Origin of the sequence: Paraburkholderia oxyphila NBRC 105797, assembly GCF_000685075.1 — a bacterium.
Lineage (GTDB): Bacteria > Pseudomonadota > Gammaproteobacteria > Burkholderiales > Burkholderiaceae > Paraburkholderia > Paraburkholderia oxyphila.
Map to the genome: position 1 here is coordinate 1 of NZ_BAYD01000022.1, position 114,572 is coordinate 114,572.

107 protein-coding genes, 1 tRNA gene and 1 pseudogene (1 of these 109 running past the window's edge) are annotated in these 114,572 nt (G+C 65.6%); 44 read left to right on the forward strand and 65 right to left on the reverse strand.

Translation table 11 applies throughout. The annotated features are described in order from the left end of the window. The first annotated feature begins 210 nt into the window (after window positions 1-210). From BO1_RS16450 to BO1_RS16465, 4 genes are all read left to right on the forward strand, one after another. Entirely contained in the window at window positions 211-1,425 is a 1,215-nt protein-coding gene (locus BO1_RS16450) for a DUF2863 family protein (protein ID WP_028218484.1), read from the forward strand. A gap of 198 nt (window positions 1,426-1,623) precedes the next feature. Further along, the gene (locus BO1_RS51365; RefSeq protein WP_043285099.1) at window positions 1,624-2,562 is read left to right on the forward strand and encodes a LuxR family transcriptional regulator; all 939 of its coding nucleotides are present in this window, start codon (window positions 1,624-1,626) and stop codon (window positions 2,560-2,562) included. Between the two features lie 10 nt (window positions 2,563-2,572). Continuing rightward, entirely contained in the window at window positions 2,573-3,247 is a 675-nt protein-coding gene (locus tag BO1_RS16460; RefSeq protein ID WP_028218485.1) for an energy-coupling factor ABC transporter permease, read from the forward strand. A 247-nt stretch (window positions 3,248-3,494) separates the two neighbouring features. After that, on the forward strand, window positions 3,495-4,250 hold the full coding sequence (locus tag BO1_RS16465) for a BspC domain-containing protein (RefSeq protein WP_028218486.1): 756 nt from the start codon (window positions 3,495-3,497) through the stop codon (window positions 4,248-4,250). A gap of 109 nt (window positions 4,251-4,359) precedes the next feature. Here the strand turns inward: BO1_RS16465 and BO1_RS16470 are convergent, their stop codons facing one another. Both BO1_RS16470 and yaaA read right to left on the reverse strand, forming a co-directional pair. Next, entirely contained in the window at window positions 4,360-5,523 is a 1,164-nt protein-coding gene (locus BO1_RS16470) for a M14 family metallopeptidase (protein ID WP_028218487.1), read from the reverse strand. Window positions 5,524-5,588: 65 nt separating this feature from the next. Beyond that, entirely contained in the window at window positions 5,589-6,371 is a 783-nt protein-coding gene (yaaA, locus tag BO1_RS16475) for a peroxide stress protein YaaA (RefSeq protein WP_028218488.1), read from the reverse strand. A gap of 65 nt (window positions 6,372-6,436) precedes the next feature. On the opposite strand from yaaA, the gene BO1_RS16480 reads away from it, so the two are divergent. Then, window positions 6,437-6,961 carry a putative toxin-antitoxin system toxin component, PIN family gene (locus BO1_RS16480; RefSeq protein WP_043285101.1) on the forward strand — a complete coding sequence of 175 codons (525 nt, stop codon included), beginning with the start codon at window positions 6,437-6,439 and terminating at the stop codon, window positions 6,959-6,961. Between the two features lie 141 nt (window positions 6,962-7,102). After that, a complete protein-coding gene (locus BO1_RS16485) occupies window positions 7,103-8,296 on the forward strand; it encodes a pyridoxal phosphate-dependent aminotransferase (RefSeq protein WP_028218490.1) in 1,194 nt (397 codons plus the stop codon). Window positions 8,297-8,299: 3 nt separating this feature from the next. Here the strand turns inward: BO1_RS16485 and BO1_RS60740 are convergent, their stop codons facing one another. After that, window positions 8,300-9,142, reverse strand: a complete 843-nt coding sequence (locus BO1_RS60740) for a fimbrial protein (RefSeq protein ID WP_218002808.1) — start codon at window positions 9,140-9,142, stop codon at window positions 8,300-8,302. Between the two features lie 425 nt (window positions 9,143-9,567). Beyond that, a complete protein-coding gene (locus BO1_RS16500; RefSeq protein ID WP_028218493.1) occupies window positions 9,568-10,209 on the reverse strand; it encodes a glutathione S-transferase family protein in 642 nt (213 codons plus the stop codon). A 108-nt stretch (window positions 10,210-10,317) separates the two neighbouring features. Here BO1_RS16500 and BO1_RS16505 point away from each other — a divergent pair, with 108 nt between their 5' ends. The 6 genes from BO1_RS16505 (at window position 10,318) to BO1_RS16530 (ending at window position 16,780) form a co-directional block, all read left to right on the forward strand. Further along, a complete protein-coding gene (locus BO1_RS16505) occupies window positions 10,318-11,889 on the forward strand; it encodes a 3-hydroxyacyl-CoA dehydrogenase (protein ID WP_028218494.1) in 1,572 nt (523 codons plus the stop codon). Continuing rightward, window positions 11,886-12,674: an oxepin-CoA hydrolase, alternative type gene (locus tag BO1_RS16510; RefSeq protein WP_028218495.1), complete on the forward strand. Its 789-nt coding sequence runs from the start codon at window positions 11,886-11,888 to the stop codon at window positions 12,672-12,674. Before BO1_RS16505 ends, BO1_RS16510 begins: the two co-directional genes overlap by 4 nt. After that, window positions 12,674-13,393, forward strand: coding sequence for a histidine phosphatase family protein (locus BO1_RS16515; RefSeq protein ID WP_028218496.1), 720 nt, complete (start codon window positions 12,674-12,676; stop codon window positions 13,391-13,393). Before BO1_RS16510 ends, BO1_RS16515 begins: the two co-directional genes overlap by 1 nt. Window positions 13,394-13,427: 34 nt before the next feature. Beyond that, window positions 13,428-14,543, forward strand: a complete 1,116-nt coding sequence (locus BO1_RS16520) for a phosphotransferase (RefSeq protein ID WP_028218497.1) — start codon at window positions 13,428-13,430, stop codon at window positions 14,541-14,543. Between the two features lie 88 nt (window positions 14,544-14,631). Continuing rightward, window positions 14,632-15,891 carry an acyl-CoA dehydrogenase family protein gene (locus BO1_RS16525; protein ID WP_028218498.1) on the forward strand — a complete coding sequence of 420 codons (1,260 nt, stop codon included), beginning with the start codon at window positions 14,632-14,634 and terminating at the stop codon, window positions 15,889-15,891. Between the two features lie 172 nt (window positions 15,892-16,063). After that, complete coding sequence (locus tag BO1_RS16530; protein ID WP_028218499.1) at window positions 16,064-16,780, forward strand: glutathione binding-like protein; 717 nt, start codon at window positions 16,064-16,066, stop codon at window positions 16,778-16,780. 89 nt (window positions 16,781-16,869) lie between these two features. Here BO1_RS16530 and BO1_RS16535 read toward each other — a convergent pair whose 3' ends face one another. The 28 genes from BO1_RS16535 to BO1_RS16670 all read right to left on the reverse strand — a co-directional run bounded on the left by BO1_RS16535 (window position 16,870) and on the right by BO1_RS16670 (window position 44,200). After that, complete coding sequence (locus tag BO1_RS16535) at window positions 16,870-17,340, reverse strand: MaoC family dehydratase (RefSeq protein ID WP_043285103.1); 471 nt, start codon at window positions 17,338-17,340, stop codon at window positions 16,870-16,872. Then, window positions 17,337-17,795 (reverse strand): MaoC family dehydratase, encoded by a 459-nt coding sequence (locus BO1_RS16540; RefSeq protein WP_028218501.1) that lies wholly within the window; start codon window positions 17,793-17,795, stop codon window positions 17,337-17,339. Before BO1_RS16540 ends, BO1_RS16535 begins: the two co-directional genes overlap by 4 nt. A gap of 37 nt (window positions 17,796-17,832) precedes the next feature. Further along, a complete protein-coding gene (locus BO1_RS16545; RefSeq protein ID WP_028218502.1) occupies window positions 17,833-18,954 on the reverse strand; it encodes an acyl-CoA dehydrogenase family protein in 1,122 nt (373 codons plus the stop codon). 11 nt (window positions 18,955-18,965) lie between these two features. Beyond that, on the reverse strand, window positions 18,966-20,162 hold the full coding sequence (locus BO1_RS16550; RefSeq protein ID WP_028218503.1) for an acyl-CoA dehydrogenase family protein: 1,197 nt from the start codon (window positions 20,160-20,162) through the stop codon (window positions 18,966-18,968). A gap of 66 nt (window positions 20,163-20,228) precedes the next feature. Beyond that, the gene (locus BO1_RS16555) at window positions 20,229-20,687 is read right to left on the reverse strand and encodes a DUF1178 family protein (RefSeq protein ID WP_028218504.1); all 459 of its coding nucleotides are present in this window, start codon (window positions 20,685-20,687) and stop codon (window positions 20,229-20,231) included. A 285-nt stretch (window positions 20,688-20,972) separates the two neighbouring features. Further along, complete coding sequence (locus BO1_RS16560; RefSeq protein WP_028218505.1) at window positions 20,973-21,566, reverse strand: NUDIX domain-containing protein; 594 nt, start codon at window positions 21,564-21,566, stop codon at window positions 20,973-20,975. Window positions 21,567-21,659: 93 nt separating this feature from the next. Next, window positions 21,660-21,968, reverse strand: coding sequence for a DUF2818 family protein (locus tag BO1_RS16565; RefSeq protein WP_028218506.1), 309 nt, complete (start codon window positions 21,966-21,968; stop codon window positions 21,660-21,662). Then, on the reverse strand, window positions 21,968-23,440 hold the full coding sequence (gene nuoN / locus BO1_RS16570; RefSeq protein ID WP_043285106.1) for an NADH-quinone oxidoreductase subunit NuoN: 1,473 nt from the start codon (window positions 23,438-23,440) through the stop codon (window positions 21,968-21,970). The genes BO1_RS16565 and nuoN overlap by 1 nt, the downstream gene beginning before the upstream one ends. A gap of 24 nt (window positions 23,441-23,464) precedes the next feature. Beyond that, window positions 23,465-24,964 (reverse strand): NADH-quinone oxidoreductase subunit M, encoded by a 1,500-nt coding sequence (locus tag BO1_RS16575; protein WP_028218508.1) that lies wholly within the window; start codon window positions 24,962-24,964, stop codon window positions 23,465-23,467. A 20-nt stretch (window positions 24,965-24,984) separates the two neighbouring features. After that, window positions 24,985-27,039, reverse strand: a complete 2,055-nt coding sequence (gene nuoL / locus BO1_RS16580) for an NADH-quinone oxidoreductase subunit L (RefSeq protein WP_028218509.1) — start codon at window positions 27,037-27,039, stop codon at window positions 24,985-24,987. Window positions 27,040-27,051: 12 nt separating this feature from the next. Further along, window positions 27,052-27,357: an NADH-quinone oxidoreductase subunit NuoK gene (nuoK, locus tag BO1_RS16585; protein ID WP_006052894.1), complete on the reverse strand. Its 306-nt coding sequence runs from the start codon at window positions 27,355-27,357 to the stop codon at window positions 27,052-27,054. 17 nt (window positions 27,358-27,374) lie between these two features. Beyond that, window positions 27,375-28,058: an NADH-quinone oxidoreductase subunit J gene (locus BO1_RS16590; protein ID WP_028218510.1), complete on the reverse strand. Its 684-nt coding sequence runs from the start codon at window positions 28,056-28,058 to the stop codon at window positions 27,375-27,377. A gap of 174 nt (window positions 28,059-28,232) precedes the next feature. Then, entirely contained in the window at window positions 28,233-28,721 is a 489-nt protein-coding gene (nuoI, locus tag BO1_RS16595) for an NADH-quinone oxidoreductase subunit NuoI (RefSeq protein ID WP_028218511.1), read from the reverse strand. Between the two features lie 14 nt (window positions 28,722-28,735). Continuing rightward, entirely contained in the window at window positions 28,736-29,800 is a 1,065-nt protein-coding gene (gene nuoH, locus BO1_RS16600; protein ID WP_028218512.1) for an NADH-quinone oxidoreductase subunit NuoH, read from the reverse strand. After that, window positions 29,801-32,134, reverse strand: a complete 2,334-nt coding sequence (gene nuoG / locus BO1_RS16605; RefSeq protein WP_028218513.1) for an NADH-quinone oxidoreductase subunit NuoG — start codon at window positions 32,132-32,134, stop codon at window positions 29,801-29,803. A 101-nt stretch (window positions 32,135-32,235) separates the two neighbouring features. Then, complete coding sequence (gene nuoF, locus BO1_RS16610) at window positions 32,236-33,564, reverse strand: NADH-quinone oxidoreductase subunit NuoF (protein WP_028218514.1); 1,329 nt, start codon at window positions 33,562-33,564, stop codon at window positions 32,236-32,238. Then, window positions 33,561-34,046 (reverse strand): NADH-quinone oxidoreductase subunit NuoE, encoded by a 486-nt coding sequence (nuoE, locus tag BO1_RS16615; protein ID WP_028218515.1) that lies wholly within the window; start codon window positions 34,044-34,046, stop codon window positions 33,561-33,563. The genes nuoF and nuoE overlap by 4 nt, the downstream gene beginning before the upstream one ends. A 152-nt stretch (window positions 34,047-34,198) precedes the next feature. Then, the gene (locus BO1_RS16620; protein WP_028218516.1) at window positions 34,199-35,452 is read right to left on the reverse strand and encodes an NADH-quinone oxidoreductase subunit D; all 1,254 of its coding nucleotides are present in this window, start codon (window positions 35,450-35,452) and stop codon (window positions 34,199-34,201) included. A gap of 9 nt (window positions 35,453-35,461) precedes the next feature. Continuing rightward, a complete protein-coding gene (locus tag BO1_RS16625; RefSeq protein WP_028218517.1) occupies window positions 35,462-36,067 on the reverse strand; it encodes an NADH-quinone oxidoreductase subunit C in 606 nt (201 codons plus the stop codon). 22 nt (window positions 36,068-36,089) lie between these two features. Next, on the reverse strand, window positions 36,090-36,569 hold the full coding sequence (locus tag BO1_RS16630; protein WP_027819582.1) for a NuoB/complex I 20 kDa subunit family protein: 480 nt from the start codon (window positions 36,567-36,569) through the stop codon (window positions 36,090-36,092). 72 nt (window positions 36,570-36,641) lie between these two features. Then, window positions 36,642-37,001, reverse strand: a complete 360-nt coding sequence (ndhC, locus tag BO1_RS16635; RefSeq protein ID WP_028218518.1) for an NADH-quinone oxidoreductase subunit A — start codon at window positions 36,999-37,001, stop codon at window positions 36,642-36,644. 160 nt (window positions 37,002-37,161) lie between these two features. Continuing rightward, window positions 37,162-37,246 (reverse strand) — tRNA-Leu (locus BO1_RS16640). Window positions 37,247-37,355: 109 nt separating this feature from the next. Continuing rightward, window positions 37,356-37,748 (reverse strand): preprotein translocase subunit SecG, encoded by a 393-nt coding sequence (gene secG, locus BO1_RS16645; protein WP_028218519.1) that lies wholly within the window; start codon window positions 37,746-37,748, stop codon window positions 37,356-37,358. Window positions 37,749-37,848: 100 nt separating this feature from the next. Then, window positions 37,849-38,631, reverse strand: a complete 783-nt coding sequence (tpiA, locus tag BO1_RS16650; RefSeq protein ID WP_043285110.1) for a triose-phosphate isomerase — start codon at window positions 38,629-38,631, stop codon at window positions 37,849-37,851. 180 nt (window positions 38,632-38,811) lie between these two features. After that, window positions 38,812-39,828, reverse strand: a complete 1,017-nt coding sequence (locus BO1_RS16655; protein ID WP_028218521.1) for an NAD(P)H-quinone oxidoreductase — start codon at window positions 39,826-39,828, stop codon at window positions 38,812-38,814. Between the two features lie 114 nt (window positions 39,829-39,942). After that, on the reverse strand, window positions 39,943-42,090 hold the full coding sequence (gene pnp, locus BO1_RS16660) for a polyribonucleotide nucleotidyltransferase (protein WP_028218522.1): 2,148 nt from the start codon (window positions 42,088-42,090) through the stop codon (window positions 39,943-39,945). A 356-nt stretch (window positions 42,091-42,446) separates the two neighbouring features. Beyond that, window positions 42,447-42,716: a 30S ribosomal protein S15 gene (gene rpsO, locus BO1_RS16665; RefSeq protein ID WP_027795476.1), complete on the reverse strand. Its 270-nt coding sequence runs from the start codon at window positions 42,714-42,716 to the stop codon at window positions 42,447-42,449. Between the two features lie 188 nt (window positions 42,717-42,904). Continuing rightward, window positions 42,905-44,200 carry a branched-chain amino acid ABC transporter substrate-binding protein gene (locus BO1_RS16670; RefSeq protein ID WP_028218523.1) on the reverse strand — a complete coding sequence of 432 codons (1,296 nt, stop codon included), beginning with the start codon at window positions 44,198-44,200 and terminating at the stop codon, window positions 42,905-42,907. A gap of 198 nt (window positions 44,201-44,398) precedes the next feature. Between BO1_RS16670 and BO1_RS16675 the strand changes: the two genes are divergently transcribed. Next, on the forward strand, window positions 44,399-44,941 hold the full coding sequence (locus BO1_RS16675; protein WP_028218524.1) for a hypothetical protein: 543 nt from the start codon (window positions 44,399-44,401) through the stop codon (window positions 44,939-44,941). Between the two features lie 140 nt (window positions 44,942-45,081). Here the strand turns inward: BO1_RS16675 and BO1_RS16680 are convergent, their stop codons facing one another. The 6 genes from BO1_RS16680 to BO1_RS16705 form a co-directional block, all read right to left on the reverse strand. Next, window positions 45,082-46,626 carry a 2-isopropylmalate synthase gene (locus BO1_RS16680; RefSeq protein ID WP_028218525.1) on the reverse strand — a complete coding sequence of 515 codons (1,545 nt, stop codon included), beginning with the start codon at window positions 46,624-46,626 and terminating at the stop codon, window positions 45,082-45,084. A 314-nt stretch (window positions 46,627-46,940) separates the two neighbouring features. After that, a complete protein-coding gene (gene pssA, locus BO1_RS16685) occupies window positions 46,941-47,819 on the reverse strand; it encodes a CDP-diacylglycerol--serine O-phosphatidyltransferase (RefSeq protein WP_028218526.1) in 879 nt (292 codons plus the stop codon). Window positions 47,820-47,830: 11 nt separating this feature from the next. Further along, complete coding sequence (locus tag BO1_RS16690) at window positions 47,831-48,484, reverse strand: phosphatidylserine decarboxylase (RefSeq protein ID WP_028218527.1); 654 nt, start codon at window positions 48,482-48,484, stop codon at window positions 47,831-47,833. A gap of 138 nt (window positions 48,485-48,622) precedes the next feature. Continuing rightward, complete coding sequence (gene ilvC, locus BO1_RS16695; protein WP_028218528.1) at window positions 48,623-49,639, reverse strand: ketol-acid reductoisomerase; 1,017 nt, start codon at window positions 49,637-49,639, stop codon at window positions 48,623-48,625. A 121-nt stretch (window positions 49,640-49,760) separates the two neighbouring features. Next, entirely contained in the window at window positions 49,761-50,252 is a 492-nt protein-coding gene (ilvN, locus tag BO1_RS16700; RefSeq protein ID WP_028218529.1) for an acetolactate synthase small subunit, read from the reverse strand. A 115-nt stretch (window positions 50,253-50,367) separates the two neighbouring features. Continuing rightward, entirely contained in the window at window positions 50,368-52,143 is a 1,776-nt protein-coding gene (locus BO1_RS16705; RefSeq protein ID WP_028218530.1) for an acetolactate synthase 3 catalytic subunit, read from the reverse strand. 434 nt (window positions 52,144-52,577) lie between these two features. Between BO1_RS16705 and BO1_RS16710 the strand changes: the two genes are divergently transcribed. The 10 genes from BO1_RS16710 (at window position 52,578) to BO1_RS16755 (ending at window position 60,724) form a co-directional block, all read left to right on the forward strand. Further along, window positions 52,578-53,141, forward strand: a complete 564-nt coding sequence (locus BO1_RS16710; protein ID WP_028218531.1) for an RNA polymerase sigma factor — start codon at window positions 52,578-52,580, stop codon at window positions 53,139-53,141. Beyond that, a complete protein-coding gene (locus BO1_RS16715; RefSeq protein WP_028218532.1) occupies window positions 53,138-53,575 on the forward strand; it encodes a DUF3619 family protein in 438 nt (145 codons plus the stop codon). Before BO1_RS16710 ends, BO1_RS16715 begins: the two co-directional genes overlap by 4 nt. 17 nt (window positions 53,576-53,592) lie before the next feature. Then, window positions 53,593-54,405 (forward strand): DUF3106 domain-containing protein, encoded by an 813-nt coding sequence (locus BO1_RS16720; protein ID WP_028218533.1) that lies wholly within the window; start codon window positions 53,593-53,595, stop codon window positions 54,403-54,405. Between the two features lie 266 nt (window positions 54,406-54,671). Next, window positions 54,672-55,133 (forward strand): RDD family protein, encoded by a 462-nt coding sequence (locus BO1_RS16725; RefSeq protein WP_028218534.1) that lies wholly within the window; start codon window positions 54,672-54,674, stop codon window positions 55,131-55,133. Between the two features lie 289 nt (window positions 55,134-55,422). Further along, the gene (locus BO1_RS16730) at window positions 55,423-56,376 is read left to right on the forward strand and encodes a UDP-2,3-diacylglucosamine diphosphatase (protein ID WP_028218535.1); all 954 of its coding nucleotides are present in this window, start codon (window positions 55,423-55,425) and stop codon (window positions 56,374-56,376) included. A gap of 68 nt (window positions 56,377-56,444) precedes the next feature. After that, window positions 56,445-57,476 (forward strand): glycosyltransferase family 4 protein, encoded by a 1,032-nt coding sequence (locus tag BO1_RS16735; RefSeq protein ID WP_028218536.1) that lies wholly within the window; start codon window positions 56,445-56,447, stop codon window positions 57,474-57,476. Window positions 57,477-57,639: 163 nt separating this feature from the next. Further along, entirely contained in the window at window positions 57,640-58,302 is a 663-nt protein-coding gene (locus BO1_RS16740; protein ID WP_043285138.1) for a diacylglycerol kinase, read from the forward strand. A 202-nt stretch (window positions 58,303-58,504) separates the two neighbouring features. After that, window positions 58,505-59,236 carry a TetR/AcrR family transcriptional regulator gene (locus tag BO1_RS16745; RefSeq protein ID WP_028218538.1) on the forward strand — a complete coding sequence of 244 codons (732 nt, stop codon included), beginning with the start codon at window positions 58,505-58,507 and terminating at the stop codon, window positions 59,234-59,236. A 5-nt stretch (window positions 59,237-59,241) separates the two neighbouring features. After that, entirely contained in the window at window positions 59,242-59,826 is a 585-nt protein-coding gene (locus BO1_RS16750) for an LOG family protein (protein WP_028218539.1), read from the forward strand. 151 nt (window positions 59,827-59,977) lie between these two features. Then, window positions 59,978-60,724, forward strand: a complete 747-nt coding sequence (locus tag BO1_RS16755) for an SDR family oxidoreductase (protein ID WP_028218540.1) — start codon at window positions 59,978-59,980, stop codon at window positions 60,722-60,724. Window positions 60,725-60,788: 64 nt separating this feature from the next. Here BO1_RS16755 and BO1_RS16760 read toward each other — a convergent pair whose 3' ends face one another. The 5 genes from BO1_RS16760 to BO1_RS16780 form a co-directional block, all read right to left on the reverse strand. After that, entirely contained in the window at window positions 60,789-61,409 is a 621-nt protein-coding gene (locus BO1_RS16760; protein WP_028218541.1) for a DUF924 family protein, read from the reverse strand. Next, window positions 61,406-62,149 carry an alanyl-tRNA editing protein gene (locus BO1_RS16765; RefSeq protein WP_043285114.1) on the reverse strand — a complete coding sequence of 248 codons (744 nt, stop codon included), beginning with the start codon at window positions 62,147-62,149 and terminating at the stop codon, window positions 61,406-61,408. The genes BO1_RS16760 and BO1_RS16765 overlap by 4 nt, the downstream gene beginning before the upstream one ends. A 146-nt stretch (window positions 62,150-62,295) precedes the next feature. Then, window positions 62,296-62,706, reverse strand: a complete 411-nt coding sequence (locus BO1_RS16770) for a group II truncated hemoglobin (RefSeq protein WP_028218543.1) — start codon at window positions 62,704-62,706, stop codon at window positions 62,296-62,298. Between the two features lie 187 nt (window positions 62,707-62,893). Next, on the reverse strand, window positions 62,894-63,205 hold the full coding sequence (locus BO1_RS16775) for a Zn-ribbon domain-containing OB-fold protein (protein ID WP_028218544.1): 312 nt from the start codon (window positions 63,203-63,205) through the stop codon (window positions 62,894-62,896). Beyond that, window positions 63,202-64,362 carry a thiolase family protein gene (locus BO1_RS16780; protein ID WP_043285116.1) on the reverse strand — a complete coding sequence of 387 codons (1,161 nt, stop codon included), beginning with the start codon at window positions 64,360-64,362 and terminating at the stop codon, window positions 63,202-63,204. The genes BO1_RS16775 and BO1_RS16780 overlap by 4 nt, the downstream gene beginning before the upstream one ends. 380 nt (window positions 64,363-64,742) lie before the next feature. Here BO1_RS16780 and BO1_RS16785 point away from each other — a divergent pair, with 380 nt between their 5' ends. From BO1_RS16785 to BO1_RS16805, 5 genes are all read left to right on the forward strand, one after another. Further along, window positions 64,743-65,753, forward strand: a complete 1,011-nt coding sequence (locus BO1_RS16785; RefSeq protein ID WP_028218546.1) for a PDR/VanB family oxidoreductase — start codon at window positions 64,743-64,745, stop codon at window positions 65,751-65,753. 103 nt (window positions 65,754-65,856) lie between these two features. Further along, window positions 65,857-67,176, forward strand: a complete 1,320-nt coding sequence (locus BO1_RS16790) for an aromatic ring-hydroxylating dioxygenase subunit alpha (RefSeq protein ID WP_028218547.1) — start codon at window positions 65,857-65,859, stop codon at window positions 67,174-67,176. 17 nt (window positions 67,177-67,193) lie between these two features. After that, window positions 67,194-67,685, forward strand: a complete 492-nt coding sequence (locus BO1_RS16795) for an aromatic-ring-hydroxylating dioxygenase subunit beta (protein WP_028218548.1) — start codon at window positions 67,194-67,196, stop codon at window positions 67,683-67,685. 38 nt (window positions 67,686-67,723) lie between these two features. Next, entirely contained in the window at window positions 67,724-69,358 is a 1,635-nt protein-coding gene (locus BO1_RS16800; protein ID WP_028218549.1) for an AMP-binding protein, read from the forward strand. A 1-nt stretch (window position 69,359) separates the two neighbouring features. After that, entirely contained in the window at window positions 69,360-70,112 is a 753-nt protein-coding gene (locus BO1_RS16805; protein WP_245643813.1) for an SDR family NAD(P)-dependent oxidoreductase, read from the forward strand. A gap of 41 nt (window positions 70,113-70,153) precedes the next feature. Here the strand turns inward: BO1_RS16805 and BO1_RS16810 are convergent, their stop codons facing one another. From BO1_RS16810 to BO1_RS16875, 14 genes are all read right to left on the reverse strand, one after another. Continuing rightward, on the reverse strand, window positions 70,154-70,699 hold the full coding sequence (locus BO1_RS16810; RefSeq protein ID WP_052409488.1) for a MarR family winged helix-turn-helix transcriptional regulator: 546 nt from the start codon (window positions 70,697-70,699) through the stop codon (window positions 70,154-70,156). 103 nt (window positions 70,700-70,802) lie between these two features. Beyond that, a complete protein-coding gene (locus BO1_RS16815; RefSeq protein WP_028218552.1) occupies window positions 70,803-73,322 on the reverse strand; it encodes an ABC transporter permease in 2,520 nt (839 codons plus the stop codon). A 179-nt stretch (window positions 73,323-73,501) separates the two neighbouring features. Next, window positions 73,502-74,116 carry a DUF4126 domain-containing protein gene (locus BO1_RS16820; RefSeq protein ID WP_028218553.1) on the reverse strand — a complete coding sequence of 205 codons (615 nt, stop codon included), beginning with the start codon at window positions 74,114-74,116 and terminating at the stop codon, window positions 73,502-73,504. A gap of 231 nt (window positions 74,117-74,347) precedes the next feature. Continuing rightward, window positions 74,348-74,668, reverse strand: coding sequence for a quaternary ammonium compound efflux SMR transporter SugE (gene sugE, locus BO1_RS16825; protein WP_028218554.1), 321 nt, complete (start codon window positions 74,666-74,668; stop codon window positions 74,348-74,350). Between the two features lie 115 nt (window positions 74,669-74,783). Continuing rightward, entirely contained in the window at window positions 74,784-75,482 is a 699-nt protein-coding gene (gene kdpE / locus BO1_RS16830) for a two-component system response regulator KdpE (RefSeq protein ID WP_028218555.1), read from the reverse strand. After that, window positions 75,475-78,426, reverse strand: a complete 2,952-nt coding sequence (locus BO1_RS16835; RefSeq protein ID WP_028218556.1) for a sensor histidine kinase — start codon at window positions 78,424-78,426, stop codon at window positions 75,475-75,477. Before BO1_RS16835 ends, kdpE begins: the two co-directional genes overlap by 8 nt. A 191-nt stretch (window positions 78,427-78,617) precedes the next feature. After that, window positions 78,618-79,196 (reverse strand): potassium-transporting ATPase subunit KdpC, encoded by a 579-nt coding sequence (gene kdpC, locus BO1_RS16840; RefSeq protein WP_028218557.1) that lies wholly within the window; start codon window positions 79,194-79,196, stop codon window positions 78,618-78,620. A 34-nt stretch (window positions 79,197-79,230) separates the two neighbouring features. Next, window positions 79,231-81,342 carry a potassium-transporting ATPase subunit KdpB gene (gene kdpB / locus BO1_RS16845; protein WP_028218558.1) on the reverse strand — a complete coding sequence of 704 codons (2,112 nt, stop codon included), beginning with the start codon at window positions 81,340-81,342 and terminating at the stop codon, window positions 79,231-79,233. A gap of 16 nt (window positions 81,343-81,358) precedes the next feature. Then, window positions 81,359-83,164: a potassium-transporting ATPase subunit KdpA gene (gene kdpA / locus BO1_RS16850; RefSeq protein ID WP_028218559.1), complete on the reverse strand. Its 1,806-nt coding sequence runs from the start codon at window positions 83,162-83,164 to the stop codon at window positions 81,359-81,361. Next, complete coding sequence (kdpF, locus tag BO1_RS56925; RefSeq protein WP_028218560.1) at window positions 83,161-83,253, reverse strand: K(+)-transporting ATPase subunit F; 93 nt, start codon at window positions 83,251-83,253, stop codon at window positions 83,161-83,163. Before kdpF ends, kdpA begins: the two co-directional genes overlap by 4 nt. Continuing rightward, a complete protein-coding gene (locus tag BO1_RS16860) occupies window positions 83,250-83,375 on the reverse strand; it encodes a hypothetical protein (RefSeq protein ID WP_028218561.1) in 126 nt (41 codons plus the stop codon). Before BO1_RS16860 ends, kdpF begins: the two co-directional genes overlap by 4 nt. Before the next feature lie 274 nt (window positions 83,376-83,649). Further along, window positions 83,650-84,624, reverse strand: a complete 975-nt coding sequence (locus BO1_RS16865; protein WP_028218562.1) for a quinone oxidoreductase family protein — start codon at window positions 84,622-84,624, stop codon at window positions 83,650-83,652. 48 nt (window positions 84,625-84,672) lie between these two features. Beyond that, window positions 84,673-85,062 carry a methylglyoxal synthase gene (locus tag BO1_RS16870; RefSeq protein ID WP_028218563.1) on the reverse strand — a complete coding sequence of 130 codons (390 nt, stop codon included), beginning with the start codon at window positions 85,060-85,062 and terminating at the stop codon, window positions 84,673-84,675. A gap of 99 nt (window positions 85,063-85,161) precedes the next feature. Next, a complete protein-coding gene (locus BO1_RS16875) occupies window positions 85,162-85,941 on the reverse strand; it encodes an SDR family oxidoreductase (RefSeq protein ID WP_028218564.1) in 780 nt (259 codons plus the stop codon). A 363-nt stretch (window positions 85,942-86,304) separates the two neighbouring features. Here BO1_RS16875 and upp point away from each other — a divergent pair, with 363 nt between their 5' ends. The 9 genes from upp to rng all read left to right on the forward strand — a co-directional run bounded on the left by upp (window position 86,305) and on the right by rng (window position 95,219). Next, a complete protein-coding gene (gene upp, locus BO1_RS16885; RefSeq protein WP_028218566.1) occupies window positions 86,305-86,955 on the forward strand; it encodes a uracil phosphoribosyltransferase in 651 nt (216 codons plus the stop codon). A gap of 721 nt (window positions 86,956-87,676) precedes the next feature. After that, entirely contained in the window at window positions 87,677-88,405 is a 729-nt protein-coding gene (locus BO1_RS16890; RefSeq protein WP_028218567.1) for a YebC/PmpR family DNA-binding transcriptional regulator, read from the forward strand. A gap of 148 nt (window positions 88,406-88,553) precedes the next feature. Further along, complete coding sequence (gene purD, locus BO1_RS16895; RefSeq protein WP_028218568.1) at window positions 88,554-89,828, forward strand: phosphoribosylamine--glycine ligase; 1,275 nt, start codon at window positions 88,554-88,556, stop codon at window positions 89,826-89,828. Window positions 89,829-90,239: 411 nt separating this feature from the next. Then, window positions 90,240-91,202, forward strand: coding sequence for an oxygen-dependent coproporphyrinogen oxidase (hemF, locus tag BO1_RS61170; protein ID WP_043285122.1), 963 nt, complete (start codon window positions 90,240-90,242; stop codon window positions 91,200-91,202). A 4-nt stretch (window positions 91,203-91,206) separates the two neighbouring features. Continuing rightward, window positions 91,207-91,983, forward strand: a complete 777-nt coding sequence (locus BO1_RS16905; protein ID WP_043285124.1) for a nicotinate-nucleotide adenylyltransferase — start codon at window positions 91,207-91,209, stop codon at window positions 91,981-91,983. A 2-nt stretch (window positions 91,984-91,985) separates the two neighbouring features. Further along, a complete protein-coding gene (gene rsfS, locus BO1_RS16910) occupies window positions 91,986-92,450 on the forward strand; it encodes a ribosome silencing factor (RefSeq protein ID WP_028218571.1) in 465 nt (154 codons plus the stop codon). A 101-nt stretch (window positions 92,451-92,551) separates the two neighbouring features. Beyond that, entirely contained in the window at window positions 92,552-93,022 is a 471-nt protein-coding gene (gene rlmH / locus BO1_RS16915) for a 23S rRNA (pseudouridine(1915)-N(3))-methyltransferase RlmH (RefSeq protein ID WP_028218572.1), read from the forward strand. Window positions 93,023-93,117: 95 nt separating this feature from the next. Next, window positions 93,118-93,741 carry a Maf family protein gene (locus BO1_RS16920; protein ID WP_028218573.1) on the forward strand — a complete coding sequence of 208 codons (624 nt, stop codon included), beginning with the start codon at window positions 93,118-93,120 and terminating at the stop codon, window positions 93,739-93,741. Window positions 93,742-93,749: 8 nt separating this feature from the next. Then, a complete protein-coding gene (gene rng, locus BO1_RS16925; RefSeq protein WP_028218574.1) occupies window positions 93,750-95,219 on the forward strand; it encodes a ribonuclease G in 1,470 nt (489 codons plus the stop codon). Window positions 95,220-95,277: 58 nt separating this feature from the next. Here rng and BO1_RS16930 read toward each other — a convergent pair whose 3' ends face one another. Then, a complete protein-coding gene (locus BO1_RS16930) occupies window positions 95,278-95,760 on the reverse strand; it encodes a hypothetical protein (protein WP_156992296.1) in 483 nt (160 codons plus the stop codon). Window positions 95,761-96,205: 445 nt separating this feature from the next. Between BO1_RS16930 and BO1_RS51375 the strand changes: the two are divergent. The 3 genes and pseudogenes from BO1_RS51375 to mnmH all read left to right on the forward strand — a co-directional run bounded on the left by BO1_RS51375 (window position 96,206) and on the right by mnmH (window position 97,978). Next, window positions 96,206-96,503, forward strand: a pseudogene (locus BO1_RS51375) (DNA-binding protein). Then, window positions 96,503-96,811: a helix-turn-helix domain-containing protein gene (locus BO1_RS16945; RefSeq protein WP_028218577.1), complete on the forward strand. Its 309-nt coding sequence runs from the start codon at window positions 96,503-96,505 to the stop codon at window positions 96,809-96,811. Before BO1_RS51375 ends, BO1_RS16945 begins: the two are co-directional and overlap by 1 nt. Window positions 96,812-96,892: 81 nt before the next feature. Continuing rightward, on the forward strand, window positions 96,893-97,978 hold the full coding sequence (gene mnmH / locus BO1_RS51380; protein WP_043285127.1) for a tRNA 2-selenouridine(34) synthase MnmH: 1,086 nt from the start codon (window positions 96,893-96,895) through the stop codon (window positions 97,976-97,978). Between the two features lie 331 nt (window positions 97,979-98,309). Here the strand turns inward: mnmH and BO1_RS16955 are convergent, their stop codons facing one another. Both BO1_RS16955 and BO1_RS16960 read right to left on the reverse strand, forming a co-directional pair. After that, window positions 98,310-98,621, reverse strand: coding sequence for a DUF4148 domain-containing protein (locus tag BO1_RS16955; protein ID WP_028218578.1), 312 nt, complete (start codon window positions 98,619-98,621; stop codon window positions 98,310-98,312). A 232-nt stretch (window positions 98,622-98,853) separates the two neighbouring features. Further along, entirely contained in the window at window positions 98,854-99,939 is a 1,086-nt protein-coding gene (locus tag BO1_RS16960; RefSeq protein ID WP_028218579.1) for a glycosyltransferase family 4 protein, read from the reverse strand. A 334-nt stretch (window positions 99,940-100,273) separates the two neighbouring features. Between BO1_RS16960 and BO1_RS16965 the strand changes: the two genes are divergently transcribed. Next, window positions 100,274-101,545, forward strand: a complete 1,272-nt coding sequence (locus BO1_RS16965) for an O-antigen ligase family protein (RefSeq protein WP_043285130.1) — start codon at window positions 100,274-100,276, stop codon at window positions 101,543-101,545. Window positions 101,546-101,723: 178 nt separating this feature from the next. Here BO1_RS16965 and msbA read toward each other — a convergent pair whose 3' ends face one another. Beyond that, window positions 101,724-103,475, reverse strand: a complete 1,752-nt coding sequence (msbA, locus tag BO1_RS16970; protein ID WP_028218581.1) for a lipid A export permease/ATP-binding protein MsbA — start codon at window positions 103,473-103,475, stop codon at window positions 101,724-101,726. Between the two features lie 319 nt (window positions 103,476-103,794). Between msbA and BO1_RS16975 the strand changes: the two genes are divergently transcribed. Further along, window positions 103,795-104,619 (forward strand): glycosyltransferase family 2 protein, encoded by an 825-nt coding sequence (locus tag BO1_RS16975; protein ID WP_043285132.1) that lies wholly within the window; start codon window positions 103,795-103,797, stop codon window positions 104,617-104,619. Between the two features lie 102 nt (window positions 104,620-104,721). Here BO1_RS16975 and dnaE read toward each other — a convergent pair whose 3' ends face one another. Then, entirely contained in the window at window positions 104,722-108,297 is a 3,576-nt protein-coding gene (gene dnaE / locus BO1_RS16980; RefSeq protein ID WP_028218583.1) for a DNA polymerase III subunit alpha, read from the reverse strand. 354 nt (window positions 108,298-108,651) lie between these two features. Here dnaE and BO1_RS16985 point away from each other — a divergent pair, with 354 nt between their 5' ends. Both BO1_RS16985 and gluQRS read left to right on the forward strand, forming a co-directional pair. Continuing rightward, window positions 108,652-109,539, forward strand: a complete 888-nt coding sequence (locus BO1_RS16985; RefSeq protein WP_028218584.1) for a sulfurtransferase — start codon at window positions 108,652-108,654, stop codon at window positions 109,537-109,539. Between the two features lie 7 nt (window positions 109,540-109,546). Then, window positions 109,547-110,482 (forward strand): tRNA glutamyl-Q(34) synthetase GluQRS, encoded by a 936-nt coding sequence (gene gluQRS / locus BO1_RS16990; RefSeq protein ID WP_028218585.1) that lies wholly within the window; start codon window positions 109,547-109,549, stop codon window positions 110,480-110,482. Window positions 110,483-110,719: 237 nt separating this feature from the next. On the opposite strand, the gene BO1_RS62030 is transcribed toward gluQRS, so the two are convergent. The 3 genes from BO1_RS62030 to BO1_RS17005 all read right to left on the reverse strand — a co-directional run. Further along, entirely contained in the window at window positions 110,720-111,172 is a 453-nt protein-coding gene (locus BO1_RS62030) for a type II toxin-antitoxin system PemK/MazF family toxin (protein WP_043285135.1), read from the reverse strand. Between the two features lie 216 nt (window positions 111,173-111,388). After that, on the reverse strand, window positions 111,389-112,879 hold the full coding sequence (locus BO1_RS17000) for a DEAD/DEAH box helicase (protein ID WP_028218587.1): 1,491 nt from the start codon (window positions 112,877-112,879) through the stop codon (window positions 111,389-111,391). A gap of 511 nt (window positions 112,880-113,390) precedes the next feature. Further along, window positions 113,391-114,572, reverse strand: the 3' portion of a protein-coding gene (locus BO1_RS17005; protein ID WP_028218588.1) for an aldehyde dehydrogenase family protein. The gene runs 255 nt beyond the window's last position; only the last 1,182 of its 1,437 coding nucleotides appear in the window; its start codon lies off the right edge, out of view — the gene reads right to left on this strand; its stop codon occupies window positions 113,391-113,393.

Here is a 114,572-nt window from a genome sequence, read left to right on the forward strand (position 1 = left end):
AACCGCCCGTCCTCAGCCCCCCCTGATACGGTCGTCGCGCAATACTACGCATAGGCGCCGACGCATCGAACAACGGCTTTTCCATCGCCTGAGACGAAGTGTCTGGCCACCGCCCCGTACACTATCTTCTGGTCGCTCTGTAGGGCAAACCGATGGCCCGCGCGGAACAGACTAGAATATGAGGTTCTCTGCATCCCAACTCACGGATTTATGCGCTCGCGAATCGCCAAACGCCTCCCTCCCGATGCCGACAAGCTCGTCGGCCTGTCGCTCGCCCTGTTCGCCTCGGGCAGCCGCACTGAAGACCGCTTCTGGGAGGCCAAGCTCGACACGCTGCTCGCGAAAGTCGTCCGCAACGGCAACCAGACCACGCTCGACGCCGCGCTCGATCACCTGCAGCAAAACCACCCGGACGCCTACGGTGCGCTCGCCGATATGGCTGAGACCCACAGCGAGTCGTTCCTCGTCGAGCACGACGGCGCGCAATACGAAGCGCTACTCGTAGCCGCACCCGTGCTTGCCTGGACGCGCTATGTGATTCCGTCGGGGCCGCTGAAGACGGACGCGTCGGATGCCCTGCGCACGCATCTCCAGGCACACGTGCTGGCGAACGGCACGCGCGTCGCGATGGCACCCTATCTCTATAGCATCGACCAGCTCCCGCGCCACCACGTCGAGACCTGGCGGCTTGCACAGCAGCTTTCGCAGGCCGCACTGAGCGGCACCGCGGCAAAAATCAGCGCGGGCGAGCTGCCCGAGACTTCGCCGATCCTCGCCGATCCTCGCTTTCTGCTGGCCGTGGTCGCCGCGCCGGTCGGCGCGCCGCTCTTCCGCTGGCAGGAAGAGGAGCACGGTGCCCGTATCGAGCGTGGCCAGTGCCTCGAACAATGGGCCGCGCAAGGCGGCGCCAATCTCGCCATCGTCATGCCCGGTTGCGAGTTCGAATGCCTGCTGCCGGACGCCTACTATTCGGCCTGCCGCGACGCCGACGAGCGTGTGCGCCCCCACACCATCCGTACCGCGGTGCGCTACCTGCTCGACACGATCGGCGCAAGCGCCCAGGACCTGCGCGCCGTTGTCGCCGGCTTCGGCGAACGACGCATCGACGAATATCGCGTCGGTTTCACGAAACGCGGCAGCAATGACGTGCTGTATGGCGTAGTCTGGCCGCTCTATGGCCGCGAGAACGGCGACGCCGAGATCGACGAAGAGCCGTCCGAAGAAAATGGCGGCACCGGCCCGCTCGAAGAGATCGTCGCACTGCTGAAGGAGTCGGGCATCACCGATATCCGTCGCCATGCCGGCCGCTTCGAGCCTGAATATTGCGACGATTGTGGCGTACCGCTTTATGCAGACCCACTCGGTGAGATTGTTCACGCCGAAATGCCGGAAGATGCCGAGCCCGTTCAGCCACATTTCCACTAAGCAATACGGCGTATTCCTACCCTGCCCCGCCTCAGTGCGGGGCTTTTTTTTGCCCTACGTCCTACGCCATCTGGACAGGCCGCCACGACGCAAGCTTTTTGTCATCATGGTGCTGTTGGCCCGGTTTAACGCAGCGAGTGCAAGGCATGCACCGCACAACATTTCGAGAGGGGCCGTTCACAACAGGAGGGCTTGGCTATGCGGTTTACGGTATTCAACCCGGACGCCGAACGGCGCGAGGGGCTCAAGGCGCTGTTACGACAAATCGACCGGCGCGCGCGCTTTAACGACGCGGCGGACTGGCGCAGCGCCGAACGCGCGATGCAGCGCTTCACACCGAACCTGCTTGTGATCGACTGGCACGACGGCATCCGTCCGGGCGAGCTGCGCAATTTCGCGAACCGGCATCAGACGCTGCCCGTCGCCGTCCTCGTAGACCGCACCGAGCCGCCCCACGCCGTACGCGCGGTGCTCTCCGAGGGCGCACGCGGCATCATCCGGCGCACCACCGACTCGATCCTCATCGTCAAGCTGCTCGAGCTCATCCTGCTCGGTGGCGATCATCTGCCCGCCGACGTATTCGGCCCTTCGTTCTGCCCACCGGGCTCGTGGCCGGTGCCGCAACGTCGCAACAGCAAGAGCGCCGCGCATATATCCAAGGCCCACCTCAAGGTGAGCCTTTCGCCGCGCCAGGAGCAGATCCTCCGCTGCGTCCACATGGGCAGCACGAACAAGATGATCGCCCGGGCGCTCGGCATCAGCGAAGGCACCGTGAAAGTCCATCTGGCGAGCATCTTCCAGCAACTCGGCGCCCCCAACCGGGCCGCTGCCGTAGCAATCTACAACGGCTTGCTGTCGAGTCAGCTACAAGTGCTGCGCACACGCCGCGACAGCGCGCCGAGGCCAACGTACGGCGAACACGGCCCAGTGCCGCTGCGCTCGCGTGATGATCGGTCGTTCCGCTATCCGTTGCGACAAGACGACACTGCGGAGGCACTACCGATCGCCGCGGAGCCCACCGTGCCCTACGGCGGCGCGGCGCCCGCCCCCGTTGCGCCACGCCCCGAAGCCGACTCGAGCAACGAAGAACCGGAAGTGCCGCCCAGCTGCGCACACCTTTTGCCTTCCAACGAGTAATATGAAGCATATGGGGTTCCTGTATACGCCGCTTCCGCTGTGGGTCATCGTCGGTGCATGGATTGCAGCCGGGGGCCTGCTCGCGCTCGCGCTATGGAATAACCCGTTCAAGCGTCTGCAAGACGCGACGCTCCAGCACGTGTGGCTCGCCATCATCGTGGCCGTCTCCGTGCTGTGGGCGAGCAATGCCTGGCTCGAGGACGGCACCGTGCTGCATCTGCTCGGCGCCACCCTCGTGGTCACACTATTCGACTGGGGACTCGCGCTCATCGCCATGGCGGTAGTCGTTGCGCTGGCCGCCGTGGTCTTCGACGCGCCATGGGACGGCGTCGCACTCACCTTCCTCGTGTTCGGTGCCTTTCCGGTGGCCCTATCGGCATTGCTGCAGCGCGCGTGCGCTGCGTGGCTGCCTCGCAACCTCTTCATGTTCATCGTCGGCCAGGGTTTCGTATCGCCCGCCATCGCGGTCTGCGCGGCGGCCTATCTGGCGCTCGGCACCCACGTCGCGCTCAACGGCGGATCGATGCTCACCGTGCCTGCGGGCTATGCGTTCAGCGTGTTCCTGCTGGCGTCCGGCGAGGCCTGGTTTACTGGCATGGCTACGGCGCTGATCGCTGTCTATCGCCCCGCATGGGTCACGACCTATGACGTGCGGCGCTATCGGCTGGGCGGTCCGCGCACCTGAGCGTGGATTGGCGCGCGACACGTGTGGTTGACGAATAGTCGACTGTTTCCTCGGTCGCCACGCAGTAGCCCTGCGCTAGAATGACCCAGCGCATGCCGCGGCCACAAGCCGCAGCAAGCCCGCCAGCGTTACCACAAAACGATCGCGCCATCTGGCTGCGCGAAATATTTGTCCGGCACTGGAACTCATCCACGTGACGCAGCATCTTACGGTGCCTGACGTCCCACCCCTCACCCAGAATAATCAGATGGACCGCAACAACGCATCTCGCCAGTTGCTGAGTGTATTTGGCCGACTGGCCGCCTGCGCCGTGAGCCTCACATTCATTTGCACGCCGCCCGCACAAGCCGATCAGGTCGACCCGAGCGACCCGGCCGGCCAGATCGATCAGCCAGCAGATCTTGCCAGCAAGCAAGGCGATCTCGCCAACACCTTCGTTACCCAGATGCATGCCGATCCGCTGGTCGCCAGCTGCGCCGCGCATGGCAACTTCATCGCAAGCACCTCCGACGCGCTCGATCACGTCGAGTTTCCGCCCAGCTCCTTCGATAGCGCGCATGCCACCGTGACGCCCTGGAACGACTCGTTCGACGAAGGCAAGCAGCGCGTGAAGGTCGATACGATCGTCACCGTCGATGGCGTCGGCATTCCGAAGGACAGTAGCCATGCGCCATACGATCTGAAGTTCCGCTGCGGCTACGTGGGCCAGCAGATCCTCGCGTTCACGTGGAACGATCCGGTACCGCCATTGCGTGCGCGCAGCGAGCCTCGCGCCACGACGGGCGGCACCACGGCCCATGTGAGCGGCAAGCACGGCACGAAGTCGAAGAAAGCCACGGGCAAGGGCCACAAGAAGGCCACTTCGGGCAAATCGAGCCACAAGTCTTCGGCGACGAGCACGAAGAGCGGCGCCAAGTCGACGGCCAAATCAACGGCCAAGTCGACAACGAAGTCAACCGCAAAGAAGAAGACGACGACGAAAAAGAAGTCGACGACGCAATGACGCCATGGTGCCGCCCGCGCGGAATGCGGCACACATGACAAAGGGGGAAGCGGCTCGCACCGCTTCCCCCTTTTTTCATGCCGTCGCCGCGAAGGCCTGCGGCTTTGCGTCAGGCGAACGTTTCGACGTGACGCAAAATGGCTTGCAGCATGGCGGCGCCCAGCGCCGCGCTGCGCTCGCCGTTCCAGCCCACGCGCTCGTCGGGCAGGTTCGCGTTGTCCTTGAACGGCATTTCGAGCGTGAGCGACAGGCAGCCGTAGCGATGCCCGATGTACTTCGACGCGAGCTTGAGCGCGTCTTCACGATAGCGGCTCGCTTCGTAGCCATGCTTGTCCTGGAAGTCCGGGCTCGCAATCTTGAACGCTTCGATGAACGCCGTCTGCTCGGCACGCTGCTGCTCGGTGAAGCCGGGCAGCATCTCCGAGCCGGCCACGAACACATACGGCAGCGTCTCGTCGCCGTGGATGTCGAAGAACAAATCGCAACCGGTTGCCTCGATCGCGTCGCGCACGACGAGCACCTCGGGACTGCGCTGCGCATCCGGCTCCATCCATTCGCGATTCAGGTTTGCGCCCACCGCGTTGGTGCGCAGGTTGCCGTGCACGCTGCCGTCCGGGTTCATGTTCGGCACGATATGGAAGATGACGCGGTCGAGCAGCTTGCGCGCAACCGGATCGCCCGCCCAGTCGCCCCAGCCCGCCAGACGCTTCACGAGCCCTTCGACGAACCATTCGGCCATCGACTCGCCCGGATGCTGGCGCGCGATAATCCAGACCGTCTTCTTGGGCTGGCCTTCGGGCGTGGTGTCGCCGGGCATGCCGAGCGAGAGCAGCGTCATCGGCCGGCCTTCGACCGTCTGGCCGAGTTCGCTGAGCGTCGCGTGCGGCAGTTGCTGCAGCGCGCCGAGAAATTCGGAATGACGCTCCTCGCTGTACGGCTCGAAATACGCGTAGTAGATGCTGTCGAAGTCGGGCGTATGGTCGATGGTGAGCGCCTTGCCATCGTACGAGGTCGGCACGCGAAACCAGTTGACGCGGTCGTAGCTCGCCGCGGCCTGGTAGTCGCGCCAGCCCTCGGGGAATGCGCATGCCGAGGCGTTCTCGAATGTGATCACGCAACGTTCGCCGCGCCCGCCCGTGAGGCGGAAATAGAACCACTGCGCAAAATCGGATTGATTGTCGGCGCGCACGCGCAGACGGATGTCGTCGGCTTGCTCGCACGAGAGCACTTCAATCGCGCCCGCGTCAAAATGGCTGGAAATGGAAATCGTCATGTCGGTGTCCTTCGCTGGGTCAGCAATCCGCACGGCACGCGGGGCACGTACGGCACAAGTGCCGCTTAATCGGCCAGGCGCCGGCGGAATACATAGGTCGAATCGTTCGATGCTTCTGCATCGAATGCATAGCCTTCGGTATCGAAGGCCTTGAGCGCCTCGGGCTCGGCGATGCGGTTCTCGACCGCATAGCGCGCCATCAATCCGCGCGCACGCTTCGCGTGGAAGCTGATGATCTTGTAGCGGCCGCCCTTCCAGTCTTCGAAGACGGGCGTGATGATGGGCGCCGCGAGCTGCTTCGGCTTCACGGCCTTGAAGTACTCGTTCGATGCGCAGTTCACCAGCACGCGCGCGCCCTTCCGGTTGCGTTCAAGCTGTGCGTTGAGCGCGTGCGTGATGCGCTCGCCCCAGAACGCGTATAGGTCCTTGCCGCGCGCATTCTCGAAGCGGGTGCCCATTTCCAGCCGGTATGGCTGCAGCAGATCGAGCGGACGCAGCACGCCGTACAGGCCCGAAAGCACGCGCACGTGCTGTTGCGCGTAGTCGAGATCGGCGTGAGACAGCGATTTCGCGTCGAAGCCCTCGTACACGTCGCCGTTGAACGCGAGCACGGCCTGCTTCGCGTTGGTCTGGCTAAAGTGCTGCGACCAGTCGGCGTAGCGCTGGAAGTTCAGGCGCGCGAGCGGGTCCGAGATGCTCATGAGCGTGCCGATCTGCTGGGGCGAAAGACGGCGCAGGCCATCGATCAGCTCGGCTGCGTCGTCGACGAAATCGGGGATCGTGTGGGTTTCGATGTGCGCCGGTGTGTCATAGTCGAGCGATTTGGCCGGCGACAGAACGATTATCATAGAGGCTTGCAGGCACCAGCGTGCCGATATTCAAAGGCGAAAGCCCGATTGTAGCGAATTCACGAATGACCGGTTTTACGCCCCCAGATAACGCCCCTGCCGATTCACGCGCGACGCTCGCGCAAGATGCGCTCACCGTGGTGCTCGACTCGAACGTGTGGCTCGACATTCTCGTGTTCGACGATCCGCATACGCGCCCCATTCGTGCCGCGCTCGAACGCGGCGCGCTGGCGGCGCTGATCGACTCGCGCTGCCACGCCGAGCTCGCGCACGTGCTGGACTACCCGCAATTCCAGGGGCGCGGCACCGACAAAGCGGCCGCGCTTGCCGCGCTGACCACGCTCGTACAACAGATCGAGCCACCGGCGCCGCCCGCCGACGCCCGTGCGCTGCCCCAATGCCGAGATCGCGACGACCAGAAGTTTCTGGAGCTCGCGCGCGCGAGCGGCGCCACATGGCTCGTATCGAAGGACCGTGCGGTGCTCAAGCTCGCGAAGCGCATCGCGCGTGATTTCGGCTTTCGCATCGGCACGCCCGACGCTTTCGTCGCGCAATGCGGGCTGGCCGCTGCCGAAACTTCGGCGGCCTAGCTCCACGCCCTGCACAACGGGCGTTTGGCCAGCAGGCCGGCAACCCCGAAGCCCCGCTACGCGCGGCCCGACCGCCCGCGGCCCGCACGATTTGCCTACAATCAAGCTTTTCCGTTCTCCCGACTTCCTTCCGCCAGCGCCATGAACGCACCGCATCCCTCGCAAGATCCGTCGCAAACCCCGCTGCTCTCACCCTCTTTTCCTTCGCGCCTGCCTGACGTCGGCACGACGATCTTCACGGTCATGAGCGCGCTCGCCGCGGAAAAGGGCGCGGTGAACCTGGGCCAGGGCTTCCCCGACTTCAACTGCGACTCGCGCATCGTCGACGCGGTTGCGCAGGCCATGCGCGACGGCCACAACCAATACCCGCCGATGGCCGGCATGCCCGCGCTGCGCGAGGCCATCTCGGAAAAGATCGCGAATGTCTACGGCCGGCGCTACGACGCCAATACCGAGGTCACCGTGACCGCGGGCGCCACCCAGGCGCTGCTCACGGCGATCCTCTGTACGGTGCATCCCGGCGACGAAGTGATCGTGGTGGAGCCGACCTACGACAGCTATCTGCCGTCGATCGAGCTCGCGGGCGGCAAGCCCGTGTTCGTGACGCTCGAAGCGCCCGACTATGCGATTCCGTTCGACCGCCTCGCCGCGGCCATCACGCCGAAGACGCGCCTGATCCTCATCAATACGCCGCACAACCCCACGGGCACGGTCTGGCGCGCCGAGGACATGCGCAAGCTCGAAGAGATCGTGCGCGGCACCAACGTGCTGATCCTCTCCGACGAAGTCTACGAACACATGGTCTACGATGGCCAGCCGCACGAGAGCGTCGCGCGCTATCCGGAACTCGCCGCGCGCAGCTTCATCGTGTCGAGCTTCGGCAAGACATTTCACGTGACGGGCTGGAAGGTCGGCTACGTGGCGGCGCCCGCGCCGCTCACGGCCGAATTCCGCAAGGTGCACCAGTTCAACGTGTTCACCGTGAACACGCCGATGCAGGTAGGTCTCGCGCAATATCTGCGCGATCCCAAGCCGTACCTGGAATTGCCGGCGTTCTATCAGAAAAAACGCGACTTCTTCCGCGCCGGCCTCGCGAATTCGCGCTTCAAGCTGCTGCCGTGCGAGGGCACGTACTTCCAGTGCGTGGATTATTCGGCGATCAGCGACCTGCCCGAAGCCGAATTCTCGAAGTGGCTCACGGCCGAGATCGGCGTGGCGGCCATTCCGGTGTCGGCGTTCTATCACGAGCCGCACGAATCGGGCGTCGTGCGGTTCTGCTTCGCCAAGCAGGAAGGTACGCTCGCGACCGCGCTCGAGCGCCTCGCGAGTCTATAGAGATTACAGATACTGCATCGTCACGGTCATCGAGGTATTCGCCGGACCGGGTGTGATAGCCGCCGCGGTCTGGTAATAGCGCGCCCTGAGCGGAATCGTATAGGACCCGCCCGTGCTCGTGACATAGCCACTGAAGGTCTTGACCGTGCTGAGCGGGAACACCGCCCCGGTCCCGTCGAGCAATTGCACGCCGACGCCCGTCGCAGTCGAACTGCCGTCGAGCGCCACAACGGATTTCGATGCATTAAGAACGGTCGTTGTCGGATCGATCCGATAGGTGACGCTCTTCATGCCGGCCGGGCAGTTCGTCAGTGCGATATTGAAAGACGTGGAAGACGAAAAGGAGTTGACGCCCGTAAACTCCGATTGCAGGTGATCGCCAAGGGGAATCGTCACGTCGGGCGTGGTGCACGCGGCAGCCTTCACAGCGATGTCGTTGGCAAGCACCATGTCGACGACATTCAATCCGCCGATGGAACCGTAAGCAATCACGGTTCCACCCGGTATGACCGTTCCGGCCGCGAGCGATCCCGTCTTGATCAGACGGAAAGCATGCGGCGTGTTGTAGGGCGAGCCCGAACCGCTATAGGGGTAGGTCCCATAGGAAGTCGCGGGCGTGCCGTTATAAATCCACTGAAACGCCAGTCCCGTGTCGCTGCCATTGACGTATATCGCATACTGGTTCGCGCCGTTTGCAGGCTGGGGGCCGATATTGTTCAAGATGCCCGACGGTGACGACGTGGTACACGTGATGTACGCACTTCCCGATGGCGAGACGTTTGGCGATGTGTACAGGGTTCCGTTGGCCGCGTCGCGGCTCACCGTCAATGAGGCAGGCACCGCCATGACGATGGTCTGCTCGCTGCCTCCCGAACTGAAATTGCACGCAGCGTATGCCGTCGGGACAGACAGTCCTCCAAAGGCCAGCACGCCCGCAAGAACCGCCAATCTCCACAAAACCGGCATAGCCTCCTCCTTCGGGATGCACTGAGCACCGTTGATTTACATTGCGCGATGAGCGCGACAGACCGGCAAGGCCTGAGCGCGCTTGCCTGCCGGGACCGAGCCACCGCCGAATCCCTCCCCATCTTCGGGCGGCGAAATCTTCGAAGGCCAACAAGGCTTTGCACAGCAATTGCCGACAGAAACCTTACGTTCCTATCCTACAGTGCACGGTTTCAGCGCCGGGCGATTGCCGCGCCGGCGTACGTGATTCATATCAATCATCGACCGAATAACCTTGAACCACTTTGATACCACTCACACAACGATTAAATCCCTTTAACAATCACGGCCTTACGGTCGGCACTCACGCGCGCCGCGGCGGGCCGCTCTTCAATCGCCTTCACGTAGCCCTTCCAGTCGATGCCGGCCTCGCTCAGGAAGTCGCGCCCGTAGATGGTCCTGGTCGCCAGCGCCACCAGCGGCAGGCTGGCGTAGCCCGCCGTATCAGCCACCGTGAAGTGCTCGCCGCGTAGATAAGGAGCGAATTTTGCGAGCCGCTGAAAGCCGGCGATATGATGGATGAGGAGTTTTTCGGTCCGTTCCCTGGTCTCATCGGTGATAGTGCCGCCGAAGAACGCCTGCTTGTAGAGATTGCGTGCGGTCAGTTCGAGGTGCACGTCGACGAACATGATCAACTCACGCTCCTTCGCCGCCTCCCACGGGTCAGCGGAAAAAATCCCTTTGTCAGGAAAGCGCGCGGCCAGATACTCGACGATCGTCTGCGACTCGCACAGATCGCCGTGCTCCGTTTCCAGATACGGCACCTTGCCGAGTGGCGAGTGAGCGAGAAATTCCGGCGCCTGGCTCGGTTTCTCCTCAACCTCCTCGAACGCAATGCCATACTCGAGCAGCACGAACTTGACCTTGTTGTAGTAGTTCGAGAGCGCGAAACCATGCAGCTTGATCATTCTCCTTGCCTCCTTGCAAGCGGCGGTGTCCGCATTGAACCCGCCGAACCGTTTTCATGAAATTGTACGACCGTGCTATTCTAGGCCAATCATGGAGCCAGGCTTCCAATGACTTCACATCCATTCAATATTGAGACAATCGGCATCGTCGGGACCGGCGCAATGGGCCGCGGCATCGCGCAGATCGCCGCGCAAGCGGGCCTGGCGGTCCGGCTCTACGATACCAATGCGCAAGCGGTCGCGGCCGCGAGCGCGTACCTCGCCGACACCTTCGCGAAACTCGCCGCAAAAGGCAAGATCAGCGACGCCGATGCCCAAACCGCGCTCGAGCACGTCACCGGCGTGAATACGATCGACGGGCTCGCGGGCTGCGATCTCGTGGTCGAAGCGATCGTCGAGAACCTCGACGCCAAGCGCATCCTGTTTCGCGAACTCGAAACCGTGGTGAGCGGCAAATGCCTGCTCGCCTCGAACACTTCGTCGCTGTCGATCACGGCGATTGCCGCTGCTTGCACCGATCCCACGCGCGTCGTGGGCTACCACTTCTTCAATCCCGTGCCGCTGATGAAGGTGGTCGAGGTCATCGACGGCCTGCGCAGCGACCCCGCCGGCGGCGACGCGCTCATGGCGCTCGCGCGCCGCATGGGCCACACGCCCGTGCGCGCGAGGGACATGCCGGGCTTCATCGTCAACCACGCGGGCCGCGGCATGAACACCGAAGGCCTGCGCGTGGCCGGGGAAGGCGTCGCGAGCTTCGCCGACATCGACCGCATCATGCGCGAACAGGCGGGCTTTCGCCTCGGGCCCTTCGAGCTGCTCGACCTGACGGCGCTCGACGTCTCGCATCCGGTGATGGAGTCGATCTATCACCAGTTCTACGAGGAGCCGCGCTTCACACCCTCGCCCATCACCGGCGTGCGACTCGCGGGCGGGCTCGTCGGCCGCAAGAGCGGCGAAGGTTTTTATCGCTATGTCGATGGCAAGCAGCAGGTGCCGGACGAACCCGCCGCGCCCACGACACTGCCTGCGCGCGTCTGGGTGAGCCGGCGTAATGCAGAAGCACGCGTGGCCGTGCTCGCGCTTGCCGCCCGAACGGGCGTCGCGATCGATGAAGGCGACGCGCCCAGCGCCGACTCGCTGATCGTGGTCGCGCCGCTGGGCCTCGACGCCACCACGGCCGCGCTCGAAGAGCAGCTCGATGCGAGCCGCGTTGTCGCCATCGACACGTTGTTCCCACTTGCTGGCGCAAAGCGCCGCACGCTGATGACGACACCCGCCACCACGCGCGCCGCGCGCGACGCGGGCCACGCCCTCTTCGCCGCCGACGGCGTGCCGGTCACGGTAATCCGCGATTCCACGGGCTTTGTCGCGCAGCGCATCGTCGCGACGATTGTGAACATCGGCTGCGATATCGCGCAAAAGCAGATCGCCTCGCCGCGCGACATCGATCTGGCCGTGACGCTCGGCCTCGGCTATCCGCACGGGCCGCTCGCGCTAGGCGACGCACTCGGCGCCCGCACGATCCTCACGATCCTGCGCAACATCCACGCCGTGCTCGGCGACCCGCGCTATCGCCCGTCGCCGTGGCTCGCGCGCCGCGCACAGCTCGGCCTTTCTCTCACGCAACCCGACGCGGCAGACGCCGGTCTTTCCAACGCATCGAACGAGGCACCGCAATGAGCGCCGAACTCCGCAGCACCCGCCCGCAAAACCACGAATCGACGCTCGTGCTGACGCTGTCGAACCCCGGCGCACGCAACGCGCTGCACCCCGACATGTACGCCGCGGCGATCGAAGCCTTCGATGCCGCCGAGCGCGACAACTCGCTGCGCGCGATCATCCTCACGGGCGCCGATAACTTTTTCTGCGCAGGCGGCAACCTGAATCGTCTGCTCGAAAACCGTTCCAAGGATCCCTCGGTGCAGGCCGCCAGCATCGACATGCTCTCGCAATGGGCCACGGCGATGCGCCAGTCGAGCAAGATCGTGATGGCCGCCGTCGAGGGCGCCGCCGCGGGCGCGGGCTTCTCGCTCGCGCTCGCGGCCGACCTGCTGGTCGCGGCCGAGGACGCGAAATTCGTGATGGCCTACTCGCGTGTGGGGCTCACGCCCGATGGCGGCGGCTCGTGGTTCCTCGCCCGCTCGCTGCCGCGCGCACTCGCCTTCGAGGTGATGATCGAGGGCAAGCCGATCGGCGCGCAGCGTCTTGCCGAGCTGGGCGTCGTGAACCGCGTCGCCAAACCGCAAACGGCGCTCGATACGGCACTCGCATGGGCCGACGATCTCGCGAAGATTTCGCCGAACGCGGTCGCGCGCATCAAGGGGCTGACGAACGCGGCCGTCACGCAGTCGCTCGACGACCAGCTCACCGCGGAACGGGAGAGCTTCGTGGCCTCGCTGCATCACCGCGACGGGCTCGAAGGCATCACCGCGTTCCTCGAAAAGCGTCAACCGGTCTACAAATGATGAGCGAATTCAAGCTGCCCTCGCGCCGGCGCCTCTATCTGATGCGCCACGGCGACGTCACCTACTTCGACGACTCGGGGCGCGCCATCGACCCGGACACCGTGCCGCTCAACGAGCACGGCCAGGCCCAGGCCACGGCCGCGGGCGAAGCATTCGCCCAGCAAGGCGTGCGCTTTGACCGCGTGATCGTGAGCGGCCTGCGGCGCACTATCGAGACGGCACAGCGCGTGCTCGACGCCACCGGCCAGCGTATCGAGCTCGAGGTGCAACCCGCATGGGAGGAAATTCACGGCGGGGGCCCTGGCTCGATTCCAGCCGGGCAAATCGAAGACGCGTTCCTGCGCATCTTCGACGGCGTCGTGCCCGAAGACAGGCGATTTCTCGGCGGCGAGAGCGTCGGCGAGCTGCTCGACCGTGTGCTGCCCGCGCTCGCCGCGCTGCGCGCCGACACGTCATGGGAGACGGCGCTGCTGGTCCTGCACGGCGGCGTGAACCGCGCGATTCTCTCGCATGCGATCACGGCCGGCGGCCGCATGTTCTTCGGGCATCTCGCGCAAACCACAGGCTGCATCAACGCGCTCGACGTGGGCGCCGCCCCCCACGACTGGGTCGTGCGCATGCTCAACTACGCGCCACCCTCGCCGCTGCACCGCGACGTGCGCAACACCACGATGGAGATGCTGTACGCGCAATATCTGCGCTATCGCCCGCAGCGCTAGCTCACGCAACGCCTATACGAGGAGGGAGACGAACATGGCGCAAGCCACCCCGGATGGAGACAAGACGAACGCCGATCGCTCGACCGACTTCTCGGCGTTCGAGGGCACGCGCCCTGTTGCCGAGCGCCAGCGCTTTGACACCGAGGCGCTCGCCGCGTGGCTCGCCGCGCAAGTCGACGGTTTCGAAGGCCCGCTCACGGTCGAGCAGTTCGCAGGCGGCCAGTCGAACCCCACCTTCAAGCTCGTCACGCCCAGGCGCAGCTACGTGATGCGCGCAAAGCCCGGCCCGAAGGCAAAGCTGCTGCCTTCCGCGCACGCGATCGAGCGCGAATACCGCGTGATGGCCGCGCTCGGCGCCACCGACGTGCCCGTCGCGAAGATGCTTGCGCTCTGCGAAGACGAGGCCGTGATCGGCCGGGCGTTCTACGTGATGGAGTTCGTCGAGGGCCGCGTGCTGTGGGACCAGGCGCTGCCCGGCATGACGCGCGACGAGCGCAGCGCGATCTACGATGAGATGAACCGCGTGATCGCCGCGCTCCACAACGTGAAGCCCGACACCGTCGGCCTCGCCGACTACGGCAAGCCCGGCAATTACTTCGCACGCCAGATCGATCGCTGGAGCCGGCAATATCAGGCCTCGGAAACCGAGTCGATCGACGCGATGAACCGCCTGATCGAATGGCTGCCGCGGCACCTGCCCGATGATGCGGGCTCGCGCGTGTCGGTCGTGCATGGCGACTATCGACTCGACAACCTGATCTTCCACCCCACCGAGCCGCGCGTGCTCGCGGTGCTCGACTGGGAGCTCTCGACGCTCGGCGACCCGCTTGCGGATTTTTCGTATCACTGCATGGCCTGGCACGTTGAGCCGGGCCAGTTCCGCGGCATCGGCGGGCTCGACTGGAAGGCGCTCGGCATACCCGACGAGCAGCAATACGTGCGGCGCTATTGCGAGCGCACGGGCCTCGAGATCCGCGGCGACTGGAACTTCTATCTCGCCTACAACATGTTCCGCATCGCAGCGATCTTGCAGGGCATCATGAAGCGCGTGGTCGACGGCACGGCCGCGAGCGCCCAGGCGGCCGACGCGGGACGACGCGCGAAACCGATGGCCGAACTCGCGTGGCAGTACGCGCAAAAAGTGCGCTAGCGCCGCATCGCATCGCATCGCATCGCATCGATCAGCATTCCATCAGCACTCGATCCTTACGCAGTGCTCCCTATTTGCGAGGTCCCGGATGAATTTCGACTACTCCCCGAAAGTGCAGGCGCTGCGCGAGAAACTGCTCGCGTTTTTCGACGAACACATCTACCCGAACGAGGCCGTCTATCACGAGGAAGTCGAGCGCAACCGCGTCAACGGCAATCCCTGGGTGCCCACGCAGATCGTCGAGCAGCTCAAGGTAAAGGCGCGCGAAGCGGGCCTCTGGAACCTGTTCCTGCCCGACTCGACGCGCGGCGCGGGGCTCACCAACCTCGAATACGCGCCGCTGTGCGAGATCATGGGCCGCGTGATCTGGGCGCCCGAGGTGTTCAACTGCAGCGCGCCCGACACCGGCAACATGGAAACCATCGAGCGCTACGGCACGGAGGAACACAAGCGCCAGTGGCTGGCACCGCTGCTGGAAGGCCAGATCCGCTCGGCCTTCCTGATGACGGAGCCCGAGGTCGCCTCGTCGGACGCGACCAACATCCAGACGCGCATCGAGCGTGACGGCGACGACTATGTGATCAACGGCACGAAGTGGTGGTCGTCGGGTGCGGGCGATCCGCGTTGCGCGGTCTATATCGTGATGGGCAAGACCGATCCCGATGCGCCGCGTCACGCGCAGCAGTCGATGATCCTCGTGCCGGCCGACACGGCGGGCATCACGGTCAAGCGCCCGCTCACGGTGTTCGGCTACGACGACGCGCCGCACGGGCACATGGAGATCGAGCTCGAGAACGTGCGCGTGCCGGCGTCGAACATCCTGCTGGGCGAAGGCCGCGGCTTCGAGATCGCCCAGGGGCGCCTCGGGCCGGGCCGCATCCACCATTGCATGCGCCTGATCGGCCTCGCCGAGCGTGCGCTCGAATTCATGTCGAAGCGCGCACTCTCGCGTACCGCGTTCGGCAAGACCATCGCGCAGCAGACGGTCACGCAGGAGCGCATAGCGGAAGCGCGCTGCCTGATCGAGCAGGCACGCCTGCTCACGCTCAAGACCGCCTACATGATGGACACCGTCGGCAACAAGGGCGCGCGTGGCGAGATCGCGATGATCAAGGTGGTCGCGCCGAACATGGCCTGCCAGGTGCTCGACTGGGCGATCCAGGTGCACGGCGGCGGCGGCGTGAGCGGCGACTTCCCGCTCGCCTATGCGTACGCGCAGGCGCGCACGCTGCGCTTCGCCGACGGCCCCGACGAGGTGCACCGCAACGCCATCGCCAAGCTCGAGCTCGCGCGCTACCTGGACCCGGCGGCGGCCTCGCGCGTGGAGATGCCGGTCACGCGCTCGTGAGCGAGCGGCGCCACTCCGGGCCCGTCGCAAGCAGCAAGCCCACACGCGCAGCAGGGGCGCTCGTGGGCCCTCTGCGCCGTCCGGCGAACTATGCTAATTTGCGCCAGTTCAGGCGCCGCGGAACTTCTGGAAACACCGGGCGGCGCCTTCGTCCAGGTGCCAAGGAGCCACGATGATCGACGTCTACAGCTGGGCCACGCCCAACGGCCACAAAGTCCATATCATGCTCGAGGAGACGGGCCTCGAGTACCGCGTGCATCCCATCGATATCGGAGCCGGCGACCAGTTCAAGCCCGAGTTCCTCGAGATCAGCCCGAACAACAAGATCCCCGCCATCACGGACTCCGAAGGCCCGGCGCGCGCCGACGGCAAGCCGTTCTCGCTGTTCGAGTCGGGCGCGATCCTGATCTATCTGGCCGCGAAGACCGGCAAGTTCATGCCCGAAGACCTCGCGGCGCGCTACGACGTGCTGCAGTGGGTGATGTTCCAGATGGGCGGCCTCGGCCCCATGCTCGGCCAGGCGCACCACTTCCGCATTTACGCGCCCGAGAAGATCGACTACGCCGTGAACCGCTACACGAACGAGGCCAAGCGCCTCTATAACGTGATGGAGGCGCAACTCGAAAAGACCGAGTACCTGGCCGGCGACGACTACACCATCGCCGATATTGCCGCGTTCCCGTGGACGCGCTCATGGCAGAACCAGGGCATCGATCTCGATGCGCTGCCCAACGTGAAGCGCTGGCACGAAACGATCGCGGCACGTCCGGCGGTCAAGCGCGGCGTCGAGGTGCTGGCGAACGCGCGCAAGCCGCTCATGGACGACAAGGCGAAGGAGATGCTGTTCGGCGCGACGCAATACGAGAAGCACACTTCGAAGGCTGCCTGACGCGCTTCGCGAGATAGAACGAAAAAGGGCGCCCGGCTCATGGCCGGACGCCCCTTTCGTTTTCTGCGCGTGCAAAGGCGCTCAGACGTTCAGAAGTAGTGCCGCGAAATGAATTCGGCCACGCACGCGGGCCGCTCGCTGCCTTCGCATTCGATGCCGATGTTCCAGACGACCTGCGCGCCACCGCCTTCCACGTCGCTCACTTCCTTCACGCCGACGCGCGCACGCACCCTCGCGCCCACGGGCACCGGCGACGTGAAGCGCACGCGGTTGAGCCCGTAGTTCACGCCCATGCGCTGGCGCATCGTGACGGTTGCCGCGAGCAGCGCCGGCACGAGCGAAAGCGTGAGAAAGCCGTGGGCGATCGGGCCGCCGAACGGCGACTCGCGACGCGCACGTTCCGCGTCGACGTGAATCCACTGGTGATCGCCGGTCGCGTCGGCGAACTCCAGCACGCTGGCCTCGCTCACCGTGCGCCAGTCGCTGACGAACGGCTCGGCGCCCACGAGCGCGCGCAAGGCGTCGACGTTTGCAATTTCGACCACACCGGCCTCGCTCATGATGCGGCTCCCGGATGGCGCAACCCGAACATCCCCTTCGAGGTCACCGTCACGACGGTCTCGCCGTGCTGATTGCGGCCTTCCCAGCGCGTCTGGACGATACCGCGATCCGGCTTGCTCGCTGAAACGCGCTTGCTCACGACGAAGTTGGTCATCGTGAGCGTGTCGCCGACGCGCACGGGCTTGATCCAGCGGATCTCGTCGATGCCGGGCGAGCCCATCGATGTGGAGCCCTCGAGAAAATTGCGCACGAGCATGCCCATCATGACCGAGCACGTATGCCAGCCGCTCGCGACGAGGCCGCCGAAATGCGAGGCCTCGCCGGCCGCCTCGCTCAAATGAAACGGCTGCGGATCGTACTGCTGCGCGAACTGCACGATCTCTTCGCGCCCGAACGTGTGCGAGCCGACTTCATACGACTTGCCCACTTCGAGATCTTCGTAACTCACTCCCATCGATGACTCTCCGTTTCGAGTTGCTTCACAACGCGCCTCAGGCGGCTGCCTGCGCAAAACCCGGCAGCGCGGCGAAACGTTCGAGATGGTAATCGACGTCTCCGAGCGTGGTCTCGATGATCGCGAGACGCTTGAACAGGTGCGCCGCCGCGACTTCGTTGGTCACCCCCATGCCGCCGTGCAGCTGCACGGCCTGCTGGCCGACATAACGCGCCGCCTGCCCTACGCGCACCTTCGCCGCCGAAATGGCGCGGCGCCGCTCATCGGGCGAAGCACTACTGTAACGCGCGGCCGCGAGGTATGTGAGCGAGCGCGCCTGCTCGCCATGAATCAGCATCTCGGCCATGCGGTGCTGGAGCGCCTGGAAGCGTGCGATCGGCACGCCGAACTGCTGGCGCGTCTTCGTGTACTCGACCGTCGCGTTGTTGAGCGCGTCGATGGCGCCCACGGCTTCCGCGCACAGCAGGAAAGTAGCGTAATCGGCAATCTGCTCCCACGTGGCCGCGCCGGCATCGCCCAGACGGCGCGCATGCGCACCGTCGAACTTGAGCGTGGCGGCGCGCTGGCCATCGATGGTGCGGTAGTCGCTCACCTCGACACCCTTCGCATCGCGCGCCACCACGAACAGCGCGACTTCGCCCGCGAGGCGCGCCGGCACGATCCAGTAGTCCGCTTGCGCGCCGTGCTGCACGACCGACTTGCTGCCCGTGAGCGCGAAGCCGTCGCCGGTTTCCTTCGCGAGCGTTTCGAGCGCGAACAGGTCGTAGCGCGCCTGAGGTTCGTGAAACGCCACGGCGAGTTTGATCTCGCCCACCGCCACACGCTCCAGCAGTTGTGCGTTTTCGGCGCTATCCGCACCCGCGAGCTTGAGTGCCTCGACACCCACCGCGCTCGCCCAGTACGGCTCGATCACGAGCGCGCGGCCCAGCTCCTGCATGACCACGAGCATGTCGAACGGCGAGCCGTCGAAGCCGCCCTGCTCCGCCGGCACCGGCAGCGCGGTGAGCCCGAGCTCGACGAATGCCTTCCAATGATCGGCCGATACGCCCTCGGGCGTCTTCACGATCGCCTGGCGCGCTTCGAATCCGTAATTTTTGTCGAGATAGCGACGCAGCGCGTCGGCGAGTTGCTGTTGCTCTTCGGTGAAATTGAAGTCCATTGCGCCGCTCCTCAAATCCCCAGAATCATCTGCGCGATGATGTTCTTCTGGATTTCGTTCGACCCGCCGTAAATCGACGTCTTGCGATAGTTGAAGTAGTAAGCCGCGAGCGGTGCTGCATCGTCGTCGCCACCGGCCGCGTGTGCATGCTCACCCTCGAGGAAGGCCGGATCGAACGGCGCGGCCAGCGGGCCGACCGCATCGACCATCAGCTCGGTGAGCGCCTGCTGGATTTCGGTGCCCTTGATCTTGAGCATCGACGCCTCGGGCCCCGGGCCGCGGCCATGGCCGCTGCTCGCGATCACGCGCTCGGCGGTCACTTCGAGCGCCATCAGCTCGATTTCGACGGCAGCTACACGCGCTGAGAAAACCGGATCGTGCAGCAGCGGCTTGCCGTGCTTCTTCTGTTCGAGTGCGACCTGCTTGAGGAACGCGAGCTCGCGCTTGGACGCGCCCACACGCGCGATACCGGTGCGCTCATGGCCGAGCAGATATTTCGCGTAGGTCCAGCCGCGGTTCTCTTCGCCGACGAGATTCTCGACGGGCACCTTCACGTCCTCGAGGAACACCTCGTTGACCTCGTGGTCTTCGTCGAGCGTAATGATCGGGCGCACGGTGATGCCGGGCGTCTTCATGTCGATGAGCAGGAACGAGATGCCCTCCTGCTTCTTCGCAGCGGGGTCGGTGCGCACGAGGCAGAACATCATGTCGGCGTGCTGGCCGAGCGTGGTCCAGGTCTTCTGGCCGTTCACCACATAGTGGTCGCCTTCGCGGACGGCGCGCGTGCGCAGCGAGGCGAGATCCGAGCCCGAGCCCGGCTCGGAATAGCCCTGGCACCACCAGTCTTCGCCGGAGAGGATGCGCGGCAAATAGCGGCGCTTTTGCGCCTCGTTGCCGTACTTCATGATCACCGGCGCGACCATCGACACGCCGAACGGCAGGACCGGCGGCGCGCCGATGCGGCCGCACTCCTCGTCCCAGATGTGGCGTTGCGTTTCGCTCCAGCCGGGGCCGCCAAATTCGGTCGGCCACGCAGGCGCCGACCAGCCGCGCGTGCCGAGCAGCTTGTGCCAGCTGGCGATGTCGTCGCGGCTGAGGCGTTTGTGATTGAGCACTTTCTCGCGCACGGCTTGAGGCAGATTGGCCTCGAGCCAGGCGCGGACTTCGGCGCGAAACGCGTCGTCGGTGGGGGTGTAGTCGAGATCCATGCGGGTTGTCTCCTGGCCGCGGCTGGTTGGGAACCCTCCCAAGCCGCAACGAAGACCCGCATGGCGTTATTGCAGCGGACCCTTCAACGCGGCCGGAACCGGCAGCGGCATCACATCGATGCCTTCTTCGACGAGAGCTTGCGCATCTTCCGCGGATGCCACCCCCCGGATGTTGCGCGCCGGCGCTTCGTTGTAGTGAATGCGCCGCGCCTCCTCGGCGAAACGGTCGCCTACGTTCTCCGTCTTCTCCAGGACCTCGCGCATCACGCGCATGGCATGCGCCTGCCATTGCGCCGCTGCCTGAGCCATCTGGCCGGCCGGTGACGCCTGGCTGGCAGTGGACTGCGCCTCGCTCGCCCCCGACAGATTCAGTCGGGGCGCGGACGGCACGCGGCTCACATTCGTGGCGCCGCACATCGGACATTCGACCAGCTTGCGCGAAAGCTGCGACTCGAAGTCGTCAGCGGAAGCGAACCAGCCTTCAAACCGATGGCCGTCTGGGCACTGTAAATCGAGGACCTTCATGAGAATCGTGGCTTGCGTTGAGTGTATCGCAAAACGGAAATTTGTGAACGACCGTTCGTAAATTTTTTGATGGGCTCTGTACCTGATTTTCGAGCACCACCGTGGCACCGGACAGCCGACTGGCCGGTGGTCGATTGTAGCGCTGCGCGCCGCTGGCCGCTCAACGCAAAAATGCCTGGGCCAAAGTCAATACGGCGGCCTCGCGGGCCGCCGTATTTCAATGCGCTGCATCGTTGATCTGGCACTTTTGTGACACGCCATCACGGCATAGCCACACTGCGGTGCTCAGCCCCGCTCGGGTTGTGCAATCGGCCAGGCGCCCGACAGCGCCTTTTCGAGCCAGAACGTGCCGATGATCGTCTTCACGTCGGTGATCTTGCCGGTACGCACCCATTCGAGCAGTTCGGGCAGTGTCGCCGTGAAGGTCTCGAGGAACTCGCCTTCGTCGAGCTCCGCCTCGCCCGAAGTCAAGCCGCGCGCCAGGTAGATGTCGATGAATTCGGTCGAGTACGAAATCACCGGATGGATCTGCGCGAGATAGATGTACTCGCGCGCCGTATAGCCCGTCTCTTCCTTCAGTTCGCGGATCGCGCAGGCCAGCGCGCCTTCCTGCGGATCGAGCTTGCCCGCCGGAAATTCGGTCATCACGCGCGAGAGCGGATAGCGATATTGGCGCTCCATCAGCACACGGCCGTCATCGAAGAGCGGGATCACCATCACGGCGCCCGGGTGCTGGACGTACTCGCGCGTCGCGTGCTTGCCATCCGGCAAGGCGACGGTGTCGCACTTGAGCGTAAGGAATTTGCCCGCGTGGAGCGTCGTGCTCTCCACACACGTCTCGGCGAGCGCCGGGTCGTGTTTTTGATGTTCAGCAGCCATGTTCAACCTCTGGGAAGCGCCTGTACGGGGAAGTCGCGGAAACCCGCGATGCGATCGAATGGCATACGCCTCGTCGAGGACGAGGCGTATGCATCACGCCGGACGGCGTTTGAAGAGATATTGCCAGGTGAAGCCAGGAAACGCGAACACGACAAAGAGACTGAACGTGATGGCGTAGAACTGCCAGCCCTGGTCAAAGCGATTGCCGGCGCGCGCCTCCAGCATGAAGCCGAACGCGCCGACCACAAAATACAGCACGATCATTTCGGCAATGCGAATCCACGCGCTCTTCTTCGGTGCACGCAGCGGCAACGGCACGATGCCGAACAACCGTTGATTGAGGAACGGCAAGTTGGCGCCCGCGAGCGCCAACAACACGATAAACCACCCTGCTGCCGACATTACAGCGGCAGCGTATGCGAGACGGCCTGCAGGCAGAGCGACATCAGCGGCCCCGGGATGATGCCGAGCACCAGCACGGCCACGCCATTGACCGTCAACAGCGCGCGATTGAATGCATGGCCCTCGATCGGTGCGGTGTCCTGCGGCGCGTCGAAGTACATCAGCTTGACGATGCGCAGGTAGTAGAACGCGCCGAACAGCGACGTAATCACGGCAAGCACGGCAAGCCACGTCAGGCCGGCGTTCATGGTCGCTTCGAGCACGGCGAGCTTCGCGTAGAAGCCGACCGTCGGCGGGATACCGGCGAGCGAGAACATCATGAGCATCATGACGAACGCGAACACCGGGCTGCGCTGGTTCAGGCCCTTGAAGTCGTCGAGCGTTTCCGCCTCGAAGTCGCGGCGGGCAAGCAGCATGACCACGCCGAACGCGCCAAGCGTCGTAATCAGGTAGATGATGCTGTAGAACATCGCCGAGCTGTACGCACTGGCCGCACCGGTCGCCTTGTTGTCGACGATGCCGGCCAGCAGGCCGAGCAGCACGAAGCCCATGTTCGAGATGGCCGAGTACGCGAGCATACGCTTGACGTTGCGCTGGACGATACCCGTGATGTTGCCGACGATCATCGAGAGCGCGGCCAGGATGATCAGCATTTCCTGCCAGTCCACCGCGAGCGGCAGCAGACCCATCACGAGGAAGCGCACGGCCCACGCGAACGCCGCGACCTTCGGGCCGCCGCCGGTGAGCAGCGTCATGGCCGTAGGCGCGCCCTGATAGACGTCGGGCACCCACATGTGGAACGGCACCGCGCCCATCTTGAACGCCACGCCCGCCACGATGAACACCACGCCGAACAGCAGCACGATGTCGTTGATGTGGCCCGAAGCCACAGCCTTGAACACCTCGCCGAGGTCGAGCGAGCCGGTCGCGCCGTACAGCATCGAAATGCCATAGAGCAGGAAGCCCGATGCAAGCGCGCCCAGCACGTAGTACTTCATGGCCGCTTCGTTCGACTGCGTCGCGTCACGGCGCAGCGCGATGACCGCGTAGAGCGAGAGCGACATCAGCTCGAGGCCGAGGTACAGCGTGAGGAAGTTGTTGCCCGAGATCATCACGATCTGGCCGAGCAGCGAGAACATGCCGAGCAGGAAGAACTCACCCCTGAACATGTCCCGGTCTTCGAGGTACTTGCGCGAGTACACGATCGAGACCGCGTAGCCGAGCGTGACTACCGCCTTCATGGCGCTCGCGAACGCGTCCACCACGTACATGCGCGTGAAGTAGTAGTACACGTGCGGATCGAACGCGATCACCGCGAACCAGATGCCGGCTACGAGCGCCGTGAGCAGCGCAATGAAATAGGTCGTGCGCCGGCCCGAAGGGCCGGTGAACGTGTCGTTGAGCCACGCAACGACGGTACCGGCCATGAGTATCGCGTCGGGTAGCAGAGCGTTCAAAGGGGCGTTTGGCATGATCTATTAGTCCTCCGCTCGGTATTACTGTGACAGCGGCAGTTTCGACACTGCGACGTGGGAGAGGAGGTTTTCCACGGAAACGTGCATCACATCGGTAAAGGGCTTCGGGTAGACGCCCATGAAAAGCGTGAGCAGCGCGAGCAACCCAAGGATCAGGTATTCGCGGCTGCTGATGTCCTTCAGCTCGCGAACATGATCGTTCGCGACGGCGCCGAAGTACACGCGCTTGTACATCCACAACGTATAGGCCGCGCCCAGGATCAGCGTGAACGCCGCCCCGAAAGCGATCCAGAAGTTGAACTTCACTGCCGCCAGAATCACCATGAATTCGCCGACGAATCCCGAGGTGCCCGGCAGGCCGCAGTTGGCCATCGCGAACAGCATGGCCAGCGCCGCGAATTTAGGCATCGTGTTGACGACGCCGCCGTAATCGGCGATGTCGCGCGTGTGCATGCGGTCATACAGCACGCCGATACAAAGGAACATGGCGCCCGAGACGAAGCCGTGCGAGATCATCTGGATGATCCCGCCTTCCATCGCAAGCTGGCTCGACGGGCCGAACATAAAGAAGCCGAGCGTGACGAAGCCCATGTGGGCAATCGACGAGTACGCGACCAGCTTCTTCATGTCCGCCTGCACCATCGCCACGAGGCCGATGTAGATCACCGCGATCAACGACAGCGCGATGATGACCGGCGCCAGGTAGTGACTCGCGTCCGGCGTGATCGGCAGCGAGAAACGCAGGAAACCGTATGCGCCGAGCTTCAGCATGATCGCGGCCAGCACGACCGAGCCGCCCGTGGGCGCTTCGACGTGCGCGTCCGGCAACCACGTGTGGACCGGCCACATCGGCACCTTGACGGCGAACGCGAAGAAGAACGCGATGAACAGCAGGATCTGCGGCGTCATCGCAAGCTTGGCGTTCTGCCAGGTGGCGAGGTCGAAGGTCCCGGTCTCGCGGTACAGGTACAGCAACGCGACCAGCATCAGCAGCGAGCCGGCCAGCGTGTAGAGAAAGAACTTGAACGCTGCGTACACGCGGTTCGGGCCGCCCCAGATGCCGATGATGATGTACATCGGAATGAGCGTGGCTTCGAAGAACACGTAGAACAGCAGACCGTCGGCGGCGCAGAACACGCCGATCATCAGGCCCGACAGGATGAGGAACGCCGAGTAGTACTGCGCGACGTTCTTCTGGATGACCTGCCAGCCCGCGATCACGACGATCACGGTGATGAACGCCGTGAGCACCACGAACCACATCGAGATGCCGTCGATGCCAAGGTGATACGAAATATTGAACCGATCGATCCAGACCGACTTCTCCTCGAACTGCAGCGCAGCCGTGGTGGTGTCGAAGCCCGAAACGAGCGGAAGGGTGACGAGGAAACTAAGCACCGAACCGATGAGCGCGATCCAGCGGTCCGCGCTCGAGCTCCGCAGGGAACCCACTACAAGAACGATGATGCCGAAAACAATTGGCATCCAAATCGCAATACTGAGAATCGGAGTTGCGTGCATGCGTTTTTTTCCTCGCCTTCTTATTTGCCGCCGAGCGTTACAAACAGGGTAAGGAGGCCAAGCATGCCGATGATCATGGCAAATGCGTAGTGGTAGATATAGCCGGATTGCAGGAAACGAATCACAGTTGCAAACCAGCCGATAAACTTGGCGCTCCCGTTGACGACGCCGTCGATCACGACGACATCACCCTCCTTCCACAGACCACGACCGATAGCAACCGCTCCGCGCGCGAAGACGACTTCGTTGATCTTGTCGAGGTAATACGCATTTGCCAGCAGCTTGTAGACCGGCGAGAACGTGCGCGACACGACGGCCGGCAGATCCGGGCGCTTCATGTAGAAGAACCACGCCACGATCACACCTGCAAGTGCGAGCCACACCGGCAGACCCGAGAACGCATGCGCGCCCATCGCGGCCCAGCCATGGAACTCTTCGCCAATCTCGGCAAGCGCCGGATGGTTCTGGCCGATGAAGATGACGTCCTGGAACGCCACGCCATGCGAGAAGAAACCGCCGTAAAGCAACGGCTGGATCGCGTAGGCGCCGGAGATCACCGAAGGAATCGCGAGCAGGACGAGCGGCACCCAGATCACCCACGGCGACTCGTGCGGCACGTGCACGTGGTGGTCGTCGTGGCCATGACCGTGACCGCTGTGAGCCGCTTGAGCGGCTTCGATGCCCATCGGCGACTCGGGATGCTTCGGATTACGGAAGCGCTCTTCACCGTGGAACACGAGGAAGTACATGCGGAACGAGTACAGCGCCGTCACGAAGACGCTCGCGACCACAGCGAAATAAGCGAAACCCGAACCGCCCAGGTGCGAGGCCTTCACCGCCTCGATGATCGAGTCCTTCGAGTAGAAGCCCGAGAAGAACGGCGTGCCGATCAGCGCGAGCGAGCCGACGAGCGAGGTGATCCACGTAATGGGCATGTACTTGCGCAGGCCGCCCATGTTGCGCATGTCCTGGTCGTGGTGCATGCCGATGATGACCGAGCCGGCGCCGAGGAACAGCAGCGCCTTGAAGAACGCGTGCGTCATCAGGTGGAAAATCGCGACCGGATAGGCCGAGACGCCGAGCGCCACGGTCATGTAGCCGAGCTGCGAGAGCGTGGAGTACGCGACCACGCGCTTGATGTCGTTCTGCACGACGCCAAGGAAGCCCATGAAGAGCGCGGTGATCGCGCCGATCACGACGATGAACGAGAGCGCGGCGTCCGAAAGCTCGAACAGCGGCGACATGCGCGCGACCATGAAGATACCGGCCGTCACCATGGTGGCGGCGTGGATCAGTGCCGAGATCGGCGTCGGGCCTTCCATCGAATCCGGCAGCCAGACGTGCAGCGGGAACTGCGCCGACTTGCCCATCGCACCGACGAACAAGCAGATGCACGCGGCCGTGAGCAGGTTCCACGAGGTGCCCGGGAACGTCAGCGCCGCGAGTTCATGGCCCTTCGCGAACACGTCGTTGTAGTTGAGCGAGCCGCCGTACGCGAGCAGCAGACCGATGCCCAGCAGGAAGCCGAAGTCGCCCACGCGGTTCACGAGGAACGCCTTCATGTTCGCGTAGATGGCGCTTTCACGCTTGAAGTAGAAGCCGATCAGCAGGTACGAGACGAGACCCACCGCTTCCCAGCCGAAGAACAGCTGCAGGAAGTTGTTGCTCATCACGAGCATCAGCATCGAGAACGTGAACAGCGCGATGTACGAGAAGAAGCGCTGGTAGCCCTCTTCGTCCGCCATGTAGCCAATCGTGTAGATGTGCACCATCAGGGACACGAAGGTCACGACGACCATCATGAGCGCCGTCAACGAGTCGATCAGGAAGCCGACTTCGAACTTCAGGCCGCCAACCGACATCCATTCGTAGACGGTCGCGTTGAAGCTTGCGCCGTTCATCACGTCGAACAGCGTGATGCACGAGAGCACGAACGCAATCGCGACGCCAAGAATGGTGACCGTATGCGCGCCCGCGCGCCCCACCGTCTTGCCAAACAAACCGGCAATCAGAGAACCGGCGAGAGGGGCCAGCGGTACCGCCAGCAATAAGGTTTCGTTGAGTGTCGTTGCCATATACAGCCTGCCTTAGCCTTTGAGCTGATCGAGGTCCTCGACATTGATCGTGTCGAGGCTGCGGAACAGAGTCACAAGAATAGCCAGACCAATCGCGGCTTCCGCTGCCGCAACAGTTAGCACGAAGAACACGAAAATCTGTCCGTGAACGTCACCGAGGTAATGCGAGAACGCGACGAAGTTCGTGTTCACCGCTAACAACATCAGCTCAATCGCCATCAGGATGATGATGACGTTGCGCCGATTGAGAAAAATGCCAACGATCGAGATCGCAAAGAGGATCGCGCCGAGGACGAGGTAATGGGCCAGTGTCAGCATGGTTCGCTCCTTCGCGCTTAGCTCTTCGTTGCCGGCGCGGCGCCCTGGGCGGCGGGAGCCGCTTCGGCCTCCACGGCCTCGGGGGCTTCCGGCACTTCCACGACGGCTTGCATCTTCACGAGGCGCACGCGGTCCTGGCGACGCACGGCGACCTGCTTCGCAACGTTCTGGCGCTTGGCGTCCTTGGGCTCGCGCACGGTCAGCGAAATGGCCGCGACGATCGCCACCAGCAGCACGAGGCCGGCAACTTCGAAGGCGAAGATGTAGTCGGTATAGATGATCTTGCCGATCAGGTGCGTGTTCGACACCGATGCGGCGGCCGCTGCCGAGGTGTCCGGCACCGGCGAGGTGGTCGCGCCGTAGCCGTGCCACAGGATCAGCGCGGTCTCGATCACGATGATCGCGCCCACGATGGTCGCCACCGGAACGAAGCGCTTGAAGTCGCGGCTCAGCACGTCGATGTTGATGTCCAGCATCATCACCACGAACAGGAACAGCACCATCACCGCGCCCACGTAGACGAGCACCAGCAGGATCGCGAGGAACTCGGCCTCGAGCAGCATCCACACCGCGGCCGCGTTGAAGAACGCGAGCACGAGGAAGAGCGCGGACGAGACAGGATTGCGCGAGGTGACCACCTTCAGCCCTGATAGCGTGAGCAGCAGCGCGAAGATGTAGAACAGGACGGTCGTGAATTCCATGATTACTGGTTCATCGTTGAGGCCATCGTAAGGCGGATTGCGCGGCGCAGACTGGCGGCCAGACCAGGGAGCGTCGCGCCGCGGTTCCCGGGCTGCGGCGGCGCGGTGTTTTCAGGCACACGCGTTCCCCACAGCCGGCCCGAACCGCGGGCCGATGCAGCGTCAAACTGAAGATCAACGGTACGGTGCATCTGCTGCCTTATTTGCCGCGATCTGCGCTTCGTAGCGGTCGCCCACGGCCAGCAGCATTTCCTTCGTGAAATACAGATCGCCGCGCTTCTCGCCGTGATACTCGAGAATGTGCGTCTCGACGATCGAGTCGACCGGGCAGCTCTCTTCGCAGAAACCGCAGAAGATGCACTTGGTCAGGTCGATGTCGTAACGCGTCGTGCGGCGCGTGTTGTCTTCGCGCACTTCCGACTCGATCGTGATGGCGAGCGCGGGGCACACCGCCTCGCACAGCTTGCACGCGATGCAGCGCTCTTCGCCGTTCTCATAGCGGCGCAGTGCGTGCAGGCCGCGAAAGCGCGGCGACATCGGGGTTTTTTCTTCCGGGAACTGCACCGTGAACTTGCGCTTGAAGGCGTAACGGCCCGTCAGCGCGAGGCCCTTGAGCAGCTCGGTCAGGAAGAACGTCTTGAAGAAGTTTTGGATAGCGGTCATGTTTCGTTCGCCCCTTATTTCCAGATGCTCAGCGGCGACATATACCAGAAGCCGATCACGATCAGCCACACGACGCACACCGGAATGAACACCTTCCAGCCAAGACGCATGATCTGGTCATAGCGGTAGCGCGGGAACGTCGCGCGCGCCCAGATGAACACCGACAGGAGACAGAAAACCTTCAGCACCAGCCAGAATACGCCCGGGATGAAATCGAGGAAGCCGAACGGTGCGCTCCAGCCGCCGAGGAACAGCACCGAAGCGAGCGCCGAGATCACGATCATGTTGATGTACTCGGCGAGGAAGAAGAGCGCGAAGCCCATACCCGAGTAATCGACCATGTGACCCGCGACGATCTCCGACTCCCCTTCCACCACGTCGAACGGGTGGCGGTTCGTTTCGGCGATGCCCGAGATGAAGTAGACGACGAACATCGGCAACAGCGGCAGCCAGTTCCACGAGAGGAACGTGATCCCGAAGTTCGCGAACATGCCGCGCATCTGGCCTTCGACGATGTCCGAGAGGTTCAGGCTGCCCGAGACCATCAGCACCACGACGAGCGCGAAGCCCATCGCGATTTCATACGAGACCATCTGCGCCGCGGCGCGCATTGCACCGAGGAACGCGTACTTCGAGTTCGAGGCCCAGCCCGCGAGAATCACGCCGTACACGCCGAACGACGAAATCGCCATCACGTAGAGCAGACCCGCGTTGATGTTGCCGAGCACCGCACCCGCCTGGAACGGAATCACCGCCCAGACCGCGAAGGCCGGCACCACCACCATGATCGGCGCGACCATGTAGACCCAGCGGCTCGCCTGGGTCGGCTGAATGACTTCCTTGAGCAGCAGCTTCAGCACGTCGGCGATCGGCTGCAACAGACCCGCGGGACCGACGCGGTTCGGGCCGAGACGCACGTGCATCCAGCCGATCAGCTTGCGCTCCCACAGGATCAGGTACGCCACGCACAGCAGGATCACCACCGCGACGACGAGAATGCGCACCAGCGCCCAGACGGTGGGCCACGCCACGCCGAGCAACTGGCTGCCGCCTGCATTGATCGTATCGAACAAGCTCATTTACGCCTTCTCCACCAGCAGTTCACCGAACAGGCTGCCGAGCTGCGCGGCGGCCGGCGTTGCCGCCGACACGCGCACCACCGTCGGCGCAAGATTCGCATCGCGCGTCGCGGGCGCAGTCACCGAGAGCTCGCCCTGGCGCACGCGCACGGCGTCGCCTTCCTTCAGGCCGAGCTGGTCGAAGAGCGCAGCCGGCAGGCCGATGGCGTTCGCCACGCGGGCCGCCGTCGTGAGCTGCAGCGCTTCGCCGCGGCGCACGAGTTGATCGGCGCGATAGATGGGCACGTCGGAGCTGCGCTCGAAGCGGCCATCGGCTGCCTTCGCGAGGCTGCCGCGTGCCACCGTGGCGCCGGTCTTGTTCGACAGACGCGCTGCGAAGCTGCCGTCGCCGAGCGCCTTGCGGCGCACGTCTTCCGACGTCTCGTACTCGAAGCCCTTCGCGCCGAGCAGCGTGCCGAGCACGCGCAGGACCTTCCAGGCCGGACGCGTTTCGCCGAGCGGACGCACGACGCCGTTGAACGTCTGGACCGTGCCTTCGGCGTTGACGAACGTGCCCGAGGTTTCCGTGAACGGTGCGATGGGCAGCAGCACGTCGGCGTAGTCGAGACCCGTCTTGAACGGCGAGAACACGGCGACCATCTCGGCCTGCGCGAGCGCGGCGCGCGCGGCGGCCGGGTTGGCCGTGTCGAACTCGGGTTCGAAGTTGAACAGCAGATAACCCTTGCGCGGCTGCTCGAACACTTCGCGAGCGTTCAGGCCATCGCGGCCCGGCAGTGCGCCCACGAGGTGCGCGCCGACCGTGTTGGCAGCTTCCGTGAGGAAGCCCAGCGTGGCGCCAGTCGTCTCTGCAATGAACTGCGCTGCGGCGTGCAGGCGCGAGAATTCCGGATGCTGGACGGCACCGTTGCCGAGCAGCACGAAGCGGCGCTCGCCATTCGCGAGCGAGGCGGCAACCTGCTTCGCGGCGTCATTCGCCTGTGCGCCCGCAAAGCCTTCGGGCAGCGCGACACCCTTCGTTTCAGCAACGGCGGCGGCGATCGAAGCCAGCTCGTCGAGCCAGGCCGAAGGCGCGGCGACGATGCGCTGGGCATTCGGAATCAGCGAGCCGTCGGCCGATGCCTGGAGGAACGAGACCTGCGCGCCACCCTTGGCTGCCTGGCGCAGACGCGCGGCGAACAGCGCGTGATCGCGGCGCAGGAACGAGCCGATCACGAACGCCGAGTCGGCATACGAAAGATCGGCGATCTTGCTGCCGAGCCACGGCGCGCCCTCGAGCGGCGCCGAGAAGTCGTTCTGGCGCAGACGGAAGTCGACGTTCGGCGTGCCGATCGCGTCCGCGAACTGCTTCGCGAGATAGAGCTCTTCGCTCGTGCTATGCGGGCTCGCGAGCAACGCGAGCTGGTTCTCGCCGTGCTCGTCACAGATGCCCTTGATGCCCTTGACCACGTAATCGAGCGCGGTCTGCCAGTCGGTCTCGACCCACTGGCCGCCCTGCTTGATCATCGGTCGCGTGAGGCGGTCTTCGGCGTTCAGGCCTTCGTACGAGAAGCGGTCCTTGTCCGAAATCCAGCACTCGTTGATGGCTTCGTTCTCGAACGGCAGCACGCGCATCACGCGGTTGTTCTTCACCTGCACGACGAGGTTCGCACCCGTCGAGTCGTGCGGGCTCACCGACTTGCGGCGCGAGAGTTCCCACGTGCGCGCGGAGAAGCGGAACGGCTTGCTCGTGAGCGCACCGACCGGGCACAGGTCGATCATGTTGCCCGAGAGCTCCGAGTCCACAGTCTTGCCGACGAACGAGGTGATTTCCGAATGCTGGCCGCGGCCGAGCATGCCGAGCTCCATCACGCCGGCGATCTCGTCGCCGAAGCGCACGCAGCGCGTGCAGTGGATGCAGCGCGTCATCTCTTCCATCGAGATGAGCGGACCGACGTTCTTGTGGAACACAACGCGCTTTTCTTCGCTGTAGCGCGAGGCCGACTTGCCGTAGCCAACCGCCAGATCCTGCAACTGGCATTCGCCGCCCTGATCGCAGATCGGGCAATCGAGCGGGTGGTTGATCAGCAGGAATTCCATCACGGCTTGCTGGCCCTGCACGGCCTTGTCCGACATCGTGCGCACGACCATGCCTTGCGACACCGGGGTCGCGCACGCGGGCACGGCCTTCGGCATCTTCTCGACATCGACGAGACACATCCGGCAGTTGGCCGCGATGGACAGCTTCTTGTGATAGCAGAAGTGCGGAATGTACGTGTCGACCCGCTGCGCAGCCTGGATCACCATGCTGCCCTCGGGCACCTGCACCTTCTTGCCGTCTATTTCAAGTTCAACCATGATGGTTAATCGTCCCTAACCTGTTACCGCTCAATTTCACAGCGGCTCACCCCGTTGCTTCGTGCCACGCGGCCCGTACACAACTCGCTCTCTCTACGCTCTCAGGCAGCCACTGTTTCCGAGGCCGCGTGCGAGCCGGCATGTCCGCCGACGAGGCAACGCTTGTTGTGCACGTGATATTCGAATTCGTCCCAGTAATGCTTGAGCATGCCGCGCACCGGCATGGCCGCCGCGTCGCCGAGCGCGCAGATCGTACGGCCCATGATGTTGCCGGCCACCGAGTTCAGCAGATCCAGGTCTTCCTGGCGGCCCTGGCCGTGTTCGATGCGGTTCACGACGCGATACAGCCAGCCCGTGCCTTCGCGGCACGGCGTGCACTGGCCGCACGACTCTTCATAGTAGAAGTACGACAGGCGCAGCAGCGAGCGCACCATGCAGCGCGTTTCGTCCATGACAATGACCGCGCCCGAGCCGAGCATCGAGCCCTGCTTGGCGATGGAGTCATAGTCCATGTCGGTCTGCATCATCAGGTCGCCCGGAATGACCGGCGCCGACGATCCACCCGGAATCACGGCCTTGAGCTTCTTGCCGCCGCGCACGCCACCAGCGAGCTCCATGAGCGTCGCGAACGGCGTGCCGAGCGGAATTTCGTAATTGCCCGGACGCTCGACGTCGCCCGAGATCGAGAAGATCTTGGTGCCGCCGTTGTTCGGCTTGCCGAGCTCCATGTACGTCTGCGGACCGACGCCCAACAGGAACGGCACCGCGGCAAAGGTCTCGGTGTTGTTGATCGTGGTGGGCTTGCCGTACACACCGAAGCTCGCCGGGAACGGCGGCTTGAAGCGCGGCTGGCCCTTCTTGCCCTCGAGCGACTCGAGCAGCGCCGTTTCTTCGCCGCAGATGTACGCGCCATAACCGTGGTGCGCGTGCAGCTGGAACGAGAAGTCCGTGCCGAGAATGTTGTCGCCGAGATAGCCCGCCTGGCGCGCTTCTTCAAGCGCGGCCTCGAAGCGGCGATAAACCTCGAAAATTTCGCCGTGGATGTAGTTGTAGCCCACGGTGATACCCATCGCATACGCGCCGATGGCCATGCCCTCGATCACCGAATGCGGATTCCAGCGCAGGATGTCGCGGTCCTTGAAAGTGCCCGGCTCGCCTTCGTCCGAGTTGCAGACAAGGTACTTCTGGCCCGGGAACTGACGCGGCATGAAGCTCCACTTCAGGCCCGTCGGGAAGCCCGCGCCGCCGCGGCCACGCAGGCCGCCGGCCTTCACGTCGGCAATGACCTGCTCGGGCGTGATCTTCTCTTCGAGGATGCGGCGCAGCTGCTTGTAGCCGCCACGCGCGACGTAATCTTCGAGATGCCAGTTCTCGCCGTTCAGGCCCGCGAGAATCAGGGGTTTGATGTGACGGTCGTGCAACGAAGTCATTTCGAAAGCTCCTCGAGCAACTGGTCGATCTTCTCGCGGCTCATGAAGCTGCACATGCGATGGTTGTTCACGAGCAGCACCGACGCGTCACCGCATGCCCCCATGCACTCGCCTTCTTTCAGCGTGAATTTGCCGTCGGGCGTGGTTTCGCCGAAGTCGATACCGAGCTTCTGCTTCAGATAGTCGGCGGTCGCTTCCGCGCCGCCATCCGGGCCGAGCTGGCACGGCAGATTCGTGCAGAGCGTGATCTTGTACTTGCCGACCGGGCGGGTCTCGAACATCGTATAGAAGGTGGCGACTTCCTGGACCGCGACAGGCGGCATGCCGAGGTAGTCGGCCACGAACTGCATGAGTTCGGGCGACAGCCAGCCATGCTCTTCCTGAGCAACGGCCAAAGCCGCCATCACGGCGGACTGTTTCTGATCGGCGGGGTACTTCGTCAACGCGCGATCGATTTCTTTCAGGCCTTCAGCTGAGATCATTTTCAGACACGACTCTTTCATTTCCTACCGTTGCAATTCCCGCCACACAAACACCCACCGCGCGTTAGCCTACCTGCTCGCTGCGACAGACGTGGCGTTCCCGGTATTTCGCCGTGCGCCCTTCTTGACCGGGCGCACAGGCAGCTTGCTGCTTAGCGGTCGATTTCGCCGAACACGATGTCCTGCGTGCCGATGATCGTGACCGCGTCGGCAATCATGTGACCGCGCGCCATTTCATCGAGCGCGGACAGATGGGCGTAACCTGGCGCACGGATCTTCAGACGATACGGCTTGTTCGCGCCATCCGACACCAGGTAGATGCCGAATTCACCCTTCGGATGCTCCACGGCTGCGTAGGCCTCGCCTTCGGGCACGTGGAAACCTTCGGTGAAGAGCTTGAAGTGGTGAATCAGCTCTTCCATGTTCGACTTCATGTTCACGCGCGACGGCGGTGCAACCTTGTGATTGTCGATCATCACGGGGCCGGGATTCTTGCGCAGCCACTCAATGCACTGTTTCGCGATACGAGTGGATTGGCGCATTTCCTCGACGCGCACGAGATAACGGTCGTAGCAGTCGCCGTTCACGCCCACCGGGATGTCGAAATCCATCTGGTCGTAGACCTCGTAGGGCTGCTTCTTGCGCAGGTCCCACTCGATGCCCGAGCCGCGCAGCATCGCGCCGGTCAGGCCCAGCTGCATCGCGCGCTCGGGGCTCACCACGCCGATGCCCACCAGACGCTGCTTCCAGATGCGGTTGTCGGTGAGCAGCGTTTCGTACTCGTCGACGCAACCGGGGAAGCGCGTGAAGAAGTCGTCGATGAAGTCCAGCAGCGAGCCCTGGCGCGCCTCGTTCATCTTGGCGAGCGCCTTCTCGTTGTGGATCTTCGAGGCCTTGTATTGCGGCATCGCGTCGGGCAGATCGCGGTACACGCCGCCCGGACGATAGTAGGCCGCATGCATGCGCGCGCCCGAGACCGCCTCATAGACGTCCATCAGGTCTTCGCGCTCGCGGAACGCGTAGAGGAACACCGCCATCGCGCCCACGTCGAGCGCGTGCGAGCCGATCCACATCAGGTGATTGAGCACACGCGTGATTTCGTCGAACAGCACGCGGATGTACTTCGCGCGCACGGGCACCTCGATGCCGAGCAGCTTCTCGATCGCGAGCACATAGCCGTGCTCGTTGACCATCATCGACACGTAATCGAGACGGTCCATGTACGGCACCGACTGGATGAACGTCTTGTTCTCGGCGAGCTTTTCCGTCGCGCGATGCAGCAGGCCGATGTGCGGATCGGCGCGCTGGATCACTTCGCCGTCGAGCTCGAGCACGAGGCGCAGCACGCCGTGCGCTGCCGGGTGCTGCGGGCCGAAGTTGAGCGTGTAGTTCTTGATCTCTGACATGCGACCCTCTTAGTGTTTCCTCAGACCACCGTAGCGATCCTCGCGGATCACGCGCGGCGTGATTTCGCGCGGCTCGATCGTGACCGGCTGATAGACCACGCGCTTCTGTTCCGGGTCGTAACGCATTTCGACGTAGCCCGAGATCGGGAAGTCCTTGCGGAACGGATGGCCGATGAAACCGTAGTCGGTCAGGATGCGGCGCAGGTCGGGGTGGCCTTCGAAGACGATGCCGAACAGGTCGAACGCCTCGCGCTCATACCAGTTGGCCGAATTCCAGATCTCGACGAGCGAGGAGACGATGGGCACGTCGTCGTCCGGCGCGAACACGCGCAGACGCAAACGCCAGTTGTTCGTGATCGAGAGCAGATGCGACACCGCCGCGAAGCGCGGGCCTTCCCATGCGCCGTCGCCGTACGTCTGATAGTCGACGCCGCACAAGTCAATCAACTGCTCGAAGCGGAGCGACGGATTGTCGCGGAGCTCCGTGGCGACGCTGAGGTAATCTACTGATTTTATGACCAAGGTCAACTCACCGAGCGATTCGGTGAGGCTGACGACGCGCGCACCAAGGGCCGCTTCGAGGTTCGCTTTCAGGGTCTCGAGTTTGCTTGCCATATTCTGGGGAGGCGCTCGGCCTTTATTGACGGGCGATGGTGCTAGTGCGGCGAATCTTCGCCTGCAACTGGATCACCCCGTACACCAGGGCTTCCGCTGTCGGCGGGCAACCCGGCACATAGACGTCGACCGGCACGATGCGATCACAACCGCGCACGACCGAATACGAATAGTGGTAGTAGCCGCCGCCGTTGGCGCACGACCCCATCGAGATCACCCAGCGCGGCTCGGCCATCTGGTCGTAGACCTTGCGCAGCGCGGGCGCCATCTTGTTGCACAGCGTGCCGGCCACGATCATCACGTCGGACTGGCGCGGGCTCGGGCGGAACACCACGCCAAAGCGGTCGAGGTCGTAGCGGGCCGCGCCCGCGTGCATCATCTCGACCGCGCAACACGCCAGGCCGAACGTCATTGGCCACAGCGAGCCAGTGCGCGTCCAGTTGATCAGCTTGTCAGCCGTGGTGGTGACAAACCCTTCCTTCAAGACCCCTTCGATACTCATGTGCTTTCCACTCCAGACGGACGGCCTGCAGTGTGTCCGCAGTGCCGCCCATGCTATCCGGCGATTAACCCCTTATTCCCAGTCGAGACCGCCCTTCTTCCAGATGTAGGCGAAGCCCAGCAGGAATTCGAGCAGAAACAGCATCATCGACAGGAAACCGGGCCAGCCGATGTCGCGCAGGGCAACGCCCCACGGAAACAGGAATGCCGTTTCGAGGTCGAAGATGATGAAGAGAATGGCCACGAGGTAGTACCGTACATCGAACTTCATGCGCGCGTCTTCGAACGCTTCAAAGCCGCACTCGTACGGTGAATCTTTTTCGCTGTTGGGCCGGTTGGGACCGAGGATCTTGCCAATTGAGACCAGCGCTACGCCCAGACCAAGACCTACCAGAAGGAACAACAGGACGGGGTAATAGGTAGCGAGATTCAAGGCTATCCTCTATCGGTTGGTTCTGAGGTTCCGCAGGAACTTCAAGTCGCTCTGCGGGAATCACTTTACGTACTTCGCGCTGCGATCGAAACGAACACGACGTATAAAGCAAAAATGCCAGCCGAAGCTGAAGCAAGCGGCTGGCATTTTTAGATAACATTGGTGCCGACGGCGAGACTCGAACTCGCACAGCTTTCGCCACTACCCCCTCAAGATAGCGTGTCTACCAATTTCACCACGTCGGCACTACATGCAATCCGGGACAACATTTACTGAAACCCGCGAATCGCTTCAAGACTTAAATTCTAACTTGTTCCTGCTGTTTGTTCAATGCACAAAACAAGTTTTTCAGAATTATTTCGGTACATCATTACCGGGGTTCGATGCCGCCGCAGCCGGCGCTGCCGCCGGAGCGCTAGCCGCGGAAACCGCAGGAACCGATGCAGCAACAGGAGCCGAAGCAACGACCGGAGCCGCGGCGCCAAGCAAGCCTGCCGAAGGCTTCGAATGATACGACCCCAAGTAAGTTAATGCAAGCGTCGAGACGAAAAAGACCGTTGCGAGCGCTGCAGTAGTACGCGACAGGAAGTTCGCGGAGCCGCTCGCGCCGAACAGGCTGCCGGACGCGCCGCTGCCGAACGCGGCGCCCATATCGGCGCCTTTGCCGTGCTGCAGCAGAACGAGGCCGATCACCCCGAGCGCCGACAGAATCTGGACGACGATAATCAACGTTTTCAAATACAGCATCACACTCACCTGAGTCCTTGTTGAACGCAGCCTCCCCGGAGGCATGCGCATATGCAGCCGGCACGGGCCTCACGCGAGGCGCCATGCCCAAGCCTTGTTTTTATCCCGCGACGCTCGCGCCCGCCGCAGCGGCCGCGCAAATCGCGAGGAAATCCCCTGCCTTCAGCGCCGCGCCACCGATCAGGCCACCATCGATATCGGCCTGACGGAAGAGCTCCGCCGCGTTCTCCGGCTTCACGCTGCCGCCGTACAGCAGCGGCACGTTCGCCACCTGCGCGCCCTTCGCGGCAAGCCGCGCACGCAGGAAAGCGTGAACCTGCTGGGCCTGCTCCGAAGTCGCGCTCTTGCCCGTGCCAATCGCCCAGACCGGCTCGTACGCGACGACGATACGCGCCGCCTCCTGAACCGACAACGCCGCCAGCACTGCACCGAGCTGCGCGCCGACCACCTGCTCGGTCGCGCCGCTTTCCCGCTGTTCCAGCGTCTCGCCCACGCAGACGATCGGCGTGAGGCCGGCCGCGAGCGCGCGCTGCGCCTTCAGTGCGACGAGTTCGGAGCTTTCGCCGTGGTAAGCGCGACGCTCCGAGTGACCGACGATCGCGAGACCTGCTTCGAAGTCGGCGACCATGCCCGCAGCGACTTCGCCCGTATAGGCACCCTGCTCGTGCGCCGACACGTCCTGCGCACCCCAGACCACCCGGCTGCCGCCGAGCAGCGCCTGAGCCTGCGCAAGATACGGAAACGGCACGCACACGCCAACACGCACATCCGACGGCAGCGCCTGCGCGCCCTGCGCGACGCCTTCGAGCAATGCAGCATTGGCCGCGAGGCGGCCATGCATCTTCCAGTTACCGACTACGAGCTTCGATCGTTGATTCGTCATTGTTCCGGTTGCTGTTAAAAGCGGACGCAAAACGCAGAATTTTACTGCGTGAAATCGAAGTGGGTCAAACCGGCCCGCTCAGAACACGCAAAAAAGGCGGCAAAAAAAGCCCGAAAAATCAAGCATGAACCCGCTGCGGAACCGTGCAACCGGCGTACAGCGGGCCTGCTGGCAGCGTCATCAGGCCGCCTGGCTCCAATCGAGCATGATCTTGCCGACGTGCTCGCTGCTTTCCATCAACGCATGCGCCTCGGCGGCCTGCGCGGCGGGAAAGACGCGGAACACGACCGGCTTGATCCGGCCCTCTTCGAGCAGCGGCCAGACTTTCGCCTTCAGCTCCTGCGCGATCTGTGCCTTGAACTCGACCGAGCGTGCGCGCAGGGTCGAACCGGTGATCGTCAGGCGCCGGCGCAGGATCTCGCCCATGTTGACCTCGGCCTTCGAGCCGCCTAGCGTCGCGATCAGCACGATGCGGCCGCCGGTGGCGAGCGCGGAGAGCTCGCGCGGCACATAGCCGCCCGCGACCATGTCGAGGATCACGTCCACGCCACGGTCATTCGTGAGCGCCTTCACGACATCCACGAAGTCCTCGGTGCGATAGTTGATCGCACGTTCCGCGCCCAGTTGCTCGCAGGCCCGGCACTTGTCGTCCGACCCCGCGGTCGCGAAAACGCGAAAGCCGAGCGCATGTGCGATCTGGATCGCCGTGACGCCAATTCCGCTCGATCCTCCCTGTACGAGCAGGGTCTCGTTCTCGCCGCCCTCGCCCTTGCCAAGCAGGGCGCGCTGGAACACGTTGCTCCAGACCGTGAAAAAGGTCTCGGGCAACGAAGCCGCTTCGATGTCCGTGAGGCCCTTCGGCACCGGCAGGCACTGTCCAAGCGGCGCAACCGCGTACTCGGCGTAGCCGCCGCCCGCGATCAGCGCGCACACACGATCGCCGACCTTCAGCCCGAACGGATTGTTCTTCTCGTCGATCGTCCCGCCGACGATCTCGCCCGCCACCTCGAGCCCCGGCAGATCGGAAATGCCCGGCGGCGGCGCATACGAGCCCTTGCGCTGGAAAACATCAGGGCGATTCACGCCGGACGCGCTCACCTTGATCAGCACCTCGCCGGCCTTCGGCTCGGGCATCGGTCGCTCGGTCAGCTTGAGTACGTCCGGTGCACCGAATTCGGTAATCTCGACAGCCTTCATCTCACGTCTCCGTAGGGCCTTCAGTTGCCTTCAATTACACCTGTCCCAATCCCACATTTTCATAAAAAAACGGCCGGCGCGCTCATCGCGTGCCGGCCGTTTCTGTGAACCGCCTTACTGCTGCGGCTCGCCCTGCGGTGCGCCGTTAGCGGCTGCTTCGTTGAGCAGCGCCTTGGCGGACAGGCGCACGCGGCCCTTCTCGTCCGTCTGGATGACCTTGACCTTCACGATCTGGCCTTCCTTCAGGTAGTCGTTGATGTCCTTGATGCGCTCGTTGGCGATTTCGGAGATGTGCAGCAGGCCGTCCTTGCCCGGCAGCAGGTTCACGATCGCGCCGAAGTCGAGCAGCTTGAGGACCGCGCCTTCGTACACCTGGCCCACTTCCACTTCGGCCGTGATGTTCTCGATGCGCTTCTTCGCTTCGGCCATGCCTTCGCTCGACGTCGAAGCGATGGTCACGACGCCGTCGTCCGAGATGTCGATGGTCGTGCCGGTTTCTTCGGTCAGCGCGCGGATCACCGAACCGCCCTTGCCGATCACGTCGCGGATCTTTTCCGGATTGATCTTGATGGTGATCATGCGCGGAGCGTAAGCCGACAGCTCCGTGTTCACGCCCGACACCGCCGAGGTCATCTTGCCGAGGATGTGCATACGGCCTTCCTTCGCTTGCGCGAGGGCGACCTGCATGATTTCCTTGGTGATGCCCTGGATCTTGATGTCCATCTGCAGCGCGGTCACGCCAGCTTCCGTGCCCGCCACCTTGAAGTCCATGTCGCCGAGGTGATCTTCGTCGCCGAGGATGTCGGTCAGCACGGCGAACTTGTTGCCTTCGAGGATCAGGCCCATCGCGATGCCAGCGACGTGCGCCTTCATCGGCACGCCGGCGTCCATCAGCGCGAGGCAGCCGCCGCACACCGATGCCATCGACGACGAACCGTTCGACTCGGTGATTTCCGAGACCACGCGGATCGAGTAGCCGAATTCTTCGGCGCTCGGCAGGCAGGCGACGAGCGCGCGCTTGGCGAGACGGCCGTGGCCGATTTCACGGCGCTTGGGCGAGCCCACGCGGCCCGTTTCGCCGGTCGCGAACGGGGGCATGTTGTAGTGGAGCATGAAGCGGTCGCGGTACTCGCCTTCGAGCGCGTCGATGATCTGCTCGTCGCCCTTGGTGCCGAGCGTCGCGACAACCAGCGCCTGCGTTTCGCCACGCGTGAACAGCGCCGAACCGTGGGTGCGCGGCAGCACGCCCGTGCGGATCTCGATCGGACGCACGGTGCGCGTGTCGCGGCCGTCGATACGCGGCTCGCCGTTGAGGATCTGCGAGCGGACGATCTTCGCTTCGAGGTCGAACAGGATGTTGCCGACCGTGGCCTTGTCGGCCGCCGTCGAGCCGGCCGCAGCCGCTTCTTCTTCGAGCTTCGCCGAGGTCGACGCGTAGACTTCCTTCAGCTTCGTCGAGCGCTGTTGCTTGTCGCGCAGCTGGTAAGCCGCGTGCAGGTTGCCGTGGGCGATGTCCGTGACGCGCGCGATGAGCGCTTCGTCCTTCGCAGCCGGCTGCCAGTCCCACTCGGCCTTGCCACCGTCACGCACGAGTTCGTGGATCGCGTCGATGGCCGTTTGCATCTGCTCGTGGCCGAACACGACCGCGCCGAGCATCACGTCTTCGGGCAGCTGGTCGGCTTCCGATTCCACCATCAGCACCGCGCGCTCCGTGCCGGCCACGACGAGGTCGAGGCGCGAATCCTTCATCTGCGCGCGCGTCGGGTTCAGCACGTACTCGTTGTTGATGTAGGCCACGCGTGCCGCGCCCACCGGGCCGTTGAACGGCAGACCCGAGATCGCCAGCGCAGCCGACGCGCCGATCAGCGCGGGGATGTCGGCCGGGACTTCCGGATTGATCGACAGGACGTGGATCACGACCTGGACTTCGTTGTAGAAGCCTTCCGGGAACAGCGGACGCAGCGGGCGGTCGATCAGGCGCGAGATCAGCGTCTCGCCTTCCGACGGACGGCCTTCGCGACGGAAGAAGCCACCCGGGATCTTGCCGGCCGAATAGGTCTTTTCGATGTAATCGACGGTGAGCGGGAAGAAGTCCTGACCCGGCTTCGCGGTCTTCGCGCCAACGACGGTCGCGAGCACGACGGTATCTTCGACGTCGACGATGACGGCGCCGCCCGCCTGACGGGCGATCTCACCGGTTTCGAGGCGCACATTGTGCTGGCCCCATTTGAATTCCTTCGCGACTTTATTGAACATGGTCATGGTCACTCACTCCTTACTCATTTGTTATGTGTTGCCCGCACACGCGGGCGACACGGCAAGACAGAATCCGGCACCGCGCAGGTAGAGGAGTGTTATGCCATTCCAGCGGATCGCGCGGCTGCGACGATGACGCTGCACGTGCGTGACCTGTTGTCGCGCACGATTCGATGGAATGACACAAAGCTCTGCCCCGAGGCCCGGTCCTGCTGCTTTTACTGCACGCTTTTACGGCTATTGACTGCGTTCTTTGCTGCTTGTACTGCCATGCGGCACGCATCGCATGAAGCGTACCGTTCAAAAACAAAATGCCTGCATCAGTGGAACTGACACAGGCATCTTTTTGCAAGACCTTGCGATTACTTGCGCAGACCCAGCTTCTCGATCAGTGCGCGGTAACGATCTGCGTCCTTACCCTTCAGGTAGTCGAGCAGCTTGCGGCGGCGGCTCACCATGCGCAGCAGACCGCGGCGGCTGTGGTGATCCTTTGCGTGCGACTTGAAGTGGCCGGTCAGTTCGTTGATACGCGACGTCAGGAGTGCAACCTGAACTTCGGGCGAACCCGTGTCACCGGTGCCGCGCGCGAATTGCGCGACGATGTCGGACTTCTTGATATCTGCTACGGACATTTGCTTTTCCTTTAAAACAAACAAGCGGTCACGGAAGAAAGGCCGTGCCGTGATTGGTTGTTGCTGACTTGCCGTGGATTACGACAAGGGGCGTATTGTAGCACAGGCCCGATTCGCCGCGAAACCAGCCTGTGCGGACCAGTTTGTGGGCCGACGCAGGAACCGTTCCGGCCCCACCCCAGCCCCGCTCAGGGCCGTTTCATCTTGCAGACGGTCGCCGGCGCCGTGCGCTCCGCCGGCAGCGCCAGCACCGTGCGAAAACCATAGCCCGAGCCCTCGTTGTCGTAGCGCACACCGGGCGTGCCCTGCTTGTCCATCTGCATCACGTAAAGGGGCTGGATCACCTGGTGGTCGTCGGCGCGCATCCACATCGGATGGAAGCCATTGTCGAAACGCATGCCCTCGAGCGCCCTAGCGACCGCCTCCGGTTGTGCCGACCCCGCCTTCGTCATCGCCTGGGCGAGCATCTCGACGAGCATCTCCATGCGCAGCACCGGATAGTCGTCCTGCGCCGCGGGGTAGCGGGCGCGGAACGCCGCGTACCAGGCGTCGGAGGCTGCGCCGCCCGCGTTCGGATGCCAGTCGGCCACGGCGATCACGCGCTTGACGCCCGCCTCGCCGAGCGCCGCCGGCGCGCCGAGGCTGTTGCCGTAGAACGTATAGAACTTGGTGTCGAGGCCCTGTTCGCGCGCGGCCTTCACGAGCAGCGTGAGGTCGTTGCCCCAGTTGCCGGTGATGACGGCGTCCGCGCCCGCCGCACGAATCTTGGCGATATATGGCGCGAAGTCCTTCACGCGGCCGATCGGATGGAACTCGTCGCCCACCACGGCAATGTCGGGACGATCTTTCGCCAGCGCCGCGCGCGCAAGCGTACTCACGTCGTGGCCGAAGCTGTAGTCCTGATTGAGCAGGTAGACCTTCTTGATGGACTGATCGGCAGCGATCACGTCGGCGAGCGCGTCCATGCGCATGCCCGCGTGCGCGTCGAAGCGGAAGTGCCAGAAGCTGCAGTTCGCGTTGGTGAGCGCGGGGTCGTCCGCCGAATAGTTGAGGAACACCTCGCGGTTCTCCGGCTCGCGCGCGTTCTGGCGATCGATGGCCGCCACGAGCGCCGCCGCCACCGCCGAGCTGTTGCCCTGCAAGATGAAGCCGATGTGGCGATCGGCCGCCGCGCGCAGTTGCATCAGCGCCGCCTCGGTGCTGCCCTTGCTGTCGAGCACGACCAGTTCGAGCAGATGGCGCCCATCCGCCAGCGTCACGCCGCCCCGTGCGTTCACGCGCTCCACGCCGAAACGCAGATTGCGCTCGACGGCCGCGCCCGCGTCCGCGAACGGTCCGGACATGCCCTCGATCAGCGCGAGCTGAATCGGCTTGCCCGCGCTCGCCTGCGTGCTCGCGGCGTGCGCGCCGCCGGCCGTCAGTGCCGCGCCCAACCCTAGCGCCGCCAGCACGACCACCGCCGCGCGCGTCCATCGTCCCTTCATGGGCCTGTTCCCCTTCTGTGTGAGCCGCATCGTATGAAGCGCGGATCATAGGACGGGCTTGCGCACGGCCGCAAGCCGCCGCAACCCCGACGTGTCAAAATAACGGTTCCAGAGAGGGTTCGAGGCACTTTGAACCCAGCTTCGAATCCGCACGGCGCCCATCGCACACGTGCACAGACGTGCAATCGGGGGGACTTCATGCTCAACCGTCTTTCATCCGCCATCGCGACGTGCCTGCCGCGCGCCACGCGCCGGGCGCTCGTGGCCGGCATGGGCGCGCTCGCCCTGGCCGGCTGCGTGCAACCGTGGCAGCAATTCCATGCGGGCGACGACGCCCAGGCCGTGATCGCCCGCTTCGGCCAGCCGCGCGAGGTCTACGACCTGCCCAACGGCGGCAAGCGCCTGATGTGGCCCACCCAGCCGATGGGCGAAACCACCGTGGCCGCCGACATCGACGGCAGCGGCAAGGTCGTCAGCGTGCGCCAGGTGCTGCAGCCCAACGAGTTCTATAAAGCCGAGATCGGCACATGGACGCGCACCGACGTGCTCGTGAACTTCGGCCGCCCGGAAGAGACCGCCTACTTCCCGCTGATGAAGCGCGAGGCCTGGACCTATCGCTACCTCGAGGACGGCGTCTGGTACATGCTCTACAGCTTCTATTTCGACGACCAGGGCATCCTGCGCCTCACGCAAAAGACGCCCGACCCGCTGCACGATCCCGACCGGCGCAGCATTTTCTGAGCGCCAAAGGCGTTCGGCACGCATCGCCAGCCAGACGCCAGACAAGACAAAGCCCCCGCGCTCTCGCGAGCACGGGGGCTTTTCATTTGACCGGCGCGAAGCTGGGCAAAGCGGGACGGAACGCCCCGCTGCCCTTGCGCTTACGAGCGCTGCGGGTTGAGCTTGTCGCCCGAGTAGAGCTTGTTGAGCGCCGAGATATACGCCTTCGCCGAAGCCGCGACGATATCCGGATCGGTGCCCACGCCGTTGACGATACGCCCGGCCTTCGACAGACGCACCGTCACTTCGCCCTGCGCCTGGGTGCCCGTCGTGATCGCGTTCACCGAGTACAGCAGCAGCTCCGAGCCGCTGCCCACTTCGGTTTCGATGGCGTTGAGCGTCGCGTCCACCGGGCCGTTGCCCGCCGCTTCGCCCGTCACTTCCTTGCCGTCCGCCGAGAACACGACGCGTGCGTGCGGACGCTCGCCCGTTTCCGAGTGCTGCGCGAGCGAGACGAACTTGAAGTGCTCCTTCTCCTGCGCCTCAGCCGACTCTTCGGTGACGATCGCGATGATGTCTTCGTCGAAAATTTCCGACTTGCGGTCGGCCAGCTCCTTGAAACGCGCGAACGCCTGGTTCAACTCGGCTTCGCTGTCGAGCTGAATGCCGAGTTCCTGCAGGCGCTGCTTGAATGCATTGCGGCCCGAGAGCTTGCCGAGCACGATCTTGTTCGCGGTCCAGCCCACGTCTTCCGCGCGCATGATCTCGTAGGTGTCGCGCGCCTTGAGCACGCCGTCCTGGTGGATGCCCGACGCGTGTGCGAACGCGTTCGCGCCCACCACCGCCTTGTTCGGCTGCACGACGAAACCGGTGATCTGCGAGACGAGCTTCGAGGCCGGCACGATCTGCGTGGTGTCGATGCCAAGATCCAGACCGAAGTAATCCTTGCGCGTCTTCACGGCCATGACGATCTCTTCGAGCGAGGTGTTGCCCGCGCGCTCGCCGAGACCGTTGATCGTGCACTCCACCTGGCGTGCGCCGCCAATCTGCACGCCGGCGAGCGAGTTCGCGACGGCCATGCCGAGGTCGTTATGGCAGTGCACCGAGAACACGGCCTTGTCCGAGTTCGGGATGCGCTCGCGCAGCGTCTTCACGAGGTTGCCGTAGAGCTCCGGAATGCCGTAGCCGACCGTATCGGCGATGTTGATCGTGGTCGCGCCTTCGTTGATCACGGCCTCGAGCACGCGGCACAGGAAGTCCATGTCCGAGCGGCTGCCGTCTTCGGGCGAGAATTCCACGTCGTTGGTGAACTTGCGCGCATAGCGCACGGCCAGCTTCGCCTGCTCGAGCACCTGCTCGGGCGACATGCGCAGCTTCTTCTCCATGTGCAGCGCCGAGGTGGCGATGAACGTGTGGATCCGGAAATGGTCAGCGGGCTTGAGCGCGTCAGCGGCGCGCTGGATGTCCTTGTCGTTCGCGCGGGCCAGCGAGCAGATCGTGCTGTCCTTGATCATGCCGGCGATCGTGTGGATCGCGTCGAAGTCGCCATTCGAGCTGGCCGCGAAGCCCGCTTCGATGACGTCGACCTTCATGCGCTCGAGTTGCTTCGCGATGCGGATCTTCTCTTCTTTCGTCATCGACGCACCGGGCGATTGTTCGCCGTCGCGCAACGTCGTATCGAAAATGATGAGCTTGTCTGCTGCCATTTCGGGTCTCCAGGGGGACTTGTTCAGTGTCTAAAAACGGATTTTGGGTGTTCGCGCCACCGGTGGCGACGCTGACAATGAACGAAGCTAACGGAGGGCGAGCGAGATCAGCGCGGCAGGCGCGCTAGCGCTAGCGTGATTAGGCGCGCGCCGGCTTGAAGAAGAGAGAGGGGGAACTGGATGGTGTCCATGCCGCCGACTATAGCCGGAATCCGGCGATAGCGCAATTGGCGCTGGCCTGCACTCGCGGCGACGAAATTAAAAAGGGCCGCGCTCGCGCGCAGCCCTTCAGCCGTTTGCCTGACTTCGGCGCCCTAGCGCTCGCGCGGCGAGGAGCGCGCCGGGTTCGTGCGCCCGCGCACGCCCTGCCAGGCCCAGAACACGTAGCCCGAGAGGCCATAGAGCACAAAGAGGCCAAACAGCATCAGCGGCGGATCGGACGACACCAGCACGAACGCCACCACCACGAGCAGCGTGGCCGCGAACGGCACGCGGTGGCGCACGTCGAGTGCCTTGCCGCTATAGAACGGCGCGTTCGAGACCATCGTCACACCGGCGTAGATCGTCAGCACGAAGGCCACCCATGGCAGCCAGGCGAGCTTCACGGGCACGCGGTTGTCGGTGGCGAGCCAGACGAAGCCGGCGATCAGCGCCGCCGCGGCCGGACTCGGCAGGCCCTGGAAGAAGCGCTTGTCCACCACGCCGATGTTGGTGTTAAAGCGCGCAAGGCGCAGCGCGGCGCCCGAGCAGTAGACGAAGGCCGCAAGCCAGCCCCAGCGCCCGAGGTCCTTGAGCACCCACTCGTACATCACGAGCGCCGGCGCGACGCCGAACGAGACCATGTCCGACAGGCTGTCGAACTGCTCGCCGAACGCGCTCTGCGAGTGCGTCATGCGCGCGACGCGCCCGTCCATGCCGTCGAGCACCATCGCCACGAAAATGGCGATGGCCGCCACTTCGAAGCGCACGTTCATGGCCTGCACCACCGCGAAAAAACCGCAGAACAGCGCCGCGGTGGTGAACGCATTGGGCAGCAGGTAGATGCCGCGCTTTTTCAGGAAGTCCTGGCGTGCGGCGCGGCGGCTCGCCGCCGCGCCTACCACGGGCTCCTGCACCGCCTTGTTGCGGCGAAACGGACGCGGTAGCGGCGCGCCGGCGGGATTACGGGGTCGACGCGGTTTGAATCCGGCCATCGCTACCCTCCTTATGCCGATTGCGTAGGCAGTTCCGCGAGGATCGTCGACGAGGCGGAGACCTTTTCGCCGATCGACACGCGCGGGCGGCTGCCGACGGGCAGATAGACGTCCACGCGCGAGCCGAAGCGGATGAAACCGTAGCGCTGGCCGCGCGAGAGCGGCTCGCCGGCGCGCACGTAGCAGAGAATGCGGCGCGCGATGAGGCCGGCGATCTGCACCGAGGTGACGGCCGTGCCGTCGGCCATCGTGAGCACGACGGCGTTGCGCTCGTTCTCGGTCGAGGCCTTGTCGATGGCGGCGTTCAGGTAGGCGCCCGGGAAGTATTCGACCTTCGCGACGGCGCCGTCCACGGGCGAGCGCTGCGAGTGCACGTTGAACACGTTCATGAACACGCTGATCTTGAGCGCTTCACGGTTGGCGTACGGGTCGTGTGCGGTTTCGACCGCAACGATGCGGCCGTCGGCCGGGCACAGCACGGCGTTGGCCTGGGTGGGAATCGGGCGCGGCGGATCGCGGAAGAACTGGACGACGAAGACCAGGAGCAGCCAGAACGGCCATGCAAGGCCGAAGCCTGCGACCGCATGGATCAGGAGCGCGACGACGGCCGCAATGGCGATGAACGGCCAGCCTTCGCGCGCGATGATCGGATGAGGGTAATTCATGGTGGCTTCGCTGTTATTTTAAAAACCGTAGGATAGCAAAAGCCGCCCAGGGTTCATCCCACCTGGGCGGCTTTCTTTGATACTGAGTGCCGTGCGGCGGGATAAACCCGCACGCACAGGCAGAACGGCACCGTCAGATTAGTTCTTCGACTGGTCGACGAGCTTGTTCGCGGCGATCCACGGCATCATCGCGCGCAGCTTCGCACCGACCGTTTCGATCTGGTGCTCGGCGCCCAGACGGCGGCGCGATTGCAGCGTCGGTGCGCCAGCCTTGTTTTCAAGGATGAAGCTCTTCGCGTATTCGCCGGTCTGGATGTCCTTCAGGACGTCCTTCATGACCTTCTTCGTCTCGGCCGTGACAACGCGCGGGCCCGTCACGTACTCGCCGTACTCGGCGTTGTTCGAGATCGAGTAGTTCATGTTGGCGATGCCGCCTTCGTAGATCAGGTCGACGATCAGCTTCAGTTCGTGCAGGCACTCGAAGTACGCCATTTCCGGCGCGTAACCTGCTTCGACCAGCGTTTCGAAGCCCGCCTTGATCAGCTCGACCGTACCGCCGCACAGGACGGCTTGTTCGCCGAACAGGTCGGTTTCGGTTTCTTCGCGGAAGTTCGTTTCGATGATGCCGGCACGGCCGCCGCCGTTCGCTGCAGCGTACGACAGAGCGATGTCACGCGCTGCGCCCGACTTGTCCTGGTGGACAGCGATCAGGTGGGGCACGCCGCCGCCTTGCGAGTAGGTGCCGCGCACCGTGTGGCCCGGGGCCTTCGGCGCGATCATGATGACGTCCAGATCCGCACGCGGGATCACCGCGCCGTAGTGCACGTTGAAGCCGTGCGCGAACGCGAGGGCTGCACCGTTCTTGATGTTCGCGTGGACTTCCTTCGCGTAGACGTCGGCGATCTGCTCGTCCGGCAGCAGCATCATGACGACGTCGGCGCTCTTCACCGCTTCGGCCACTTCCTTGACCTGCAGACCGGCGTTCTCAGCCTTGCTCCACGATGCGCCGTTCTTGCGCAGACCGACCGTCACGTTCACGCCGCTGTCCTTCAGGTTCAGCGCGTGGGCGTGGCCTTGCGAGCCGTAACCGATGATCGTGACCTGCTTGCCCTTGATGAGGGAGAGATCGGCGTCCTTGTCGTAGAAAACTTTCATGTTGGTTCCTTGGCGAGAGTCTGGGTGAATTCGTTACTGCTATTAGCTTTGCTGCACCGGATGCTGCGCCCGGGGGCGCTGCATCCGGTCAAGTTCCGGTGCAAGATCGACTGGGGTCGGGTCACACCTTCAGAATGCGCTCTCCGCGCCCGATGCCCGAGCCGCCCGTACGGACGGTTTCGAGAATGGCGGCGGCGTCGATCGCTTCGATGAACGCGTCGAGCTTGTCGCTCGCCCCCGTCAGTTCGATCGTATAAGTCTTTTCGGTGACGTCGATGATGCGGCCGCGGAAAATGTCCGCCATCCGCTTCATCTCCTCACGTTCCTTGCCGACCGCCCTTACCTTGATCAGCATCAGCTCGCGTTCGATGTGGGCGCCCTCGGTCAGGTCGACCACTTTCACCACCTCGATCAGGCGGTTCAGATGCTTCGTGATCTGTTCGATCACGTCGTCCGAGCCAATGGAAACGATGGTCATGCGCGACAGCGAATGGTCTTCGGTCGGCGCCACCGTCAAGGTTTCAATGTTGTAGCCGCGTGCGGAGAAGAGGCCGACCACGCGCGAGAGTGCGCCCGGCTCGTTTTCCAGCAAAACGGAAATAATGTGTCTCATGATGGGTTCCACGATTTATCCAGTTTGACGAGGCTGCCGCCCTTCCCCGCGAACCCGCGCGCCCGTTGTGTGGACGCGCGCCGCGCGAGGTTGGTGCGGCGCCGTGCAAATACCGTTAGAGGTCTTCCGAGCCGAGCAGCATCTCGGTGATGCCCTTGCCGGCCTGTACCATCGGCCAGACATTCTCGGAAGGGTCGGTCTGGAAATCGAGGAACACCGTGCGGTCCTTCAGGCGCAGCGCTTCCTTGAGCGCCGGCTCCACATCAGCCGTCTTTTCGATCCGCATGCCGACGTGGCCATACGCTTCGGCGAGCTTCACGAAGTCGGGCAGCGCATCCATGTACGAATGCGAATAGCGCTTGCTGTATTCGATCTGCTGCCACTGGCGAACCATGCCGAGGTAGCGGTTGTTCAGCGAAATGATCTTCACGGGCGTGTCGTACTGCTTGCAGGTCGACAGCTCCTGAATGCACATCTGGATCGAGCCTTCGCCCGTGATGCACAGCACGTCGTCGTCGGGGTGCGCCATCTTCACGCCCATCGCCGCCGGCAGGCCGAAGCCCATCGTGCCGAGGCCACCCGAGTTGATCCAGCGGCGCGGCTGGTTGAAGCGGTAGAACTGCGCGGCCCACATCTGGTGCTGGCCCACGTCCGAGCACACGAACGCGTTGCCGCCCGTGAGCTCCCATGCCTTTTCCACCACGTACTGCGGCTTGATGATTTCGCTCGAACGGTCGAACTTCAGGCAGTTCTTCTCGCGCCAGCCTTCGATGTCCTTCCACCAGTCGGCGAGCGCGGCCGTATCGGGGCCGTGCTCGGCGTGCTGGAGCTGCTCGATGAGCTCCTTGAGCACTTCCTTGACGTCGCCGACGATCGGGATATCGACCTTCACGCGCTTCGAGATCGACGAAGGGTCGATGTCGATGTGAATGATCTTGCGCGCACGCGAGGCGAAGTGCGCCGGGTCGCCGATCACACGGTCGTCGAAGCGCGCGCCGATTGCGATCAGCACGTCGCAGTGCTGCATCGCCATGTTGGCTTCGTAGGTGCCGTGCATGCCGAGCATGCCGAGGAACTTGCGGTCGCTCGCGCGGTAGCCGCCCAGACCCATCAGCGTGTTCGTGACCGGGTAGCCGAGCAGGTCGGCGAACTGGTTCAGCTCGCGCGACGCATCCGCGAGGATGATGCCGCCGCCGGTGTAGATGTACGGACGCCTGGCCGAGAGGAGCAGCGAGACCGCCTTGCGGATCTGCCCCGAGTGGCCTTTGGTGACCGGGTTGTACGAGCGCAGCGAGACGCTTTTGATCGGTTCATACGTGCACGGCGTCTTCGACACATCCTTCGGAATGTCGATCAGCACGGGGCCGGGACGGCCGGTGCGCGCAATGTAGAAAGCTTTCTTGACGGTGGCGGCGAGATCGCGCACGTCCTTCACGAGGAAGTTGTGCTTCACGCAGGGACGCGTGATGCCGACCGTGTCGCACTCCTGGAAGGCGTCCTGACCAATCGCGGCGGTAGGCACCTGGCCGCTGATGATCACCATCGGGATCGAGTCCATATAGGCCGTCGCGATGCCCGTCACCGCATTGGTGACGCCAGGCCCCGAGGTCACGAGACACACACCGACCTTGCCGGTCGAGCGCGAGTAGGCATCGGCCGCGTGCACGGCTGCCTGTTCGTGGCGCACGAGAACGTGCTGGATTTTGTCCTGCTTGTACAGCTCGTCGTAGATGTAGAGTACCGAGCCGCCGGGATAACCCCAAATGAATTCGACCTGCTCGTCGGCGAGCGCCTTCATCAGCACGGTTCCGCCGATGGACGTATGAGCTTGGGGGTCAGATTCTTGCGAAGGGGGGACCGACGTGGAGAATTCCGCGCTGGGCATATTCATCATTCACCTTTCGAATTTTCGGCAAAAAATTGATCGGGTGCTCTCTGCCGGGCTTGTGGCTCGGGTTCAAGCGGCGCGTCCAGTTGACAGATGAGCCTCATGGGCCACACCTGAATTGAGACAAGTCACTTATGTTGCGAACCATCGACGATATCGTTTCAGCATGGTTCGGTCAAGCGATAATTGCCGCTTTTTGGAGCAGCGGGCATAAACGTTGCGTATATGCCCAACTGGCGCCCAACACGCTCGTCGGCTTGCGCAGGCTATGCCCGCAACAGCCCGCCCAGCGGCTTTCGCGCGGCGAACGGCACGGTAGCTTGATGTAGCGCACATGCCGCCGGCTACCCCTCTCGCGCGAAAATTTGCTAGCATCCGCGAGTTTTACGACATTTTTCAAACGATTACGCGTCCCGCCTGGCGACGCCCTGCAACGGATGGCATCAGATAAGGAACTCGCCGATTTTCTGGCGGGCGTCGAAAGACGCGCGTTCAAGCAAACGGTCTACGCCGTGCGCGACGACGACGCATCGCTCGATATCGTGCAGGACGCGATGATCAAGCTCGCGGAAAAATACGGAGACCGCCCCCCCGCCGAACTCCCCCTGCTCTTTCAGCGTATTCTGCAAAATACGATGCACGACTATTTTCGTCGGCAGAAAGTACGCAATACCTGGGTGAGCCTCTTTTCCTCGCTCGGCAACTCGGAGGACGACGAATTCGACATTCTCGAGACCTTCGAGGCAGAATCGGGATCGGCGGGCGCGGAAAGCAGTGAGCAGCAGATCGAGCGCGCGCAGGTGCTCAGCCTGATCGACGAAGAGATCCAGAAATTACCGGCACGTCAACGGGAGGCGTTTCTCATGCGTTACTGGGAGGATATGGATGTCGCCGAAACCGCCGCCGCCATGGGTTGTTCCGAAGGGAGCGTGAAAACGCACTGTTCGCGGGCCACCCACACGCTGGCTCAAGCGCTCAAGGCCAAAGGAATCACGCTATGAGCTCCGCCCTCGAAAATAAAGATTTAGAGTTCGTGCAGGCGATGCGCCGCGCGCTCGACGAGAGCGCCGCGAGCCTGCCCGCCGCCACGACTGACCGTCTCGCCGCCGCCCGCAAGGCCGCGCTTGGCCACAAGAAAGCCGAGCAGCCGGTGTTCGTGCGCGTGCCGTCGTTTGCCGCCGCGGGCGTGGGCACGCTGCCCGGTGCCGCACAGGGCGGACTCAAGGCGCCGCGCCGCCGCTCGGCGCTTGCGCGCTTCGCGCTCGCCTGGCCGCTCGCGGCACTCGTGGCGGGCCTGTTCGCCATTGCGTATTTCGAAGACCAACAACGCACTGCGGAACTCGCCGATATCGACGCGGCCATGCTGAGCGACGACCTGCCGCTCACGGCCTACCTCGACCACGGGTTTAACGCGTACCTGTCACGCGCGCACTGAAGCGGGAGATTCACGGGGTGAGCTACAAGCGCGGCCTGGCCGTTGTCATTGGATCTGTGGTCGCGGCACTCGTGTCGTATGCGGCGACGTATCCGCGCTTTCATCCCGAGCCGGCGGCCGAGCCCTCTGCGGCAGCGGCGCCCGCGCAATCCCAGGCGCCCACCGCCGAAGCCACGGCTGCCATACCGTTGCCCGGCAGCGACAGCCCGCTCTCCTGGGCGCGCCTCTCGGACGCGCAGCGCGTCGCGCTCGCGCCCTTCGTCAGCGAATGGGACACTTTCAGCGACGCGCGCAAGCGCAAATGGCTGAAGATCGCTGCGCGTTACCCGAAGATGTCGCCTGAAGAGCAAAAGCGCCTGCAGGAACGCATGACCGAATGGGTGCGCATGACGCCCGAGCAGCGGCGCGTTGCGCGCGAGAACTATCAGGCCTCCAAGGAGATAACCGCCCAGGCGCGTCAACGCGCCTGGAAGGCCTACCAGCAACTCTCCGAAGAACAGAAAGAGCGCCTCGCCGCCAGCGAGCGCAAGCGCCGCACCGTGGTCAGCGCGCCGCCGAGCGGCAACAAGAGCGAAATCCGCGACATCGAGCGGCTCGTGAACGAACGCGAGCACCGCGTGCGTGCGCGCACGGCTTCAGGCGCCTCGGGCGCGACCGGCGTGCCCTCGTCCGCGCCCGCAATGCCGGGTCAGCCCGGCACTTCCGGACAGCTCGTCACGCCGCCCGCCTCGGCATTCGCGGCCAGCATCCCCGCGGCGGACAGCTTCGAGCCGGCCATTCCCGTGCCCGTGTCGCCCGCCGAGGCGCCCGCGGCATTCAAGGGGTCCTGAGCGCACAGCGCTTCTACTCACCGCTGCCCTTCGCGGTGGCCGCCACTTGCGGTTATCCTCACGGTGTCCCGTCCCTTATCGCCTTTTCGCCAGTGCGACGCCGCCCCGTGACCGAACACGTCAGTGCCACCGAGCCCGCCGCGAGCCTTGCGCAACGCTCGCCATCCGCAAATGGAGCGCCGCCTGACGCATCGCCCGGGGCGTGCGCAGAGTCCGGCTTCCAGGCGCCAGCCAAAACACCCGCCTCAGCCTTACCGCCCGTCACCGTGCGACGCAGGCTCGCTGCGCTCCTCTACGAGAGCGTGCTGCTCTTCGGCGTGATCTTTGTCGCGGGCCTCGCGTTCAGCCTCGTCCTGCAGCAACGCAACGGCTACACCCACCATCGCCTGATGGCCGCCTGGATCGCCCTCGTGGCCGGTGTCTATTTCGTCGGCTTGTGGCATCGCGGCGGGCAGACCCTGCCGATGAAGACGTGGCGCCTGCGCGTGGTCGGCCCCGACGGCGCCCCGCCCTCGGTCGCCCGCGCCACGCTGCGCTACCTCGCTGCGTGGCTGTGGTTCCTGCCGCCGCTCGCGCTGCACCCGCTCCTGAACCTCACGGTGCCGCACACGCTCGTGCTCGAAGCCGTCTGGTTCGTGGTGTGGACCGCCAGCGCGCGTTTCGCACCCGGGCGCCAGTTCCTGCACGATCGTATCGCCGGGACGCGCATCGTCGCCGTGCCGAGGTAAGCAAAGCGAGCCGCAGGGCCAGTCCGGATCGCCACGCGCAATCAAGCGCACTCACACGCAATAGCGCGCAGTCGAGCGTCTGCGCGCCGCAACGTCATCAAACCGTCACGGCACAGCGCGACAGCGCCGCCGTTGGCGCGAGGCAGCCACGCCGCCGCCAGCCCCCACGCGGCTTCGCGGGCCCCGCTCGCATCTCGCAAGGACTGCGTAACAAGACCTTCTTGTGACTGTCACGGCGACGTCATGCCCCCATGGCGCAATGCGCGTATTGCAACCTGCCGCGCGAGCCATGGCCCAGAAGACGTCCGCGACCTCACTACTCCGGCAAACCACCGGTCCGGGCGCCGATCCCGCCGCCTTCCATCCCGGTCCGGGCGCCGCGACGCCCACCCTGCCCCTGCCATCGCCGCTGAATGACGCGCCTTCTCCGAGCGCCCACGACGACGATCATCCCGCCCCGCATCGTTACCGCACGATCTGGCTCTCCGACATTCATCTCGGCACCAACGGCTGCCAGGCGAACTATCTGCTCGACTTCCTGCGCCACAACGAGTCGGAGTATCTGTATCTGGTGGGCGACATCATCGACGGCTGGCAGTTGCGCAAGGGCTGGTTCTGGCCGCAGGCGCACAACGACGTGGTGCAAAAGGTCCTGCGCAAGGCGCGCAAAGGCACCCAGGTCGTCTACATCCCCGGCAACCACGACGAAGGCGCGCGCCAGTTCTGCAACCTCGCGTTCGGCGACATCCACGTGCGCGAGGAAGCGTTCCATACGACGCTCGCCGGCAAGCGCCTGTGGGTCGTGCACGGCGATCTGTTCGACGGCGTGATCCAGCATGCCAAGTGGCTCGCCTATCTCGGCGATTCGGCCTACACCGTGATCCTCGTGCTGAACCGCTGGTTCAACCGCGTGCGCGCGAGACTGGGATTCCAGTACTGGTCGCTCTCGCAGTACCTCAAGCACCAGGTCAAGAACGCCGTGAACTTCATCTCGTCGTTCGAGCGCGTGATGACCGACGAAGCGCGCCGGCGCGGCTGCGACGGCGTGGTCTGCGGCCATATCCACAAGGCCGAGATCCGCGAGATCGACGGCATGCTCTACTGCAACGACGGCGACTGGGTGGAAAGCCTCTCGGCGCTCGTCGAAACCTTCGAGGGCGAGCTGCGCATCGTCTACTGGACGGTGATGCAGGCCCCCGAGGCGCAGGGCGTGACGCGCAAGACGCGCGTGAGCGCGGCCTGAGTCACGCGAGCCGCCTGAGTGAATCACGCGAGCCATCCCAACACACCAACCCCGAGGGCCAACGACCGATGAAAGTCATGATCGTGACCGATGCATGGGAGCCGCAAGTCAACGGCGTGGTACGAACGCTGAAGAACACCACGCGCGAGCTCATCGCGCTCGGGCATCAGGTCGAACTGCTCACGCCGCTCGAGTTCCGCACCATACCGTGCCCGACGTATCCGGAAATCAGGCTCTCGCTGTTGCCGAAGCGCCATCTGCACACGCGCATCAATGCCTTCCGCCCCGACGCGATCCACATCGCCACCGAAGGCCCGCTCGGGCTCGCCGCGCGCCGCTACGCGATCGACCACGACCTGCCGTTCACGACCGCCTATCACACGCGCTTTCCCGAATACGTGCAGGCGCGCTTCGGCATTCCGCTCCCGGCCACCTACCGCTTCCTGCGCTGGTTCCACAAGCCCTCGCTCGCGGTGATGGCGCCCACGCCCGTCGTGAAGACCGACCTCGAGAAGTTCGGCTTCACGAACGTCGTGCTGTGGACGCGCGGCGTCGATCTCGAGATCTTCGAGCCGATCGAGTCGAAGGTGCTCAACACCGCGCGCCCGATCTTCCTCTATGTCGGGCGCGTCGCCGTGGAGAAGAACGTCGAAGCCTTCCTCAAGCTCGATCTGCCGGGCTCGAAGTGGGTCTGCGGCGAAGGCCCCGCGCTCGCCGAGCTCAAGTCGCGCTACCCCCAGGCCAACTACCTGGGCGTGCTGAGCCAGCCCGAGCTCGCCAAGGTCTATGCCGCCGCGGACGTGTTCGTGTTCCCGAGCCGCACCGACACGTTCGGCCTCGTACTGCTCGAAGCGCTCGCCTGCGGCACGCCGGTGGCCGCCTACCCCGTCACGGGTCCGATCGACGTGCTCGGTGCGGGCGGCGCGGGCGCGATGAACGAGGACCTGCGCGAAGCCTGTCTCGAAGCGCTCAAGATCGACCGCGGCGCGGCGCGCGCATGGGCCGAGCGCTTCTCGTGGACGGCCGCTTCCGAGCAGTTCGCGTCGCATCTGAAGCCGCGCACGCATACGACGATGCAGGAATCGGGCGCAACCGCCTGAGCGCGGCTCGCGGCCAGCAACGAAGCCGATGACACGCCCCACCCCCGCTCCCGGCACCGACGACGAAGACGACGGCGATGGCGATGGCGGCCAGACGCTTGCAGCCACGCCCCGCGCAGCGGGGCAGGACGCATGCGATACTGCGGCATCGACTCCGATTGTTATGGCCCCACGTCCCCCGTCACCCTCCAAAGCGTCCGCAGCGCCGCACGATAGCGACACGCCGCAACCCGCTCGCCCCGATGCACGCCAAAGCACACACGGCGGTGCGGCACCCGTGCATGCGGGCGCCGCCGCGAACACAGCGCGCGCGAGCGCAGGCGCCGCCGCGCCCCAGCAGCAGCCCGGGCCGCCCGAGCCGCCGGAACCCGCGCATCTGCACGAGCCGCTCGGCCCGGACGATCCGCTCGCCCCGCTGCCGTTCAACCCCTACAAGGGCAACCGCGGCATCATGCGCGCCTGGAACGCGCTCAAATATTCGATCAAGGGTTTTCGCGTCGCCATCCGCGAAGAAAGTGCGTTTCGCCAAGAGCTCACGCTCGCGGCTATCCTCGTACCCATCGGCGTGTTCGTGCCGGTCGAACCGGTCGAGCGCGTGCTGCTGCTGGGCTCGGTCATGCTGGTGCTGATCGTCGAGCTGCTCAATTCGAGCATCGAAAACGCCGTCGACCGCATCGGTCTGGAGCGCAACGAGCTTTCGGGCCGCGCCAAGGATCTCGGCAGCGCCGCGGTGACGGTCGCGCTCCTCACCTGCGTGATGGCATGGGGCTTGATCCTCGTGCCGCGCTTCGGCCCCGCCCTGCTGCACTGGCTCGGCATGCGTTGAGCGCGTGGCCCCTGCACACGCCAGGGACAGCCCACTTGCTGCACTCATACCCCGCGTTCCGGACAGGCTGGCTTGGCGCCGGGATCGTCGGTTTATAATCGAACGACAGTCTTAAAAAACGACCACCCGCGTCCGGGCCGGCGGCGCTTCGCAGATGCGGCAGCGTTGCAGGCCCGACGCCGCACCTCCAAGGCCGGACGACATGGATGCCAAACCTCCCCGCCGTACACGCGAACGGATTCTTGAGCTGTCGTTGAAGCTGTTCAACGAGATCGGCGAGCCCAACGTCACGACGACGACCATCGCCGAGGAAATGGAGATCAGTCCAGGCAACCTGTACTACCACTTCCGCAACAAAGACGACATCATCAACAGCATCTTCAGCCAGTTCGAGCAGGAGATCGAAAAGCGTCTGCGCTTCCCGGACGACCATCGCGCCACCATCGACGAGATGTGGGCGTATCTGCAGTACATGGTCGATTTCACGTGGCGCTACCGCTTCCTCTATCGCGACCTGAACGACCTGCTCGCGCGCAACCGCACGCTGGAGATGCACTTCAAGCAGATCATCAGCCACAAGGTGCACTTCGCGAAGCAGTTCTGCGATCAGCTCGTGGAAGACGGCGAGATGGTCGCCACGCCCGCCGAGATCGACGTGATCTCGACCAATATCGGCGTGATTGCCACCTACTGGCTCTCGTACCAGTTCGTGATGAATCCGCGCAAGTACAACGACCAGGAAGCGATCCAGGAAGAGCTGCACCAGGTGAGCGTGCAGATCGTCTCGCTGATGGCGCCTTATCTGCGCGGCCGCGCGCGCCAGCTGTTCGACGACCTCGTCTCGGGCAAGCTCGAAAAGCGCGAGTTCTACGACTACCTGCCGCCGCGCGAGGGCACGACGGGGGGCGCGAGCACGAAGGACAACAAGGATTGATGCGAATGAAAGCAGTCTGCGTATATTGCGGCTCCTCGATGGGAGCCCGACCGGTCTACAACGAGGCGGCGCAGGCCTTCGGCCGCGCGCTCGTCGATGCGAACCTCGCGCTCGTCTACGGCGGCGGCAAGGTGGGCCTGATGGGCGTGATCGCCGACACCGTGATGGCGCATGGCGGCCGCGCGATCGGCGTGATTCCCGAGCTGCTGGTGGACAAGGAAGTGGGCCACAACGGCCTCACGGAGCTGCACGTCGTGCCCGACATGCATCAGCGCAAGAAAATGATGGCCGATCTCTCCGATGGCTTCGTCGCGATGCCTGGCGGCGTGGGCACGCTCGAAGAGCTGTTCGAGGTCTACACGTGGGCGCAGCTCGGCTATCACCACAAGCCGGTGGGCGTGCTCAATATCGACAGCTTCTACAACCCGCTGATCGCGCTGCTCGAGCACACCGTGAGCGAAGGCTTCATGCGCCAGGCCTATCTCGATCTGCTGCAGATCGACAGCGATCCCGCCGCGCTGATCGGCAAGCTCAAGCGCTACCACGCGCCCGCCAAGGACAAGTGGGCGGATCTGCGCGAGAACGTTTGAGCCCGGGCGACTCTGAGGCTGCGCGCCCTTCGCTTCGCGAGGTGCGCGTCCAGAAGCTTTGCGTGGGGCCAGGGGGTCTGCCCAGGCTCGGAGCCAGCTCTCCAGCCGGCACCTGAAGCACCCGGTCCCGTCGACAGGAGGTGACTGACAGATGGGCAAGGTCGTTCTAATCACCGGCGCGAGCCGCGGCATCGGCCGCGCGTGCGCGCGGCTGCTCGGCGCGCACGGCTGGACCGTGGGCGTGAATTATCTGCACAACGAACCGGCTGCCGAAGAAACCGCGGCCGAGGTCGGCCGCGCGGGCGGCCACGCACGCGTGCTGCGCGGCGACGTGGCCAGCGAAGCCGATGTGGTCGCGATGTTCGATACGCTCGAATCGGCGTACGGGCGCATCGATGCGCTCGTGAACAACGCCGGCATCGTCGCGCCCTCGTCGCGCGTCGCCGACATGGACGCCGAGCGCCTCAAACGCATGTTCGACGTGAACGTCTACGGCGCATTCCTGTGCGCGCGCGAAGCGGCGCGGCGCATGTCGAAGGACCGCGGCGGCGATGGCGGCGCGATCGTCAATGTGTCGTCGGCCGCGTCGCGGCTCGGCTCGCCCAACGAGTACGTCGACTACGCGGCCTCCAAGGGCGCCATCGACACGATGACGATCGGCCTCGCCAAGGAGCTCGGCCCGCAGGGCGTGCGCGTGAACGCGGTGCGGCCCGGACTCATCGACACGGAGATCCACGCGAGCGGCGGCCGGCCCGGGCGCGCGGCCGTGCTCGGCGCGCAAACGCCGCTCGGGCGGCCGGGCAGCGCCGACGAAGTGGCGCAAACGATCGTGTGGCTCTTGAGCGATGCGGCGTCGTACGTGACGGGCGCCCTGCTCGACGTGAGCGGCGGGCGCTGAACGAGCGCCGGGAAAAACGCCGGGCAGTTGCAAAAACGCCGCCCGGCGCCACAGGGCGTTTCCGCTAGAACGACGAGCCCGGCTCGCGCAGGAACGCGGCTTCGGCGTCGCTGCTCGGGCGGCCAAGCTGCGCATTGCGGTGCGGGAAGCGCCCGAAGCGCTCGATGACCGCGGCGTGGCGCAGCGCGTAATCGTAGTACCCCTTGGCTTCCGGATCCTGCGCAAGCTCGCCGAAGAGCCGCAACGACTCGCGCTGCGCATCGGCCGATTCCGCATGCTCGAACGGCAGATACGCGAACACGCGGTGCTGGAGGCTCGGCAGGCGCAGATCGGCGCCGCTTTCCACCATCGCGCGCGCGATGCCGAGCGCCTTGTCGTCCGCCGAAAACGCGTGCGGCGTGCCGCGATGGCAGTTGCGCGAGAACTGGTCGAGCAGGATCACGAGCGCCAACGCGCCTTCGGGCGTCGCGCTCCACGCATCGAGCTCGCCTGAGCGCGCGGCGTCGAGCAACGCGCCGAAGCGCTCGCGCAAGGACGCGTCGAACGCCTTGTCCTTGTGGAACCACATCTTGCGCTCACGGCCGAACGCTTCCGAACCTGGCACGCCGAACCAAAAGTCGAGCACCTCGCGGGCGCGCGGATCGAGCACCTCGTGAGCGTGAGCGGCGTTCGGCGCGACGCTCATTCGGCCAGTTCCAGCACGAGCCGGCGCGTGCGTGCACTCTTCTTCTCGAGCTTCGCCACGCGCAAGCGGCCGATTTCTTCGGTGTTGCGCACGTGGGTGCCGCCGCACGGCTGCAGATCGATACTCTCGATGCGCAAGAGCCGCACGCGCCCGAGCCCCATCGGCGGCTTCACGCTCATCGTGCGCACGAGCTCGGGGCGCTGCAGCATTTCGTCGTCGGTGATCCATTCGGTGGCGACGCGATGCGCCCCCGCCACCAGCTCGGCCAGACGCGCCTCGACCATTTCGCGCTCGATCGGCTCGACGGTCGCGAAGTCCAGACGCGCGTAGTCCATCGTGATGCTGCAGCCGTCCACCGCATAGGGCAGCACCGCGCACATCAGATGGCTCGCCGTGTGCAGGCGCATATGCCGATGACGGCGTGCCCAGTCGATCTCCGCGCGCACGCGCTCGCCGGCAACGAGGCGCGCGAGCAGCGCCTCCTGGCCCGGTGCGGGGACGTGCAGCGCGTCGTCGGGCGTCGCACCTTCGAACTTGGCCTTGCGCGTGTCGGCGATCTCGATGCGCGTGCCGTCGGCGAGCACGAGCGCGCCGGTGTCGCCGGCCTGTCCGCCGCCAAGCGGATAGAACACGGTCTGGTCGAGCCGTACGCCGTCCTCGCCGACGGCGATCACCGTGGCGTCGCACTGTGTGAGATAGGCGTCTTCGCGAAAGAGTGCGCGGGTGGGAGATGTCGTCATGGGGATCTGATCCTCGCTTGGGTCCCGAATCCTGAATTATGGCGACGCACGCACCGGCCCAAAATGCAGACTGTGCGCGCGGCACCACCGGACTGTACCGGCGCTTTTACCGGAACAATCGGTTCACTCGCTGCTCGGGCCCTGCATCAGCCCGGACGATTGCGCATCCAGTCCGCGGTATCGAAGAACGAATGCAGCAGGCGCTCGCGCAGCGCCTCGGGCAGCCCGACGTCGTCCATCGCCCAGGCCATGCAGCGCAGCCACTGGTCGCGCTCGGATGAAGCAATGGCGAACGGCAGGTGACGCGCGCGCAGGCGCGGATGGCCGAAGCGCTCGATGTAGTGGTCCGGGCCGCCGAGCCAGCCGCACAGGAACCAGAACAGCTTGTCGCGCGAGCCGTCGAGCGTCTGCGGGTGCATCGCGCGGATGCCGGCAAACTCGGGTTCGAGGTCCATCAGGTCATAGAAGCGGTCGACGAGCTCGCGCACGCGCGCCTCGCCGCCGACGAGTTCGAAGGCCGTGGGCTGCTGCGGCGCTTCGTCGGCTGGATCGGTCATACGGTTCAATCGCTACAAAAACTCAGGCGGCAAGACGCGTGGCGCCCTGCCGGGGAAAGCTGCATTTTCGCACGGCGGCGCAGGCGGCGCGCGCCGCGCCTGCCTGCGCCTGCCTGCGCCTGCCTACGCCTGCCTGAGCCTTCCCGCGCCTTCCCGCGCTGTGCTCGCGGCGCTCGCGTTGTGACGTCTAGCGCGCTCGCGCCCACACCCGCATGGCGTCGTCGATGGCGAGCGCCACCGCGTCACCTGCGCACAGCGCCGTTTCGCTGCGTGCGATCACCACCGGTCCCGCCAGCGTGCGCACGCTGGCGAGGTACACGTCGCCCGCGCCCTCCGCCCCCACGCGATGCCGCACCACCGTGCTCTCCTCCACGGCACCGCCGGCCGTGGGCTCGCTCGACCACTGCGCCGCGCCGCAGCGCGGGCAACGGTAGCGCGCCGGAAACACGGCCTCGCCGCAGGCATTGCAGCGCTGAATCGCCAGAACCGTCTCGCTCATGCTGGGCTCCTCTCAAGCACGACGGCGTTCGCACACATGCCGTAGCGATACTGCACCATGCCATAGCCGCTCGCGAGCGCGAGCCGCGCCTCGTGCACCTGACGCGCACCCGCCTCGCCCTGCAACTGCCGGATCGCTTCCACGAGCCCGTGCATGCTGGCCGCCGCGCCCGCCTGCCCTGCCGAAAGCTGTCCGCCCGAGGTATTCACCGGCAACTCGCGCGACGCGATGCGCGCAATCAGCGCGCGCAGGTCGCCGTCGGGCGCGAAGCCCAGGTCGGCGAGCTGGATCAGCGTCATCACCGGATAGTCGTCGTAGACCGAGATCATGTCGATGTCGGCTGGCGTGGCTCCGGCCTGCTTCCAGAGCGCATCGGCGAGCGCGGCGAGGCCGGTCTCAAGGCCGTCGCCCGCTTGATGATCGGGGTTGTAGCGGCATTGCAGCGCGCGCACGTGGAGTGGCGCGCGCGCCTGCGTTTTCACGAGATCCGCGCGTGCCACCACGACGGCGTTCGCGCCACACACCACGGGCACGCAATCGAAGCGCCCGAGCGGATCGGCCACGCGCGGCGCCGCCAGATAGTCGTCGAGCGTGAGCGGCGTGCGGTACACCGCGCCCGGATTGAGCCCGGCCCACTCGCGCTGCGCCACGCACAACGTGCCGTAGTCGCGCGCCTCTAGCCCGTAGCGCCGCGCGTGGCGCTGCGTGAGCATCGCGAAGAGGCTGTTCGGTCCGCCGTTCTCGAGCGGCCGCAGATACGTGCGCGTCGTGAGGTTGTAGTGCTCGACCAGTTGCCGGAAATCGGCGGCCTCGAAGCGGTCGCCGGACAGCAGGACGATGACCGAGGCATCGCCGTGCTGCACCGCGCGAATCGCGTGCTGCAGCATGTTGATCGCGCTCGCGCCGCCGTGGCAATCGTCCATGCACCAGCGCGGACTGATGCCCAGCCGCCAGGCCATGTCGATCGCGTGATCAGGCGCGAGCGTGAACGACGCCACGCCGAGCCCATCCACCTCGCGCGCATCGAACCCCGATTGCGCGAGCGCCAGTGCAAACGCCTGCGCGAGCAAATCGCCGGTCGTGTGCTCCGGCGCCTGGCGGCGGTAGGGCACCTCCACGCCGCAGACCACGGCCGCGCCGTCGAAATCAGATTGCATGTCCCCTCCTCGCGCGGCAGGCCGCCGTGCGCATCCTGTCCCTGTTCATCTTGCCTCGACTCCTCAGCGGTTGCCCGCCGTCTCCACGTTGTCCGACGCGTCGCGCTGCTTCGCCTCGGGAGCGCCCGCCTTGACAGCCGGTTTTTTTCATTATCCAATAAAACACATGAATTTTCATATTTTCGAATCTAAAGGGTTTACGCGCAGATCGCCTTCGCGACGCGCCAGTCCCGCCGATCGAAACACGTAGCGCCACCTCGCCACGCGAGCCGCACACGGCGGCCGCCACGGCTTCGTGGACCGCTCAGGAGACGCCGCATGACCGCTTTCATGACACCCCGGATTGCCCGCCGCTGCGCCATCGCACGAGGAGCCTCGAAATGAGTGCCGCGCCCGTCACCGATGCCTTCGACGTCATCGTCGAGTCCGTGGAGCCGCTCAGCTCGCACATCACCTCGTTCCGCCTGCGCGCGCCCGACGGCCGCGCGCTGCCCGGCTTTGCCGCGGGCGCGCATATCCGCGTGCAGGTGGGCGAAGGCAGCGATGCGTGGCGCGCTTATTCGCTCGTCAATCTCGCGTCCGACGCCTGCACCGCGTGCGAGCGCGCGCCCGACCACTACCTGATCGCCGTGCGCCGCGAAGACGCGGGCGCAGGCGGATCGCTGTGGATGCACACCCACGTGCGCGTGGGGCACACGCTGCGCATCGCGCCGCCCGTGAACGCGTTCGCGCTCGAGCACGACCACGCGGACGCCGACGCCGTGCTGATCGCAGGCGGCATCGGCATCACGCCGATTGCCTCGATGGCCGCCGTGCTCGCTGCGCGCGGGTGCCGCTACGGCTTGCACTACACCGGGCGCTCGATCTCGCAACTCGCTTTCGTCGACGCACTGCGCGCGCTCGCCGGCGAGCATCTCCATCTCTACGGCGACGACGAACCCGGCGAGGTGAACCGCTTCGACCTCGCGCGCCTCTTCGCCACGCTCACGCCAGGCCAGCCGCTCTATGTGTGCGGCCCGCAGGGCCTGATCGACGCGGTCATCGCGCTCGCCACGCAACGCGGCTGGCCGCGCGAGCGCATCCGCTCCGAGCTGTTCGCGGCCGCGGCGCCCCAGGCCGGCGACGCCGCGTTCGAAGTCGAGCTGCGCCAGACCGGCATGACGCTCAACGTGGCCCCCGCGCAGACGATCCTCGACGCAATGCTCGACGCCGGTCTCGATCCGCTCTACGACTGCAAGCGCGGCGAATGCGGCGTGTGCCAGGTGGGCGTGATCGAAGGGGAAGTCGAGCACCGCGACTATTGCCTGAGCGAGGCCGAGAAGCGCTCGGGGAAGGTCATGCATATCTGCGTGTCGCGCGCCCGCGCGGCGCGCCTCGTAATCGACGCATAGGCGCGACGCATAAACGCGACCCATAAGCGCGACCCATAAGCGCGACGCACTAGCACGCGCGCCCCGCAACACAACGCACCCAGCCCCAGCCAAGGAGCCCACCATGCCCCGCTATCGCGAAGACGCCACGGCGCTCGCCGCGCTCGTCGAACCCGATCAGGTTCACCGCGACGTCTATCTGGACCAGGAAGTGTTCGACCTCGAAATGGAGCGGCTCTTTCACCGCACCTGGGTCTATCTCGGCCACACGAGCCAGGTGCCCAACGCAGGCGACTACCTCACCGTCGATATCGCGAAAGAGCCGCTCGTGATGGTGCGCCAGGCCGACGGCAGCGTGCGCGTGCTGAAGAACCGCTGCGCGCACAAGGGCGCGAAGCTCGTGAGCGCGCCCCATGGCAACACCGGCAAGTTCTTCCGCTGTCCTTACCATGCGTGGACCTACAAGACCGACGGCAAGCCGCTCGCGATTCCGCTGAAGAACGGCTACGAAGGCACGCGCATGAGCGAATGCCCCTCGGGACAAGGCCTCACCGCCGTCGCGAACGTAGAGACGTATCGCGGCTTTGTGTTCGTGCGCCTGTCCGATGAAGGCCCGTCGTTCAGCGAGTATTTCGGCGACTCGCTCTCGTCCATCGACAACATGGCCGACCGCTCGCCCGAAGGCGAGCTGGAAATCGCGGGCGGCTGCCTGCGCTACGTGCACAACTGCAACTGGAAGATGTTCGTCGAAAACCTCAACGACACGATGCATCCGATGGTGGCGCACGAGTCGTCGGCGGGCACGGCGAAAAAGCTCTGGGACGGCAAAAGCGCCGAAGAGCCGAAGCCGATGGCGATCGAGCAGTTCGTGCCGTTCGTGTCCGACTACGGGTTCTTCGACGGCATGGGCGTGCGCGTTTTCGAGAACGGGCACAGCTACACGGGCGTGAACTTCTCGATCCATTCGAGCTACTCGGCGCTGCCCGAGTACGAGCAAACGCTCGCCGCCGCCTGGGGCGAAGAGAAGGCGAAACAGGTGCTCGGTACCGCGCGGCACAACACGGTCTACTACCCGAGTCTCACGATCAAGGGCGCCATCCAGGCGATCCGCGTGGTGCGCCCGATCGCGCCGGACAAGACGCTGATCGAATCGTGGACCTTCCGCCTGAAGGGCGCACCCGACGTGCTGCTGCAACGCACGCTCACGTATTCGCGCCTCATCAATTCGCCGATGTCGGTGGTGGGCCACGACGACCTGCACGCGTACCGCGCGATCCAGGAAGGGCTCGCCGCAAACGGCAATGCATGGGTGAGCCTGCACCGCGACTATCGCGCCGACGAAAGCGAGGCGCAGGACTTCACCGTCAATGGCACGAGCGAGATCTCGATGCGCAACCAGTTCCGTGCATGGGCGCGCTACATGGCGCCTCACGCCGCGAAATAATTCCAGGGGACCCAGCGATGACAACCGCAACACATGACCCGGCCCTGCGCGAGACGCTGATCGACTTCGTCTACCGCGAGGCGCGCCTCATCGACGAGAAGCAGCTCGACGCGTGGTACGAGCTGTTCGCCGAAGACGGCCTCTACTGGGTCCCGCTCGCGCCCGATCAGCGCGACGGCCTCAATCACGCCTCGCTGATGTACGAGGACCGCCTGCTGCTCAAGCTGCGCATCGAACGCCTGAAGCAGCCGCGCGCCTACTCGCAGCAGCCCGAAAGCCGCTGCCAGCACGTGCTGCAGCGCCCTGAGATCGAATCGGCCGGCGCCGATGGCTATCGCGTGCGCACGCCATTCTTCTATGCCGAAGCGCGCGGCGACGAGCAACTGGTCTTCACCGGGGTCGTGCGCCATCAGCTCGTCGAGGAAGGCGGCGCGCTGCGCATCCGCGAAAAGCGCATCGACCTGCTCAATTGCGACGCGGCGCTGCCGTCGGTCCAGCTCTTCATGTGAGGCACGCGGTGAACCACGAACCACGCCATCCCGATTCGTTGCCCTATCAGTCCGTGTATGCGGCTTTTGCAGCCAGCGCGGCGCGCTATCCCGATCACGACTTCCTCGTTGTCCTGCCGGAGACCGCGCAGATCTACGGCATCGATGCGCAAACGCTGCGCTACGGCGTTGCGCTCGCTCGCGTGGACGCCCTCGCCTCACGCTACCGCGCGGCAGGCTTCGGGCCCGGGCATCGCGCGGGCCTGATGCTCGAGAACCGCCCCGCGTTCTTCCTGCACTGGCTCGCGCTGAACGCGCTCGGTGTCTCGGTCGTGCCGCTCTCCACCGAGCTGCGCGCGGCCGAGCTCGAATACATCACGGGCCATAGCGAGCTCGATCTCGCCATCGTGCCCGCGGCACGTCATGCCGATTTGCGCGCGGCCGCGCTGGCCGCACAACGCAGCGTCGCGATCTGCGCAGGCGATGCCGATGGCGATGAAGCAGCCATCCCGCACGCCGCCACCGCACCACGCGCGCACACGCCAGACGCCGATACCGAATGCGCGCTGCTCTACACCTCGGGCACGACGGGCCGCCCGAAAGCCTGCGTGCTGCCCAACGAGTACTTCCTGCTCGCAGGCCTCTGGTACAACCGCATCGGCGGCCTGTGCACCTTGCGGCCCGGCGTCGAGCGCCTCATCACGCCGCTGCCGATGACGCACATGAACGCGATGGCCTATTCGACCATGGCGATGATCCTCGCGGGCGGCGCCATCGTCGCGCTCGACCGCTTTCATCCGCGCAGCTGGTGGGAGAGTGTGCGTGACGCGCGCGCGACCGTGATCCACTATCTCGGCGTGATGCCGGCCATGTTGCTGGGCGCGCCGCAAAGCACGCACGACCGCGAGCACGCGGTGCGCTTCGGCTTTGGCGCAGGCGTCGACAAGACCCTGCATGCGCCGTTCGAAACCCGCTTCGGCATCTCGCTGCTCGAAGCCTGGGCGATGACCGAAACCGGCTCGGGCGCCGTGGTGATCGCCAACCGCGAGCCGCGCAACGTCGGCATGTCGTGCTTCGGCAGGCCGGAGGCGGCGCTTCAGGCGCGCATCGTCGGCGACGATGGGCAGCCCGTGCGGGCAGGCGAGCCTGGCGAGCTGCTCGTGCGCGCAAACGGCGATAACCCGCACCGTGGCTTCTTCCGCGAATATCTCAAGGATGCCGAAGCAACGGCGGCTGCCTGGGAAGGCGGCTGGTTCCATACCGGCGACATCGTCCGGCAGGACGCCGACGGCCAGATGTACTTCGTCGACCGCAAGAAAAACGTGATCCGCCGCAGTGGCGAGAACATCTCGGCGGTCGAGGTCGAGAGCGTGCTGCGCAAGCATCCGTGCGTGGCCGATGTGGCCGTCGCGGCCACGCCCGATGCGGTGCGCGGCGACGAAGTGCTCGCCTGCATCGTTACACGCGAGCCGCTGCGCGAGGCCGAACGCGCCACGCGCGCCGACGAGCTCGTGCAGCTCTGCCTCGAACAACTCGCTTACTTCAAGGCGCCCGGCTATGTCGCGTTCGTCGATGCGCTGCCGCTGACCGGCACGCAGAAGGTCCAGCGCGCCGCGCTCAAGGACCTCGCGCGCACGCTGCCCGGCACGCCGTGCTGCATCGACACGCGCGCCATGAAGAAGCGCCAGGACTGACATGACGAACACCCTCGGCAAGGAAAACGCCATGAACCGCGCAGCCATCGTCACCGGCGGCAATACCGGCATCGGCCGGGCGATCGTCGAGCATCTGCTCGAAGCCGGCTATGAAGTGATCTCGCTCGACCTGCGCGCCGACGCGCCGGGCCACGCGCGCCTGTCGACCGTCGAGGTCGATCTCTGTGACGCGGCGGCCACGCGCGAGGCCGCGGCCGAGATCGCCGCGCGCCATGCGCCCACCACACTGATCCACAACGCCGGTGCGATCCGCCCGGCGCTGCTGCCCGACGTCGCGCACGAGGACCTGCTCGCGCTCACGAACCTGCATCTCGCCGCGCCCATTGCGCTCGCGCAGGCCATGCTGCCCGCGATGCGCGCACAGCGCTTCGGCCGTCTCGTGCTGGTTTCGTCGCGCGCGGCGCTCGGGCTCGCCACGCGCACGGCCTACTCGGCGACCAAAGCGGGCATGCTCGGCCTCGTACGCACCTGGGCGCTCGAGCTCGGGCCGCTCGGCGTAACCGCGAACGCCATCGCGCCCGGCCCGATCCAGACCGACATGTTCCACGAGATCGTGCCCGCCGACAGCCCGAAGGTCGCGCAAATCGCCGCCGGCATCCCGGTCGGGCGCCTCGGCCAGCCCGACGACATCGCGCGCGCCGCGATGTTCTTCGCCGCGCCGGAAAACGGCTTCGTCACGGGGCAGACGCTTTACGTGTGCGGCGGCACGAGCACGGGCAGCCTCGCGCTCTGATGCGCATGTGACGATCCCATGCGCGCGCTAAGGCGCGCGCCCTACTTCGAATGCTGCTCGATCAGCTGCCGCAGAACGTCGACAAAGATCTTCGCGGTCTCGGGCGCGAATGGCAGCAGCACCGAAGCCTCGTGCTCCAGTGCGAGCACCACGAGTTCCGCGGCGAGCGCGCTGCCGTGCGGCGTGAGCGCGACGAGCGTGCGGCGGCGGCTCGCCGGATCCTCCTGGCGCTCGACCAGCCCCGCTGCCTCCATGCGGTCGATCAGCTTGCTGACGGTGGGCTGCTTCGCGAGGATCACGCGGCCCAGGTCGCCCATCGGCAGGGAACCGTCGGAGAGGCACGCGAGCACGCGCCATTGCAGGACCGGAATCTTCTTGCGCGCGAGCGTCGCGTGGAATTCGTCGGAAATGAGGCTGCTCGCGCGCGCGAGCAGCGCGGCGAGATAAGTGTCGAGAAAGCGCAGCGGCGCGGCTTCGGGCGCAGACGGGCCCGTCTGGGCGGAAGCCGCGTCCGGCTTCGTCGTGCGCGTGGTGGTGCGCTTTGATGCGCGCCTGGGTGTCGGCTTTGGTGTCGATTGGGTATTCATGGCATCGGCGGAAAAAGCCCCGGCATCATATGCCGAAATCCGCGCCGATGGCACGCCCGACGCATCACGCGCGCCCGACGCACGCCGCTGCGCCCTGTGCCCTTCACGCGTCGCGCAACGACTGCAGCGCGGGCCGCGCGAGCACGTGCCGCAGGCTGATCCACCCGCCCACGCCCGCACAGGCCACGCCCGCCGCGATGCCCGCGGGCACGAGCCACGGATCGAACGCGAGATAGAAGTTGAACACGCGCGTGGCGAGCACCGATCCCACGATCTGCGCGCCCACCGCCGCCATGAGCCCCGCGAGCGCGCCCACGGCGATGAACTCCGCCACCTGCACCGAGCGCACCTGCGCGTGCGATGCCCCCAGCGCGCGCAACAGCGCCGACTCGCGCATGCGCTCGTCGCGCGTGCCCGCGAGCGCCGCATAGAGCACGAGCACGCCCGCCGCGAGCGTGAAGAGAAACAGGAACTGCACCGCGCCGATCACCTGTTCCAGCATGCGCTGGATCTGTGCGAGGATCGGTCCGACGTCGATGGCGGTCACGTTCGGATACTGCGCGACGAGCCCGTCCACCACGGCGCGCTGCGTTTCGGGCAAGTGGAAGCTCGTGATGTAGGTGGCCGGGAAGTCGCGCAGCAGCGCGGGCGGCATCAGCACGAAGAAGTTCACCTTGAACGAGCCCCAGTCGAGCTTGCGCACGCTCGTCACCGGTGCCGTCACTTCGAGACCGGTCACGTCGAAGGTCAGCACGTCGCCGGGCTTCACGCCGATCAGCTTCGCGAGCCCCTGCTCGATCGACAGCTGCGGCGCGCTCGAATCCCCATACCACGTGCCTGCCGCGATGCGGTTGTCGTCGGGCAGCTGCGTCGTGTACGAGAGGTTGAACTCGCGATCGACGAGGCGGCGCGCATCCTCGCTCTTGTAGTGCGCGGGGTCCACAGGCTTGCCGTTGATCGTGACGAGACGCCCACGCACCATCGGCTCGAGATCGGCGCTGGCAATGCCGTGTGCCTTGAGCCACGCGGCCACGGCGTCGTGCTGGGCGGGCTGGATATCGATGAGGAATTCGTTGGGCGCGTCGGGCGGCGTGGACTTGCGCCAGCCCTCGATCAGGTCGTTGCGCGTCATCGCGATAAGCAGGAGGCACATCAGGCCGATCGCGAGCGAGGTGATCTGCAGCGCGCTCGCGCCGGGCCGCCGTTCGAGCGACGCGAGCGCGTAGCGCCAGCCCACGCCCGCACGCGCCTCGAGGCCGTTGCGCTGGCTGCGTGCCACGCGCGCGGCGCCCCAGAGCGCGAGCCGCGCCACGGCCGCGAACACGACGAGGCCCAGCGCAAAACCACCCGCGACGATGCCGCCGAGCTTGAGCTCGCCCGCCGCGATCACGAGCAGCCCCGCAAACAGCGCGATGCCGATGGCGTAAGCGGCCCACGCGGTGCGGCTCTCGTCGCCCCACTCGCGGCGCAGCACCCGCACGGGCGGCACGCGCGTGAGCGGCAAGAGCGGCGGCAACGCGAAACCGAGCAGCAGCACGAGGCCCGCCGCGAGGCCTTCGAGCGCGGGCAGCGGCCCCGGGTACGGCAGCACGACTTCGATCATGCTGCCGAGCCACGCGAGCAGCGCGAGATGGCCCGCATAGCCGAGCGCCACGCCAATCGCGCCGCCCACGAGCCCGAGGCCCGTGAATTCGAGCACGAAGAGCGCGCGCAGCGTGCGCTGGCTCGCGCCGAGGCAGCGCATCGCGGCGCAGCCATCGAGATGACGGCGCATATAGCGGTGCGCGGCCATCGCGATCGCCACGGCCGCCAGCAGCGCCGTGAGCAGCGAGACGAGCGTGAGGAAGTGGCGCGCCCGGTCGAGCGTCTCGCGCACCTGCGGCTGGCCGTCCTGCAGCGATTCGAGGCCGACGCCGCGCATCTTGCCGCCGTCGACGCGCGCGTGGGCCCACGCGGCGAACTGCGCGACGGCCGGATCGGCGCCGGCCACCAGCAGCCGGTACGTCACGCGGCTGCCGTAGCCCGTGAGGCCTGTGGAGGGAAGATCCGCAGCGTTGAGCATCAGGCGCGGCGAGAAGTTCACGAACGAAAAGCCGCGGTCGAGCTCACGCGTGATCAGCGCGCCGACTGTGAAGGCGCGCGTCCCGACCCTCACCTGGCTGCCCACGTGCACCTTGAGCGCGTCGAGCAGTTGCTGATCGACCCAGACGGTGCCGGGCGGCGGAATGCCCTGCGCCACGTGATCGGGGGCACCGGGCGCGGCGGCGATGCGCAACGCGCCGCGCAGCGGATAGCCGGGCGAGACCGACTTGACCGCGGCGAGGCGCGTGGGCGTCTGGCCGTCCGGGACACCCGGCGCTGCTTCGGCGCTCACCATGCTCGGAAAGATCGCGGTGGTCGCGGCATGCAAGGCGAGCGACTGCGCCTCGCGCGCGAACGACGGATCGACGGGATGATCGGCGCGCACGATGAAGTCGGCGGCGATCATGCCGCGTGCGTCGCGCTCGAGCCCGCGCTGGAGCCGATCGGCAAGAAATCCCACGCTCGAGAGCGCCGCCACGGCCAGCACGAGCGCCAGCAACAGCATGGTCAGCTCACCCGCGCGCCAGTCGCGCGCACTCATGCGCGCGGCAAGGCGCACGAGATCGGACCAGCCGAGGGTGGAGCGTGCGACGGCAGGTGGAATCGCGCCTGCGCCGCCACGCGGCGCCTCACCGCCCGAGCGGGGCGGTGAGGCCGTTGAGCGGCCGGGATGGCCGCCTGCCGCAGCGTTCGATGGAGACGAGGAAGGCCCGGTGCCGCTCAATCGTGACGGCTCCGCAGCGAGAAACGCGACACCATATGGGTCGCCATGCCCCGAAAACCGCCCTGCACGCCGCGCCACAGGCGCGGCAGCGCCCACGCGGCCACCAGCAGGAAGGCCACGAGCAGCACCAGAAACAGCAGCGGCGCGAAGAGCGCGAGCAGCACGCCGACGAAGGTCATGCCGTCTTCCGCGCCGGAGGTGACGACGTTCGACACCGGCTCGGGCGAGAGATTGATGAGCGCGCGTGTGCCGGCCTTGGCCAGATGCGCGGTGCCGGCGAGCGTGCCGCCGGCGAGCGCCGCGACGGTGAGCAGCGCCGGATCGGCATGACCGAGCGCGCCGGCCGCCAGCACCGCGCCGGCGGGAATACGGATGAAGGTATGCACGGCGTCCCAGAGCGAATCGAACGCGGGGACTTTATCGGCGAGGAATTCGAGCACCGTGAGCGCGGCGGCGACGCTGATCACCCAGGGGGAAGCCAGGATTGCAAGCGTGTCAGGCAGATGGATGAGGCCCAGACGTTGCAGCACACCGGCCATCAGGACCGTGAGGTAGAGGCGCAGACCGCTGCCCCAGGACAGGCCTGCGGCAAGCGAAAGGGGTTCCAGCATGACTGCCTCCTCGCGCGAGGCGCGCGCGGCGCGCTTCCCCACGAATCAGGCATGGCGCGACGCAAAGACATGCGCGGCGCCAGGCGTTATCGGGCGCGGAGTGTTATCGGGGTTGGGGGTGATGACCGTTCCATTATAGCCACGCTCCCTGCGGCACCGCAGCCGTGTTGCGCGAGCGCGCCACACGTGGTGTGGGCGGCGCGGGAAAACGGGCACACGGGCAAAAAGGCTTCAGGCCCCCGACGAGAGCTTGAGCCCAATGAGTCCGAGCACGATCAGCGCGGCGCTGGCCACGCGCGCGACGCTAGCAGCCTCGCCCATCACGACGATGCCGAGGATGAACGCGCCCACCGCGCCGATGCCGGTCCACACCGCGTACGCCGTGCCGAGCGGCAACTGGCGCATGGCGAGCGCGAGCAGCCAGAAGCTGCCGAGCGCCGTCACGAGCGTGAAGACCGACCAGCCGGGCCGCGTGAAACCTTCGGAAGACTTGAGACCGGTCGCCCAGGCGACTTCGAGCACACCGGCGATCAGGAGATAAAACCAGGCCATGAGAACGCTCCCCTTGAAAAGTGGGGCCGTCCCCATTTGAAGATGAGACGCAAGGTCGTCCTTACGCTTCTGTAAGTCTATCACGAGCGGCCTGTAGCCGCCCGCCACGGCACCGCTATTGCACCCCCACCAGCCGATACCCCACGCCCGTTTCGGTCACGATGTGCTCGGGTTGCGCGGGATCGCGCTCCAATTTCTGCCGCAAATGCGCCATATAGATGCGCAGATAGTGGCTGCTCTCCACATGCGAAGGCCCCCAGACCTCGCGCAGCAGTTGCCGGTGTGTCAGCACACGGCCCGCGTCGCGTACCAGCGTCGCGAGCAAACGGTACTCGATCGGCGTGAGGTGCACGGGTGCGCCGCCGCGCGTCACCTGGCGCAGGCCCAGGTCGACGATCACCTCGCCGAAGCTCACCTGCGGCGCCTCGTTCGCGCCGCCCCGGTTGCGGCGGCGCAGATGCGCACGGATGCGCGCGAGCAGCTCGGACACGCCGAACGGCTTCGTGAGGTAGTCGTCGGCGCCGGCGTCGAGCGCGGCGACTTTTTCGCTCTCCTGAGTGCGCGCCGAGAGCACGATCACGGGCAGGTCGCTCCAGCCACGCAGCTCGCGGATCACGTCGAGGCCGTCCGTGTCGGGCAGGCCCAGATCGACGATCACGAGATCGGGCTTGCGCGTGGCCGCCTCGACCAGACCCTGCTTGCCGGTCTCGGCGTCGTAGACGGCAATGCCCTCCCCCTCCAGCGACGCGCGCACGAAGCGGCGGATCTGCTTTTCGTCTTCGATCAGGACAACGGCGAGGCTCGGATCACTCATGGGCGGGCTTGGCGGGTTGGGGTTCCACAGCGGGTTGGGGTTCCACAGCGGGTTGGGGTTCCACGGCGTGCGCTTCGTGCACCTCGTGCGCTTCGTGAGTTTCGTGCGCGCCATCCCCCGTCTGGGCGGCTTCGTCGAACTCGGCCGCATCGGCCGGCAGCGGCGGCGGTGCCTCCACCGGCAGCGCGAACCAGAACGACGCGCCTTCGATGTGGCCATCGGCGGCCACGCGGTTGGTCGCGCCGATTGTACCGCCGTGCGCCTCCACGATCGCGCGGCAGATCGCGAGCCCGAGGCCAATGCCAGGCTTCGCCGACTCCTTCTCGCCGCGCGTGAACTTCTCGAACACGCGCTCGCCCATGCCATGCGGCAGGCCCGGGCCATTGTCGTCGATGCTCACGCGCACGAACGGCTGGCCGTTCTCCTCGATGCGGCGCGCGCCGATCGTGAGCGGCGTATCGGGCGGCGTGTATTTCGCGGCGTTTTCCAGCAGGTTCGAGAAGAGCCGCTCCATGAGCACGGCGTCGAGTTGCAGCAAGGGCAAGCCCTCTTCGAGCTTCACTTGTACCGGATGGCGCGCCAGCACGCGGCGGCACGCGGCCAGCGCCGCGCCCACGGTTTCCTCGAGCAGCGTCCATTGCCGGTTGAGCTTGAGGCTGCCCGCTTGCAGGCGCGCCATGTCGAGCAGATTCGTGACGATGCCGGTCATGCGCAGCGCCTCGTCGTGGATCGCCTCGATGAGCTCGCCCGCGCGGGCATTCTGCACGTCGGCCGGTGTGCCGGGCTCGTGCGTCTGCGCGAGCATCGACGAAAAGCCGACGATGGCCGTGAGCGGCGTGCGCAGGTCGTGCGAAATGGCCGAGAGCAGCGAGTTGCGCAGCCGTTCGGACTCCATGTTGACGAGCGCGTCGCGGGCGATTTCCACGTAGTGCACGCGTTCGAGCGCGAGCGCGATCTGCGCGGCGAACGCGTCGAGCATGCGCTGCTGCTCGGGCACCAGCAGCTCGCGCGCGTCGCGCGTGACCACGGCCAGCACGCCGCGCGTGCGCATCGGCGCCTTGAGCGGCAGGTAGAGCGCCGCCGCCGCGGGCAGCGTGTCGGTGCCGCGGCCCGCCGGCTTTTGCTGGTCATAGACCCACTGACCCACGTCGATGTCGAGGCTGCCGGGCTCGAGCATGACCTTCGGGTCGGGGTCCTCGATCTTCTGCTGGACCTTGTCCGCGCTGTCGGGCAAGAGCATGGCCACGCGCGCGTTGAACACCTCGTTCACGTGGCGGCTGCCGATCGCCACGATCTGCTCGGTCGCGAGCGCGGCGGCCAGCTCGCGCGCCATCGCGTACATCGCGCCCGTGCGCTGCTCGCGGCGCTGCGCGACGCTCGCCTCGCGGCGCAGGCTCGAGGTGAGATGGCTGATCACGAGCGAGGTCAGCAGCATGACCCCGAAGGTCAGCAGGTATTGCGTGTCGCTCACCGAGAACGACATCCGCGGCGGCACGAAGAAAAAGTCGTAGGCAGCCACGCTCGCGAACGAGAGCAGCACGCCCGGGCCGCGCCCGAGCTTCGTTGCCGTAAAGATCACGCCGAGCAGATACAGCATCACGAGATTGGCGAGCGCAATGTGGTCGAGCAGCGTGCTCGCGAGCACTGTAATGCATGCGCAAATCACGAGCGCCGCCGCATAGGCGCGCGGCGGCGAGCGGTGCGCGGCGCTATCCGCGATGGCGGCGCGCCAGGCGTTGGCGGCGCGCGCGGCGGCCGATGCCTCGCGCGGGACGCCGCCGGCGAGCCGGTCGTTATCGGTGGCGCTCGCGCGCACCAAGGTCAAATCGACGTCCTCAGCCTTTTCCGCGAGGCGCTCGCCGAACGGCCGGCGCCACCAGCGCACCCAGCGCGACGCGCTGCTGCGCGTGGAGGCGCCCGCGACGAGCTTCGACACGTTGCGCAGCCGCGCATAGCCCGCGAGCGTGACGGCGGCGTCCTCGCCCGCGAGCGTGGCCGTTTCCGCGCCCAGCTCGGACGCCAGCTTGAGCGCGCCGAGCGTGCGCTGGCGAACTTCGTCCGGCAGGCGCTGGAGCTTGGGCGTCTCCACATAGACGGCGATCCAGTCGGCCTTGAGGCTCGCCGCGAGCCGCGCCGCCGCGCGCACGAGCGCAGTCGCTTCGGGGCCCGGCCCCACGCACGCGAGCAGCCGCTCGCGCGCCTGCCACACGTGCTGGATCGAGCGGTCGGCGCGGTACTCGTGCATCTGCGCGTCGACGCGGTCGGCCGTGCGGCGCAGCGCCAGCTCGCGCAGCGCGATCAGGTTGCCCTTGCGAAAGAAGTTGCGCACCGCGCGCTCGGCCTGCGCGGGCAGATAGACCTTGCCGTCGCGCATCCGGTCGAGCAGCTCCTCGGCGGGCAGGTCGACGAGCGTGACCTCGTCGGCGCTGTCGAACACGCGGTCGGGCACCGTCTCCCAGACGCGGATGCCGGTGATCTGCCCCACCACGTCGTTCAGGCTTTCGAGGTGCTGGACGTTGACGGTCGTGTAGACGTCGATGCCCGCGTCGAGCAGCTCGTAGACGTCCTGCCAGCGCTTCATATGGCGCGCGCCCTGCACGTTCGAGTGGGCCAGTTCGTCGACGAGCACGAGCTGCGGCTTGCGCTCGAGCGCGGCGTCGAGGTCGAACTCCTCGAGCGTGCGCCCGCGGTAGGCAATGCGCTGGCGCGGCAGCACTTCGAGACCGCTCGTGAGCGCGGCGGTCTCGCTGCGCCCATGCGTCTCGACGATGCCGACCACCACGTCCACGCTTTCTTCGGCGCGGCGGCGCGCGGCCTGCAGCATCGCATAGGTCTTGCCGACGCCCGCCGACGCGCCGAAGAAAATCTTCAGCTTGCCGCGGCGGCGCCGTTCTTCGTCGCGCTGTAGCCGGTCGAGGAGTTCGTCGGGATCGGGGCGGTTCATGCGGATTTCATAGGGAATGGCGCGTGCCGGACACACCGGGGTCAGGCACCAGGAACGCTACGGGGATCGTCTCACCGTGGCGCGGAATAAGCAAACAGCGAGCAAACACAAGCAGACACAAGCAAACACGGGCACCGCATGCGGCCCAAGCGGCATGCGGTGCCCGGTTACCTTCAGTCTTCAGTCAACGCTCAGGTCGCCTCCTTGCCGTCGAGCGCGAGGTTCAGCTCGAGCACGTTCACGCGCGGCTCGCCGAACACGCCGAACTGGCGGCCCTGGGTATAGCGGTCCACGAGCTTCTGCACGTCGCTGGGCGCCATGTTGCGCGCCTTGGCCACGCGCGCCACCTGGTAGGCGGCGGCGGCCGGCGAGATCTCGGGGTCGAGGCCGCTGGCCGACGAGGTCACGAGGTCGGCGGGAATCGGCTGCGAAACGTCGGTGCCCGCGGCCTTGAGCGCCGCGATGCGGCCGTTGATTTCGTCGGCGAGCGCCGGGTTGGTCGGGCCGAGGTTCGAGCCGCCCGAGTTCGTCGCGTTGTACGGATTGGGCGAGGTGGCCGAGAGACGGCCCCAGAAGTACTGGGGCGCGTCGAACTGCTGGCCGATCAGCGCGCTGCCCACCACCTTGCCGTTCACCTCGACGAGGCTGCCGTTCACCTGGCGATGGAACACCGCCTGGCCGAACGCGGTCATCACGGCCGGATACACGAGACCCGTGATCGCCGCGAGCACGGCGAAGATCACGATGAGAGGTCGAAACTGCGCTTTCATTTTGGTTTCCTATTGATCTGGCGACGCGTGTGGATCAAGCCCAGCCGAACGCGGTCAGCACCATGTCGATCAGCTTGATGCACGGGAACGGCAGGAGGATCCCCCCGAGGCCGTAGACCAGCAGATTGCGGCGCAGCAGCGTCGCCGCGCCGAGCGGCCGGTACTTCACGCCCTTGAGCGCGAGCGGAATCAGCATCACGATGATCAGCGCGTTGAAGATCACCGCCGAGAGGATCGCCGACGACGGCGAGCTCAGATGCATGACGTCGAGCACGCGCAACTGCGGATACGTCGTGGCGAACGCGGCCGGAATGATCGCGAAGTACTTGGCTACGTCGTTGGCGATCGAGAACGTCGTGAGCGAGCCGCGCGTCATGAGCATCTGCTTGCCGATCTCCACGATCTCGATGAGCTTGGTCGGGTTCGAGTCGAGGTCGACCATGTTGCCCGCTTCCTTCGCGGCCTGGGTGCCCGTGTTCATGGCCACGGCCACGTCGGCCTGCGCGAGCGCCGGGGCGTCGTTGGTGCCGTCGCCGGTCATCGCCACGAGCTTGCCCTGGGCCTGGTGCTCGCGGATCGTCGCGAGCTTGGTCTCCGGCGTCGCTTGCGCGAGGAAGTCGTCCACGCCCGCTTCGGCCGCGATCGCGGCGGCGGTCAGGCGGTTGTCGCCCGTCACCATCACGGTCTTGATGCCCATCTTGCGCAGCTCGGCGAAACGCTCCTTGATGCCGCCCTTCACCACGTCCTTCAGCTCGATCACGCCGAGCACGCGCGCGACCTTGTCGTGCATCTCGGCCACCACGAGCGGCGTGCTGCCACGGCGCGCGATGTCGTCCACGGCCGTGTCCACTTCGCTGGGGAAGCGGCCGCCGTGCGTTTCCACATACTGCTTGACCGCATCGGCGGCGCCCTTGCGGATCTCGCGGCCATGCGTGCCGGGGGCGGTCCCCTCGGGCGCGAGGTCCACCCCGCTCATGCGCGTCTGCGCGCTGAAGGCGAGGAACACCGCGTGCAGCGCGCCCATGTCGCGCTGGCGAATGTTGAAGCGCTGCTTCGCGAGCACGACGATGCTGCGGCCTTCCGGCGTTTCGTCGGCGAGCGAGGCGAGCTGCGCGGCGTCCGCGAGCGCTTCCTCGTTCACGCCCGGCGCCGGCACGAAAGCCGAGGCCTGGCGGTTACCGAGCGTGATCGTGCCGGTCTTGTCGAGCAGCAGCACGTCCACGTCGCCGGCCGCTTCCACGGCGCGGCCCGAGGTGGCGATCACGTTGGCCTGCATCATGCGGCTCATGCCCGCCACGCCGATCGCCGAAAGCAGCCCGCCGATGGTGGTCGGAATCAGGCACACGAGCAACGCGACGAGCGCCGTGATCGTGACCACGTGCCCCATCTTGGCGGCTTCGACCGAGAACATCGAGAACGGCAAGAGCGTCGCGGTCGCCATCAGCAGCACGATGGTCAGCGCGACCAGCAGGATCGTGAGCGCGATCTCGTTGGGCGTCTTCTGGCGCTTGGCACCTTCGACCATCGCGATCATGCGGTCGAGGAAGGCTTCGCCCGGATTGGCCGTCACACGCACGACGATCCAGTCGGACAGCACGCGCGTGCCGCCCGTCACCGACGAGAAGTCGCCGCCCGATTCGCGGATCACCGGCGCCGATTCGCCCGTAATGGCCGATTCGTCCACCGAGGCCACGCCGTCGATCACCTCGCCGTCGGCGGGAATCGTGTCGCCGGTTTCCACCAGCACCACGTCGCCGCGACGCAGATCGGTCGCGGTCATGATGCGAATGGGCGCCTTCGGATGCGGCTCGTTGAGCTTCTTCGCCATCACGTCGCGCTTGGCCTGGCGCAGCGATGCGGCCTGCGCCTTCGAGCGTCCTTCGGCGAGCGCCTCGGCGAAGTTCGCGAACAGCACCGTGAACCACAGCCACAGCGCGATCGCGAGAATGAAGCCCGCGGGCGCCTCGGCCTGGCCCATCAGCGCCGCGATCCAGAGGATCGTCGTGAGCACGGAGCCCACGTAGACGCAGAACATCACCGGGTTGCGCAACTGCGTGCGCGGCTTGAGTTTCCTGAACGAGTCCACGATGGCCGGGCGCAGCAGCGCCGGATCGAACATGGACCGTGTAGCACTATGTTGTGTCATTTGATGAAGTCCCCGTTCAATGCACGCCCATCATGATCAGATGCTCCACACCCGGGCCGAGCGCGAGCGCCGGCACATAGGTGAGCGCGCCCACCAGCAGCACGGTGCCGAGCAGCAGCACGACGAACAGCGGCCCGTGCGTGGGCAGCGTGCCGCCCGTCACGGCGATGCGCTTCTTGCTCGCGAGCGAGCCGGCGATGGCCAGCACCGGCACGATGGTGCCGAAGCGGCCGAACCACATCGCGATGGCGAGCATCCAGTTGTAGAACGGCGTGTTGACCGAAAGGCCCGCGAACGCACTGCCGTTGTTGTTCGCGGCAGAGCTGAACGCGTAGAGAATCTCCGAGAAGCCATGCGCGCCCGGGTTGGCGATGCCGGCCTTGCCCGCGTCGGCGAGCACGGCGATCGAGGTACCGAGCAGCACGAGCATCGGCGTGAGCAGGACGACGATCGACACCATCTTCATTTCGAACGATTCGATCTTCTTGCCCACATACTCGGGCGTGCGCCCGATCATGAGGCCCGCCACGAACACCGCGAGCAGCGCGAACACCAGCATGCCGTAGAGGCCCGAGCCCACCCCGCCGAAGATCACTTCGCCGAGCTGGATGAAGAGCATCGGCACGAGGCCGCCGATCGGCGTGAGCGAGTCGTGCATCGCGTTCACCGCGCCGCACGAGGCCGCCGTGGTGGCCACGACGAAGATGCCCGTCTGCGCGATGCCGAAGCGCGTTTCCTTGCCTTCCATGTTGCCGCCGGCCTGCAGCGCGCTCGCGTGCTGATCGACGTTCAGACTCGCGAGCATCGGATTGCCGGCCTGCTCCGCCGAGAGCTCGACGCCCACGGCGACGGCGAACGCGATCGTCATCACCGCGAGCACCGCCACGCCCTGCCTGCGGTCGCCCACGACATTGCCGAACACGAGACACAACGCCGCCGGAATGATCAGGATCGCCAACATTTCGACGAAGTTCGAGAACGGCGTGGGGTTCTCATACGGATGCGCCGAGTTCGCGTTGAAGAACCCGCCGCCGTTGGTGCCGAGCATCTTGATCGCTTCCTGCGAGGCGACCGGGCCCATGGCGAGCGTCTGCGTCGTCACTTTGGTGTCGACGGTGACGGGGTTGCCCTTCGCGTCCTTGACCGGATTGCCCTGCGCGTCGAGCTTGGGCGCCGCGTAGGTCGTGGTCTGCAGCGTCGGCACGTCCTGGTAGGACTTGAAGTTCTGGATCATGCCCTGGCTCATCAGCAGCGCCGCGATCACGGCCGCCATCGGCACGAGCACGTAGAGCGTCGTGCGCGTGAGATCGACCCAGAAGTTGCCGATGGTCTGCACCGAGTGACGCGCGAAGCCGCGAATCAGCGCGATCACCACGACGATGCCGGTGGCCGCCGAGAGGAAGTTCTGCACGGTGAAGCCGAGCATCTGCGTGAGGTAGCTCACGGTCTGCTCAGGCGTGTAGTCCTGCCAGTTCGTGTTGGTGACGAAGCTCACGGCCGTGTTGAACGCGCCGTCCACCGTCATCGCGCTGAACTGCTGCGGGTTGCCGGGCAACCATCCCTGCACGCGCAGCAGCACGTAAAGGAAGCCCGCGCCCAGCACGTTGAACGAGATGGTGGCGAGCGCATAGCGCTTCCAGTTCATCTCGGCGCTCGGGTCGACCCCGGCGATGCGGTACAGCAGATTTTCGAGCGGCGCGAACAGACGCACGACGCGCGAGCGCCCGTCCAGCACACGCGTGATATAGCCCGCGACGGGGACCGCGAGCGCCAGCAGGACGACGATGAAGATCCCCGTCTGGAGCAGATTGTTGGCGTTCATTCGATCTCCTCCGCGCGCAGCAGCGCATGGACGAGATAGACGAACAGCAACAGCGTCGCCGCCCCCGATAGCCAGAAAATCCAGGTCATGAGCGCGCTCCCGTCGCGTTCTGATCGGCGCGGCGGTACTGCATGAGCTTCTCGCAGCCGGCGATCAACGCGTAAGTGAGCGCGGCGAAGACCGCCAGCCCCCCGATATACAGCACATCCATTGTCGTGTTCTCCATTCGCGGATGACGGATGGCGGTAAGGTACTGGTTATCGCGTTAAATCCGGATCAAAGGTCTTGGCACGCGTATAAAAATCGCGTAAACGCGGCGGCATGCGAAGCGGGCCTGCAACCGGAAAGACTTGCCCATCGCGGCTTTGCGGGCTGGAAGGGCGTCGGCGGAAGATAAACGGCAAACAAACACAATAAAAAAGGCGCGCATGGCTGGCATGCGCGCCTCTTTCGAGCGAAGCGATTTCAGTGTCGACGCCGCGCAGTTAGGGCAGCAGAATGGTCGAGCCCGTCGTACGGCGCGCTTCGAGATCGGCGTGCGCCTGGCCCACGTCCTGCAGCGCATAGCGCTGGTTGATCGAGGTCTTGACCTTGCCCGAGGCGATCACCTCGAACAGCTCGGCGGCCATCGCTTCATAGTCCGCGCGCTTCGCCATATACGTAAAGAGCGTCGGGCGCGTGAAAAAGAGCGAGCCGCGCCCCGCGAACTCCGACGAGTCGATGGGCGGCAGCGGCCCCGACGCATTGCCGAAGCTCACGAACATGCCAAGCGGCGCGAGGCAGTCGAGCGACTTCGTATACGTGTCCTTGCCGATTGAGTCGTACACCACGGGCACGCCCGCGCCGTTCGTGATCTCGCGCACGCGCGCGGTGAAGTCCTCGCGCGTATAGACGATCGGGTAGTCGCAGCCGTGCGCCTTCGCGACTTCGGCCTTCTCGTCCGAGCCCACCGTGCCGATCACGGTCGCGCCGAGCGCCCTGGCCCATTGGCACACGATGAGGCCGACACCGCCCGCGGCCGCCTGGATCAGGATCGTGTCGCCGGCCTTCACGCGATACGTGCGGCGCAGCAGATATTGCGCGGTCAGCCCCTGGAGCATGACCGAGGCGGCCTGCTCGTCGCTGATCGCGTCGGGCAGGCGGATCACCTGGTCCGCGCGCAGCACGCGCTCCTGCGCATACGCGCCCGGCGGACGCGCGACGTAGGCCACGCGGTCGCCCGGCTTCACGAGCGTCACGCCCTTGCCCACCGCCACGACTTCGCCCGCGGCCTCCATGCCGAGCCCCGCGGGCAGCGGCTGCGGATAGAGCCCGGTGCGAAAGTACACGTCGATGTAATTGAGCCCGCATGCGCTCTGCTTCACGCGGATCTCGCCCTCGCCCGGCTCGCCCACCGTGACGTCCACCCACTTCATCACTTCGGGGCCGCCGGTCTTGTCGTAACGGATTGCCTTGGTCATCCTTGCCTCCTGTGTCCTGTGAGTCCTGTGAGTGGAGCCGTAATGCGCTCAGATCTCGTCTTTCATGCGCAGCGTGAGCACGTCGAGGATCATGCGTGCCGTCGAGATGTTGGTTGCGCACGGCACATCGTGCACGTCGCAGGCGCGCACGAGCGCATTGATGTCGGGTTCGTGCGGCTGCGGGGTCATGGGGTCGCGCAAGAAGATCACCACGTCGACATTGCCTTCGGCGAGCTGCGCGCCGATCTGCAGGTCGCCACCATGCGGGCCCGAGAGCATGCGCTCGACGTTCAGGCCGTGCGCCGCGGCAATGCGGCCGCCGGTCGTGCCGGTCGCTAGCAGCTCGCAACGGCGCAGCGTGTCGACGTATTCGCCGCTCAGCCTGACGATATCGTCCTTCTTGTGGTCGTGCGCGATGAGCGCGACGCGGGTGGGCATGGCCATCTTCCTTCTTTCGGTGAGGTTGAGTGTGTCGTTCATGCGCATGGCGGCGCGCTCATGCATTGCGCTGCCATGCGCGCGTGAGAACGTACCCGATCAGAACGTGCCCGGATAGGCGCCGCCGTCGATCAGCCAGTTTTGTCCCGTGATATAGCCCGCATGCGTGCTGCACAAAAACGCGCAGGCGCTGCCGAATTCCTCGGACGTGCCAAAGCGCCCCGCCGGAATCGACTTCATGCGGCGCGCGCGCACTTCGTCGAGCGAAAGGTGGCTCGCCTTGGACTGCGCGACGATGGTGGCCTGGATGCGGTCGGTGTCGAAGGCGCCCGGCAGCAGATTGTTGATCGTCACGCCCGTGTTCGCGACCTGGCGCGCGATGCCCGCGATGAAGCCCGTGAGGCCCGAGCGCGCGCCGTTGGACAAGCCGAGCACGTCGATGGGCGCCTTCACCGAGGAACTCGTGATGTTGACGATGCGCCCGAAGCCGCGCTGGCTCATGGCGTCGATGGTGGCCTGGATCAGCGCGATCGGCGTGAGCATGTTCGCCTCGAGCGCGGCGAGCCAGGCTTCGTGCGTGTAGGTGCGGAAGTCGCCCGGCGGCGGGCCGCCCGCGTTGTTCACGAGAATGTCCGGCGACGGGCAGGCGGCGAGCGCCGCGGCGCGGCCCGTCTCCGTGGTGATGTCGCAGGCCACGGCCTTGACCTCGACGCCGGTTTTGGCGCGAATCTGCGCGGCGGTCTCCTCGAGCGTTTGCGCCGTGCGCGCGACGATCGTCACGTTCACGCCCTCGGCCGCGAGCGCCTCGGCGCAGCCGCGCCCCAATCCCTTGCTAGCCGCGCACACCAGTGCGCTGCGTCCTGCGATGCCCATATCCATCGTTTTGAGGTCCTCGTGGTTGGCGTGACGATTCGGTGACGGCGGAGCAACGGCGGCGAGCGCTGTGCGGCTTTGCCCGATTTCGCCTGCTTGCCCGTCCGATTTTTGCGATTCTAGAAGAATCGGGCCGTGCGCGTGGGACGCCGCGGATCGTGGGTCGCAAAACGCGGCAGTGCGGCAGGAACGCGTGCGCCGCCGCAGTTCGCCCCCGTCCGGTCCGAGTCCCGCTCAATTCCCGCCCGGTTCTCGTATACTTGCGCCTGTAGCGCGGCCCAGCGCTCCCGCGAGCCACACCGGACCCAGCCGTCCGGCTGCGGCACGACCGACACCCCGATTTCCCCTTGCAGCCTCGTGCGCCCCGCCATGAAACAGGACAGCCGCTTTCCGAATCTTTTCATCCTCGATCACCCGCTGATCCAGCACAAGCTCAGCCATATGCGCGACCGGGACACGTCCACGCGCACGTTCCGCGAGCTGCTGCGCGAGATCACGCTCCTGATGGGCTACGAAATCACGCGCGAACTGCCCGTCACGACGCGCCGCGTGCAGACGCCGCTCGTCGAGATCGACGCGCCCGTGATCGCCGGCAAGAAGCTCGCGATCGTGCCCGTGCTGCGCGCGGGCGTGGGCATGTCCGACGGCCTGCTCGAGCTGATCCCGTCGGCGCGCGTGGGCCATATCGGCGTCTATCGCGCCGACGACCACCGCCCCGTCGAGTACCTCGTGCGCCTGCCCGACCTCGAGGACCGCACCTTCATCCTGTGCGACCCGATGGTCGCGACCGGCTACTCGGCGGCGCACGCGATCGACGTGCTCAAGCGCCGCGGCGTGCCCGGCGAGCGCATCCGCTTCCTCGCGCTGGTGGCCGCGCCCGAAGGCGTGGAGGTGTTCCAGCAGGCGCATCCGGACGTGCGCCTCTACGTGGCCTCGCTCGACTCGCACCTGAACGAGCACGCCTACATCGTCCCGGGTCTGGGCGACGCCGGCGACCGCCTGTTCGGCACCAAGAACTGATGCCGCCGGGGGGCGGCGCTACCAGCCGCCCCTCACGCCTTTCCTCGCCCTTCGCTTTCCTCCGAACTTTGCCCGTGCGCGCCCGTGCGGTAGCCGCGAAATCCCCGCTCAATCACACCGACGGGTGAGGCCGGGCGAGCCCGGCGTGATAAAATTCAGGTCCGCCTGATGGTCACGAAAGGGGCACTAAGGAGCTCCGGGGACGTCACGAAGCGTGCCGCATAGCGCCTGACGCGGCACCGGGCGGCTCGGGAGCGATCCTGGCCGGCCCCGCCGGCATTTGCCAGCCTGCGCAGCCTGCGCAGGCTGCGCCGTGCATCCGGCGCGCGCGCCAGGCGAAACTGCAGCGCCGTGCGCCACCCTGCAAGCCCGGCCACGAGCGCCAGTGGCGCCAGACACCGGCCCCGAGCGACCAGAATCGAGCGGACAAACCCAGTCGGGGAGACCCGGTCGGGGAGACCCGGTCGGGGAGACCCGGTCGGGGAGACCCGGTCGGGGAGACCCGGTCGGGGAGACCCGGTCGGGGAGACCCAGTCGGGGAGACCCAGTCGGGCGGAGCCAGTCAGGAAGACTCGGGCGGATAGCTACTCATGGGCACACCGGCATGAAGCCACTGGCCGCGCACGTACGAGCGCGACATGCCGCGCCCTGACAAACGTATTGAAAACTGCAGCAACGACAACTGCACCATGCACGCGAAAAGCGTGCGACGGAGAAAGGTATGGCGGGTCATTCGAAATGGGCCAACATCAAGCACAAGAAGGCGGCGGCTGACGCCAAGCGCGGCAAGGTCTGGACACGGCTCATCAAGGAAATCCAGGTTGCGGCGCGCATGGGCGGCGGCGAGGTCGACTCGAACCCGCGCCTGCGTCTGGCCGTGGACAAGGCCTATGACGCCAACATGCCCAAGGACAACATCAACCGCGCGATCCAGCGCGGCGTGGGCGGCGTGGACGGCGCGAACTACGAGGAAATCCGCTACGAAGGCTACGGCATCGGCGGCGCGGCCATCATCGTCGACACCATGACCGACAACCGCACCCGCACCGTCGCGGAAGTGCGCCACGCGTTCTCGAAGTTCGGCGGCAACATGGGCACCGACGGCTCGGTGTCGTTCATGTTCGATCACGTCGGCCAGTTCCTGTTCGCGCCGGGCACGGCCGAAGACAAGCTGATGGACGCCGCGCTCGAAGCGGGCGCCGACGACGTTGTCACGAACGACGACGGCAGCATCGAAGTGATCTGCCCGCCCAACGACTTCCAGAAGGTCAAGGACGCGCTCGAAGGCGCGGGCTTCAAGGCGGAAATGGCCGAAGTCACGATGAAGCCGCAAACGGAAGTCGAATTCACGGGCGACGACGCGGTGAAGATGCAGAAGCTGCTCGACGCGCTCGAAAACCTGGACGACGTCCAGGAGGTGTACACCAACGCGTCGATCGACGAGGAATAAGCGGCATCGGCGCGGGCGAACGCGGGCGAGACCCGGGTTAGCCACCTGGCGGATGGCCGCCCCCGGTTCGCCGCCCTTACGATTTCACGGCCGGCGCATGGGTGCGCCGGCCGCAACTGTTTCTGGTTCTGGTCTTTCGGGGATTTACATGAAGTTACTCGTCGTCGGGTCTGGCGGCCGCGAACATGCGCTGGCGTGGAAGCTTGCGCAGGCGCCGCGCGTCCAGGTCGTCTACGTCGCACCGGGCAACGGCGGCACCGCGCAGGACGAGCGGCTCGCCAACGTCGACATCACGGACATCCATGAGCTCGCCGATTTCGCCGAGCGCGAGCAGATCGCCCTCACCGTGGTCGGGCCGGAAGCCCCGCTCGCGGCCGGCATCGTCAACGTATTCCGCCAGCGCGGCCTGAAGGTGTTCGGCCCGACGAAGGAAGCCGCGCAGCTCGAGAGCTCGAAGGACTTCGCGAAGGCGTTCATGAAGCGCCATAACATCCCCACGGCCGCCTACGAGACCTTCTCGGACGCCGCGGCCGCGCACGCCTACGTCGACAAAAACGGCGCGCCCATCGTGATCAAGGCCGACGGCCTCGCCGCGGGCAAGGGCGTGGTCGTGGCGATGTCGCTGGAAGAAGCGCATCAGGCCATCGACATGATGCTCGCCGACAACAAGCTCGGCGACGCCGGCGCGCGCGTGGTGATCGAGGAATTCCTCGCGGGCGAGGAAGCGAGCTTCATCGTCATGGTGGACGGCAAGCACGTGCTCGCGCTCGCCTCGAGCCAGGACCACAAGCGCCTGCAGGACGGCGACCAGGGCCCGAACACGGGTGGCATGGGCGCCTACTCGCCCGCGCCCATCGTCACGCCGCAGCTGCATGCGCGCGTGATGCGCGAAATCATCCTGCCGACCGTGGCGGGCATGGAGAAGGAAGGCATCCGCTACACGGGCTTCCTCTACGCCGGCCTGATGATCGACGCGCAGGGCAACCCGAAGACGCTCGAGTTCAACTGCCGCATGGGCGACCCGGAAACGCAGCCGATCATGGCGCGCCTGAAGAGCGACTTTTCGAAGGTCGTGGAGCACGCCATTGCGGGCACGCTCGACCAGGTCGAGCTGGACTGGGACCGCCGCACGGCGCTGGGCGTGGTGATGGCCGCGTACAACTACCCGGAGACGCCGCGCAAGGGCGACCGCATCAGCGACATCCCCGCCGAGACCGACGCTTCGGTCACCTTCCACGCGGGCACGCAGATCGTCGACGGCAAGCTCGTGACCGCGGGCGGCCGTGTGCTGTGCGTGGTCGGCCTCGCCGATTCCGTGCGCAGCGCGCAGAACGTCGCGTACGAGACCGTGAACCGCATCTCGTTCGACGGCATGCAGTATCGCCACGACATCGGCTATCGCGCCGCCGGGCGCAAGCAATAAGCCCGTGCAGGACAGGCGCGCGCGGCTCGCGAGCCCGCGCGCTGCCGGTACGCGGCCTGGCGCAACGCGTGATGTGGCATGGCTGCTCGCCGCGTCGCGGCGCCTCGGCCTGGCGGACCACCGGCCCTCGGCCGATCGGCCAGCTAGCCGAACGGCCAGGCGCATGTCGCCGAGCCGCGTCGCACTGAAACCGCCGGTCGCACTATGCCAAACGGGCTACCCGCTGCGCGCGCATCGCATACGCAGCGGGCGTCGCGGCGGCTCCATGCGGTGCATAGCATGGGCGGCATAGCCGCGAAGCCGCGCCGAACGGCGTAAACTTGCCGTTAGCGGGCGCGCCGCGCGTTCCGTACCCCGAATCCGAACCCAATCCTGGCGCAGTGCCGGCCCCGCCGCCTCGCCCGCCCACCAATGACCGAACCGATTCAAAACGGCCCAACCCGCGTGACGCCCGAGGGCGCGAACCATGACAGCGCAGCCGTGCGCGCCTGGCTCTCGGGCCTGCAGACGCAGATCGCCGACACACTCGGCGCCTTCGACGGCACGCCCTTCGCCACCGACACGTGGCAGCGCGAGCCCGGCGAGAAGCTGCGCGGCGGCGGCTGCACGCGCATTCTCGAAGGCGGCCAGTTCTTCGAGCGCGCGGGCATCGGTTTTTCCGACGTCTCGGGCGACGCCCTGCCGCCTTCGGCCACGGCCGCGCGCCCCGAGCTCAACGGGCGCGGCTTCGAGGCGATGGGCGTCTCGCTCGTGCTGCACCCGCGCAATCCGTACTGCCCGACCGTCCACATGAACGTGCGCATGCTGCTCGCCACCAAAGCGGGCGAGGCGCCGGTGTTCTGGTTCGGCGGCGGCATGGACCTCACGCCCTACTACGGCTTCGAAGAGGACGCGCAGCATTTCCACCGCGTCTGCCGCGACGCGCTCGCGCCCTTCGGCAGCGATTTGTATCCGCGCTTCAAGCGCTGGTGCGACGAGTACTTCTTCCTCAAGCACCGCAACGAGGCGCGCGGCGTGGGCGGGATCTTCTTCGACGACTACGCCGAAGGCGGCTTCGAGCAGGCATTCGCGATGCTCAGGAGCGTGGGCGAAGGTTTCCTGAAGGCGTACCTGCCGATCATCGAAAAGCGCCGCGCAGCGCCATATGGCGAAGCCGAGCGCGAATTCCAGGCGTACCGGCGCGGCCGCTACGTCGAGTTCAACCTCGTCTGGGACCGCGGCACGCACTTCGGCCTGCAAAGCGGCGGGCGCACCGAGTCGATCCTCATGTCGATGCCGCCCTCCGCCAGCTGGCGCTACGACTGGCAGCCGCAGCCGGGCACGCCGGAAGCGCGCCTGTATACGGACTTTCTGCCGGTGCGCGACTGGGTCTGACACCGTGACGCAAGACTTGACCGTCCCCGCGAATGCGCCAACCAGTGCGCCAGGCAACGAACCCGGCGGTGCAACCTGCAACGCGCCCGCGCGCCGCGTCGGCCTGCTCGGCGGCACGTTCGATCCGATCCACGAGGGCCATCTCGCGCTCGCGCGCCAGTTCGTGCGCGTGCTCGGCCTCACCGAGCTGATCCTGCTGCCCGCCGGCCAGCCCTGGCAGAAGCCCGAGGTGAGCGCCGCGAAGCATCGCCTCGCGATGACGCGCGCGGCGGCCGCCTCGCTCGTGCTGCCGGGCGTGACGGTGAGCGTCGACACCGACGAGATCGAGCACGACGGCCCCACCTATACGGTCGAGACGCTGCGCCGCTGGCGCGCGAAGAGCGAGAGCAACGCGCAGGCGGCGCTCACGCTCCTGATGGGCGCCGATCAGCTGTTGCATCTCGATTCGTGGCACGAGTGGCGCGAGCTGTTCGCGCTCGCGCATCTGGGCGTGGCGAGCCGCCCAGGCTTCGATTTCGCGGCGCTGCCGCCCGCCGTGGCTGCCGAAGTGGCCGCGCGGCGCGCCGGCGCCGCAACGCTCGCAGCCACGCGCTGCGGGCACTTGCTGATCGACGAAACGCTCGCGCTCGACATCTCGGCCACCGAGATCCGGCGCGAACTCAAAACCTGCGTGGAAACGCGGGTAGCAACAGCACAACGCGGCGGCACCGCCGCCGAAAAGATTCCCGCGGCAGTGTGGGACTATATCCTTCAACATCATTTGTACAGGCACCACGGGTAAACATGGACATCCGCAAACTTCAACGCGCCATCGTCGACGGTCTGGAAGACGTCAAGGCACAGGACATCCGCGTCTTCAACACGAGCCATCTGACCGAACTGTTCGACCGCGTGGTCGTCGCGAGCGGCACCTCGAACCGCCAGACCAAGGCGCTCGCCAACAGCGTGCGCGAGAAGGTCAAGGAAGTCGGCGGCGACATCGTCAGCACCGAAGGCGAGGACATCGGCGAATGGGTGCTGGTCGATTGCGGCGACGCGGTCGTCCACATCCTGCAGCCCGCGCTGCGCCAGTACTACAACCTCGAGGAAATCTGGGGCGACAAGCCGGTGCGCGTGAAGCTCGCGAACAACACGGGCTTCGTGGGCGCGCGTCCGAGCGAGCCGATCGACGACGACGAGGACGAGCTCGACGCGCCCGCCGTGAAGAAGCCCGCGCGCAAAGCCGCATCGCGCCGCAGCGCGAAGTAAGTCCGCCAACAACGCGAAGTGGACGCGCATGGCGCACGAGCCAGGTACACCGCGAGCGCACAACGTGCTCGCAAGCGCGTCACACGCATTCGTTTAGCACAATGAAACTGCATATCGTCGCCGTTGGCCACAAGATGCCGGACTGGGTGGCAGAGGGCTTCGAGGAGTACACGAAGCGCATGCCGCCCGAGCTGCGCATCGAGTTGCGCGAAGTGAAGCCCGAGCAGCGCTCGTCGGGCCGTTCCGCGGAAAGCGTGATGGCCGCCGAGCGCACGCGCATCGAAGCGGCGTTGCCGAAGAACGCGCGCATCGTCGCGCTCGACGAGCGCGGCAAGGACTGGACCACGATGCAGCTCGCCCAGGCGCTGCCCGGATGGCAGCAGGACGGGCGCGACGTGGCGTTCCTGATCGGCGGCGCGGACGGGCTCGACCCGCAGCTCAAGGCACGCGCCGACACGCTGCTGCGCCTGTCCTCCCTCACCCTGCCCCATGCGATGGTACGCGTGCTGCTTGCCGAGCAGCTTTACCGCGCGTGGACCATCACGCAGAATCACCCCTATCATCGCGTTTGAAGCGGGCCCGAATGGCGCCCGCCGGATTGCGTCCGTCGTATGTGTGAACCCGCGCGAGCCCGATTTCCGCCTCAACAAGACGTAAAAACGCCCCGATGACCACTACTGCGCCCTATCCGTTCGTCTATCTCGCCTCGCAGAGCCCGCGCCGGCAGGAGCTGCTGCAGCAGCTCGGCGTGCGCTTCGAGCTGCTGCTGCCGCGTCCCGACGAAGACGCCGAATCGCTCGAAGCCGTGCTGCCCGGCGAATCCGCCGCGGTCTACGTCGAGCGCGTGTGCGCCGCGAAAGCCGATGCCGCGCGGGCCCGGCTCGTCGCCGGCGCGCACAAGTACGCGCCGATCCTCACCGCGGACACCACCGTGAGCATCGACGGCCACATTCTCGGCAAGCCGCACGACGCGGCCGACGCCTATGCGATGCTCGAACGGCTCGCGGGCCGCGAGCACGAAGTGCTCACCGCGGTGGCCGTGGTCAATGCCGAAGGCGTCTGCCTGCCGCTTGCGCTTTCGCGCTCGCACGTGCGCTTCGCCCCCGCGATGCCCGCGGCGCTCGCGCGCTATGTCGCGAGCAGCGAGCCGTTCGGCAAGGCCGGCGCATACGGCATCCAGGGGCGCGCCGCCGAGTTCATCGAGCGAATCGACGGGTCCTATTCGGGTATCATGGGTCTGCCACTTTTTGAAACGGCCGCCCTCTTGCGCGCCGCTGGCATCGACTTTTAAAACCAATCATGAACGAAGAAATCCTGATCAACGTCACGCCTCAGGAGACGCGTGTCGCGTTGGTCCAGCAAGGCGCAGTCCAGGAGCTTCATGTCGAGCGCACGCTCTCGCGCGGGCGAGTTGGCAACGTCTATCTCGGCAAGGTCGTGCGCGTGTTGCCGGGCATGCAGTCCGCATTCATCGACATCGGCCTCGAGCGCGCCGCGTTCCTCCATGTAGCTGACATCTGGCATCCGCGCATCGCCGGCGAAGCGCATGCCCCCGTGCATCATCAGCCCATCGAAAAGACCGTATTCGAAGGGCAGACGCTGATGGTCCAGGTCGTCAAGGATCCGATCGGCACCAAGGGCGCGCGGCTGTCGACCCAGGTGAGCATCGCGGGCCGTACGCTCGTCTATCTGCCGCAGGAGCCGCATATCGGCATCTCGCAGAAGATCGAGAGCGAGGCCGAGCGCGAAGCCGTGCGCGCGCGCCTGACCGCCGTGCTGCCCGCCGACGAGAAAGGCGGCTACATCGTGCGCACCATCGCCGAAGACGCGACGAGCGAGGAACTGGCCGCCGATGTCGCCTACCTGCGCAAGACCTGGACGACGATCCTCGCGCAGGCGCAACGCATGCCTGCCACGAGCCTGCTCTATCAAGACCTGAATCTCGCGCAGCGCGTGCTGCGCGACTTCGTGAACGACGAGACCTCGCGCATCCAGGTCGATTCGCGCGAAACGTTCCAGAAGCTCACCGAGTTCGCCACCGAATTCACGCCTGCGGTGCTGCCGACGCTGCATCACTACACGGGTGAGCGGCCGCTCTTCGACCTCTACAACATCGAGGCCGAGATCCAGCGCGCGCTCTCGCGGCGCGTCGATCTCAAGTCGGGCGGCTACCTCGTGATCGACCAGACCGAGGCGATGACGACCATCGACGTGAACACGGGCGGCTACGTGGGCGCGCGCAACTTCGACGACACGATCTTCAAGACCAATCTCGAAGCGGCGCACACCATCGCGCGCCAGTTGCGGCTGCGCAATCTGGGCGGCGTGATCATCATCGACTTCATCGACATGGAGAACATCGAGCATCGCGACCAGGTGCTCGGCGAGCTGAAGAAGGCGCTCTCGCGCGACCGCACGCGCGTGACCGTGAACGGCTTCTCGCAACTCGGGCTCGTGGAGATGACACGCAAGCGCACGCGCGAGTCGCTCGCGCATGTGCTGTGCGAGCCTTGCCCGACGTGCCTTGGCAAGGGGCAGGTGAAGACCGCGCGCACCGTGTGCTATGACGTGTTGCGCGAGATCCTGCGTGAGTCGCGCCAGTTCAATCCGCGCGAGTTTCGCGTGGTGGCGTCGCAGCAGGTGATCGACTTGTTCCTCGAGGAAGAGTCGCAGCATCTCGCGATGCTGATCGATTTCATCGGCAAGCCGGTGTCGCTGCAGGTGGAGTCGAATCTGAGTCAGGAGCAGTACGATATTGTGCTGATGTGAGGCCCCGAAGATCGGGAAAGTGCGCTTCGAATGCGTGGCGAAGCGCGCCGATCGCCGCTCACAGATAGCTCGTGACGACGGATACCAGTACCGGCCCTGTCGCGTGAGACAAGTCGCCGGCATGAAGCCGGATCACCGCGCCGGCACTCCCAATACCGTATCGTCCGTTGTCATCGACCGGGCGTCGATAAGCCGCCCGGTCAGTCGCGCTCACCGACACAGTTGCCGGTGCGGCATGCGTCACGCCCGCGTTGCCTCCAGACTCAACGATCGATACGTCAGCGTAGGCCGTGCTATTTGGCGCGGCGACATAGGCGATGGATATCGTGCCATCCGGTTCGACCGTCCCCGCAGGCGCGCTCGTGCTTGAAGCGCCGGAGAAACGGCCAGGAGCAGCGGTTATCTGGAATGTCGGTTCAACGATCGCACCGCTAAAGTAAATGGTCCCCCCCGTTCCAGCCTGCGCAACGCCGCTAGCCGTGAACAGCATCGAAGCGCCGAGCACCCATTGCCATGCTCTTCGTTCGTGCTTCAATGTCATCGTGCCTCCGTCTGGAAGATTGCGCGTGCCACCCGTCGACGGAGCGCTTCTGCGTATGGCTTAACGGCAAATCACGAGTGAATCCTAGGTAGTGCTAATACTAATTTCAAGATAATCGTTACCGACAGCGTGCACGTCGTTCAGGTCTTCAATCGTGCCTCGCATTGCAAGGAGACCGGAAGCCGCAGATCACGACGAACGCACCGCAGCCCGAACAGAGCGGCCGGCGCAAAAAGTACAAAGGTTTGTCAAAGCAGCACGTGGATCAGTTTTAACTCTCGCCGCAAGGGCAACTCGATCTGCATATCTGGCCAGAATGCAAACTTCAACGCCTCTTGCAGGCTGAAGCCGGCCGTCACCGCGCGAGGCAATCTCTCATCGTGCAACGCGGTTGACCTCCCCACCCTCAACTTGAAAATATACGGGATTCCCGTATAATCCGACAATGCGGACCGTAATCGAAACGCCAACGTTCCAGGAACAAGCGGAGCGTATCTGGTCCGACAACGAGCGCCTCGACTTCATCACCTGGATCGCTTTCAATCCGGACGCGGGGGGATGTGATTCCAGGCGCCGACGGCGCCCGCAAGGTTCGTTGGAAGCGTGCTGGCACCGGTAAGTCTGGCGGTACGCGCAGAATTTATTTCGATCTGACCGATGCGGAAATCGTGTTGCTCATAGCGGTCTATGCCAAGGCGGAGCGCGAGAACATGCTTCCCAAGGACATCCGAAAGGTACTGTGATGAAGGACATCGAGAGAATTGCCAAGGCCATTGAGACCGACGCCGGTGTGCCGCTGCCGGATCTGCGCAAGGCGCTCGAGGAAGCCAAGGGGCGCGTTGGTCGCGTAACCACTCCCGAGCAGATGCTCGTGCGCCAGGCACGCGAAGCATCGGGCATGACCCAGCCGGCGTTTGCCGAATGCATCGGAACGCCAGTTGCCACCCTGCGCGACTGGGAGCAAGGACGCTTTGCGCCTTCGGGAGCCGTGCTGTGCCTGCTGCGCCTGATCATCAAGCATCCCGAACTAATGGCCGAGCTGGCCGCCTGATCTCGTGTTCGTTCTAACGCCTGCCGCCGTATCGCGCCCACCTCGCGCGAAGCCGTCGCACGCACCACCGGAGCACCGCAGTTGAATCACCAGCGCGCCACCCTTTCCCAACTGGGCGAGTTCGACGAGATCGTCGACGTGCGAACGCCGCTCGAATACGCCGAGGACCACGTGCCCGGCGCGATCAATGCCCCCGTGCTCAGCAACGAGGAGCGCGTCATCGTCGGCACGCTGTACAAGGACTCGCCCTTCGAGGCCACGCGCGTGGGCGCGGCGATCGCCGCGCGCAATATCGCCCTGCATCTGGACACGACCTTCGCCGACCGTCCGCGCAACTGGCGACCGCTCATCTACTGCTGGCGCGGCGGCAAGCGCTCGGGCTCGATGACGGCCATGTTCAACATGATCGGCTGGCGCGCGCGGCAGCTCGAAGGCGGCTACAAGACCTACCGGAGCGCCGTGCTCGAGACGCTCGGCACGCTGCCCGCGCAGTTGCGCTATGTCGTGCTCGCCGGGCCCACGGGCAGCGGCAAGACCCGCCTTCTACACGCGCTCGGCAAGGCCGGCGCGCAAACGCTCGATCTCGAGGCGCTCGCCGCGCATCGCGGCTCGCTGCTCGGCGCCCTGCCCACGCGCGCGCAGCCCTCGCAGAAGTCGTTCGACACGGCGCTGGTGCAGCAACTCCATGCGTTCGACCCCGCGCAGCCCATCTTCGTGGAGGCGGAAAGCCGGCGTATCGGCGCGATCACGCTGCCGGTCGCGCTCGTCAATGGCATCCACGCCGCACCCTGTGTCGTGGTCGAAGTGGCGCGCGAGGAACGCGTGACGCTGCTGCTCGAAGATTACGGCCACCTGCTCGGCGACCAGACCTACTTCCGGGAACAATTGCTCAAGCTCACGCCGCTGCATGGGCGCGAGCGCATCGAGTCGTGGTGCCGTCTGCTGGAGGAAGGCCGCCACGCGGAACTGTCCGAGGCGCTCGTGACCGAGCACTACGATCCCGCGTATGCGCGCAGTACGCGCAAGAATTACCCGAAGCTGTCGGCCTCGCCGCGTTTCCTGTTCCATCCGATGACGGGCGACCCGATCGAAGAAGCACGCGCGCTGCTCACGCAACTGCACGGCGAAAATCTGCCTGGAGAAATGCTGGGGCAATCGCCTGGTTGAGCATTCGGGCGGCGCTCGCCCAATGACTGGCTGTCCCGAGGGCAGCCGACGGTTCGATTTCCAGTCCGAGAACGGCCGCCCCACTGTTGGCCACCCCACGGCTCACTGCCCACGGATGACCGCGCCACGGATTGCTGCCCACAGGAAAAAGCGCCCGGGCACCCATTCCGTGCCCGGGCCAAGCCATCGGAGTCCCGACGGTGGAGGTTTCTTGCTGGGCAGGCTGCGTTTCGCAGCGGCATTGCACCGCTCGATTGCCCGCCCGCTGCGTGCGCCTCGTCGCCCTCCCGCGGCGCGACGCTCAGTGTCTCATTTGAGTCGGACTAGCGGCTTAGGGATGCGCGTACATCGCATTCCAGTCTTGGGCCGACACCGTGGCACCACGCACACCCGATTCCGACGCGTTCGCGACACCGCCGTACGCGCTATTGCCGCTTTGCGCGGCCACCTTGGCTTCCGCGGCCTGGATTGCGTCCGGATAGTGCGCTTGATCGCCGTCGCCGACGTGGTAGCCGACCTTCTGCAGTTGCACGAGTTCTTCGCGCACCTGGGCGCGGGTGATGGTCGACTGCGACTGCGCGAACGAAGCGACGGGGACGACGAGTGCAGCGGCAACGGCAACGGCTTGAATCAGGGACTTCATGGTTACGACCTCCAGTTTGTTCAGGACGGTCGACGTGCGACTTGTATGTATGTGCATGCGACCGATGTACGCATCGTATGCCTGTCAACGCTCAGGGTTAACCCTTGAAATCCTATGAGACCTTTCCAGATTCCGGCAGAATGCCCGCGAGCGGCGTATGGCGGAGGTTTACGGCGAAATTGCCCGCTCTGACGCTGGCCGGAGCGAGCTGAATGCGGGCGCAAGGCGCAAACTAGCGGGTCGGGGAAATGTCCGTCACGAGTTCGAGGAGCGCGTCCACGTGGGCTTGCACGCTCGCGTCGTACAGGACGGCGGGATGAGAGCCTGAAGGATTGCCCGGTTCGGCGGCGGATTCGACGCGCTTGCCGCGCGCCGCCACCGCCGTTTCGATCGCGCGGCGCAGATCCGTGGCGTCACCGGGCCGGAACAGGTACTTGGCGCTATCGGCGATGGCGTCGCAGCAGCCGATATTCGAGGAAAAGATCACCGGCGTGCCGCACATGACCGACTCGATGCCGACAAGCCCGAACGGTTCGTAGGTCGACGCGAGAATCGAGTAGTCGGCCGCGCGATAGGCGTTTTCGAGGTCCTTCACATAGCCGATGTAGCGCACGCGCGCGCTCGCGCGTTCGGGCGCGCGGCCCGCCACGGCCACCACCACCGGAAGATCCAGCGCCTCGACCACCTGCTCGATGAGCGGCAAGCCCTTGCGCTCGTGGCTGCTCGACGCAAAGAGCAACACCGTCTCGTGGTCGGCAAATCCATATTGCCTGCGCAGCGCGGCGCGCGTGCCGGCGTCCACGGGTGAGAAGCGTTCGCCATCCACGGGGGGACAGAGCACGCGGATCTTCGCTTCGTCCACGCCATAGAGCTCACGAAGTTCGGCGCTCATGAGGTCGGAATGCGCGACGATCACGCGCGATCGCGCATATTGCTGGCTTTCGAGTGCGATCTGCCGGCTGTCGGAGCCTCGCTGCGTGCGCCCCATCGCGCGCAGAAAGCCGCGGTGCGTGCCGCCGCAGATGGCGATCTCCGAGGAGTCGACCCGGTTGCAGCCGATCAGCACGTCCACGCCCGCCCGGCGGCGCAAGGTGGTGAGCCGCCGCGAGAACCACATGTCGCGCAGCTTGCCCGGCAGCAACGAGACGTTGATGCGGTGCGGCTCCACGAGTGCATATTCAGGGACGGATGGATCGAACTTGCGCGCGAAGAACACGGGCCGCACGCCGCGCGCGGCGAGACCCCGGATGAGGTCCATCGCGTAGCGTTCCAGGCCGCCGCTGTGCTTGAGCGCGTTGCAGGAGATTCCAACCTTCATGACCCGTCCGACTTGTAAATTATTGTGCGCAGATCTCGCGTGGGCCGATTATAAAGCGCCAGTTCCATGCCGCGCCGAAGCCCTCCGCTGGCCCACGTCGACGCACGCCATGGCACACCTTTCATTTACGTGAAAACTCCCGCAACGCGCCACGCGCACTCCCTGTCAGAGCATTCCGCATACCCAAAATGCCCTCCGGTATAATCGACCGGCTTACGGGCCATAGAGCCAGTTTCCCTATGACAGGCTTGCGATGGCCGCGCGGCGCGCATTGGCGCAACTGCCCGGCTATCGACATAACAACTGACTGCCCGTCCGATTTGCGCCGGCCGACATGAATCACGATACGACGACCTATCCTCGCCGCCTGGCTCCAATCGTTACCCTGCTGCTCCTGCTTGGCCCCGCCACGAATCTGGTCTGGCGCGGCGGTACGGGTTACTGCTTCTTCCTGCTGCTGGCGTTCGCGCTCTATGGCGCCTGCGCGTACCGCAAGGACCGCACTTATTTCGCCCCGTGGCGCGAATACCGCTGGTACACCGCCGCCATGCTCGCCCCGCTCGCCGTGGTCGTGCTCCAGCAGTTGCTGCTCGGCTACTGGGCGCCGCACCAGTTCGACGCGCTCTCGCGCCTCACGCTCGCGCTGCCGATCTTCCTGCTGCTCGCCCGCCTGCCTTCGCGCCGCCTCACGGTGCTCGGCTGGGGCTGCGCGCTGGGTGCGCTCGCGGCAAGCGCCTGGGTGATCGTCGACCGCCCGCCCGGCGGCTGGAACGACACGGAGCGCCTCACGAACTACTACACGAATGCGATTCCGTTCGGCGACACCGCCCTGCTGTTCGCGTTCCTCGCGGTGTTCACGTTCGGCTGGGACCGCAAGCTGCGGCCGCTGGCGCTTGTCGTCAAGCTCACTGCGCTCGTCGCGGGCGGCTTCGTCTCGTATCTCTCGGGTACGCGCGGCGGCTGGATCGCGGTGCCCGTGTTCGCGCTGCTGCTCGGCGTGCAGTATGGCTGGTTTTCGCACTGGAAACGCGTGGTCGTGACGCTGGCGCTGCTCGCCGTGGCAGCCGGCGCGTTGTTTTCGACGAGCGGCATTCGCCACCGCGTGGCCGAGGCCGGCTCCGATTTCGCCCTCATGCAGCGCGGTGACAAGGACACCTCGGTGGGCCTGCGCCTGCAACTATGGAACGCCTCGGTGACGCTGTTCGAGCGCCATCCGGTCTACGGCGTGGGCAAGGGACATCTGGAACAGGCACTCGGCGAGCTCGCGCAGCACGGCGAGGCGAGCCAGCAGATCGTCAATGAGCGCGCACACAGCGACTTCTTCTCGGCCATCGCCGAAATGGGTGCCGTGGGCGCGGCGACCCTCTTGCTGCTCTACTTCGGAACGTCGATCTATTTCTGGCGCGCGTGCCGCGCCGCCGATGCGGTGATCCGTACCGCCGGCTGCAGCGGCCTGGCGGTGTCGTTCAGCACGATCCTCTTCGGGCTCACGATCGACGTGCTCGTGCCGATTCAGGTCGTTGTCCTGATCGCCCTGCTCACCGCCACCTTCCTCGCGGTCATCGTGTCGCGCAAGCGCGAACTTGCAAACGGCATCGCGGACTGAACCCGCAAGCTCTACCACGAACCTGCTCTTAAGCCTGAGGCACCCTCCTGGGTGCCTCAGGTGATGCCGCGAGCCCGTCCCAGCGGCCGCTACACACGGGCCGCCGGACTCGACGGCTCAGAGTCGCCTGCACAGAGCACAGCGCGGCGCACCCGGACATCGGGCGCCCCTCCACCACTCAGGCCGCGTTCTGCTGGAACTGGATCTTGTGCAGGTGCGCGTACAGCCCGCGCTGTTCGAGCAGCTGCTGATGCGAGCCGCGCTCGACGATGCGACCCGCTTCCATCACGAGAATGCGGTCCGCGCGCTCGATGGTCGAGAGCCGGTGCGCGATCACAAGCGTCGTACGGCCCTTCATCAGCGTTTCGAGCGCCGCCTGCACGTGGCGTTCCGACTCCGAATCGAGCGCGGACGTCGCCTCGTCGAGAATCAGGATCGGCGCGTCCTTGTAGATCGCGCGCGCGATCGCCAGACGCTGCCGCTGCCCGCCCGAGAGCTTCATGCCGTTGTCGCCGACCAGCGTGTCGATGCCGTCGGGCAGCGCCGCGATCGTGTCCCAGAGGTTGGCCGCGCGCAGCGCCTCTTCCACGCGTGTCGGGTCGGCCTGCTCGCCGTAGGCCACGTTGCTCGCGACCGTGTCGTTGAAGAGCGTCACGTCCTGGCTCACCATCGCCATCTGGCTGCGCAGCGCGTGGATGTCGTACTCCGGCAGCGGCACGCCGTCGACGAGAATCTCGCCGCCGCTCGGATCGAAAAAGCGCGGCAACAGGTTCACGAGCGTGGTCTTGCCGCTGCCCGACGGGCCCGCCAGCGCGATCATCTCGCCGGGCGCCGCGCTGAATGTCACGTTTTCGAGGATCGGCCTGCCGTTCCCATAATCGAACGAGACGCTGCGGAATTCGATCTCGCCACGTGCGCGCTCGAGCGGCTTGCCGCCGCCCGTGGGCTCGGCAGGCTCGTCGATCAGCCCGAAGATGAGCTCGGCGGCCGTCATGCCGCGCTGCAGCGGCTGGTTCACGTCAATCAGGTGCTTGAGCGGGGAAATCACGAGCAGCATCGAGGTGACGAAGGCGACAAAACCGCCCACGGTCGTCTGGTCGTGCGAGGCCTGCACCACCGCGATCGTCACGACGATCGCCAGCGCGATCGAGGCGAGGAACTGCGTGAGCGGCTGCGCGAGACCACCGGAGATCGTCATGCGCATCTGATAGCCGCGCAGGCGCTTGCTCATCTCGCCGAAGCGGTCCATTTCGTACTGCTCGCCGTTGTGAACCTTGACGACCTTGTAGCCGCCCACGGTTTCTTCGACGATGTAGGACAGCTCGTTCGTGAGCGCCTGGTGCTCGCGGTTCAGGCGGCGCAGGCGCCGGTTGATCTTGCTGACGAGCCAGCCGATGGCCGGCAGCAGCACCGCCACGATCAGCGTGAGGCGCCAGTTGAGGATGAACAGGTAGCCGAGCAGGAAGACGACCGTGAGCGAGTCGCGCACGGCAGTGACCAGCACGCTCAACAGCACGCCGAGGATCTGGTTGACCTCGAACACGATCGCGTTGATGACGGTACTCGCCGTCTCGCGCTGGAAGAAGCCGACGCTCGCATGGATCATGCGCTCGAACATTTTCAGGCGCAGCTCGAGCAGGATCCGGTTGGACACGTACTGGAGCAGGTAGCCGGACGCGTACTGCGCGAGGCCGCGCACCAGCGAAAGGCCGATCACGGCACTGGGCACGATCCACTTGGCGCTCGGGCTGCCCTTGGTGCCGAAGCCGTGGTCGAGCAGCGGCTTGAGCAGCGCCGGAATGCCAGCCTCCGTCGCGGCCACGATGGCCAGCGTGAGGATGGCCGCGATCGACACCCAGATGAGCGGCTTGATATACGGCCACAGGCGCCGTCCAACCGACGCGGGATTCGACTTCGCGCCGGTGCCGATCGGCTTGCTGAGGGTGGATTGTCGGGACGTCTCGCTCAAGGAATCCTCTGGAAAGGCGGGTGCTGAAAATGCGGGTATCAATGCGGGCGCAACTGGGCTGCCTGCCTTGGGGCGGCCGGCCCGGGCTGCCTGCCGTTCCGCAGCAGCCGACCGTCTGACGGACGGTCCGGCGGCGCGGTACGCATTGTATACGCTTGGCGCAGGCGCGCCCGACGCGAAGCGCATCGTCTAGAATACGCACCTTCGCGTCAGGCCGGTCCCCGGCGGGCGCGGCGCGGCTCACCGCTTCCGACATTCCTCCAGAACAGGCGTCCTTTCCATGTCCGACGGACTTTCTCCGACCCGCCCAGGCCGCGAAGCCAGCGGCACGCCGCGCGCCACGCTTTCGGTCATTGTGGTGGCGATGAACGAGGCGCACGACATCCGCGACTGCCTCGAATCGGTGCGCGGGCTCGCGATGGAAACCATCGTGTTCGATTCCGGCAGCACCGACGGCACGCCCGATATCTGCCGCGCGCTCGGCGCGCGCGTGTTCGAGACCGACTGGCCCGGCGACGGCCCGCAGAAGAACCGGGCGCTGGCCGAGGCGCGCGGCGACTGGGTCATCTGCCTCGACGCCGACGAGCGCCTGAGCCCCGAGCTGCGCGCCGAGCTCGAGCGCCTGCTCGCCGAAGGCACGACGCACGCCGCGTTCAGCACGCCGCGCCGCTCGAGCTTCTGCGGGCGCTTCATGAAGCACTCGGGCTGGTGGCCCGACCGCATCGAGCGCCTGTTCCGGCGTGGCAGCGCGCGCTTCACCGACGTGCGCACGCACACGCACCTCGAAATTAAGGGCACGATCGGACGCTTCGACGGCCCGATCATCCATATTTCGATGCCGGACTTGCATGAAGCGCTCGAAAAGACCAATGCCTATTCGACGGCCGGCGCGCTGACGATGGCCGAGAACGGCAAGCGCTCGTCGCTTGGCAAGGCGCTCGGCAAGGGTTTCTGGGCGTTCTTTCGGACCTGGGTGATTCGCGCGGGCTTTCTCGACGGCGCCGAGGGGCTGATGCTCGCGATCAACAACGCCGAGACGACGTACTACCGCTACGCCAAGCTCGCGCTGCTCACGCGCGACGGCAAGGTCGCGAAGAAACGCTGAATCCGGGGAAAGTGTGGGTGTTCGGTGCCGCATGAGGCGGAACGCGAAGAAGTGAAACAAGCGGCACGAGCGGCCAGTGCCGCTCGTGCAGCGTAGACACCGTCAATAGACGATCTCGATTGAGCTGCCTGCAAACTCGCCGCGCAGCGCGGCGATGAGTTCGTCGGTGGGCTTCACGCGCCACGCGTCACCCAAGCGGACCTCGCCTTGCGCGCGTTCGTTGCTGTAGACGATCTGCACCGCGAGGCCGTTCGGAATGGCCACCTGCTCGCGCTCGCGGCTCCGGCCGCCGTAACCACCGCCGCCATCGCGGCCGCCACGTCCGCGAGTTTCCACCACGGGCGCGGGCAGCGAGTCGTCGGGCTTCGCGCGATGCGCCTCGAGCACCGTGCGCAGCGCACTCGCGTTGGCGTTGCCGTTCATCTGCACCTTCACGGCCTGCGCGTAGCGGCTGCGGGCGCGCTCCAGATCCATCACGGTGTCCACCGTGAAGCGGATGCCGCCCGTGAACGCGTCGTTGCGCGCCCCGCCCTGCACGACCAGCAGCTCGTCTTCCTTGAAGAGCGCCTTGTGCGCCTCGTATTGCTCGTTGAACACCGTCACTTCGCACTGGCCGGTGCCGTCATCGAGCAGCGCGATCAGCATCTTGCCGCGCTGGGTCATCTGCGTGCGCAGCGAGGCGATCACACCGGCGACGAGCTTGTCGCGTCCTTCCTTGAGCTCGCCGATCTTCTGGCGCACGAAGCGCCGCACTTCGTCCTTGTAGGCGTCGAAGAGGTGACCGGACAGATAGAAGCCGAGCGCGCCCTTCTCTTCCTGCAGCCTGCGCTTGTCGCCCCAGGCGGGCTCGTCCACCAGCTCGTGCGCGGCCAACGGCGCGTCGCCCATGTCGAACAGACCCGCCTGCATGGCGTTGGCGCTCGCCTGGTCGGCGGCCTCCATCGCCATCGGCACGGAGGCGAGCAACTGCGCGCGATTCGCATGCATCGTGTCGAACGCGCCCGCGCGGATCATCGCTTCGATCGTGCGGCGGTTCACGAGACGGCGGTCGATGCGCTCGCAGAAGTCGAACAGGTCCTTGAAGAGGCCGCCCTCTTCGCGCGCGCGCAAGATTTCTTCGATGGCGTTCTGGCCGCTGCCCTTGATCGCGCCAAGGCCATAGCGGATCGTGCGCGATCGCTTGCCTTCCGCCACGTTGGCGTCGGACACCGGCTCGAAGCGATACGCCGACGCGTTGACGTCAGGCGGCAGCACCTTGATGCCGTTCGTGATGCAGTCTTCGAAGAGGATCTTGACCTTGTCGGTATCGTCCATGGCGAGCGACATGTTGGCCGCCATGAATTCCGCCGGATGGTGCGCCTTGAGCCACGCCGTGTGATAAGCGAGGAGCGCGTAGGCCGCCGCGTGCGACTTGTTGAAGCCGTAGCCCGCGAACTTCTCCATCAAGTCGAAGGTCTCGTCGGCCTTCTCGCGCGTGAGACCGTTCTTTGCCGCGCCTTCCGCGAAGATCTCGCGGTGTTTGGCCATTTCCTCGGGCTTCTTCTTGCCCATCGCGCGACGCAGCAAGTCGGCGCCGCCGAGCGAGTAGCCGCCGATGATCTGCGCCATCTGCATCACCTGCTCCTGATAGACCATGATGCCGTAGGTCTCTTTCAGGACAGGCTCGACGCGCGGATCGGGATACTCCACCACTTCGCGGCCGTGCTTACGCGCGCAGAAGCTCGGGATCAGGTCCATCGGGCCCGGACGGTACAAGGCCACGAGCGCGATGATGTCCTCGAAGCGGTCGGGCTGCGCGTCCTTCAACATGCCCTGCATGCCGCGGCTTTCCAGCTGGAACACGGCAACCGTGTTGGCCTTCTTGAGGATCTGGAACGACGGCGCATCGTCGAGCGGCACCTGCGCGAGCGACCAGTCTTTCTTCGACGGATCGAGCATGCGGATATAGCGCTCGGCCCAGTCGAGAATCGTGAGCGTGGTCAGGCCCAGAAAGTCGAACTTCACGAGGCCGACGGCTTCCACGTCGTCCTTGTCGTACTGGCTCACGACGCCGCTTTCGTCGCCCTGCGTGTAGAGCGGGCAGAAGTCGGTGAGCTTGCCGGGCGCGATCAGCACGCCGCCCGCGTGCATGCCCACGTTACGCGTGAGACCTTCCACGAGCTGCGCGAGGTCGAGCAGCTGGTGCACTTCGTCTTCGTTGTCGTAGCGCTCCTGCAGGAGCGGCTCTTCCTTCATCGCATCGGCAATCGTGACGTGCTTGCCCGGCTTGAACGGGATGAGCTTGGCCACGCCGTCGGTGAAGTTGTAGCCGAGATCGAGCACGCGGCCGATATCGCGCACGGCCGCCTTTGCGGCCATGGTGCCGAAGGTGGCGATCTGCGAGACCGCATCGGCGCCGTACTTCTCCTTCACGTACTGAATGACGCGGTCGCGCCCGTGCTGGCAGAAGTCAATGTCGAAGTCGGGCATCGAAACGCGTTCCGGATTCAGGAAGCGCTCGAAGAGCAGGTTATAGCGCAGCGGGTCGAGGTCGGTAATGCCGAGCGCGTACGCGACGAGCGAGCCCGCGCCCGAGCCCCGGCCCGGCCCCACCGGCACGCCGTTGTTCTTGGCCCAGTTGATGAAGTCCGCGACGATCAGGAAGTAGCCCGGGAAGCCCATCTTGATGATGGTCCCGCACTCGAAATCGAGACGCTCGTAGTAACGCGCGTGTTCTTTCTCGCGCTCGGCTGCGTCGGGATAAAGCTGCACGAGGCGCTTTTCGAGGCCCTCTTTCGAGAGCTGCACGAGGTAGTCGTCGAGCGACATGCCGTCGGGCGTCGGAAAGAGCGGCAGCTTCGGCTTGCCGAGCTCCAGCGTGAGATTGCAGCGCCGCGCGATTTCAATGGTGTTCGCGATGGCCGAGGGAATGTCCGCGAACAGCGCGGCCATTTCTTCCTGAGTCTGAAAACGCTGGTCGGTCGTGAAGCGCTTCTGGCGGCGCGGGTTCGCGAGGATGTCGCCTTCCGAGATGCACACGCGCGCTTCGTGCGCGGTGTATTCCTCGTGCGTCATGAACTGCATCGGGTGCGTGGCCACCACCGGCAGCTTCAGTTCCGCCGCGATGGCGACGGCCTGCTCGACGTACTGCTCGCTGCCGGGCTGGCCGCAGCGCTGCAGCTCGATGTAATAGCCGTTCGGGAACAGCGTTGCCCAGCGCTGCGCGTGGCGCTTCGCGCTTTCGACGTTGCCCGCGGCGAGCGCGAGGCCCACGTCGCCCTGCTGCGCGCCCGAGATCGCGAGCAGGCCTTCGGCGAGGCCGGCTTCGAGCCATGCGACATCGACTTCCGCGCGGCCGCGATACTGATTCGTGAGCCACGCCTTCGAGAGCAGTTCGCAAAGATTCAGGTAGCCGCGTTTGTCCTTCACGAGCAGCAGCAGACGCGAAGGCTTGTCGCGGTCGTCCGGATTCATGATCCAGACGTCGCAGCCGGCAATGGGTTTGACCCCTTTGCCACGGGCTTCCGTGTAGAAACGAACGAGGCCGAATGCGTTGCCGAGGTCGGTGAGCGCGAGCGCGCCCTGGCCGTCCTTGGCCGCCGCCTTGACGAGGTCGTCGAGGCGCACGATGCCGTCGGCAATCGAGAATTCGGAGTGGACGCGGAGATGGACGAAGCGGGGATCTGACATGGGCGTCATTGTAACTCTACGGTCCGGCGATTTTTGCCGCCGCCTGCTCGTATGACCGCGTGTCGCGCTATGCCGGCCACGCGGCCCGGTCCAAACAGCCTGGGCCATCCGGCCTGGGCCTTGCGCGCCATCAGCAACGCGCGACATGCAACATCACGAACACGGCGCGCACGCGGCGCGGTGGCGCCCGGTTGAGGGATAATAGCGGATTACGCCCGCCGCGCAGCTTGTCGTCATTTGGCACTTTGGTCCCATGTCACGCCTCATGCCGCGCCTCCCGCGCTGTTACCCCGATTTCGCCGCTGGCTGAATCGGCGCGCGGCATTCAGGCGGGTCCGTCCGATTCAGGTTTTCATGTTGGCCATGCGTATTCTCAATCTCTCCGCCTACCAGTTCGCGACACTCGACAAGACCGCCGAATGGCGTCCGCTCGTGCTCGAACGCTGCAAGTCGCTCGATCTACGGGGCACCATCCTGCTCGCACCGGAAGGCATCAATCTGTTTGTCGCAGGCGATGAAGGCAACGTGCGTGCGTTCATGGACTACATCAACCACGATCCGCTGTTCGAAGGCAAATTCGCGACGCTGCAGTTCAAGGAAAGCCTCTCGGAAACGCGCCCCTTCAACCGCATGCTCGTGCGCCTGAAGCGCGAGATCATCACGATGAAGAAGCCCGCGATCCGCCCCGAGGAAGGCCGCGCGCCTTCGGTCGCGCCGGTCGTGCTCAAGGCATGGCTCGACCGCGGCTTCGACGACGCGGGCCGCCCCGTCGTCATGCTCGACACGCGCAATGCGTTCGAAATCGATGTCGGGACGTTCGACAAGGCGCTCGACTACCGCATCGACAAGTTCAGCGAATTCCCGGGCGTGATCGAAGCGAACCGCGCCGACCTCGAAGGCAAGACCGTGGTGTCGTTCTGCACGGGCGGCATCCGCTGCGAAAAAGCGGCCATCCACATGAAGGAAGTGGGGATCGAGCACGTCTATCAGCTCGAAGGCGGCATTCTCAAGTACTTCGAGGAAGTGGGCGGCGCGCACTACACCGGCGACTGCTTCGTGTTCGATCAGCGCACCGCGCTCAATCCGCAGCTCGAGCCCACCGACACCGTGCAGTGCTTCGCGTGCCGCGCCGTGGTCTCGCCTGCCGAGCAGACTTCGCCGCTCTACGTCGTGGGCAAGAGCTGCCCGGCGTGCCATCCGGAGCGCGCGCAGAGCGCCGCGAGCACCCAGGCTCCGGCTCAAGCCGCCTGATTCGCGCGTGAGCGCACCGGCTCGCCCGCATCAGGGCTATCGCGGGCGTTTCGCGCCCTCGCCCACTGGACCGCTGCATTTCGGCTCACTCGTCTCGGCGCTCGCGAGCTGGCTCGACGCGCGCGCACACGGCGGCACATGGCTCGTGCGCGTGGAGGACATCGACGGCCCGCGCGCAGTGCCCGGCGCTGCCGAGGACATCCTCGCGACGCTGCAGCGCTTCGGCTTTCAGGCCGACGAGCCGCCCGAATGGCAAAGCCGCCGCATCGACTTGTATCGCGCGGCGCTCGACCAGTTGATCGCGGCGGGCCACGTCTATCCGTGCGGCTGCACGCGCAAGGAAATCGCCGATTCGCTGCTCCATGCGCACCGGCGCAACACCACGCTGATCTATCCCGGCACCTGCCGCAGCGGCCTGCACGGCAAACCCGCGCGTGCGTGGCGCCTGCGCGTGCCGGACGATGACCCACGAGCCGACGAAAACCCCGCGCTGATTCGCTTTGACGATCGCTGGCAAGGACCACAGGAACAGGATCTCGCGACCGAGGTGGGCGATTTCGTGCTGCTTCGCGCGGACGGTCAGTGGGCGTATCAACTCGCGGTGGTGGTGGACGACGCCGCGCAGAACATCACGCACGTCGTGCGCGGCGCCGACCTGCTCGACTCCACCGCGCGCCAGATCTGGCTGCAGCAATGCCTGGGCGTACCAACGCCCGCGTATCTTCACGTACCTGTCGTGACCAACGAGGAAGGCGAAAAGCTCTCGAAGCAGACCGGCGCGCTGGCGCTCGACGCCACGCGGCCGCTCGAGGCGCTGCTTCCCGCCGCACGACATCTGGGCCTCGATCTTCGTGATTCCACTCCTGCGACGCTCGAGGCCTTCCAGGCCGATGCGATCGATGCGTGGAAGCGGCGGCTCGCGCATTCGCGCACGGCGGCTTGAGCGCGACGCAAATCTGGCGCTGACGTTGCGCTGGGTACGAAACCTGGGAGAAAACGGGGAAGGCTGTCGCAGAAAAGACAAAGGGCGCCGAAGCGCCCTTTTTTCGCAGCGCGGCTGGCTTGTCATCACCGTGTTGCCGCACTGGCTTCTTCGACGCCGCAGCGGAAGAAGTCTCGGAGGAACCTCTCGCGAGGCACGAGGCGACTATAGCACGACTTCTGATGCCCCACGCTTGTGCTAAGTCAACGACTCTTCTCGTTGAGGGGCTGGCAAGTCCTCAAGACCGAGCGCATACCGAACTCCTCGCTGAATCGCGAGATAGTCGTCCGGAGAAATGGACAAGGTTGAATGGTAGACCGCACGCCCACCTCGTCGAGACCGGGTTCTGTAAAAGTTCACTCTGGCGAGGGATACCGTGTACACCATATCGCACTTCGCCCAGACTTCCAGCAATGGGCTTTCGTCCGGATGCGGATTGCGGTTCAACCTGTGATGGCAGGCCAGTAACTTCTCTGGCCGCGTGGTCGAGAGGGGCACGACGGTCAGCAGTCTGTCACTCGTCCTGCTCTTTGCGAGCACGACAACCGACCTGACTTTCACCATTTCGGGTTGGACAAAGCCGGTGTAGTCGCAGGTAACGACAGCACGGTGTCTGGGCAGGAATTTCAGACCAACGGCGTTCTCTTTCATAGTTTCCCGTGTGGTTGCTCAAGCCGGAGGACTCATGCCCCATACCGCGCACAGCGATATGGGACTCGCAATCATTTGGAAATACTAACGGAGAACAACCCCATCTCGAAAAATGGGGATGCAACACTCCAGCGTTAGCTCAGAGCCATGCCGTGTCGCGCAATGATCGATGTGGCGCGCCGGGAGGCGCGCCATCACCCAGCGCGTTGACTGACCTCAGGACGACGAAGACGACGTCGGCTTGTTGCGCCACGACGAGCCCAGGCCACCGAGCAGCGCGGCAAGCGGCTGCTTCTGCTTTTGCGGCGTGGCGGCCGCCGGCGCGGGCATGTCGTCGGCCTTGCTGCGCGCGCTCGGCGACGGCTCGTAGGGCTTCAGGAAAAAGTCGTCGACGGGCTGCGCCGAACGGTGATGATGCGGCCGCTCGTACGCACCGGCACGGCGGTGGCCGATGCGCTCGCCGCGACCTTCGTGGCTGTCACGCCCATCGCGCCCATCACGTTCCCGGCGGCGGCTGCCGCCTTCGTGGTGCGCGACCGGCACGTCGACCACGAGGTGCTCGACGGTCAGCGGACGCTTGATGAGCTTTTCGATATCGGCGAGCTGCTTCTTCTCGTTCGGGCTGCACAGCGAAAGCGCATCGCCCGAGGCCCCTGCGCGGCCCGTGCGACCGATGCGGTGCACGTAGTCTTCAGCGTTGAACGGCAGGTCGAAGTTGATCACGGCCGGCAGCTCGACGATGTCGAGGCCGCGCGCGGCCACGTCGGTGGCCACCAGGGCCTCGATCTCGCCGCGCTTGAACGCGTCGAGCGCCTGCATGCGCTCGCTCTGCGAGCGGTCGCCGTGAATCGCGGCGGCCACGATGCCCTGCTTCTCGATCTGGCGCGCGAGACGGCTCGCGCCGATCTTGCTGTTGCAGAACACGATCACCTGCTTCAAGCCGCGGTCACGGATCAGTTGCACGACCGCGCCCGTCTTGTCGCCCTCGTGGACTTCGTAGACGATCTGGGTGACGTTGGTGGCCGTGGAGTTGCTGCGCGCCACTTCAATGGTCTGCGGGTTGCGCAGGTAGGTTGCGGCGAGCTTCTTGATTTCGGGCGAGAACGTGGCCGAGAACAACAGCGTCTGGCGCTCCTTCGGCAGCAGGTTCAGGATGCGCTGGAGGTCCGGCAGGAAGCCCATGTCGAGCATGCGGTCGGCTTCGTCGAGCACCAGCATCTGCACCTGGCCGAGTTGCGTGGTCTTCTGCTGCACGTGGTCGAGCAGGCGGCCCGGCGTCGCGATCAGGATTTCCACGCCGCGGCGCAGTTCGTCCGATTGCGGGTTCATGTCGACGCCACCGAACACCACCGCGCTGCGCAGCGGCGTGTGCACCCCGTAGGAGCGCACGTTGTTGGCCACCTGATCCGCCAGCTCGCGCGTGGGCGTGAGGATCAGCGCGCGCACCGGATGACGGGCGGGCGAAGCGCTCGTGCTCGCCAGCGGCAAGAGGCGTTGCAGGATCGGCAGCGAAAAGCTCGCCGTCTTGCCTGTGCCGGTCTGCGCGGCGCCCATCACGTCGCGGCCCGTGAGGACCACGGGAATGGCCTGCGCCTGAATGGGCGTGGGCGTCGTGTAGCCCTGCTCCTTGATCGCCTTGAGGATCTCGGGCGCGAGGCCGAACTGATCGAAGGTCTCGGTGCTGGGCTTGACGGCTGTGTCGGACATGGTGGCTTTCGCTATAAAGGCGCTATGCGCGTGAGGCGCGGCGCGCCTCTGAGTAATCACTGCGGGTGCTGCCGGCTTGCAGCGTAACGTGCTCGCAAACCTGGCAAACGCTTTCGGGAGCCGCGCGGCCGCTGCGGCTTGGTGCCCGGACTGCCGGCCGCGGCAGCCGTCCGGCGGACGGCTCGCGGAAGATGCCCGGCATTTTCGCGGGAACGCCCTCCATCAGAGGTGCGCAGGGAGCGCTGGCTGGACGGCCGCGCTCGACCCGCTCGTTCCCTTATTTCCAGCCGGTGCGCCGCGGTGCACCTTGGTGCGCCTGGGCCCGGCCGCTTCAAGAACCCGCCACGAGGGCGGGCGCAATTCGGCGAAAGGCCGGTATTGTAGCACCTTGGCATAAATCCCTATGGCCGCGCGGACCGGCTTCTGCCACCGGGAGCGGCGCTCAAGGCGAATCACATCCGGCCCTTTGCGCCCAACCTTCATCCGCTTGCTACCCACGCGCCGCCCGGGCTCACCACGTCTCGCGCATCACCATGAGCCGCAGCTCGGTCATGTCCTCGATCGCGTAACGCACGCCTTCGCGCCCGAGGCCCGAGTCCTTCACACCGCCATACGGCATGTTATCGACGCGAAATGACGGAATATCGTTGATCACGACGCCGCCCACCTCGAGCCCGTCCCAGGCGCGGTGCGCGTTCGCGAGCGAATCGGTGAAGACGCCCGCCTGCAGGCCGAAATCGCTGTCGTTGACGACGGTGAGCGCCTCGCCGAAGTCGTCGAAGCGTTCGAGGATCGCCACCGGCCCGAACGCCTCGCGCCGGTAAAGGTCGGTGTCGCGGCCCACGTCTTCGAGCAGCGTGGCCTCGAACATCGCCCCATCGACCTGGCCGCCCGCGACGATCTTCGCGCCGGCCAGCACCGCCGCCTCCATCCAGCCCGCCAGCCGTTTCGCCTCGGACTCGGAGATCATCGGCCCGACGAAGGTCTTCTCGTCCTTCGGATCGCCCATCTTGAGCGACTTCACCTTGGCGATCAGCTTCTCGCGCAGCGCGTCGTAGAGCGACGCGTGCACGAGAATGCGCTGCACGCCGATGCAGCTCTGCCCCGACTGGTAATACGCACCGAACGCGAGCCGCTCGACGACATAGTCGAGCTTCGCGCCCTGGTCCGCGTCGACCACGGCTGCCGCGTTGCCGCCCAGCTCCAGCACGACCTTCTTCTTGCCCGCCTTCTTCTTGAGATCCCAGCCCACGGCGGGCGAACCCGTGAACGAGAGCAGCTTGAAGCGCTCGTCGGTGGTGAAGAGATCGGCGCCGTCACGGTGCGCTGGCAGGATCGAGAATGCGCCCTTGGGCAGGTCCGTTTCCGCCAGCACCTCGCCGATGATGAGCGCGCCCACCGGCGTGCGGCTCGCGGGCTTCAACACAAACGGCACGCCCACCGCGAGCGCGGGCGCGACCTTGTGCGCGGCCAGATTGAGCGGGAAGTTGAATGGCGAGATGAACGAGCACGGCCCGATCGGCACGCGCTTCACGTAGCCGTGATAGCCCTTCGCGCGCGCCGAGATTTCGAGGTTCACGATGTCGCCGTCGATGCGCACGCTCTCCTCTGCGGCCACGCGGAACGTGTCGATCAGGCGCGTGACTTCGCCGCGCGAATCGTTGATCGGCTTGCCCGCCTCGATGCACAACGC

Coding starts and splice junctions, on each gene's coding strand:
- BO1_RS16450 (WP_028218484.1), top strand. CDS start 211: ATGCGCTCGCGAATCGCCAAACGCCTCCCTCCCGATGCCGACAAGCTC.
- BO1_RS51365 (WP_043285099.1), top strand. CDS start 1,624: ATGCGGTTTACGGTATTCAACCCGGACGCCGAACGGCGCGAGGGGCTC.
- BO1_RS16460 (WP_028218485.1), top strand. CDS start 2,573: ATGGGGTTCCTGTATACGCCGCTTCCGCTGTGGGTCATCGTCGGTGCA.
- BO1_RS16465 (WP_028218486.1), top strand. CDS start 3,495: ATGGACCGCAACAACGCATCTCGCCAGTTGCTGAGTGTATTTGGCCGA.
- BO1_RS16470 (WP_028218487.1), bottom strand. CDS start 5,523: ATGACGATTTCCATTTCCAGCCATTTTGACGCGGGCGCGATTGAAGTG.
- yaaA (WP_028218488.1), bottom strand. CDS start 6,371: ATGATAATCGTTCTGTCGCCGGCCAAATCGCTCGACTATGACACACCG.
- BO1_RS16480 (WP_043285101.1), top strand. CDS start 6,437: ATGACCGGTTTTACGCCCCCAGATAACGCCCCTGCCGATTCACGCGCG.
- BO1_RS16485 (WP_028218490.1), top strand. CDS start 7,103: ATGAACGCACCGCATCCCTCGCAAGATCCGTCGCAAACCCCGCTGCTC.
- BO1_RS60740 (WP_218002808.1), bottom strand. CDS start 9,142: ATGGCGGTGCCTGCCTCATTGACGGTGAGCCGCGACGCGGCCAACGGA.
- BO1_RS16500 (WP_028218493.1), bottom strand. CDS start 10,209: ATGATCAAGCTGCATGGTTTCGCGCTCTCGAACTACTACAACAAGGTC.
- BO1_RS16505 (WP_028218494.1), top strand. CDS start 10,318: ATGACTTCACATCCATTCAATATTGAGACAATCGGCATCGTCGGGACC.
- BO1_RS16510 (WP_028218495.1), top strand. CDS start 11,886: ATGAGCGCCGAACTCCGCAGCACCCGCCCGCAAAACCACGAATCGACG.
- BO1_RS16515 (WP_028218496.1), top strand. CDS start 12,674: ATGAGCGAATTCAAGCTGCCCTCGCGCCGGCGCCTCTATCTGATGCGC.
- BO1_RS16520 (WP_028218497.1), top strand. CDS start 13,428: ATGGCGCAAGCCACCCCGGATGGAGACAAGACGAACGCCGATCGCTCG.
- BO1_RS16525 (WP_028218498.1), top strand. CDS start 14,632: ATGAATTTCGACTACTCCCCGAAAGTGCAGGCGCTGCGCGAGAAACTG.
- BO1_RS16530 (WP_028218499.1), top strand. CDS start 16,064: ATGATCGACGTCTACAGCTGGGCCACGCCCAACGGCCACAAAGTCCAT.
- BO1_RS16535 (WP_043285103.1), bottom strand. CDS start 17,340: ATGAGCGAGGCCGGTGTGGTCGAAATTGCAAACGTCGACGCCTTGCGC.
- BO1_RS16540 (WP_028218501.1), bottom strand. CDS start 17,795: ATGGGAGTGAGTTACGAAGATCTCGAAGTGGGCAAGTCGTATGAAGTC.
- BO1_RS16545 (WP_028218502.1), bottom strand. CDS start 18,954: ATGGACTTCAATTTCACCGAAGAGCAACAGCAACTCGCCGACGCGCTG.
- BO1_RS16550 (WP_028218503.1), bottom strand. CDS start 20,162: ATGGATCTCGACTACACCCCCACCGACGACGCGTTTCGCGCCGAAGTC.
- BO1_RS16555 (WP_028218504.1), bottom strand. CDS start 20,687: ATGAAGGTCCTCGATTTACAGTGCCCAGACGGCCATCGGTTTGAAGGC.
- BO1_RS16560 (WP_028218505.1), bottom strand. CDS start 21,566: ATGGCTGCTGAACATCAAAAACACGACCCGGCGCTCGCCGAGACGTGT.
- BO1_RS16565 (WP_028218506.1), bottom strand. CDS start 21,968: ATGTCGGCAGCAGGGTGGTTTATCGTGTTGTTGGCGCTCGCGGGCGCC.
- nuoN (WP_043285106.1), bottom strand. CDS start 23,440: ATGCCAAACGCCCCTTTGAACGCTCTGCTACCCGACGCGATACTCATG.
- BO1_RS16575 (WP_028218508.1), bottom strand. CDS start 24,964: ATGCACGCAACTCCGATTCTCAGTATTGCGATTTGGATGCCAATTGTT.
- nuoL (WP_028218509.1), bottom strand. CDS start 27,039: ATGGCAACGACACTCAACGAAACCTTATTGCTGGCGGTACCGCTGGCC.
- nuoK (WP_006052894.1), bottom strand. CDS start 27,357: ATGCTGACACTGGCCCATTACCTCGTCCTCGGCGCGATCCTCTTTGCG.
- BO1_RS16590 (WP_028218510.1), bottom strand. CDS start 28,058: ATGGAATTCACGACCGTCCTGTTCTACATCTTCGCGCTGCTGCTCACG.
- nuoI (WP_028218511.1), bottom strand. CDS start 28,721: ATGACCGCTATCCAAAACTTCTTCAAGACGTTCTTCCTGACCGAGCTG.
- nuoH (WP_028218512.1), bottom strand. CDS start 29,800: ATGAGCTTGTTCGATACGATCAATGCAGGCGGCAGCCAGTTGCTCGGC.
- nuoG (WP_028218513.1), bottom strand. CDS start 32,134: ATGGTTGAACTTGAAATAGACGGCAAGAAGGTGCAGGTGCCCGAGGGC.
- nuoF (WP_028218514.1), bottom strand. CDS start 33,564: ATGACTTCGTTGCACGACCGTCACATCAAACCCCTGATTCTCGCGGGC.
- nuoE (WP_028218515.1), bottom strand. CDS start 34,046: ATGATCTCAGCTGAAGGCCTGAAAGAAATCGATCGCGCGTTGACGAAG.
- BO1_RS16620 (WP_028218516.1), bottom strand. CDS start 35,452: ATGTCAGAGATCAAGAACTACACGCTCAACTTCGGCCCGCAGCACCCG.
- BO1_RS16625 (WP_028218517.1), bottom strand. CDS start 36,067: ATGGCAAGCAAACTCGAGACCCTGAAAGCGAACCTCGAAGCGGCCCTT.
- BO1_RS16630 (WP_027819582.1), bottom strand. CDS start 36,569: ATGAGTATCGAAGGGGTCTTGAAGGAAGGGTTTGTCACCACCACGGCT.
- secG (WP_028218519.1), bottom strand. CDS start 37,748: ATGCTGTATTTGAAAACGTTGATTATCGTCGTCCAGATTCTGTCGGCG.
- tpiA (WP_043285110.1), bottom strand. CDS start 38,631: ATGACGAATCAACGATCGAAGCTCGTAGTCGGTAACTGGAAGATGCAT.
- BO1_RS16655 (WP_028218521.1), bottom strand. CDS start 39,828: ATGAAGGCTGTCGAGATTACCGAATTCGGTGCACCGGACGTACTCAAG.
- pnp (WP_028218522.1), bottom strand. CDS start 42,090: ATGACCATGTTCAATAAAGTCGCGAAGGAATTCAAATGGGGCCAGCAC.
- rpsO (WP_027795476.1), bottom strand. CDS start 42,716: ATGTCCGTAGCAGATATCAAGAAGTCCGACATCGTCGCGCAATTCGCG.
- BO1_RS16670 (WP_028218523.1), bottom strand. CDS start 44,200: ATGAAGGGACGATGGACGCGCGCGGCGGTGGTCGTGCTGGCGGCGCTA.
- BO1_RS16675 (WP_028218524.1), top strand. CDS start 44,399: ATGCTCAACCGTCTTTCATCCGCCATCGCGACGTGCCTGCCGCGCGCC.
- BO1_RS16680 (WP_028218525.1), bottom strand. CDS start 46,626: ATGGCAGCAGACAAGCTCATCATTTTCGATACGACGTTGCGCGACGGC.
- pssA (WP_028218526.1), bottom strand. CDS start 47,819: ATGGCCGGATTCAAACCGCGTCGACCCCGTAATCCCGCCGGCGCGCCG.
- BO1_RS16690 (WP_028218527.1), bottom strand. CDS start 48,484: ATGAATTACCCTCATCCGATCATCGCGCGCGAAGGCTGGCCGTTCATC.
- ilvC (WP_028218528.1), bottom strand. CDS start 49,639: ATGAAAGTTTTCTACGACAAGGACGCCGATCTCTCCCTCATCAAGGGC.
- ilvN (WP_028218529.1), bottom strand. CDS start 50,252: ATGAGACACATTATTTCCGTTTTGCTGGAAAACGAGCCGGGCGCACTC.
- BO1_RS16705 (WP_028218530.1), bottom strand. CDS start 52,143: ATGAATATGCCCAGCGCGGAATTCTCCACGTCGGTCCCCCCTTCGCAA.
- BO1_RS16710 (WP_028218531.1), top strand. CDS start 52,578: ATGGCATCAGATAAGGAACTCGCCGATTTTCTGGCGGGCGTCGAAAGA.
- BO1_RS16715 (WP_028218532.1), top strand. CDS start 53,138: ATGAGCTCCGCCCTCGAAAATAAAGATTTAGAGTTCGTGCAGGCGATG.
- BO1_RS16730 (WP_028218535.1), top strand. CDS start 55,423: ATGGCCCAGAAGACGTCCGCGACCTCACTACTCCGGCAAACCACCGGT.
- BO1_RS16735 (WP_028218536.1), top strand. CDS start 56,445: ATGAAAGTCATGATCGTGACCGATGCATGGGAGCCGCAAGTCAACGGC.
- BO1_RS16740 (WP_043285138.1), top strand. CDS start 57,640: ATGGCCCCACGTCCCCCGTCACCCTCCAAAGCGTCCGCAGCGCCGCAC.
- BO1_RS16745 (WP_028218538.1), top strand. CDS start 58,505: ATGGATGCCAAACCTCCCCGCCGTACACGCGAACGGATTCTTGAGCTG.
- BO1_RS16750 (WP_028218539.1), top strand. CDS start 59,242: ATGAAAGCAGTCTGCGTATATTGCGGCTCCTCGATGGGAGCCCGACCG.
- BO1_RS16755 (WP_028218540.1), top strand. CDS start 59,978: ATGGGCAAGGTCGTTCTAATCACCGGCGCGAGCCGCGGCATCGGCCGC.
- BO1_RS16760 (WP_028218541.1), bottom strand. CDS start 61,409: ATGAGCGTCGCGCCGAACGCCGCTCACGCTCACGAGGTGCTCGATCCG.
- BO1_RS16765 (WP_043285114.1), bottom strand. CDS start 62,149: ATGACGACATCTCCCACCCGCGCACTCTTTCGCGAAGACGCCTATCTC.
- BO1_RS16770 (WP_028218543.1), bottom strand. CDS start 62,706: ATGACCGATCCAGCCGACGAAGCGCCGCAGCAGCCCACGGCCTTCGAA.
- BO1_RS16775 (WP_028218544.1), bottom strand. CDS start 63,205: ATGAGCGAGACGGTTCTGGCGATTCAGCGCTGCAATGCCTGCGGCGAG.
- BO1_RS16780 (WP_043285116.1), bottom strand. CDS start 64,362: ATGCAATCTGATTTCGACGGCGCGGCCGTGGTCTGCGGCGTGGAGGTG.
- BO1_RS16785 (WP_028218546.1), top strand. CDS start 64,743: ATGAGTGCCGCGCCCGTCACCGATGCCTTCGACGTCATCGTCGAGTCC.
- BO1_RS16790 (WP_028218547.1), top strand. CDS start 65,857: ATGCCCCGCTATCGCGAAGACGCCACGGCGCTCGCCGCGCTCGTCGAA.
- BO1_RS16795 (WP_028218548.1), top strand. CDS start 67,194: ATGACAACCGCAACACATGACCCGGCCCTGCGCGAGACGCTGATCGAC.
- BO1_RS16805 (WP_245643813.1), top strand. CDS start 69,360: ATGACGAACACCCTCGGCAAGGAAAACGCCATGAACCGCGCAGCCATC.
- BO1_RS16810 (WP_052409488.1), bottom strand. CDS start 70,699: ATGAATACCCAATCGACACCAAAGCCGACACCCAGGCGCGCATCAAAG.
- BO1_RS16815 (WP_028218552.1), bottom strand. CDS start 73,322: ATGAGTGCGCGCGACTGGCGCGCGGGTGAGCTGACCATGCTGTTGCTG.
- BO1_RS16820 (WP_028218553.1), bottom strand. CDS start 74,116: ATGCTGGAACCCCTTTCGCTTGCCGCAGGCCTGTCCTGGGGCAGCGGT.
- sugE (WP_028218554.1), bottom strand. CDS start 74,668: ATGGCCTGGTTTTATCTCCTGATCGCCGGTGTGCTCGAAGTCGCCTGG.
- kdpE (WP_028218555.1), bottom strand. CDS start 75,482: ATGAGTGATCCGAGCCTCGCCGTTGTCCTGATCGAAGACGAAAAGCAG.
- BO1_RS16835 (WP_028218556.1), bottom strand. CDS start 78,426: ATGAACCGCCCCGATCCCGACGAACTCCTCGACCGGCTACAGCGCGAC.
- kdpC (WP_028218557.1), bottom strand. CDS start 79,196: ATGAAAGCGCAGTTTCGACCTCTCATCGTGATCTTCGCCGTGCTCGCG.
- kdpB (WP_028218558.1), bottom strand. CDS start 81,342: ATGACACAACATAGTGCTACACGGTCCATGTTCGATCCGGCGCTGCTG.
- kdpA (WP_028218559.1), bottom strand. CDS start 83,164: ATGAACGCCAACAATCTGCTCCAGACGGGGATCTTCATCGTCGTCCTG.
- kdpF (WP_028218560.1), bottom strand. CDS start 83,253: ATGACCTGGATTTTCTGGCTATCGGGGGCGGCGACGCTGTTGCTGTTC.
- BO1_RS16860 (WP_028218561.1), bottom strand. CDS start 83,375: ATGGATGTGCTGTATATCGGGGGGCTGGCGGTCTTCGCCGCGCTCACT.
- BO1_RS16865 (WP_028218562.1), bottom strand. CDS start 84,624: ATGACCAAGGCAATCCGTTACGACAAGACCGGCGGCCCCGAAGTGATG.
- BO1_RS16870 (WP_028218563.1), bottom strand. CDS start 85,062: ATGCCCACCCGCGTCGCGCTCATCGCGCACGACCACAAGAAGGACGAT.
- BO1_RS16875 (WP_028218564.1), bottom strand. CDS start 85,941: ATGGATATGGGCATCGCAGGACGCAGCGCACTGGTGTGCGCGGCTAGC.
- upp (WP_028218566.1), top strand. CDS start 86,305: ATGAAACAGGACAGCCGCTTTCCGAATCTTTTCATCCTCGATCACCCG.
- BO1_RS16890 (WP_028218567.1), top strand. CDS start 87,677: ATGGCGGGTCATTCGAAATGGGCCAACATCAAGCACAAGAAGGCGGCG.
- purD (WP_028218568.1), top strand. CDS start 88,554: ATGAAGTTACTCGTCGTCGGGTCTGGCGGCCGCGAACATGCGCTGGCG.
- hemF (WP_043285122.1), top strand. CDS start 90,240: ATGACCGAACCGATTCAAAACGGCCCAACCCGCGTGACGCCCGAGGGC.
- rsfS (WP_028218571.1), top strand. CDS start 91,986: ATGGACATCCGCAAACTTCAACGCGCCATCGTCGACGGTCTGGAAGAC.
- rlmH (WP_028218572.1), top strand. CDS start 92,552: ATGAAACTGCATATCGTCGCCGTTGGCCACAAGATGCCGGACTGGGTG.
- BO1_RS16920 (WP_028218573.1), top strand. CDS start 93,118: ATGACCACTACTGCGCCCTATCCGTTCGTCTATCTCGCCTCGCAGAGC.
- rng (WP_028218574.1), top strand. CDS start 93,750: ATGAACGAAGAAATCCTGATCAACGTCACGCCTCAGGAGACGCGTGTC.
- BO1_RS16930 (WP_156992296.1), bottom strand. CDS start 95,760: ATGACATTGAAGCACGAACGAAGAGCATGGCAATGGGTGCTCGGCGCT.
- BO1_RS16945 (WP_028218577.1), top strand. CDS start 96,503: ATGAAGGACATCGAGAGAATTGCCAAGGCCATTGAGACCGACGCCGGT.
- BO1_RS16955 (WP_028218578.1), bottom strand. CDS start 98,621: ATGAAGTCCCTGATTCAAGCCGTTGCCGTTGCCGCTGCACTCGTCGTC.
- BO1_RS16960 (WP_028218579.1), bottom strand. CDS start 99,939: ATGAAGGTTGGAATCTCCTGCAACGCGCTCAAGCACAGCGGCGGCCTG.
- BO1_RS16965 (WP_043285130.1), top strand. CDS start 100,274: ATGAATCACGATACGACGACCTATCCTCGCCGCCTGGCTCCAATCGTT.
- BO1_RS16975 (WP_043285132.1), top strand. CDS start 103,795: ATGTCCGACGGACTTTCTCCGACCCGCCCAGGCCGCGAAGCCAGCGGC.
- dnaE (WP_028218583.1), bottom strand. CDS start 108,297: ATGACGCCCATGTCAGATCCCCGCTTCGTCCATCTCCGCGTCCACTCC.
- BO1_RS16985 (WP_028218584.1), top strand. CDS start 108,652: ATGCGTATTCTCAATCTCTCCGCCTACCAGTTCGCGACACTCGACAAG.
- BO1_RS62030 (WP_043285135.1), bottom strand. CDS start 111,172: ATGAAAGAGAACGCCGTTGGTCTGAAATTCCTGCCCAGACACCGTGCT.
- BO1_RS17000 (WP_028218587.1), bottom strand. CDS start 112,879: ATGTCCGACACAGCCGTCAAGCCCAGCACCGAGACCTTCGATCAGTTC.